Source organism: Exiguobacterium sp. R-17, assembly GCF_049913315.1.
Taxonomy (GTDB): Bacteria; Bacillota; Bacilli; order Exiguobacteriales; family Exiguobacteriaceae; genus Exiguobacterium_A.
Genome location: NZ_CP184372.1, coordinates 1075247 through 1189916, shown reverse-complemented (window position 1 = coordinate 1189916; position 114670 = coordinate 1075247). Strand labels below are relative to the sequence as shown.

Here is a 114670-nt window from a genome sequence, read left to right as displayed (position 1 = left end):
GAGTCCAGGATCCGTTCCTTCTAAGAAGCGTTGCATGCTTTTGAGATGCCCTTCATTTTGTTTGATCGGATTATAAAACCGTTGTTTGAAGCGATTCTGGAACTGCTGCGTCCACTGACGGTCCTGCTCGCGTCCAAAAATCCAGCCGCTGTAGTTTTTCGATTCGAGTACATAGATGCCACTTTCATGAATGAACGTCACATCGATTTCTGTCGTACCCTCACCGCGTGCACGTGGTAAGTATGTATTAAAGACATACGTGCCGTATCCGGACACTTGATCGAGTTGACGCGTCGTCAAGTACTCGCCCCATTTTCCTTTATCACGAACAATCCGTAAAAACGGCTCGCGTGTCAGTCGGTAATACCGGCTATTGTGATATGAACTTCGTTTGACGAAGAAGAACAAACCGAACGTTCCGAAGAAGAACAGCACCATGAGCAGTCCAACTTGAATCAAGAATGGCAAAAATGTCACTAACACATTGTCCACTAGATTAATCTCCCTTCCATATTAACCTTTATTTTCCACTATATCAGCATAATCAATTTCCACCTCATTTTCCACTATTTGTTATGATTCATCTCCTATGGTACGGTGGAACAAAGGAAGGTGTTCCCTATGGATTCTGTCATCATGTTCGCATCATTAATTGCTTTATTCTTTATCTGGATGTCCTTATCACAAAAAGCGGACGAAGCGAAACGCCGTCAACAAACGATTCTAAAGAAATTACAACGCATCGAGGAACACCTCGGTTTAAATGAGGTGTCTTTAGAAGAGGCAGCGTTACAAGTCGAACTAGTTCAGTTGCTTAAAGAAGGCAAAATGGTCGAGGCTGTCAAACGGGTTCGGGAATCACTCGGTTTCTCTTTACTCGAAGCGAAACAGTATGTCGATCAACTAAAAAGCGAGCACGGATTATGATTAAAAAGACCATCTGACAGTGAAGTTCAGATGGTCTTTTCCAACTATGTATTCATTTATGTGCATCAAGTATCAACGAAGGAAATTTCATCTGTTCTGCATTTCGGGGATCGTATCGTTTCGAGCGGAAAATGATGCCGTCATCTCCGTTCCAATCTGCTTGATGAAACAATCCGTTCTGATCGAAATATTCTAGAAGGCGCACTTGAAATCCAGCTTCTTTAAATACTTGCTGTAACGTTTCATATGTATAGACGATTTTATGACTCGCCGCTGGATGGTCAGCAGGACCGGGGCCACCGACTTGAACGATTGCTTGGTATGCCTCATCTCGAAAATTACCGTCCGGCACTGCACAACGGACGTATCCCCCTGGCGCAAGATATGTATAACAATGACGTGCCGCGTCAATCCCTTCTTCAAACGTTAAGTGCTCCCAGACGTGTTCGGCAAGAATTGCTTGCAACGTGTCGTTCGAACACAACCGTTCCCAATCGGACCGATTGAGCAGATTCAACCCATCTTCCTGTGTATGATACCAGCCGGGATTGTTGTAGTACGGTCCGGCTCCAATAACGATACGTTCTTTCATACGAGATCCTCCTTCTTATTTCACCATTCTATTAATTCTCATTTCACACATTTATCCCTGCTTGCGACAAAAAACAGACGACGGAGAATCCGTCGTCTGTTGCTGTTAATCCCGCGCCGCGAGGCGATATAAGAGATCGAGTAATTCGATATAGAGCCAGATGATCGTCACGATCAATCCGAATGCTGCAACCCACTCCATCGATTTCGGAGCACCCGCACGAACTTGTTGCGAGATAAAATCGAAGTCCATCACGAGTGACAGGGATGCCACGATGACGATGACGAACTGAATACCAATCGCAAGCGGTGAGCTACCTGTCATGAATGGGAGGTCGACACCAAATAACGAGAGAATCAAGTTGACTGCATACAAGACGAAGATCGAGAGAATCGCTGCTGTTACCGCAGAACGGAAACGTTGCGTCACTTTTATCATGCCTGTCGAGTAGACGAACCACATCGCAAATGCAACGACGAATGTCGCAACGACTGCCTTCCCGACGATTCCTGGATACATGCTTTCGAACATGAGCGATAACGCTCCGACTGCCACCCCTTCAACGATCGCATAGACCGGTGAAAGAACCGGTGCCGTCGCCGGTTTGAATGTGATGACCAAGGCAAGAATTAGACCGATGACCAGTCCACCAATCAAGGCTGGGAACAACAATCCTTGGTTTTCTGCGAGGAAGAACCAACTTCCACCTGCTGCTGCCGTGACGAGAGCGAGCAGTAAGAAAATCTTACTCATCGTCCCGCTTTTCGTCATCGGTCGTTCTCCGACACGTGCCGTATCGAAGCCACGACGCAATGCCGGGTTAACTTTAAAACGTGAAGCCATTGCATTCACTCCTTTTTATGATTCTGCTTTGTATTACGAAAGCTTCCCGAAAAAGTTTCAAAATAACCATTGATCGAGCGCTTTTAATTGCAACATGACGACTGGGATCGAGGCTTTGGCATCGATGCGGTATGATTTCGCACGTCCGATCAGACCGGATGTCACGAAGTCCGCCCCTTCGAGCGCTTCGCCGATCGGACCGAAAGCATCACTATCGACTTGACGGTGTCGGTAATGAATGAACCGTTCCGTCGTTCCTTCTTTGACTTTACAACCATCCTCGACGTCCGGACGATTTAACCCGTATTCCGCATAATGCCAGACGGTCGTCGTATCCCAAGGCGAACCGATATGCAGGATTTGACCGTCGGCCTCGATGAAGCGTTCAATCGGTGAACCCGGACCGAAGCCATTTTCTAGTGTATGATCGGCAACGAATGTCGCCGCATCTTTCCCCCATGCGGTCACCGACCACATCGGATGCTCACTTCGGACGACACCCGGATATGTCCGGAAGACTTCCGGTACGCGACCGATACCACGTGTGACCGTTTTTGCCGGGTCATATGCCGGCATCTCCCGACGGATCGTTTCCCACCATTCTTCAGGTACAGCCGGTTGGCTCCAGTTCTTCGGATCTGAATTATCCGTACTTTGCGCCGGCATCATGATCAACCCTTCAGTTGTGACCACTTCCTGTAGTGCCTCGATCAATGCTTGTACCCCACCAGGAATCCAGCCAATTTGTTTGAGTGACGTATGGACGAACAGCTTCATACCGGACGTCACACCTAATTCGCGTAACGCTTCTTTGATTTGTGATTTCGTGACCATGTTTCGTGTTTCCATCGTTCTGATCTCCTTACTCGACGACTAATGCTATCGTCGACCCCGTTTTTCCTTGCTTGACTTCGATTTTCGCGTCAACACGTGACTTCAGCTCCTGCACATGACTGATGATCCCGACCATACGGCCGCTCGCTTGAATTGAAAGCAACGTCTCGATCGCTTGTTCGAGCGATTCCGGATCAAGTGTTCCAAATCCTTCATCGATAAACATCGTCTCAAGCGACACGCCTCCACTTGCTTCTTGCACGACTTCCGATAGTCCAAGCGCAAGTGCAAGGGACGCCTTGAAGCTTTCTCCACCGGACAACGTCTTGACGTGACGTGTTTGCGACGTGTAAGCGTCAAAGACATTTAAATCAAGTCCGTATTTTTTGAGTCCTTTTCCTGCCTCCGTTTTTCGCTCGAGCTGAAAACGACCCGATGTCATCTCATGCAGGTGTCGGTTTGCGGCGAACAATATTTCATCGAAGTAAGCCGTCTGAACGTACGTTTCGAACGTCATCCGTTGTGCGTTCTCGCCGACACCGACGCGAGCGAGTTCACCGATGACCCCATATCTCGCATCCTCGTCCTCAATCTGGCGTTGCAAGTTCTCCCAAGCCGCGATCAATTGATCGATGTGTGCGCGTTCCTTCTCGAGCCCGACACGTCGATCGGTCCGCTCCGTCAGTTCGAGCGACGCCGTCTTCAAGTCCATCCGCAACAGTTCAAGATCCGGACGCACTTGACCTTCCGTCTTCAAGCGAGCTTGTTCCTGTTTCAGCTTCAATTCCTGCCGCTCTAGGCGGTCTTGTTCCAGCCGTTCATGGAGTAGACGAATGTCTTCGCGTGACCGTCTCGCATCGCGGAAGGCTTCGATCGTCGGAAACGCTTCTTCTGACAAGACTGCTTGTAATTCGTTTTCGCGCTTCGTCAGACGGTCGCGCTGTTCCGAAAGAGCTTCAATCAATTGACGCAATCGTCCTTGGTGTTCCGCTAAGTCACGATCGAGCTGTTCCTTTTCGCGTAACTGGCGCTGTTTATCTTGCTCGAACTGCTCGATGCGTGTTTCTGCCTGTTGTTGTTCTTCACGAAGTGCTGATAACGATTTTACGAATTCTCCAGATTGACTCAGGCGACCAGTCAAGTGTGCCAATTCCGATTCGATGACAGTTTGGTCTTTTACCACCCTATCAATCTTCAACTGTAGTTGCTCTAGCGATTGTTCGAGTTGTTGAAGACATGTTTCAAGACGTTCTTTTTCCGTCTGTGCTGACGCTAATCGGACTTCCGTCTGTTCGACTTCCCGAAGCTGTGCTAAAACTTCCGCATGAGTTGACTCGTTTTCACTAGTTTTTTGAATCTCGATCGTCAGTTGTTGTAGACGCTCTGCAACCGTCCGGTAAGAGGCTTGTAACTCTTGATGCGCTTGTTGTGCTTCTAAGAACCGCTGTTGTGCTACATCGACCGATAGTTCCTGTGCGACGGCGACAGCATGTTGCGGATGCGACGTACTGCCACAGACAGGACAAGCCAGCCCGTCCGTCAATCCCTTGGCAAGTTCAGCAGCCAGTTGTTCCCGTTCACTTTTACGAGCTACTTCATACGCACGCGCTGCCGCCTCTTTTTGATCCCGGACGCTTGTACCGCGGACGATCAACTGTTGTCGCTCTGCTTCCAACTTGTCATACTCTGCGAACTTCGCCGCCAACTGTTGCAGGGTGAAGCGTCGTTCTTGCGCCTGTAAGCGTTCTGCTCCGACGTTCTGCAATGGTCGTAGCTGTTCCTGAACGGTCTTTCGCTCCGTCCGCGTTTGTTCGAGTTGTTTCCTGAACGGTTCCGGATCAAGTTGCTTTAAGCGTTCTGTCAGTTGTTGCTGTTGTTGCCGTAAGAGGGTCTCCGCTTCCAACCGTTCGCATTCTTCTTGAATTTTCTCAAGACGACGACTCAGTTGTTCAATCTGCGGTTCTTCCGCCAGTAATCGATTTACTTTGTCTTGAACGGTGCCTTGCCGCTCTGTCAAGCGCGTGACGTGCTGTTCGGTTTCTTGCTGTTGCCGTTTAAGTCGTGTTAGCTGTTCTTGATCTTGTTGCCATTGATCAAAAAATGGTGCGACGATTTGAGCACGTTCGGCAGCCATTGCTTCTTCTTGCATCCGCTTAATGTCGGATGATCGTTCAAGCAACAACTGCTCCGTCCGTTGAAGTTGCTCTTGCTCTTGGAAAGCTGCTTCGAGTTGTTCGCCCTGTTGCAACTGTGTCGTTTTGCTCTCGACGATCGTACGTGTTTGTTGCTCCGCTTCATGAGCCGCTGTCAACCACTCATCCCGTTCCGTCGTCAACGCTTCCATTCGTAACCGGATGTCCGCTTCCGTTAATTCACTCCAGTTTGCTTGCAGGGGTAACTCCTCAAGCTTGGTCCATTGTTTCGTCTTCGTTTCCTTGATGCGTGCCGCAAGATCGAGCGCTTGTCGGTGCAAGCGTTGTTGGAACTCACCATAATGTTCCGTCTTGAACAGTTGTTTGAGAATCTGCAATTTATCTTTTGACTCTGCCATCAACAGTTCCCGGAACTTATTTTGCGGCAGCAGGAGAATTTGTGAAAACTGTTTATGGTCGAGCTGGATCAATTCTTGAACGCGCTGCTTGATTTCCGGAATCTTGACCGCAAGCGGCTTCCATGTCGTTCCGTCGAACCGAGCGAGCTCGGCTTCATGCGAGTAACCGGTTTTATTGACTGGATGCGGTTGACTCGGTTGGCGGATGATCCGGTACCGTTCTCCTTTCAGCGTAAACTCCAGTTCAACTTCCGTCTTTTGCTCGGGCACGGCAAAATGACTTCGCAGTTCGCTCATTTCCCGTTCGCCACCGGACGTTTCGCCATACAGGGCGAACGTCAATGCATCAAAAATCGTCGTTTTCCCAGCCCCTGTATTTCCGGAAATGACGAACATCGTCCGTCCAGCAAGTGCCGTGAAATCAATCGTCTCTTCACCAGCAAACGGACCAAAGGCGCGTAATGTCAGTCGTTCTGGGCGCATGTCGCTTCCTCCTTCAAGACGGCTCGCATCGCTTCCGTCGGCTTCTTCTCACGAACTGCTTCATAAAATTCACTGAACAGATCCGCAACAGAAGCATCCTTGACCTGCTCACGCGATGCTTTGACCGCCCGCGTACTCTCGCGGACGAATCCGATTCGCTCGAGGTGCAGGATGTTCGGATAGATTTTTTTCAGCTTGCCCATCGGATCCATCAAGGCTTCGCCGTCCGTCAGGTTGATTTTTAAATAATCATCCGTGACTTGCGTCGCGACGAACGCAGGATCCGTCAATTCATCGAGACTACCAGTCAGTTCTCGCAAATCACGTTTTGGTGCAAGCGGTTCGAATCGACGATCGAACGTACCAGTATCGTTCAACGTCAACACATCGACGCCTTTGACGTGATGTGCTTCTGAAAACGAATATTTCAAGAGCGATCCGCTGTATCGGACCGTCTCGGATTGAATTGCAAGCGGGTTGTGCAAATGACCGAGTGCTGTATAGGTAAACGGTGCAAACTGGCTCGCACTAACTTGCCCTGCTGTTCCGACGGATAATTGCCGCTCCGAATCTGTCTCGAGTCCACCGATGACAAAGGCATGACCGACGAGAACACTCGGTCCGTCTGGGACACATCCGGCAAGGATCGTCCGCATTGCGTCATCATGCGTCTTAATCGTTTCATCATTGTGCACATACCGGACGGTCGCAGGATCAGCGAACGGCACCGGGTAAAATGATACTCCCTTGATCGCGACCGGCTTGATGACCGGCGTCAATTTTCCAACAAGGTGTAGACCCGCCCGTTGAAGTAACGTCGTTCCGAAACTTAACCGTTCGGCTGAATCATGATTTCCGCTGATCGCAATGACCGGTATGTCCCGATCAAGAATCAGAGCAGCGAGCGTCTCATCGAGTAGTTCAACGGCTTCTGTCGGCGGGACGGCACGGTCGTATAAGTCACCCGCAATGACGATTGCATCCGGTTGTTCGCGATCGACGAGTGTCAAAAACTCGCTCAGGACCGCCCGTTGGTTCCCGAGCATCGACTCGCCATGAACGATTTTACCGAGATGCCAATCGGCAGTATGTATCCATTTCATCTTCATCACACTCACTTTTTAAATATAGTAGCTTAAGTGTAGCATGCGAGCGTTCGTTCTGCGACGAACATCTGTTTGGAACACAAAAAGGAGGAGTTATCCTAACACACAGCGACACTACCATACATTTAAACAAAAAAATTAGAATTTTTTTGATCAAAAAACTACTTTATTTTTAACATCAAGTCAATTTCCGTTGACCTTATACCTTTTGATGACTTGGAACTTCAAAAAACTGCTAATATATAAGGTATACATTTCCACTCGAATCGAAGGAGCAAAAATATGAAGAAATTATTAATGTTGACTGTATTATGTACTACTTTATCAGCCTGTAACGCAAACGATTCTAAACTCAGTTTTAGTGAGCTAAAAATAGTACCTAACGCTCTCCAATCGAAAATAAATCCTGCCACTACTTTGCAAATGATCAACACGAAAGACGATATCGCCTATATTATCTATCGCACAAAGAAAGCAGTCGCTTCTGATCTTGAAGCACAAGGAGATACGCTAAAGATTAAATTGAATGAATCTAAAACTCATAAGAAGACAAAGCAGTATGTCTATAAATTAACTTTAGATCCTGAACATGAAATCATCGATGTTTACGTAAACGGTAAATCTACCGCGTTTGATAACATAACGAACTGATAAATCTAGAAATATCAAAATAGAAACAATATACATACGAAAATCCCTTCTTTTCTTTGTGAAATGAAGAGGTTGTAAAAAAAAAAGCAGGAGGCGAATGCCTCCTGCTTTTTGCGCTTTCACAACGAGCGTATTACTTCGTCCGTTGCTTTCTAAAACGTTGGACGGAACGAATCACAGAAACTGATCCGCCGATGATCGCACCGACACCGACGACGATGCCTGTCTTAAATTTTTTGCCCGTTGGTTCGGATGTATGCGTTGCTTGATTGTGTTCAAAAAGTTGTTGGAGGGGCGACGACGTCTCGACTTCGAGAATCTTCGATGCATCCTGATGCACATCTTCTCTACGTTCGACACTACAAGGTGACAGATAGAATGGGTTCAAGTTCGTCCGGTACCGGTCCGGATTCCAGTTGGCTTGCTGGACAACCGCCTGTGTTTCTTCCGTCTGTGCTTGATCCTTCATCGGATCGAATTCTTGTTTCATCTGAATCACTCCTCTTCACGTTCAAAACCTGTAGACCGATTTATGTCTGAAGTCTTATTTACCTGTTTTTTAAACATTTAAAACATATATTTTTAAAATTAGTTTTACTGTTTTATGAACGTTTATCCGAAATAGGCGTGATACAGTCGTTTTGCTTTAACGAGATCCGCCTCGCCATGAATCAAGACACGACCATCTCGAAAGGCGACCATTCGATGCTCATCCGTCGTAAACGCCAGCAAGTATGGGTTATGGGCGGAAATCGCCGCAACCGGCTGGAGGCGTTGTTTTAATTGTTCGAGATCTCGCTGTCCGTCTCCACGGATTTGAACGGCATCGCGACCGCACAGTGCCGTGAAACGCACCGTTTGATTCGATAAATAAGGATAAGACGGCTCGATGCCGCACGAGGGGCACTCTGTTTGCTTCAGTGACTGGACGTTGATTTGTTGGAATGTATTCGACCACACGTCAAAGGCAAGCAGACGTGTCCGCAACGCGTCCGTCTTTCCACTTAACCACTTCAACGCTTCCGTCACTTGTAGAGAGGCGACCATCTGAACAGCTGGACCGATGATTCCCGCCGTATCACACGTCTCCTGATCACGTGGTAATTGATCGAGCAGACAATGCAGACACGGCGTCTCTCCCGGGCGAACAGTGAAAGTAATCCCGTAACTGCCGATGCAGCCGCCGTAAATCCACGGAATCGAGCGCAACAATGCCATATCGTTCATCAGTAAACGAATATCGAAATGGTCCGTCGCATCGATGATGAGATCGATATCATCGAGAAGCCACGTCAGCGCTGCCCGGTCGACATCTAATACATGTGCTTCGATCGTCACCGTCGAATTAATCGCTTCAAGTCGCGCTTTTGCAGCAATCGCCTTCGGTACGCTGTGCCGTGCATCATCCTCCGTATAGAGTTGTTGCCGTTGTAGATTACTCCACTCGACATAATCGCGGTCGACGATTCGGACGACGCCGACACCAGCGCGAACGAGTTGTTCTGCCGATGCCGTGCCGAGTGCCCCCATCCCAATGATCAGTACCTTTGCTGTTGCGAAGCGTGCTTGTCCTGCTTCTCCAATCGGTTGAAATCGAGTTTGACGTGAATAACGTGTCATCGAATCAATCCACTCGTTGGACTACTCGCGACTGCATACTGTTTCTTCTCGATTCTTCCCGCTTCGTAGCCGAAGCGCCCTGCTTCGACGGCTAGTCGCATCGCGTGCGCCATCTTGACCGGATCCTGGGCATGGGCGACAGCGGAGTTCAATAAGACACCATCCGCTCCCAGTTCCATTGCATAGGCGACGTCAGTTGGAGAACCGATTCCAGCGTCGACGATGACAGGCACCGTCGTCTGCTCGATGATGAACTTTAGGTGGAGCGGATTGAGGATGCCTTGCCCGGAACCGATCGGTGACGCTGCCGGCATGATGGCATGACAGCCGAGTTCCTCGAGTCGTCGTGCAAGGACGACGTCGTCCGATGTATACGGTAAGACGACGAACCCTTCTTTAAGTAACTCTTCAGAAGCCCGTAACGTCTCGATTGGGTCAGGTAGTAATGTCTTGTCGCACCCAATCACTTCGACCTTGACCATGTCGCACATACCGGATGCCTGCGCAAGTTTTGCTAGCCGAACCGCTTCTTCCGCTGTCTTCGCACCAGCCGTATTCGGTAGTAAATCATACTTTGTTAAATCAAGCGACTCCAAGAAATTCGGTTGTTGTTTGTCAAAGAGATCGAGCCGCCGGACGGCGAACGTCAAGATTTGTGAAGCGGACGCATCAATTGCCTCTTGCTGCACCGTAGCATCCGTATATTTCCCCGTTCCGAGTAATAACCGTGATTCGAATGTCTTTTCTCCAATTTGTAGCATGTTTATCCTCCTCCTACGAAATGAACGATTTCGAATGTGTCATTGTTCCGAACGACCGTTTGATTGTAAGCTCCGCGGTCGATGATCTGTCGGTTCTGTTCGACGATGACAAGTTTTTCCCCTAAGCCAAGTTGCGTGAGCATGTCCTCAATCGTCTCAATCTGTTCAATGGTGTGGTCGTTGCCGTTAATCGTAATGTTCATCGAACTTCCTCCTTTAGGGTCAACCGTAATGTGTTTGCCAAGACTTCCGCTGTCGCCGGTGCGAGTAATATGCCATGCCGATGATGCCCCGTCCCTATAAAGATCCGACGGGATGAATCTGCGACTCCGATATATGGCAAGCCGAACTCTGTTTGTGGTCGTACGCCTGACCAGACTTCTTCGATGACAGCATCACGGATCGGTGGATAGAGACGCTCTGCTGCTTGAAGCAGTGACGTGACTCCTGCGACACTAACACCGATCGTCTCGTCGTGCGGTAGTTCGGTCGCACCGATCAATATCCGTCCGTCCGCTTTCGGTACGAGGTAGACGGCGTCATCAAACAGGATCGAGCGTAATGGCTGACCTGCGAGACGGACTGCCAGACATTCCCCTTTGACACCGTGCGTCGCAATCGAAATACCAGCTGTATCGAGCAAGGCTTGGGACCCGCGTCCGGCAGCAACCGTCACCGTTCGTCCCGTCCACGTTCCCGTGTTCGACTCAACCCTAATGAAATCATCACTCTCCTCGATTCGCGTGACGTCCACCTGTTCTTCGATTGGTACCCCACGATTTCGTAAGACATGCATCAATGCAGTCGTTAGTCGTCGCGGATCGATTTGACCGACCGATGGAAATAAGTATTCTTGCCCATTTCGTTTCAATAAAAATGGTTGTTCCCGGTAGCCACAATCGATCCCGGTCTCGCGCGTGAGGCGTCGCGCAAGTAACGGATACAGACGGCGACTTCGCGCGGCAAGCGTATGCAATTCTTCTCTCAGCTCGATGTCCGTCGCAAGCATCCCGGCAGCCGCCCGACTCGTCCCTTGTCCGCATGTTCCGCGATCAAGGACAAGAACGGATTCGTTCTGACAAGCGAGACTGTAAGCAAGCGTCAAACCGATGACTCCACCACCGATGATGATGTGATCCGTCATACCCGTACCCCCTGATAACGCTGAATGGCAGCATGCGGGTCCGCTTGACCGAGAATACCGGATAAGACGGCGATTCCGCTTGCACCGGTCGCTGCGATTTCAGGAATGCGATCAGGAGTGATCCCGCCGATTGCGATGACTGGTTTCGTCGTGAAAGTGACAACTTGCTTCAAGGCATCGATCCCTCGCGGTGGCACGTTTGGTTTCGACGCTGTCGGATAAATATGACCGTACAGCAGTCGGTCGGCTCCTTCCGCTTCCGCTGCAAGTGCTTCTGCCAGAGAGTGGACGGATTTCCCGATGATGAGATTCGGAAAGTGACGCCTTACATCGCCGACGCGTAAGGATCGTCGCGTCAACTGCACACCGATACCAGCGACATGGGCGACGTCGACCCGATCATGAACGGTTAATTGATTAGGCGAATACCCTTTCGCAAGGAGCGCGTCAATCAGTTCTAGCAATTCTGCTGCCGACAAATTCGGTTCTCGAAGATGAAGCTGATCCGTATATGGTTGAAGCGATTGAAAGGTTTCCACTCCATCACGTGGATTGATGGATCCCGTCGAAATCAGATGTAGACGCATCATGTTCTTCCTTTCGATACGAAAAAAGGACCACTCCCGATGTTGAAGGGAGTGGTCCGAAAATGCGCTGAAGCGCTAAGGATATCTAAGGTTTCGAGCCACTTCCCTCCGCTAGTACGAACTAGATCAGGTTCAAAGGGTCCGGATACTTCCGTCTCAGTCTGCTGCGAGACTCCCCTAGTGTCTTTTCGTGTTTAATTGGCTTGCCCCATTAGTTTAGCATGAGTCGCTTTGCTTCGCTAGTCCTAGTTGAGCGCTTCCACTTGCTGAATAAGCTCCGATTTCGTCGGTCGCTGTTGCTTCTGGCTGTCGGCATAGGTCTGCTTCAGCTTCAGGATCCGCATCACTTTAGCATCGAGCATCTCTGACGACAACGTTTTTTCTTTAACGGCTTGCATCACTTTGGTGTGGACCTTCGGATAGGCACCTGCTTCCGAAAACATCGCCATATCAGCTCCGTTGACAAGTGCCTGGCGTGCCGCTTCCGCGAGACCATATCGTTTCGTGATTGCCCCCATGACAAGGTCATCCGTGATGATGACGCCCTTGAATCCGAGTTGTTGACGCAAGAGGTCAGTCAAGATCGGCTTCGAGAGCGAAGATGGATTTTGATCGTCATACACGGGATAGAGAATATGGGCGACCATCACCATCTCGGCGCCCTCTTGAATCGCTTCTTGGAACGGTAACAGTTCCGTTCGCTTCAGTTCTTCCTTTGATGCTGTCACTTTCGGCAACCCGACATGGGAATCGACACTCGTATTGCCGTGACCGGGAAAATGTTTGACGACCGGAATCGTTCCCGTCTCTTGCATCCCGTGCATCAGAGCCGTACCGAGAGTCGCGACGGTCTTTGGATCAGCACTTAACGCACGGTCGCCGATGATTGGATTGTTCGGATTGCTATTGACGTCAAGGACCGGTGCGAAGTCCATGTTGAACCCATAAAATCGTGACAGGTGACCGAGCGTACGTCCGACATCTTCCATTTTTGCAGCATCTGCACCTTGCGCCATCCGTTGACTCGTCGGGAGACGTAATCGTTGATCCGGTACCCGGCTGACCCGTCCGCCCTCTTCATCAACACCGACGAAAACATACGGTTTTTGGTTCGTTTCTTGAATGGCACGCGTGAACGTCAAGAGTTGATCTTCTGACGTAATATTCCCACCAAGCAGTAAGACCCCACCGATCGCATGCGTCTGCAACAATTTCCGGTCAGCTGCTGAAAGTTCCGTGCCGGCAACTCCGATATAGAGCAGTTGATCGATTTTTTCTGACGTCGACATCGCTTCAAGTTGTTGCTTTAATCGTGCTTGTTGTTGTGCTTCCTTTGTCGGCTCAGGCTTTGGTTTCTTCGCCTCCGTCGGTTGCTTCGTTGCTGGTTGTGATGGTTTCGTTGGTTCCGTCGTCTCCTGCGCACACCCTGCAAGCAACAGGCAACCGATCAGTGCTACTTTCTTCACAAAGGATCCTCGCTCCGGACACCATTGATGGAATAATAGACGGAAATCTCAGCGTTCAAGGATTGCGAGACCGAACAATATTTATCCTTTGATAACGAGATGGCGCGACGGACCTTATCTTCCGGGAGATCACCTTCAAGCCGGTAATGAATCGAGATTGACGTAAAACGCCGCGGATGATCCTCTGCCCGTTCCCCTTCGATATCCATTTCGAAATGAGTAATCGTCAAGCGCATCTTCTCTAAAATCGAGACGATGTCGATTCCAGTACAGCCGGCAACGGCATGTAGCAGCAGTTCAGTCGGTCGTGGTGCTTGATTTTCGCCACCGTTCTCCGGTGCTGCATCCATCGCAAGATGATGCCCTGATTCCGTCTGTCCACTAAACCCCATCTGTTTGTTCCATGTCACTGTCGCTTGCATCGTTTCCACTCCTTTGTCAGTAGTCTTCATCTGTAGTATACGCAAAAAACAGCAAGCCTGGAAATTCTCACGCTATTTCGAATAATGGTTCTTTTCCCGAATTCTCGCTTTGCGATACCCGACGAAATCGTTTCATGCTATCCTGTTACTCATAGTTTCGCGCGCAAGCGCCAGAATTGAGGAATCATCCATGTCACCTACTACTCGTTTAAGTCGACGCGATTGGCTGTTGATCGCCACGTTGTCGCTCCTGACGTTCGTTCTCGGAACAAGCGAATTCGTCATCGTCGGGATCCTCGCTGAAATCTCCTCAGCCCTTGATATCACGATCGCAACAGCCGGTACGCTCGTCTCGGCATTTGCCATCTCCTTTGCGATTGGTACACCGATTGTCATGTCGCTGACCGGTCACTTGGAACGGCGTCGCCTGATTCTACGTCTGTTACTCGTTTGGGTCTTACTGAACCTTGCCAGTAGTTTTGCTCCAAGTTACGAAGTATTGCTCGCCACCCGCATCCTGACTGCCATCCTGACCGGTGTCTTGATCTCGCTCGCAATGGTCGTCGCAAGCGATGGCGTGCCTGTCGCGAAGCGCGGTGTCGCCGTCTCATTCATTTTCGGGGGTTTTACACTTGCGAACGTCCTCGGTGTTCCGATCGGTACGTTCATCGGTCAACACGCTGGCTTCGCAGCCACGTTCTGGCTGACGACAGTCATGGGAATGATTGAGTTTCTCGCTGTGTGGAAGATCGTTCCCGTCCAGCAATCGACGGGCTCCGGTTCAATTAAGGAGCAGCTTGGATTGCTCGCTAATCCACGGATCCTAATCGCCTTTTTTATTCCTTCATTTGGATTCGGGGCAACCTACGTCGTCTATACGTATCTCGTGCCGATTCTACAAACGGAACTCGGCATCGCGAAGACGTGGATTAGTCCGATCCTGCTCGCTTACGGTGTCGTCTCGATCTTCAGTAACATCCTTGCCGGCAAGATTGCCAGTAAAAATCCGATGGGTCGCTTACGGTTCGTCTTCGTCGTGCAAGCAATCGTCCTTGCTGCATTATACTTCACGACAGTATCCCTTTCACTTGGTCTGTTTAACATCGCCTTGATGTCATTGATGTCGATTTTATTGACGACTTCGACACAAATCTACTTGATTGACCTCGCCGAAAAGTTCAATCCGGAAGCAAAAGGACTCGCCGCTTCCTTGATGCCGGTTGCGAGTAATGTCGGGATTGCCTTCGGTTCGGCACTCGGTGGCATCGTTTATGCGAACGGTCCGATGATGAACACGGCACTGGTCGGTGGGCTTGTTGCGCTTGTCGCTGCTTTATTAACTGCAATCAGTCATCGTCTCGATCAGCGGTCATGAACGGCTACCTTATCCTTTTTTGTAACAGGTCGATGACGGTTCGATGACGTTATGATGATAGTCCCTATCTTACTGATGATTTTTCAGTATGATGGGGACTATGTTGTAGTAGAGGAGTGTCTGAAAGTGAAAGCATTACACATCATCGGCATCAGTTTAGTGACGATCATCCGGCTCTGGCTCGGAATTCAGTGGTTCATCGCCGGGATCGGCAAGTACATCAATGGCTTTGATGCAAAACCGTTTCTTGAAGGGGCGCTAACGAAAGCGATAGGCGAAGACGCACTCGTCAGTTCGTGGTACGCGACGTGGATCGAGCAACTCGCCTTACCAAACGTCGGGCTGATCAACGTCTTGATTCCGTTCGCAGAACTCGTCGTCGGGATCTTGTTGATTCTCAGTCTATTGACGGTTCCTGCACTGGTCGTCGGGAGCATCATGAATCTCAATTACTTACTTGCTGGAACGATTGCGTTAAACCCGTTGTTCTTAGCTGCCTCAATCGTCTTACTTGCTGCAGGACGCTTTGCGTATCAAATCGGTATTGATCACTGGATCATGCGTTGGTATCGTTCGTCGCAACAACCACATCCCCTCGACCGGATTCCGGTCTAACGAAAAAACTCTCCCAAACGCGGGAGAGTTATTTTTTTTGTTGCTCGAGAATCGTCTGCTGTGTCGGAACCCCGCCGACTGGGACTGTCCGCTCGAGGAACAGATAAGGTTTGCCATCGACTTCAAAGCGACGGTCACCGAGATAACGCGCTGAACGTCCATCCATTGCAAGCTTTTGTTCGATGGCTGCGACATGTTCGTCGAGTGAATAAAACCGATCGTCGAACGTCAGCGTGATGTTTTTCTTACGATACCCCAGTAAGAAGCTGTAATAGAACCAATACAGAGCACCTGCGAAGATGACAAAAATCAAGAATTGCATGTGAGTTCCCCCTTTGTATAGTCTTTATACGTTGGAAGAAAACGGGAGGTTTCAAGTGATTGAATGAAATTTCTATAACTTACTTCAATCGCATATCACTTAGTGATAACTTAATCTTTGGATTTTTATTCGTAATGTTTCCTTCATATTCAATATTTGCTGATGTCGGATTGAAAACCAATACTCTGTAATCATCATTTTTTAGCTGATAAGAAAAATAAATGCGTCCATTTTCCAAAATAGAGACCGGGAATCCACCTCCATCCGGGAATTTTTTACGATCAGGAAGTGGAACTTGATGTACTGTATATTTTTCCGACTCCATATCGAACGTATTCCAGCTTAACTGTGTCTCATCATTTTCATTTATCGTCACGATTAATTTGCCTTCATTTAAAATTCGAGTGTTAAAATCTTCTCCTTCCAGTTGTTTTAATCGTTTCGTCTTTTTTCCGTCTGTCATCAGCAGACGCTGCTGTTCAGTATCGGGGTTATTCTTAGGAAAATATGTTTGAGAATAAAGTAGTTGTCCTTTATAGAACGACTCAATGTATTCATTTTTCTTTAATTCTATTGGTAGTAGTTGTTTGCGTACGCGATTATTTTTTAAGTTAATAATATAAATAAAGCTTTTGGGGATTTGCTCATCCATCGAATAGCGCTCCACATAAAGTAGATCTTCTGTTCGTTGAAAGGGTGAGTAGGCGTACTTTTTATTATTAACTTCTGAGGGAGTGCTCAATTGTTTTGTCGTCATTTTTTTAGTTTTAAGATCCCAATATTGCAACTCCCAACTACCGTCTTCTCGACCTTTTAATCCGTAAGTCACAGAATCTTGCATGAGAGTATACGTTTCTTCTTGCATGAACTGTTTAAATGACCGTGGCGCTCCATCGTTTAAATAAACACGATCGAGATACATATTATTTAGATATGATGATTTTGATTCAGAGACTTGTCCATCTTTAATCGAAACAGAGTAGTCTGTAGGTTGACGAACTACATCGATTAAGTTGATTTGTAGATTTTGAAGAGTGCTTTGCTTCGGGCTACCGCTCTTGGTTTCAACTACTAATTCAGGTTTTTCTAAAGTTAAGACGTATCCCACATAAAAAGCTAGTGACGCGACACTGATTAGTATAAAACTTATAAAATATTTATATGATCGCATATTATCCTCCTTAGACCGAGATTTTCCATTTCAAAAGTCGTAAACTTCTCCACAAGGCGTAAATCATATAGACAAAAACAAACCCTATGAATAAAGCATCTTTTTCAGAACTTAGTAATAAATGTGTCTGATCTAAAAAATAGATACAAATGAACGAATACGCTATAAAAATTGTAATTTCAATCGCGATTCGAATCATTCCTTTTACTTTTCGATACGATCGTTCCAACAAAACGAGCAAAAAGATTAAACAGATAACCATTGTAGAAATAAGGATGATGAGAATCATATTAGTTAAATTCGTCGTATAAAATTCTTCCAATGAACTACTGAATATATTCGTATTAGAACTTTTTTGATACTCCGCTTGGATCCACCAATCAAATAAATAAGATCCAACCTTAAGAAAACACCATTGCAAACCAATAAAGCTAATCATAACCAGAAATACAGCAGTTAATTTTGAAAAGAAGATGCTATATCTGCTCCCTGGAAGCATTAATAGTCGATAGATGTATTTTGTTTCCCCAAGCCAATCACGATACCAAATTTGAAATGCGTAAATCACAACAAATACAATTCCTATTAAGGTCATAAATACGAAAAAAGAAGTCGTATCCGCGTAATCTAGCTTTCCGATTTGCTGAAGTGCGTCTGATAATTTTGCACGATTATTCTCCATGAAATTCTTGATTTCTTGCTCATGAAGCATCACTTGTGCAATGACTGATATCAATTCAATCGCCGCCATCACAAGCACGGCAATTACATATAACTTAAAACTCCGTTTAATCTCTTCATTCGTCAATTGTATGTATTGTTTCATCGCTGATAGACCTCCCGCATCCGGTCCTGAACCGACTTCCCGTACAGTTCTCGCATCTCTTCTGTCTCATGTTCATCGATGATTCGACCGTCCTGTAAGAAGACGACCCGGTCGATCAAATGCTCGATTTCCTGAATTTCGTGTGTCGTCATCAGGATACCGCGCCCTTCCATGAAGTGGCTTGAGAATAATCCTGCAATCTGTTCTTTCGTAAACAAATCAATTCCTGCGAACGGTTCGTCGAGTAATAAGTACGGACGATCGAGAGCAAATCCAAGAATTAAGCTGACCTTCGCCTGGTTTCCTTTTGATAAGTCGGTAATCTTATCTGTTGAAAGTAGCTGGAAAATTCGCATCAATTCATTCGCAGTCTCCTGGTTCCAATCGGAATAATAATCCGCCATATATGTCAGCGCATCACCGACCGTCATGTAGCCGGGCATCGTCTGAATATCTGGAACGAAGGCGATCTTATTTCGGTTGATCTCGCCATCGACGAGAACCGTTCCTGCGTTGACTGGAACAAGACCTGCGATTGCCTTCAGGATCGTCGATTTCCCCTCACCGTTCAAGCCGATCAGACACGTCAATTGATCCATCGGAACCGAGAACGAGACGCCTTGAAGGACTGGTTTTTTTCCGTACTTCTTTTGTAAGCCATGAACTTCAAGCATCGATCTTCCTCCGTTCCGTTTCCTGATAGACGGTCTCAACTTTCGAGACGACCTCATCAAGTGGAATTTGAATCGCCTTGACGGCGTCGATGAATTCAGAGACTGCTTCTTCAAGCATCTCAGCACGTACTTTTTGGACGACTTGTGGATCGCGTGTAATCTTACTCGGGACATTCCGTTCTGTCGTAATCAATTGCTGCTCCTCCATCTCTTTGTATGCTTTTTGTGCGGTATTCGGATTGATTCCGAGCTGTGCGGCGATTTCGCGGCGGGACGGGATCTCTTGCCCGCTTTGCAATTCCTCGGTCGCGATTCGTTGTTTGAACCAACGGACGACCTGCAGGTACACCGGGCTTCTTTGGTCGAACTGCATCGGTAGACCTCCCTTTCCTGTGTAATGTATTAAAACATTAATACACTTATCTTCTGTATCATACTCACCATACAGTTTGTCTGTCAAGCTGGTTTGTCTTCTTAATCACGAAAAAGTCACCATCCGATTCGTGGATGGTGACTACGGTCAACATATTAATAGGGATTTGGGTCTTCCTGCGGTGTATCGGGAATTTCAGTTGGTTCCGGGAACGTATCCGGCTCCGGTTGACGGACAGGATCTTCCTGTGGTGTATCTGGCACCTCGCTCGGTGGTGCTTGCGGAACTTCGTCCGGTTGATGATGATCCGGTTCGCGTTCAGGCACTTCATTCGGATTCTTCTTCATCTTGTTCTCCCCCTTAAGACGTGATGTAATCGCCGCCGTTGATATGAATCGTCTGACCCGTGATGTAACTCGAATCACGAGAAGCCAAATAGACATAAGCTGGTGCATTTTCTGACGGTTGTCCCCGACGCTTCATTAACGTGTCTTCCCCATGCGACTCGACTTTCTCCTTCGAGAACGTCGCTGGAATGAGAGGCGTCCAAATCGGTCCCGGTGCGACGGCATTAACGCGGATTCCTTTCTCGATCAAGCTTGAAGCAAGCGAGCGCGTCAATGTCGTAATAGCGCCTTTCGTCGCTGAGTAGTCGATCAGCGACGGTGCTCCACGATAAGCCGTCACCGATGAGGTATTGATGATTGCATCTTCTTTATGCAGATGCGGAAGCGCAGCCTGAATCAAATAGAACATTGAAAAGACATTCGTCTCGAACGTTTCCTTCAATTGATCTGGTGTGATCGCAAGGAAATCATCTTGCGGGAATTGTTTTCCGGCATTGTTAACGAGAATGTTCAATTGACCGAATTCTGCAATGACGGTATCGATGATCGCTTGCGCATTTTCCGGTTGACTGACATCTTTCGCGATTTTTAAGGCTTTTACCCCGTAGCCTTCAATCAACGATTTCGTCTTTTCTGCGTCTTTCCCCTCATTTAAGTATACGATTGCGACGTTTGCCCCTTCTTTCGCATAAGCGACAGCAACGGCACGACCGATTCCACTGTCTCCACCTGTGATCAGTGCAACCTTCCCCGTCAGTTTTCCTGAACCGACATAATCCGGATCATCGTAGATCGGTTCCGGTTTCATGGCGTACTCGACACCGGGTTGTTGTTCCTGCGTCTGCCCTCGTGCTTCTTGATGCATCGCTTCGAACTGCTCTTCTCTCATGAACGATCAGCTCCCTTATCATTGTGGAATGAACTACATGATTAACCATTCCCTTGCGATACATCTATAAACGTTTTTCCGGAAAAGTCAGATATCATTCGTCAATAGCGTTGGAAACACGTTTGTTTGAAGCATTTTTGATAGTTCGCTTGGATACAATGTATATTGATCCAGTTTATCGAATGGAACGAACCGGTACGTCAATTCTTCACCTTCGGGACCGTAAAAGTCTTCCGTTGAGAGTGGTAGTGGTTCTCGACATGTCACTTCATAAAACATCCCCAGTTCATGAAACTGATGGTCTGCGTAATTAAAGAAATTTTCATGCAGGAAACGAAAGACCGGTAGCTCAATCGATTGACCGAGTTCTTCTAATAATTCACGTTCAATCGCTTTGGCACCACTTTCACCAAATTGTACCCGTCCTCCCGGTAATGACCAAAAATCATCTTCTCCTTGCCGATGAATCAAGAGATGTTCATCTTGAATCAACAGCGCCACTGCGCGAATGTTAAGCTTTTTTTGATTTACAGCAAACGTCAAATCCATCTCATTACCTTCTCTCTTTTTATTAGACTCCCATACTTTCTCATCATTTCCCACGATTGCGTTTTGTCATCAAATTCATCTCGTTGTAACACGGATTCATCTTGATTTTAAGGGATTCTGAGATTGAATACGTATTCAATATTACAACATTTGTTATTAGAATATATTTAAGCAATCGAATTGAAATACAAACGTCTGACTTTTCAATGCTATACTCTCGTTAGTCAAATGACGACAGCATCATCTATTTCAATTCACCACACTTTACACCACACACATTCTATATACATGTCATTTCCGACAAGATCTCGATTTACATCAAGGAGGAACATTCATGAAAAGAACAATCACGACACTTGCAATGAGCGCGCTCGTTGTTTCAGGTTTTGCAGCTACGGGTACAGGTAAGGTTGACGCAGCTACGAAATCTACGTACAAAGTAAAAATCAAAGCAGACGGACTCCGCGTTCGCACTGGCCCATCTCTTAAATACCGGATCGTCGACGGCGTCAATTCGGGACAAACTTTCAAATACTTGGGTCATCGCGGAAATTGGACTAAAATTCTTCATAAAGGACATAAGCGTTACGTCTACTCAGGTTATGTGAAAAAATATCGCGTTTCTGGTCATACAGCGAAGAAAGCCTCATTCTCGACTTCGTCAAATGGCTTCTCGCGTCCGACAAGCGGTCCAGTAACACAAGGTTATGGAAAAACTAGCGGTATCTTCGGCTACACGTTCCATAACGGCGTCGACTTTGGTGCACCAATCGGAACGCCCGTTCATGCAGCAGCGGCAGGTAAAGTTGTCACATCGTCTTACCAAGGAGCATATGGAAACCATGTCATGGTCAAACATAAAGTGCACGGTATTTCGTACACAACGGTATACGCTCACTTAAGCAAACGCTCTGTCTTCGTCGGTCAAACGATCCCGAAAGGCGCAACGATCGGTGCAGTCGGCAGTACAGGAAACTCGACAGGTGCTCATCTTCACTTCGAAATCCATCGCGGTAACTATGTCTATAGCGGTACTTCTGCAGCGAACAGCGTCAATCCACTCGCATTTTTATAAGCATTTAAGGTACCTCGACAGGGGTACCTTTCTTATTTTCAATGGGCATTTCATCATATCCAATTCCATCCAATCTTGTCAAAGGAATTTATGAATAAATGGAAAACAAACAAAATTAACGTCTTTCAATATAATTTATTGAAATAATATCGAAATGTGAATGTAACATTTAAACATTTTCGTAAATGTTATACTCATCTATGAAATTTACATAACGGTTTAGTCACACAGATTACATATTCAGGAGGAATGAATCATGCATGGTTTTTGGAAAGGTGTTTCAGCGACAGCCATCGCTGTGGCAAGTTTTGCTTCGTTTGCCATCCCACGTGCGGATGCAGCAACGACGTTCTATAAGGTGAAAGTCATGGAGGACGGTTTGCGTGCTCGAACGGGTCCTTCGACATCGTATGGTACGGTCACGAGTTTTGAAAAAGGGGATACATATAAGTATCTCGGACGGACAGGCAACTGGACGAAAATTCTGTACGGTTCAAAAAAAGTCTATGTCTCTTCTACATATGTTAAGAAATATTCTGTAACACGTATCTATAAGATTAAAGTCAACGTCGACAACCTTCGTGTTCGTAGCAGCAGTTCGACGAGCAGTACAGTCGTCGGAAGTGTCGATAAAGGCGAAACGTTCCGCTACCTCGGTCGTACAGGCGATTGGATCAAGTTCTTATACGGTGGCGATAAACGATTCGTTCATGCGGACTATGTCTCGAAATACGCTGTTTTGACACTGACGAATAGCAGTGGCGCTTCAAAAGCGTCAACGTCGACATCAAAGAATTTCGCGACGCCAACGAGCGGTCCGATCACGCAAGGTTATGGACCTTCAAGTGGTGCTTATGGTTACACATTCCATAACGGGATTGATTACGGTACGGCAAAAGGTACACCAGTCTATGCGACAGCAAGCGGCAAAGTCATTACGTCTCAGCTCAAAGGCGCGTACGGCAACTATGTCATGGTTTCACATACGATCAACGGATCGCCGTTCATCAGTCTGTATGCACATATGAATAGCCGCTCGGTCTCGGTCGGTCAAACCGTCGCGCAAGGTCAAAAGATCGGGACAGTTGGCGAGACAGGTAACGCTTTCGGAACACATTTACATTTTGAACTCCATAAAGGATCGTACGTCTACAGTGCAACTTCTGCTGGTAGCAGTGTCAATCCACTCGATTATCTGTAAAATGACAATAACCCTCGCCGTCTCGGCAAGGGTTATTTTTTCTTATTGTTTTCGTTTTGCTTGATACGCTTTTGAATAGCGATCGGCAGCGATGATCGCATCAGCGACTTCGTCCGCCGTGACGTTGAATCCACTGTGGATCGTCTCGCCTTCAGCAGTTGCTGCCTCTCCGACTTTGACGATATCTTCACGTGACGCATCTTTTAGCTTGATGTCCTCGAGTGTCACCGGTAAACCAAGATCCGTGTAAAGCGCGATATAGCGCTCGATTTCTTCTTGTGGATGTTCTTCGAGCGCTAACTGGACGAGTGTACCAAAGGCGACCTTTTCTCCATGCGTCAGGTGGTGAATCTCACCGTCAAGTGCCGTAAAGCCATTATGAATCGCATGCGCCGCTGCTAATCCCCCACTTTCAAAGCCGAGCCCACTTAGCAGGGTATTCGCTTCGACGACGGCTTCGAGTGCTGGTGTGACGACCTGTGCCTGAACGGATTCATACGCCAGACGCCCGTGCTCGAACAAGACTTCCTCGCAACGTTTAGCAATCGCTTGCGCCGCAATCGTTGGTCGTCCGCCTGCCATCGTCTGTCCACCAAAGGCGACGACACTTCGGACTTCGACCCATGTCGCGAGGGCATCGGCAATTCCGGACGCAAAGAAACGCGCCGGCGCTTGGGCAATCAGTTTCGTATCGACGAGAACAAGATCGGGATTCTTCTTATAGAAACGATAACTTTCGAAAATCCCTTCGTCGGAATAGATGACGGACAGAGCACTCGTCGGCGCGTCAGTTGAAGCCAGTGTCGGCACGATGACGACGGACACGTTCAACTCATCCGAGACGGCTTTTGCCGTATCGAGCGTCTTTCCACCCCCAACCCCCATGACGAAACGAACATCCGCCGCTTTTGCTTGCTCAGCGATTCGTTTTACTTCATGCCGTGAGGCTTCACCACTAAAGTCTGCCTTCTCGATGCTGACGTTTTCGCCGGACAGCGACTGCTCGACACGTTCCTTGACGATTTTCCAGACGACATCGTCCGCGATGACGAGCGCTTTTTCACCGAACGGGCTCACATATGTACCGAGCCGGTCAATGACATCCTTTCCTTGGACATACTTCGAGGGACTAATGAAGACACGTTCTGACATGTTTCAACATCCTTTCTGTAAGGGACACGATGATCAATGACATACAGTAGAGGAATTGCCGTTTCCGCTTATGCTTAAACCCACAATCGAGTGAACAAAAAAAGCGGACTTTGATCATACGATCAAAAATCCGCTTCCCTTTATACATGACAACTTAAGCCACACGTGACGACGATCGTGTCTCCGCTTTTTTCTTACCGACGATCGCTCCGATCACCCCACCGATGATAGCTGGAACGACCCAACCGAGACTGACAGAAGCAAACGGTAATACCGCATCAAACACTTTCGTGACGGCTGAGACATTGATTTTTGCTGTCTTCAATCCATCAAACAAGCTGACGAGGAACGTCATCCATAGCGCCCCTTGATACACGGCTGGCTTCCCTTTAAAGAGTGGATGCAAGAACGTTAAGAAGATCAGACAGATCGCGAGTGGATAAAGCGTCATCAAGACTGGTTTAGAGACAGCGAGTAATTGATTCAGACCGATGTTCGCAACGAGTGCGCTGAAGACCGATAGACCAATCGTCCATTTGACGTATGAGATTTTTGGGACGAGTGCCGAGAAAAACGCGGCACACGCCGTGATCAAACCAACACTCGTCGTCATACAAGCGACTGTGATCATCAGACCAAGCAAAATCGCCCCATACTCACCGAAATAATGATCCGACACAGCAGACAAAATCTCTGCACCGTTCGCGAGCTGTCCGATCTCAGAGACACTTGACGCGCCCATGAAGGCAAGCGCCGTGTATGTGATTGCAAGCAAGGCTGCGGCAATCAACGAGGCTTTCGTACAAATCAGCAGCAACTGCCGCTTCGAAGTGACACCTTTTTCCTTGATTGCTGCGATGATGATGATACCGAAGACAAAGGCACCGAGCGCATCGAGTGTCATATATCCTTCTTGGAAACCATTAAAGAAGGCATTTGTTCGATATGTCTTCAAAGGATTCTGAAAACTTCCGATTGGATGCAAGACGGCAACGATGATCAAGAGACCGATGAACGTGATTTTAATCGGTGTCAGTACTTTCCCGACGACATCGACGATCTTTGTTGGGTTTAAGGACAATAGACAAGCAATCGTGTAAAACAAAATCGTGAAGATCAGTAACGGCAAATGGCTCGTCGATTCACTGAAGAACGGCTTGATTCCGATCTCATACGAGACCGTTCCGGCACGTGGAATTGCGAAGAATGGTCCAATCGCAAGATACAAGATGACCGAGAACCCGATTCCGAAAGCAGGATGAACACGTGACGCCATCGCTTGTAGATCGCGTTCCCCTGAAAACGCGAATGCGAGAATCGCAAGCAATGGTAGACCGACACCAGTGACAAGGAATCCGGCATTGGCAACCCAGACATGCTCCCCTGCGAGCTGTCCGAGCATCGGCGGAAAGATGAGATTTCCTGCCCCAAAGAACAAGGCGAAGAGCATCATGCCGATGACGATGATAAATGATGTTGGAACAGTTTTAGACATAATAAACCCCCACTGATGATTTCCGACTTCATCCGCTCCCTAAGCAGATGAAGTACTTCGTTCGAAAGGATAACATACGTTTAGGAGCTCGTGCTAGGAGTTTATCTGGAGAATATTCTGAAAATTCGACAGAAAGTTTGATACCACTTTAGTTTGAAGAATTTGTTACGTCTGTGCATCAAAGCATGAAACCGGATTCATAAGTTCATCTGACGTAGTAGGAGAATGACATTTTTTATGGAAAGTAAATATATGGATAATTAAACAGGAGGTATTCTCATGAAATCCATCTATTTTCTTAGCGTCACCCTTTTACTTGCCAGTTGTTCCCCGGCTGCCGAGAAACCAAAGACGTATGACATTTCGTTTACGCACGAGAAACAAGAGATCCACATCGTTCCTTTGTATAAGGCGTATGACGACTACATTCAAGCGGTTTCGAAACAGCCAGAGGACAATGAGGCACTATATAAAAAATATGTATTGGGCGCTAAAAATGACGTCATTAAAAAAGAACAGCTCCAAGCCATGCCTGTTCCTAGCATCTATGAACAGCCTTCGGAAAACATCAAGGACTTAAAACAGATGAATACATATTTGAAAAAACACCATCAGCACATCATGAAACAGATCAAGTCCAGTCTCCTGACTTCGATGAAACAACTTCCACGGGATGAGAAGCTCGTTGTCTTCGTCTCCCCAACGACACCACTCGAACATGATGATGCCAAACGTTATGGTGGTGTCAGCGGTGTCGCTCAAGGAAACAATTCGATGAGTCTGTTCTTCTTGAAGGATTTTTCGAAAGAGTCATTACTCAATACGACGGCTCATGAATACCATCATACCGTAGCCCTCGATGAGCCGAATCGTGCGACAATACTCGATTACATCATTCTCGAAGGAAAAGCGGAATTCTTTGCCCATAAGCTTTATCCAATGGAATCATCGGAAGCGATTGCCCCTTTACTTGACCACTCCTTGGAGCATGTGATTTCGGAGCTGAATGCGGAACGATTGACGACGGATGATCTGTTCTTTGGAAATTACGAAAATCAAATTCCATCGTTCACGAAATACAGACTCGGCTACATGATCGTCTCCGACTTCGTGAAACAACATCCCGAGATCTCCTTGAAGGAATGGTCACGGATGTCCTCAGTGCAAATACTTGAAAAAAGCAGTTACAAGAAAAAATTAACGATTCGCTAAAATCAATAAAGCACGAGACAACGGGAGCATCAATCTCCTTCGTCTCGTGCTTTATTAGTTAACCTTCGTATTTTTTAACGATCGTCGCCACCCCTTGACCGCCACCGACGCATAACGTCGCAAGACCATGCATCTCACCTGTCCGCTCGAGTTCATGGATCAGCGTAACGAGAATCCGCGCACCACTCGCACCGATCGGATGACCGAGCGCGATCGCACCGCCGTTGCGGTTGAGCTTCTCGTGCGGGAACTGCAGCTCCGCATCGACCGCGAGAGATTGTGCCGCGAATGCTTCGTTCGCTTCGATGACATCAATCTCCTCAAGCGTCAGTCCCGCTTTATCGAGTGCCTTCTGAACCGCTTGAACTGGACCGATTCCCATGATGCTCGGGTCGACACCGGACGTTCCGTTCGCGACGATCTCAACGAGTGGTGTCACGCCGAGTTCTTTCGCCTTCGCCTCTGACATGATGACGAGTGCCGCAGCCCCGTCATTGATGCCAGATGCATTGCCTGCCGTGACCGTTCCGTTCTTCTTAAACGCCGGGCGCAAACGACTGAGCGTTTCGACGGACGTTCCGGCGCGCGGAAACTCATCTTGATCAAAACGGATCGGATCGCCTTTTCGTTGTGGAATCAACACTGGCGTGATTTCTGAGACGAACCGTTCTTCCGCTAATGCCGTCTGCGCTTTTTGCTGACTCGTCGCGGCGAACTGATCCTGCGCTTCGCGGGAAAGTTCGTAGACGTCTGCTAATTTCTCTGCCGTGATCCCCATATGATAGTCATTAAAGGCACATTCGAGCCCGTCCTGGATGATCGTATCGACGAGTGGTTGGTCACCCATCTTTAGTCCAGACCGTGCGCCCGCGAGGACGTAAGGTGCTTGACTCATGTTCTCCATCCCACCAGCAACGATGACATCGGCTTCGCCTGACTTGATCGCCTGATACGCGAGATGGACAGCAGAGAGACCGGATCCACAGACCTTATTGACGGTCATCGCGGGGCATGTCTCCGGTAACCCGGCAGCGAGGGCTGCCTGCCGTGCTGGATTTTGACCAAGTCCTGCTGAGAGGACGTTGCCGAAAAAGACTTCATCGACGTGATTCCCAGCGACACCTACTTTTTCGAGTGCTGCGCGAATTACTGTCGCACCGAGTTCCGTTGCTTTGACGTCCTTCAAACTTCCATTGAAATTCCCGATCGCCGTGCGCGTCGCACTGACGATGACGACTGCTTCACTCATCTGCTCCATCTCCTTATTGAATCGTGTATCCACCATCAAGGACGTTCGCTTGTCCAGTGATGCCTTTTGCTTTGCGGCTCGCAAGGAACAATGCATAATCTGCAATCTCCTCGACAGCAAGCAGACGTTTTTGCGGAACGAGCGGATAGATGACTTCTTCAAGTACCTTCTCAAGCTCGACGTGTCGCGTTTTCGCTAAGTCTTCCATTTGATTACGAACGAGTGGTGTATCAACGTAACCCGGACAAATCGCGTTGACGGTGATCCCGTACTCCGCTCCTTCAAGGGCTGCGACCTTCGTTAGACCAAGCAACCCATGTTTCGCCGAGTTATATGCTGCTTTCCCAGCAAAACCAATCAAACCATTGATCGATGCCATGTTGAGAATACGTCCGTAGCCTTGTTCCTTCATGATCGGAAAAGCATGTTTGATGGCCATGAACGGTGCCGTCAACATGATCTTAATCATCAATTCGAACTTCTCTGTCGGAAACTCTTCAATTGGTGAGACGTGTTGAAGACCCGCGTTATTGATCAAGACGTCGAGTCGACCGAACTGTTCGACCGTCTGCTTCAAGACGGCTTCGACCTGTGCTTCATCGGTGACGTTTAGCGTCATGCCAACCGCCTCATGACCAACTGCGCGAATCGCTGCCGCTGCTTCCTCTGCTGCTTCCGCGCGGACGTCCGTTACGACGACTTTCGCTCCTGCCTCAGCGAACGCCTTTGAGATTTCTAGACCAATTCCGCTTCCTGCACCTGTGACGAGTACGATATCTCCTTTGACCATCTGCTTCACTCCCCTACCGTCACGCGCTCGAGTTCCGGACTGACCGTGAATCGTGCTTCCGTGACTTGTTTGACGTCTTCAACCGTTTGACCATTCAGCGTCTCGATCAAGACCATCCCGTCCGGCGTGAAATCAAAGACGGCCCGGTCCGTAATCAGACGGTTGACGACGGCGCGTCCTGTCAACGGCAAGGTACACGACTGTTTGACTTTCGATTCGCCGTGTTTGTTGACATGCTCCATGATGATGACGACGCGTTTCGCTCCGTTGACGAGGTCCATCGCTCCGCCCATGCCCTTGACCATCTTGCCCGGAATCATCCAGTTCGCGAGGTCACCATTCTGATCGACTTCCATCCCACCGAGGATCGCGAGGTCGATGTGCCCACCGCGAATCATCGCGAACGATTCAGCACTGTCGAAGTAAGAAGCTCCGGATTGTGCCGTGACTGTCTCTTTGCCGGCATTGATCTCGTCCGCATCAACTTCATGATCAAGTGGATACGGTCCGATGCCAAGAAGTCCGTTTTCGGATTGCAGCATGACATGCATATCGTCCGGAATCGCATTGGCGATCAATGTCGGAATCCCGATTCCGAGGTTGACGTACATCCCGTCTTCAACTTCCTGAAGCGCGCGTTCAATGATGATCTCTCGTGTCGTTTTCATATCAATCTCCTCCTCAAGCTTCCCGGACAGTCCGGCGTTCGATGCGTTTTTCATAATCCGTTCCAACAACGATGCGCTGGACGTAGACAGCAGGCGTGTGGATCTCGTTCGGATCGAGTTCGCCGACCTCGACGAGTTCTTCGACTTCGACGATCGTTACTTTTCCCGCTGTCGCGACGATCGGGTTAAAGTTGCGTGATGTCTTCCGAAAGACAAGATTCCCGAGACGATCTGCTTTCCATGCTTTGACAATCGCAAAATCGCCGACGATTCCTTCTTCGAGCAGATAGGTCTTCCCGTCGAACTCCTTTTGTTCCTTTCCTTCAGCAATCGGTGTCCCGACGCCTGTTGGTGTATAGAAACCAGGAATACCAGCACCACCGGCACGGATACGTTCCGCTAGCGTACCTTGGGGAACGAGATCGACTTCGATCTCGCCACTGAGGTACTGTTGTTCAAACGTCTTATTTTCCCCGACATACGACGAAATCATCTTCCTGATTTGTCGCGTCTGCAAGAGGAGACCAAGTCCAAAATCATCGACGCCACAATTGTTACTGACGACCGTCAAATCCTTGACGCCTTTCTCTTGTAACGCCGTAATAGATTTTTCCGGGATTCCGCAGAGTCCGAAGCCCCCTACGACTAGCGTCGCCCCGTCAAAAATGTCTGCTGTCGCTTCCGCGAATGATGCGTATACTTTCCCCTGTTTCATCTGATGATGCCCCCTTCTAAACTCTTAGTACAAACCGGTTAAGCTATACAATCCGATCATCAAGAAGACCGTCACTGTTTTAAGGATCGTAATCATGAAGATGTCTTTATACGACTGACGGTGCGTTAGACCCGTGACGGCAAGTAATGTGATGACGGCACCGTTATGCGGTAACGTATCCATTCCGCCGGACGCCATCGAGATGACGCGGTGCATGACTTCCGGTGGTACGCCACCCGATGTGATTGCCTGCGTATATTTATCCGACATCGCACTTAACGCGATCCCCATCCCACCCGATGCGGAACCGGTAACACCGGCAAGCGTCGTCGTCGTGACGGCTCCGTTGACGAGCGGATTCGTGAATGTCTCCGAGATTCCGCTTGAGACGGACTTGAATCCTGGGAGTGCTGCGATGACGCCACCGAAACCATACTCAGCACCTGTATTCATGACCGCTAAGAGCGCACCACCGATACTGACGTTCAGACCAGCTTGGAAGTTCGTCTTGATCTTTCGGAAGTCATAGAGCATCGCTGCGAGAATTCCGATCAACAATGCCATTTGAACGGACCAGATCGCAAGAACAGCGGGTGTCTCGATCTTTCCGAATGCTTCTAGACCGATTGCTGAAAAATCGAATCCTTCTGGATACCATTTCGGAATCGAGAGTGTAAAGACTTTGTTCATTACGGCAACAAGGACGAGTGGGACGAAGGCAAGGACTTGGCGATAGACTGGTTGACGATCCGTCTCGAGCGTCATTTCTGGTTCGTTCTTCAACTCCATCTGCGGTGCGGCACTTGCCGCTGTCGCTTCGAATCCAGCGTACCCTTCACCCGCTTGATGCGCTTTTTTCTTGCGTGACTCGAGATACCACATGCCGACGACTAAGATGAACAAGCCACCGACTGAACCCATGATCGGCGCAGCATAGATATCTGTTTTGAAGAACGTCGTCGGAATGACGTTTTGAATCTGAGGCGTTCCTGGTAAGGCATCCATCGTGAACGTGAACGCACCAAGTGCGATCGTTCCCGGAATGAGTCGTTTCGGGATGTTTGCTTCGCGGAACAAGTTCGCAGCGAACGGATAGACAGCAAATACGACAACGAATAAGCTGACGCCGCTATATGTAAGAATGGCGCCGAGTAAGACGATGGCAAGAATAGCGCGCTTCGCACCAATCATACGAATGATTGTCTTTGCGATCGACTCCGCGATACCGGACATCTCAACGACTTTTCCGAAAATCGCTCCGAGGAGGAAGACCGGGAAGTATGCTTTGATGAAGCCGACCATCTTTTCCATGAAGATATTCGAGAAGAATGGTAACACCCAGTCCGGGTTCGTCAGTAAGACGGCGAACAAGGCACAGATTGGTGCAAATAGGATGACCGAAAAACCACGATAGGCAACGAACATCAATAAAGATAAGGCAAGAAGAATGATGACGAGTTCCATGAGTAAGATCTCCTTCAAATTTAGTAAGCGCTTTCATACCGCTTCTTCATCATTTAACAATGCAGTGTCGAGGAGGTCAATCAAATTCCCTAAAACCATAAGTATAGCTTATAGAAATCATAAGTTCACATTATAGACACAATTGATGGGAAGAGTTTATTTTTTCTATAAACAGGAGTTAGTCCGTTTATGGCGTATATTTCTTAAATAACGTACTTTTTTCGAAAGGATGGACGATTCATGAAAAGCATCCTTTTTGACGTCTTACATAACGTGACGCTATTAATGGCTGGTTTTTATCTACTTGGAAAATTATCACCGCTTCCGATCACGCGAGAATCTCCACGTCTCACCCGCGTACTGTATGGTCTTGCCCTGAGCATGATCTCCTTACTGCTCATGCAGATGACAATCGAAGCAGCCCCCGGCGTCATGATTGATTTGCGCCATGTTCCGGTCATTGTCGCCGCCTACTTTGGAGGCGTTATTCCAACAACGATCGTGACGGTCGCGATCATTGTTTATCGCTTTAGTCTGGGAACGAACTTGGCTGCATTCACTGCATTTGGTTTCATCGTCGCTGTCGCCCTCGGAACGAGTCTGATTGTTCGTGAAATGCCGCCTTACGCAAAACGGACCTTTACACTCGTGACGCTCTATGCGACGGCTTTGCACGCCCTTGTCTTATGGATCGTCTTACCGAAACAAATCCTCTTACTCGAGGTCATGTCGGTCGTCATTCCCGCTTCTTTCGTTAGCAGTTGGCTCGCCCTTTTGATCATTCGTGATATCCGCCTGACGAAACAGTCGTTACGGGTGCTTCGGCAGAAAGCACAACTCGACTTTTTGACGGGATTGAATAATTCACGTGCTTTTAACGAATACTTCACGGATCTCAAACAACGATTGATCTTGAACAAACAGTCCATCGTGTTGTTGACGATCGATATTGATCATTTTAAACAGATCAACGATACGTATGGACATGAAGCGGGTGACGAAGTGCTACGTCAGTTTGCCAGCCGACTGCGTGATGGCGTCGCAGAGAGCGGATATTTATCTCGTAACGGCGGTGAAGAGTTCTCCGTCTTGTTTGAAGGCGTTCCGCTCGCTGAAGTGATTCCTTTAGCAGAGCAATTACGTGAACGTATCGCCTGCAGCCCGTTCCGACTAGCGACGACCGATCTGCCACTTACAGCATCATTTGGTTTAGCCGCGTATGATGAGACGACATCTCAAATCGACCATCTCTTGCCGGATGCGGATGCTGCGCTTTATCAAGCAAAACAACAAGGACGGAATCAAGTCGTCCTGTTTTCTCCTAATGCAGAATCTGCCGTCAGCTTCCAAGAATAACGATGGACGTCACCTCTGAAATCCGCTACCTTTAAAGTAGAGGCAGGTGATTGATATGAAGTTAACAAAAGGTCCTTATATCCTGATCGGTCTTCTCTTAGGACTCGTGTTCGGATTCATAGGTGACAACTTCTATTTGTATGTATCAGCAGGCATTCTCGTCGGAGCACTGCTTGAATTGTATGTCGCATACGAACAACTCAAAAAAAATAAAAAATCATGATGGAGGTACCAACATGACATTCAGTGACTTATTCCTCTCGACCCTTACGTATATCGGTGTCGCGACCGTACTCCTTGCAATTGGTGTCGTCCTGTTCGAGGTAACGACGAAATCAAAGGAACTGGAATTAATCCGTAATGGTAAGAAAGCAGCCGTTTATGCATTCGGTGGACGTATTCTCGGTCTTGCCATCGTCCTCTATTCGAGTATCTCGAACTCCGTCAGCATTCTCGATATGGTCTTGTGGGGTGCACTCGCAATCGTCTTACAAATCGTCTTGTTCTATCTCGCGGATTTACTAATTCCACGTTTGAGCATGACGAAAGAGATTGATGCGAACAACGAAGCAGTCGGCTTGTTGCTCCTCTTCTTATCGATTTCGATCGGTTTGATCATTGCTGGGTCGCTTACATATTAAAACGCATGAAAACAGCCCTGGATCCATTGATCTAGGGCTGTTTAGTTTATGATCAACTACTTATTTCGTATTACAAAAGAAGGGATTTCTCATAGAGACATGTCTTATACATTACTACGTTCTTATCAATTAGCTCTTAACATATTAGGACCAGACTGTGGTGATCTCTATTTCAAACATGACGGCTTCGCCTTCTTGTGAACGACCGACCTCATCTTTTATATGACGTGCAGGTGTGACGACCTCATTCCAAACGCTCTTCAAGTAGTTTACTTGATCGATGTTCATCGACTCCTTACCATGCATGTTGCTCGCAACATATTCGAGCGCCTCGATATAAGAAGTATAGTTCTTTGCTACTTTCCGTAAAGATTCTGATTCTGGATCATCCGACTTGAATTGGAAGGACTGTTCGATATCGTGCATCGTATCAATCTTTGCCCTCAATTCGCTCATTGTCGACTTCTTTGTGATGGAATCTCCCGTTGAATAAGGTGCAAAGCTAGCCATATATCGCATCGATCTTTCGATGTAGTCTTTTCGATTGACTGAATTGACGGTCTTAGCATCCATCAGCACTTCATGCTTTCGTTCTATATAGGGAGTTGTGCGAGGGATGTATCCTGATTTATATGAATAGATGCCTCCACCGATCAGTATAATCGCTGTCGAATAAAAGTATAAATAGCGTTTTTTCAAAATATGCCTCCTTGATGTTACGAATTTTTCATACCTTATTTCGACTCTCGATCCACTATGAGCCATTTCGAAATTATTATATAGAGAGGATAGGTTGACAATACCAGGATTAAGATGAGGCCAAGAACAGGGCTTGGAGTATCTCCCCCATTTTTGATTGGAATGATTCGGCTAGTGATGTATGTGAATAGCACATAGTAGACGAACCAGGAGAGGCAGATGATTCGTTCAAACGACTTATGTAGAGTGGATTTGAAGGTGATCTGTCTAATCAAAAAAGGAATACTGATTAAAGTGATCCATCCAATCATGATATTCAAAGTCCATAACATACCTGAAGACATATTCGTAAGTCTCATGATTCGATTGATATTTAGCATCATTTGCAACGAAACGAATAAAGCGACGGCATACAAAAAGCTCGATATGTTGATGTTAAAAAACGTCTTCACTCAATGAATCTCCTCTCGAATCCCATTGGATATAATCCATATCTTATCAGAAAGCAGTTTAGGAAAAGAGGGTCTGAGAGTTGTTTTTCACTTTTGTTCAATGCGTGAAGTAAGATAGTTCTATTTTACATAATAGTCATGACTCTTACTTTGCACCTCTACTGAATGATGAGACCCAGCTCAGTCGTTACATAGACTAGAGTTCTTAGAGGTTCATGAGACGAAAATGATATATTATTAAAAACTTCAATTATAATTAAAACGGCTAAAGCCCGTTCAAATCTTGGACTCAAGCCGTTTAAATACTTCTTAGCTAATTACTACTTTTCTACTTTTCTATTTTTCCAGCTCTTCTAGCTCTGTCCGCGAACGCGGGAACCCATTCGCTTGCCACTCGGCTCGATAGATGGAATCGAGTTTCGTCAATCCGACCTCATCCGGGTCCTTCGTAGCATCCGGACTCGGATCCTGATCGAGATGCGCTAAATATTCACGTAGTGTATCTGTTTGTGTGCCCTGTTCCCGCTTCCTTAACAAAAGTAGACTCGCACCGGCAATGATGCCAGCTCCAAATAAATACCGTTTTTTCAAGCCCATACGGTTTCCTTCTTTCTTTTCTTAAACCAACCCACCACCGTCACGCAGGCGAGGATGCGCGATGCGTTTGACCTTTCCCTCTTCGACCGTCAGGACATGATCAGGTTGTCGCTCGAAGTAACCGGTCTCAAGCACTCCAGACCAGCTCTTCACTTCTTTTGCGAATAATCGAACGTCCGAAATGGCTGATACATCAACGTCAAGAATCACGTGACCTCCATCTGTAACGAAGGGACGATCATCTTTCACGCGTAGTGTTGCTGATACATGCTTATCACGTAGACGTTGCCGCACGTAAGGTAAGGCAAACGAATCCAGTTCGACCGGTAACGGTCCACTTAAATGATGGACGAACTTCGAGGAATCGGTCAGATAGAGCAATTCGCGACTCATCAGAGCGACAATTTTTTCACGAAATAGTGCACCGCCACCGCCTTTAATGGTTTGAAACTGACCATCGATTTGATCAATTCCGTCAACTGTCACATCGATTTCCATTCCCTCTTCCAGATCAATCAATGGGATTTGTAAATGATCAGCGAGCTTTACCGTCGCAAGCGACGTCGCCACGCCACGAATCTGTAATCCAGCCTGTACGAGTGGACCAAGCGCCTTGATAAACCGTTCCGTCGTCGAACCCGTCCCAAGACCCACTATCATTCCATCCTTGACGTAAGTTAGTGCTGCCTCAGCGACTAATTGTTTCTCCTGTTCATACATCCGCATCCCTCCCTACATTTCTGTTCCCGTTTCGATTCGTCTTCAATCGACGGAGAGAGAGGATTCCGTTAACGTCAGATACTGCTCAATCGCCTGGACGAGCGGTTGCTGAGCTTCGACCCAAAACGCGATAGATGTTGGATCGGCGTCGAGGTGACGTTTAACGATTTCATCGATCGTCGCTTGACCGGAATCGTGCATGACGGCATCAAAAACTGTCGAAAATTGACTCGGATCCGCTTGAACCGTCTGATAAAGACTATTGCTAAGCAGATAACCGATCGTATACGGAATGTTGTAGAACGCAAGGTTCGGATTAAACAGATGACTGATGTACATCCATTTGTAGCGCGCTGGTTCAGGCAGCACTGGACCATAAGCTAAGCGCTCTTCCTCTTGTAAGAGTTCACTCAACCTTTCAGCATTGATCGTACCATGCTGACGTTCCGCATAAAAACGTTGCTCGAAACGGAACATTCCGGGAACGATGCTGGCATATTTCAGCCCCTCTCGAATCTTGACCTCTAGGAGAGCAAGTACTTCCTCGCGCTCCGTCGTCTCTTTGATCGCAGCATCGAGGACGAGATTCTCCATGAATGTTGAAGCCGTCTCCGCGATACTCGTTCCTTTGACTTGGCTTAAATACGGTTCATCTTGCAGAACATAATTATGATAGGCATGACCGAATTCATGAGCAAGTGTCGCGACGTCTGGATAACTGTCACGGTACGTCATGAAAATCCGGCTCTCTTTTGCAATCGGAAAGGCAGCGCAGAATCCGCCTTCCGCTTTTCCGGGACGATTCTCCGCATCGACCCATCCCTTGTTAAACACGTTTTCAGCAAAAGCACCGAGCTGTGGATTCAAATGTTTGAATTGTTTGCTTACGATTGCCTGTGCCGTCTCAAACGGAACATGCCGCGCGGAACGATACGTATTCGTCTCAAAATCATGCCATTCTCCCGTCACCCGCTCTGCCTGGACAATCTTGCGGGCATAATAGGCGTGAAAGAGGTCGCGGTGCTGATCGAGTGCTTCGATCATCGCTTTTAAGCTCGCTTCTGAGATCCGGTTCTGCTCAAGCAACTCTGTCAATGGTTGCTCCCAGTTCCGCATCTTGTAGGATTGCAATCTGAAGCCGGAGATCCGGTTCAAGATCGTCGCAAACAAATCAGCTTCTTTGGCACAAGCGGCGTCAACTGCAGTTGCTGCCGCTAGACGAGCCGAACGATCAGGCGCGAACATCGCTTCATGCAATCCTTGACCGATCGTGACCTGATTTCCGTTCAAGTCGACCCGTAACGCCATGAAGCGCTGATCGTAGAGTTGTCCCCAGCCCTGGAATCCATCCACACCGAGATCCTGTAACAATTGTTCTTGAATCAGTGGTGCACGACGGGACTGGATGTCACGGCGTTCGTTTAAGAAAAAGGCGTACGGTGAATCCGTAACGAGCGCTTCCCACTCTTCTTGAGACAGTGCTGCGATCTTTGTATCGAGTGCTGCCACTTCACTGCGTACCATCGCTTGGACGACTTCGATCTCTTCAAGCAATGGATGGACTTCAACACGCGTGACATCTTCAGCGTACAGGCAATAAATGAAGTCGCTCCATTCCTCGACGTCGCGCGCGACTTGCTGATAACGCTCGACCTGTTCTGCCACATCAATCGGCCGATTCGACAATGCTGTTTGTATGGAAGCGATGCCTGCTTTGACGTCATCAATCGTATAGAGTGTTTCTAATTGCCATCGTGTGTGTTGCATGTGATTTCCCCCTCTTCGTGATCTTTCCGTTCTTTCATTCGTGAGGACACTCGACTTCTCCTGTATTTTCCATATAGATACAAAAAAAACTCCTTCAGTCATTGACTAAAGGAGGACATCATCACAACACGAAGAAGTAGACACATAGGAAATGCGCTAGACTACCGAGTAGTACGAAGATGTGGAAGATTTCATGGAATCCGAGATGTTTAAACGATAAGACACGCGGCTTGAATCCATAGATGATGCCACCGATCGTATAGAAGATACCACCAAGGAACAATAGACCGATGCCGAGCGGTGATAAGACTTGCGCGAGTGGTGTGATCGCAAACACCATGATCCAGCCCATTCCGATGTAGAGCGTCGTCGATAACCAGCGTGGACTGTTGAACCAGACTAATTTGAAGGTAATTCCGGAAACAGCAATCAACATGACGATGCTAAACAAGACCCAACCCGTCGGACCATTCAGACTGACAAGACAAAACGGTGCGTAGGAACCGGCAATCAACAAATAAATCATCGAGTGATCCAATCGTCGCCAGATCGCAATCGCCCGGTCGCTCGCAAGGACCATATGATACGTTGCCGAAACAGCATAGAGTGCCATCATGCTGACCCCAAAAATAATCGCTGCGACGATGGCGAGTGATGCTCCGCGTTCTAATGATGCTTTAATGACGAGTGCGAGTAATCCGACAAAAGCAAAGACAGCCCCTCCCAAATGTGTTAATCCATTAATCGGTTCTCTCATATAAGCTTTCACTTTTGTTCCTCCCCTGATATGTAGTTTTGAATACTACATGGCGTTATATACATATTCTATCATATGATGAAGAAGTAGAAAGTCCTATTTTAACGATTTTGGAGGTTTTTTTATGACACGTTCTGACGACACGAGACATGATCGTCAATTACAGCTCGCAGATATCCCGAACATTGATCTTTATATGGATCAAGTCATCCAACTGTTTGAGCGAACATTCGAGGAAACGACGCGGAATGCGGATGAGACAATCCTGACGAAGACGATGATCAACAATTATGCCAAAAAAAAATTATTTTTTCCGGTTACGAATAAAAAGTATACGAAGGAGCACTTGATTTTAATTAGCTTGATTTATCAGTTGAAAAGTTCGTTTTCGATTAACGATATCAAGACGATCCTAACGCCCTTGAACGAAGGCATCGAACAGAATCAACTCGATCTGGAAGACTTTTATCGCACTTACCTTGAACTGACAGAACGAAATACAGCCCGTTTCATCACCGAACAAGATGCTCTTACCGCCTCGACGACCGATCCACTGGAACAGATTTTAGCGCTGGCTCATATGAGTAATCTGTACCGGCGTGCAGCGGAACAATTGATCGATACCCAACTAAAAAAATAAGATAACGCTTTCACTGCGTGATACACTATAAGAAAAAACAGAGGAGGAACAGTCATGGAGATGGCGACGACTTTCTTGCGACAACTGGATCATATCGCACCAGAATTCAGAACGTATCAGGACGGTATTCTCATCGAATTGGCATTTGACCGGACGATCGGAACGGAGCAGGTATCCGCAAGCACGTTACTTGAGACAGCAGACGATTTAACGACACGATTGCGCACGCAAACTACGCAGGCTTTGCTGCTCGCTTCAAAAATCCATGCTTTTGACGCCCATGCACCGAGCCGCATCGCTGAGATGATGTCGCTTCACGGCTATTTTAAATCCCATCGTTTGTCGCATCCCCTGAATGCCTACTCCACTGCGCTGTTCATTAGTCGTATTTCTCCACAAGACACGGTACTCGAGCGGACCGTTCAGTTATACACTCTTCTTAAAAAACAGCATCGTTTCATCGTATCACCGCTGTTGACCTCCTTCGTCTATTTTCACGCTGCGACACGCGGTGATTTAGACGAACTCGCTTCGCGTATTGAAGCAGTCTATCAACGACTGAAACGACGTTTCGGTCGCGCTCAACAGACGTATATCGTCGCCTTGTTATTCTCTTTATTACCAGAGGACGATTGGGATCGTTATATCGCGCAATTGGAGTCGTCCCGTAAATTACATCGTAAGCATCATGTCCCGCTGTCATTCCACGGAATGCTTGCACTACTCGGCGACCCCAACATTCATGCTTCGGCACTCCAACAGATGGCAGAGACGTTACGCTCCGATTTACGTTTTAAGTACCGGAGGGACTTGGTCTATTTGACGGCGATCCGATTATACTTGAGTCAACAAACGATCCTGCAACAACTCTTCCCATCTTCGATTCTTCCGCCGAATAGCGCCGATGCGACTCCGTTCTTGCTCTTCCCTGTTGATTTGACCGATACGTCACATGCGACAGATGGCGGAATTGACGGTGGATTCGATGGTGGAAGTGATGGCGGTGGGAGTGGCGAGTAACCGTTTAAAAATAATACATTAAAAAGGGCAATCGACGTGTGGCATTTCTGCCGGACATCGATTGCCCTTTATTTTAGTCATTCTTAACCTTGTTGGTTCTCTTCATCGGATGGCTCGACATCGCCATCTTCATCAGAAGCATGCGACAAATCGGGTGCCTCTTCACTTGAAGCTTCGTCATCTGGTCGTTCTGTTTTCTCAGCTTCTTGATCTTGATGCTTCGTTTCTTTTTCATCCTTCGATTTTTCCGGAACCTCCGTATTGTCTTGCGGGTCACGTCCGGCAATCTCATCCTTCGTCATCCGGTTTCCTGAAGTAATCGGGTCCGTCTCTTTATCATGTTGATCAGCCATTTGGCATCCCCCTTAAAATGTACTTGTTCCACATTTTAATGTATTCCCGACTGAAGAACGGTTAAACCTCAGCACGCCCTCGAACGATGTCCTCGATGAGTAATTGTTCAATCGGCTGAGGGTGATGGACCTCGTAGCCTTGCATATAAAGTTGCTCATCCAACACTTGAATCTGTTGCAATTGCGACGCGGTCTCGACTTCCTGAATCACGAGCGCGATGTTTAACGTCGACGTCAAGGAATGAACAGAGCGAATCATCGAACGCTCTAACTGATTTTGCACGAGTCGACGTGTAAAGATTGGATCGAGCTTTACTGCTTGGACTGGTAAACGCAATAACGAATTAAGTGACGCGTAGTGACTACCGAAATGATCGACCGTCAGACGGTAGCCTGCTTGGCGCAGCTGCTCCAAACGTTTGATTGCAAAACGACGACGCGTCTGCAATACTTCCTCCCGGATTTCAAGAATGAGTCGTTCGCCCGGGAAATACGATTCTTCTGTCAGTCTCAGTAATTCTGAAAAGAGTTGATCCGACTCGAACTGACTTGCCGATAGATTGACGGCGACGGAAATCTTACGTCCAAATGTCTCCTCCAAGCGCCGTTGATCCAGGATCGCCTGACAGATCGTAAATCGACCGATGTCTGGGAAAATCTCCATCTTCTCGGCAATCGGAATAAAATCCGTCGGACTGACGAACCCAAGCACAGGATGATTCCAGCGTAGAAGCACTTCGACCGCGACGTAGCGTTCTTGTTTCGCATCAACGATCCATTGATAGTAGAGCTCGAATTGTCCCCGTTCTAGTGCATGCGAAAGCTCTGATTCAAGAACTGATGCAAATGGATGCTGTTCCGCATTCCGATTTGGATTAACAAATGAGGTTCGCTGTTTCCCCTCGTGTTTGACTTGTTGCATCAAGGCTTCTGCTGCGTAGATTTGTGTCTGGCGACTTGCCATATCACCGGTCAGAAGACTGACGCCAGATGATGCCGTCACCTGAATCGGTTCGGCTGCAACACCAACGATCGGTTGCTCAATCGCTTCCGTGACGATGCGAGCGTAATCTTCCGCATATTGTTCGAATTCCTGTTCCTGTTCAAGTGCTGCTAAGACGACGAATTCATTCCCATCCATTCGACCGACGACATGATTCGGTAAAGGAACATATTTCAGCCGATTCGCGATTTCGCGTAGAACTTCGTTCCCTGCCCGGTACCCATGCGTCGCATTAATCGCATGGAAACGGTCGAGGTTCAACACCATTAAGAAAGCAGGATGAATCGTCACACTCGAGATCAGTCGATTCATGTATCGTTCGTTATAGACATCTGTTAGCGCATCCTTGATGACATACGTTTCGACGTTGATCGATTTACTAATAATATCCGCATACCGCTCGACGAGTGCGATATCCTGCTCCTTGAAGTCGAATGGTTGATCATCAAAGGCACATAATGTCCCGATTTTTTCATTTTCCGCATTTTTGATCGCTACTCCTAAAAAGCTACCGTTCCCAAGAGCTTTCGTGACCGGATGATTGACGGTCAATGGATCGTTGAGCAATTCATTGATCGAGACCTTCCCGTCCATCTCATCGACGACCAGCTTACAGAGGACATGTTGGAAGACATGGGTCGAGCCTTCTTCGATCAACTGACGTTCTTGATTGATTGCTTTGACGACAAAGTTGCTGTATGAGTCGTTCAATGCAAAAAATAACGTATTGACGCCAATTCGTTCACTCAGCTTTTCAAGAATTTCCTCAACGAGTGGATGTAATGCTTCATAACGAATATGTGAGTTATTCACCGTGTCTTCCTCCTTTCTGAGTCTGTCGTCGGTCATACGCCGATCGGAAGTTGAATGATGAAGGTACTGCCTTCCCCTTCCGTCGATTGGACGGAGATTGCTCCGCCATGATCGAGGACGATCATCCGACAAATCGCGAGTCCTAAGCCCGTTCCGCCAATTTTGCGCGTATCCGAGTTATCTGCTCGGTAAAACTTATCAAAGATGTAAGGGAGCGCTTTTTCTGGAATACCAAGCCCTTCATCTGAAATCTCAATTCGTAATTGATCTGACTGATTTGATCCTTTGATCCGAATCGCGCCGCCTTCGGGCGAATATTTAATCGCGTTCATGATCAAGTTCGTAAACAGTTGTTTCATCTTCTCACTGCTGGCTGAAATCGTATAGGATCCCGGACTAAATTGGACACTGATGCGATGTGCGCGACTCGCAAGATCGAACATCGGCTTCATCTCGAACATCAATTGTTTTAAATCAAGTAATTCTTTTTGTGTTCCGTGTGTCGAGTCTTCTCCTTTTTGAATTTCCAAGATGTCATTGATCAATTCCGCCAATCGAACGGTTTCTGAATGAATCGTCTGCAAATAGCGTTTCTGCCGCTTCGGATCGACTTCTCGTTTCATCAATAACTCCGTGAAGCCCATGATCGAAGAAAGCGGTGTCCGCAACTCGTGCGAAACGATCGAGACGAACTCTGCCTGCTTAAGGTCGAGCTCCTTGTCTTTCGTCACGTCACGTAAGACAAGCATCATCCCCCATTCAACGTTCGCAATCGCAATCCGTTCAGCATAGGCACTGAGCAACAAGTTCCCCCTGAATGCCGATAACTCGATCGTTTCTCCCGGAATATCCCCGTTCATCAGTTGACCGATGTAATCATGAAGTGCTTCCGGCTGATCGACATGTTCAAACAGCGACGTCGCCCGTTCATACGCGTGACGGAACCCTTGCGCCTGATTGACGAGCTTTGGTGGAAACATGTTCAATAAGGCTTGGTTCGCATAAATCTGCTCCCCGCTACTCTCGATATATAGGACAGCTTCCCGAATCGAATCAAGTAGCTGATACGTCTTGATTTTTTCATGCTCCATTTGATGGAACAGGAGATGGCGTTCAAGCGTCATCCCAAGTTTTCGTGATAGATCAAGTAAATCCCCGACTTGTTCTAAATTGAACTGGGCGAAGGCATGGCGGATGTATAGCAGTCCGACGACTTGTCCGTTGCTTGGAGACTGCACGGGAATTGCTGACTCGAACTGGTCGCCGAGTGGCAATTGGACCGATTTACGCATGACGAATGCGCGACGCAAGACCGAATATTGATCGAGATCTTTTTCGATCAGCTCCATATCGTCGATCCCTTGTGCGACGAAATGATTTAACTGCTCCCGCCGGTACAAGAGGATAGCTCCTTCTTCTACCTCGAGCAGTTGCAACAAGATCATCAAGACAGTCTCACAGGCTGCTTCAACATTTTGTGTCGCCAACGCTTCCATGATTTCATTGCGTTGCTTCAATTTCACTTCGACGTTTCGTAAATTCTGTTGTAATCGATTGATTTCACGTTGATCGAGTGATGTGAATCGTGCCTCAGTTGATGCCGGAACCGTTCCTTGGCGCAATCGGTAAGGGCGATCCTTCGAGTGGTCGCGTAAAATTCGTTTCAACGTGTATCCTCCTTTCTGAATTCATTCATGCTTCAAATTATATCACGGTCCGTACCGTATCAACAGTTCCAGCACTGTCTTCCTTACATGCTGGTTTGCACTAATGTACGAAATGATTCTTCAAAGGAACGGTCCGCATCACGCGTCCGTTTTTTCGGTCCCTTCGTACGCCCGCCTGCTCGTCGGATTTGTTGTCCGACATGGCGAGTGTGGAGCAATAAATCGATATTATCGTTCGTGAACTGGCGACCATTTTGATCAACTGCGAGTCCCCCTCGCGCTAAGACGAGTGCTGCCAGACCAAAATCCTGGGTCACAACGAGATCGCCACGTTTCATCCGATTGACGATCGCATAGTCGACGGCATCTGGTCCTTGTCCGACGGTAATCGTCGTCGCTCCTTCTCGGATCATCTGGTGTGCCGTATCACAAACTAAAAAGACGTCACGTCCCTGTCGGTGTCGAATGACAAGATCGACAACGGGACATCCGTCCGCATCTACGAAAATAGACATTTAAATCCTCCCTTATTGTTTCCACTATCAGTGTCACAAATCGAAAGATTTTTTGTCAAGTCGCGCTTCCCATTTGACCGTCTCTTCGTTCTTCCGGACAATAGAAAAGAGAGGATGTGTTGAAATGAACGCTGCGACGTTCCAATCTTTTTACCTGTTATTGAAAAAAACGAAACCACCGGTCGGTTTATTATCTGCCGCCGTTTCCGTCTCCGTCATCCAAGCGCTGGCTGCGCTCGCCATTCCTTGGTTCTTAAAGACGTTGATTGATGGTTTTACTGTCGATCGACTGACACCACAATTGATCAGTCTATTTGTGATCGTTTTCCTCGTCCAAGTCGTCGCGAACGCTTTATCGATCTATTGGTTACAGATCGTCGGTCAACGGATCGTCGCCAATTTACGAACGCTTCTATGGAAGCATCTATTGACGCTATCGATTCCGTTCTATGATGAGACAAAATCCGGTGAGCTCGTCTCACGACTCAATAGTGACGCAACGACACTTCAGCAATTGCTATCGGAACAACTCGTCCGTTTGCTGACGTCACTCGTCTCAATCATCGGAGCAATCACGATCCTATTCTTCCTCGATTGGCAAATGACGCTCGTCATGGTCATCGCTGTCCCCGTGACCTTGTTGATCATCATTCCGCTCGTCCGCAAATTACACAAGATTTCTCGTGAGACTCAGAAGGAACTTGCAGGATTATCCGGTTTTTTTGCCGAGATGCTCGGTGAGGTCCGACTCGTCAAATCACAAGCAACAGAAGACTATGAGCTGGGACGAGGAAAAACGCGGATTGAGAACTTATACGGATATGGTGTGAAGGAAGGACGAATTCAAGCCCTCTTGTTGCCGATCTTTAACGTCACTCTAACGACGATGCTGATCTTGATCATCGGTTTTGGTGCCTACCGCGTTGCGACGAACCAGATCACGGCGGGTGAACTCGTCGCCTTTTCGCTCTATTTGTTCCAAATCATGACACCGCTCGTGACGATGACTGAATTCATCACGAAGTTACAGAAAGCACGCGGTGCGACAGAGCGAATCATCGAGCTTCTCGATGAATCACCGGAAGCACCTGGAACGCTTGTAGCATCTCGTCCGTTTACGGACGTGACGGTCGAACACCTGTCATTTGGATACAATGAGACGTCGATCTTACAGAATGTCAGCTTTACGTTACCACGCGGCAAGACGACAGCAATCGTCGGTCCGAGTGGCTCCGGTAAAACGACATTATTTGCGTTACTTGAGCGATTTTATCAACCGACGTCAGGACAAATCTGTCTCGGAGAACAACCCATTTCTGATTTGACGTTATCGTCTTGGCGACAGGCAATCGGATATGTCGCGCAGGATTCCCCCGTCTTATCAGGAACGATTCGTGACAATCTCGTCTACGGTCTGACAGATGACATCAGTGAAGACAAAATCTGTGCGGCTGCACGGATGGCGAATGCCGATACGTTTATCGAACGATTCCCGGAAGGTTATGCGACTGAGATTGGAGAACGGGGTGTCAAGCTGTCTGGTGGTCAACGCCAACGAATTGCGATTGCACGTGCACTCCTCCGTGATCCGGAAATTCTGTTGCTTGACGAAGCGACATCCAGTCTCGACTCCGAGTCGGAACGTGTCGTTCAAGAAGCACTCGAGCGATTAATGGTCGGACGGACAACGTTTGTCATCGCCCATCGTCTCGCGACGGTCCGTCATGCCGATCAAATCATCGTTCTTGAAGATGGTCAGATTTCAGGTATCGGGACACATGATCGACTTGTCGTCGACAATCCATTGTATAATAAGCTCGTAACGCAACAATTCATCGGCACGGAACGTGCAAGGGGGAATCACGTATGAAGACAGTCGGTTTCATCGGATTAGGTGTCATGGGACAAGGCATGGTCCGCAATCTGCGTAAGGCAGGTTTTACAGTCAAAGGATACAATCGTACGAAAGAGAAAGGACTCGTCCTTGAAGCAGATGGTGTCGAAATCGTCGATACGATTCAAGATGTCGTCACGGATGTCGACGTCGTCATCTCGATCGTCGGTTATCCGCAAGACGTCGAGCAGATCTACTTCGAAGACGGCATACTCGATCATGCGACACCAGGAACGATTCTGATTGATATGACGACGTCTAGTCCGGCTCTTGCTGAACGAATCGCGCAGGAAGCGACAGCACGCGGTCTTCAGGCACTTGACGCACCTGTCACGGGCGGTGATCTCGGTGCGAAGAACGGAACACTCGCGATTCTCGTCGGTGGTGAAGAAGCGGCTTTCGCACAAGCGAAGCCATTATTCGAGGCGATGGGGAAATCGATTTCACTCTTCGGTGGTCCTGGTAAAGGACAATCGGCGAAGCTCGCGAACCAAATCGCAATCGCCGGATCGATGATTGGAACAGCGGAGATGTTGTTGTTCGTCACACGATCCGGAATCGATCCGACACAGTTCATCGAGACGATCAAATCTGGTTCTGCCGGTAGCTGGAGTCTTGAGAACTTGATTCCGCGCGTCATCGCCGAAAACTACTCACCTGGTTTCTTCGTCAAACACTTCATCAAGGATATGCGCCTTGCCCTCGAACGCGGCGCTGAGATGGGTATCGCGACACCTGGTCTCGCACTCACGAAAGACTTATACGAACAACTTGCTGAGCTGGGTCACGCCGATTCCGGTACACAAGCGCTTTATCTATTGCTTGCTGAGCGTTCACGCGCTTCCGTAGAATAAGCAAAAGCCTGTACGCTACGTCTACTGACGTAATGTACAGGCTTTTTTACGTTCATCCCTTAACGGAACGTGTTGGTTTCAAGCGTTCATAGAAGTGTGCCATCGTCGTATCGAAGTATGGCGTCAAGAAGATGACACCCACTGTACTGAGTAGTGCGAGGATCCCCCAGCCGATGAAACTCAAGTAAAGCATGATCAGTTCACGCTTATGCCCTTTCATCATCCGGCGGCTTTCACCAAGTACTTGCCAAAACGATAATTCCGGTCGATCGACTAAAATATACGGAACGAGACGATATGCTAGGTAAAAGTATAGTGCCGGTAAGATCAAAAATGATCCAACATAGACCAATACCGTTACGATCGCATATGCGGCAATTGTCCGGAAGGCACGTCGAAGCGAAGAGAACCCTTCGAACAGTGTTCCGATTCCGGCAGACTCCCCGCGGGTGAAACGTAAGTAAGCAATCGTTCGACCAACTGTCACTGGAGCCAGGACGATCGTGACGACCATGTTCAGTGCGATGAATCGAACCATACTATCAATGTCATCTTGATCAAATGACATCCGGCTTGCAGCGAGCGCAAAAATAAGGAAGTAGATGATCGAGATGCTTAATCCGACCAACCATTGTCCTTTTAACGTACCAAGAGCAGCTTGTTTCAATTGTTTAGGGTTCATGTCGTACTCCTTTATATCCACTATTTCCACTTTTGATTTTAGCCCAGTTCCTTTGAAAAACCTAGTTCTCCCACTCTGCTTTTCATCTGCTTGAAGCGAATCGTCGAAAAGTCGTCACGAGCGCATGAAAAAAATCCATTTCCCTCATCTCAACAGATCAGAAAAATGGATTGATTCACTCGATGATCATCCTAGGAGTCGTGTCAACGCCTCAACGCGTTCTTTTTGAATGGCACCGTCTTGTAAGACCGCCGATCCTACATGCAGTTCGGACGCCTTCGTTGCTTCAAGAAGTGCCTCTGCATTTTCAAGTGTGATGCCGGATCCTGGTAAGATGATCAAGTCCGGATAGTCTGCAATCAAACGTGCGATTGTCTCTTTACCTTCTAGTGCCGTCGCTTGACCACCTGACGTCAAGATCCGGTCGACTTCCGGAAAATCAGCGAGTACTTCTGCCGCTTCAAGAATATCACGACTACTGTCGATTGCTCGGTGGAACGTCAATGACAGTTCCCCTTTATGTTTGATGATGCGACCGAGGAAACCTTCGTCGACACGACCGTCTGCTGTCAATGAGCCGACGACGATCCCGGCTGCACCGAGTTCACGGATCAAGTCAATATCCGTGATGATTGTCTCCTCATCTGATTTCGAATAGACGAACGACTTACTATGTGGTCGCACGAGGACGTGAACCGGAATCTCGACCGTCGAGACGACTTGACGGATCAGTCCGTAGCTCGGCGTCAATCCCCCTTCGGATAATGCGGAAACGAGCTCGATCCGGTCCGCTCCGGCTTGTTCTGCTGCGACCGCTTCTTCTACGGTCGATGCGATGATTTCTAACATGATACATCCCTCCCGCATCAGTGTATCATGAGACGACCATCCAGTTCACGCGTTCGTTGAACAGTTTCATCTCCCATGATGGCGGATAGGAAGCTGGACTGAGGACGATTTTCGCGCGCCGGAACTCTGCCACTTTATATTTTCGGTTTCCTTGGAACTCGTCATTGGCTAAGAAGGCGTAGACATCTTTTGTGCAACTAATGACCGCTTTTTGGATAAGTGACGATTCGATATCATCACTGACGAAGCCTCGCTCAATCTCAGCACCATCAAACGATAGGAAACAGGCATCAAAAGCATAGGCATCCAGCGCTTGCAATACCTCGACCCCGACCGTCTGTCCGTATGCATCGACTGTTCCGCCTAACAATCGAATTTCCCCAGTGAACGGTCCCGTCTTACGGCACTGCTCCAAGTGACTGGCGACGATCAGTGAATTCGTGACAATCGTCGCGTTTCCCGTTAAATAAGGTAACAAATGCTCGACCGGTTCTCCCCGTCCGAGAAAGATACAGGAATAGTCACTGAGCCACCCTTTCGCATAGCGCGCTAAACGGCGGGACAGCTGATCCGTTCGCCGTGAGATCGGCGTCTCCCGTTTTCCTCCTTGATAGATAGCACCGCCATAGACACGCTTCAATTGACGTTCGCGTTCCAACTCCTCTAAGTAGCGTCGTACCGTTTCTCCCGAGACATCGAGACGTTCGATCAAATCCTTCGTCATGACTTTCCCTTCCTCTTCCAGCCATTCCATGATGCGTGATTTCCGCTCTTCTCCTAACAACGACACGTGCGCTTCCCCCTTTACAGACCAGTTCTAGTTCTAGTGTAGCGAACGTCTGTAAAGGTCTTGTAAATCCGATGTAAATAAACGTGTAGTTCCTATGAAATGTCGTTGAATTCGTCCGTTATCCGACTCTTTCATCAAACGAAAGACGCGCCTGCCTCTCAATGAGTGAGATGCAGACGCGTCATTAGTCGTTCATTCAGATGATTTCTTTGCAAAGAGTGGAATCTTAGACTCTGTTCCTTGGCGAATCCGTTGGATGTTATCACGGTGCTTGAAGATGACGAACAACGCAAGAACCGTAAAGAAGGTCGGAACGATCCAATCGTTCGTCAAGACGCCGATCGTGATCGACACGACAATCCCGACACTTGCTGCGACGATCGAACTGAGCGAGACCATCCGGCTCAGGCGAAGTGTCGTCAAAAAGGATACGAGCAGAAAGATGAAGAGAATCGGACTCGTCACGAGCAACATCCCACCAGACGTCGCGACTGCCTTTCCGCCCTTGAACTTTGCGAAAATCGGATAGATATGACCGACGACAGCCGCTAATCCAGCAAACAGCGGATGCACATCCGCGCCCATCAAGATCGGAACAAGGCTCGCGACGGCTCCTTTTCCAAGATCACCGATCAAGACGATGATTCCTGCCTTTTTCCCCAAGACACGGAACGTATTCGTCGTTCCGAGATTCCCGCTACCTTGTTGACGAATATCGATTCCGTGTCCCCATTTCCCGACAAGTAATGCGAACGGAATCGAACCAAGCAGATAGCCAAGAACCAAAATCCCTATGATTTCAATCATAGTCAACCTCCAACCTCTTAGTGACCGACTTTCATATATTCCTCAAGAGTCTGTCCGTTATTTTTAATTTGTGTCGCGACATCGACTCCGACATAACGAATGTGCCATGGCTCATACGTATAACCCGTCCGCGACTGGAAACCACGGTCGTAACGAACGATGAAGCCGAACTTCGCTGCGTTATTCGCAATCCATTTTCCTTCTTTCGTATCACCAAGAGCGGCTGTTAATCCATTACCTACACTTGGTGCCGAAATATCAAAAGTGAGACCTGTCTGGTGTTCACTGTGACCAGGGCGTGCTGAATATTGATCAGCAGCTGCCTTGCCGTCACGTGCGACATAATTATTATACAATACTTTTTGACGTGCGCCGGAACGGAATCCGCTGACAGCGTTCAATGTCACGCCTTCTTTTTTAGCAGCAGCGAACATCTTTTCCATCTGTTTCGCAGCTGGTGCTCGCATGTAGCTTTGTTCAAGTACACCCGAATAGGAGAAGTTGACGTTTGGAACGACGAGATCCGACGGCTTGTAGTCGATTGGCAAGCTATACTTCTTGTTGACGACGACGAGCATTCCAAGCGAAAGATCGGCTTTGGCATCTGCTGATTTATCGACGTCTGGCGTCTCATCTTCTGGTTTCGATGGTTTTTCCTGCTCTGGATCCTGAGACGAACTATCCGGTTTATCCGTCGATTCGTCCTTTTTGTCTTCTGTTTTGTTCTCTGCTGCAGGTGTATCCTCTTTCTTTTCTGTTTCATCCTTCGTTGCCTCATCCGAAGATCCTTGGTCCTCTTGTGTCGTCTCATCGGATGATTTGTCTTCAGATGACTTGTCTTCTTGTTTTGCACCTTCTGACGTATCGTCTTTCGTTGTTTCATCTGTTTTGTCTGTTTTGTTTGTTTCTTCTTTGTTCGTGTCTTTTGCTGTGTCTTCTTTTTTCGTTTCGTCTTTTGATTGTGTTGTCTCATCTGATTTCTGTTCAGTTTTCGTCGTATCGTCCGCTTGTTGATCTCCAGGATTACATCCTGCAAGGAGAAGCGCTAACGTACTAACGGTTACGATTTTTTTCATGAGTAAGACCCCTCTTCTTTTTATGCTTCTCTATGTTACCGCTAATTGTTCCATCCGTCGAGCCTACTTCCAACAGATGGACTAAGACCCTACCTTACTTCAGCTTCTTTATTTTCGCAAATGATTCTGACTTTGTCATCGGTCGTTAGTACCAAGTGCTAAATTTTACTGTTCAGGGTGCAAATAAAAAAAGCGGAACCGATTCAATAAAATCGATCCCGCTATTGTTGTACGTCTTCACGCTTCCGTTAAGAGTGCTGCGTCCGTCTCACTCATCTTCTCGTAGATATCGTGCCAGTTTGGGAACACCTTCGGCAAACGAATCGGTCGGAAGTTTTCCTTCTTGACGACGACATGTGTCGTCTTTGCCGATACCGCAAGTTTTCCGTCTGGATGCTTGACGGTATAACCATAAATCGTCCGTAAGCCATCGTAATGATCAATCCAGACCGTGACGACCGCCGTATCACCGTACGTCAACGAGCGCTTATAATCGAGATTGACATTCGTAACCGGGGAGACATAACCCGCATCTTCCATCTCCTTGTAATTAAGACCCAAGGACTGGATTAATTCTGTCCGTGCCATTTCCAGATAGACGAGATAGTTCGAATGATAGACGATGCCCATCATGTCCGTCTCGGCGTACCGAACAGGTATTTCAATCGTATGCATGTAGCTTCCCCCTTAAAAATCCTCTTTTTCAAGATAGGACCATTCTGAACCGGATAAGCTAACTTTGTCAATTAATCGCATCGATTGTTTCGCGATCGCCTGTTCGACAATCGTGATCGCCGCCCGTGCGTTTCCGTTCGGAACGACATCGATTTTCTCGGTAAGCGTCTGTCGCGCGTCCTCCGTCAGCTCATATCCGAATCGTGCCGCATATCCTTCAATGATTTGAATCAACTCGTCTGGCGAATAATTGGGGAAGTGGAACGACCGCTTGAAGCGCGACTTCAATCCCGGATTACTCGCGAGCAAGGCGTTCATTTGTTGCTCGTAACCAGCAAGAACAACAACGAGATTGTCTTGATGTTTCGTCATCTCATCCACAAGCGTATCGATGGCTTCCTTCCCAAAGTCATTCGCTCCACCGTTTAACGCATAGGCTTCATCAATGAATAAGACACCACCCAGCGCGTCTCGAATCGCGTCGCGTGTCTTTTGCGCGGTCTGTCCGACATATCCGGAGACGAGGTCAGCTCGGCTGACGACTTTCAAGTGTCCGCGTTTTAAATAGCCGCATTGTCGTAACACATCGGCATAAAGCTGAGCGACAGTCGTCTTACCGGTTCCACTATTGCCGCTAAAGACCGCATGCAGTTCGACCGGTAATACCTTATAACCGGCTTCACGACGGCGTTTTTGCATTGATAATAAGGCTTCGATCTGTTTCAATTCATCCTTTAGATCAGACAATCCGACGAGCGAAGCGATCCGTTCTTCCACCGTCGCGTCCGGTTCTTGCACCATCTCGAAATCTTCTTGTTCGAGTAAGGCAAAGTCTTCGTGACTGGCACTCTCTCCAAGGCTTGCTCCCTTCTTGAAGATCGCATCAAGCACGATATTGCGAACCGCCCGTCCGTTTCCGAAACTCGCGTCGACGCGCTCCCGCTCGAGCCGACCGAGCAACGCCCGCTCTGCTTGTTCCGTCAAGACGTAATCATTTGCCGTCGCAATCGAGCGTCCGATCGCGAGCAGCTCTTGATCCGTATAGTCTGCAAGCAGATAATGATTCGATTCCGGGAAACGGCTTCGTAGTCCGGGATTTGCCTTCAGGAAATCACGCATCTCTTCCGGATAACCAGCGAGGACGACTGCAAACCGTCCCGCATATTCCCCACTCGTCATCGCAGCGACGAGCGTATCGATCGCTGCCTGCCCATAGTCGTTCCCACTTTGTCCGGCACGCTTTAAGGCGTAGGCTTCATCGATGAAGAGTACACCTCCGACAGCTTCCCGGACTTTGCTCATGACTTGTTCTTCCGTTTGTCCGACGAAGGCACCGACGAGCGACGAACGATCCGTCTCGACGACTTCTGGTCGTTCGAGTAGTCCGAGTTCATGGTAGATCTTCGCCATCAAACGGGCAAGCGTCGTTTTCCCGGTCCCCGGGTTCCCCATGAAGATCATGTGTAGCGATGGTTGATCACTTGAACGATAGCCGTCTTCCGACCGTTTTTGTTGGTACTTCAAAAAACGATACATGTGGTGGACCCGTTGTTTAATGTCTTCGAGACCAATCATCGCGTCGAGTTCCTCGAGTGCTGATCGTTCAACTTGTTTGCTTTCGACGGGAAGTAAGGCAACGACACGCTTAAGATCCTGAATCGTCGTCGCCTTCAATTCCGTCATCTCACGGAACGCTTCTCGGGAATAGAAGCGTTCTTGTAAGCTATCGACGAATGTCTGCGCCGTCTGCTCGAGCGTTGCACTCGAACGTAGCAATGCCGTTCCAGCATCGAACAGTTCCGTCCAGCGTTCGGCATCTAGCCGACGAAGTCGTTCTGTCAGTTCGACGATTTGATCCGTCTCCTCGACGATTTGGCTCGCTTGGAGAATCAGTTCCTTTGTCGCAGATCGTTTTGCGTTTGCATTGTCCGTCTCACGAATCGTCGGGAACGTATGCGCGACGAGACGCTGATACGTACTTTGTAGTTGTTGCTCCGTTAATAACTGCTCAAGACGTGCTGGCAAGCGACCATGCTGACGGATTTCTTGCATCCAGCTCTCAGCTAAGGCGTCCAGTCGTCCTGTCATGATATAGCGATGCTCGACAAGTAACGCTAAGATACGGACGAGTGCTTCCGTTTCTCCAAGTAGCCGACTACTTTGGGCATAACGTAGCGCAAGCACCTCCTCAACTTTCGCGCCCTCTTCCCACGCCTTGATTTGATTGAACATCTCCTCTTTCGAGAATGCTTCCATGTTGAACCTCCTGCGTCTCGAAAAAACCGACTTTGTCCGCTACCGTTTCGTAGCGTCATCGCCGGTCGTTTCTTGTTTATTTTGCTTTTAGCCATTCCTTATCGAACGTATCAATTGTCTCAAAACTCTTCATCTTGACAGAGTAGAACAATTTACCATTATTGCGTGATTCGGCACCGAGGACTTTCGAACGATCAGATGCGACATAATACGTCGCTTGTTCCTGGTTGTTTTCTTTATCGAAGATCGATGGATACTGTTTGATCCATTCTTCAGGAACCGTGCTCGATGGTTCTTTTTTCACGTAAACGTCCGCAGCCATCCCTGCAATGTCTGCTTCTCCCTCGACTTGTCCAAAGTCCCCTTTTTTAATGAAGGCGAGAATCTGTTCATTGAATCCACGAGAGAGGAATGGACGCGGCGCACTGACGCTTTTGCCTGCTTTCGTCTCATTGACTAACTTCCCTGTCGCATCATACTCACGGAACATTGTGCCGTTCCAGATCGCAAGCGATCCTTTTGACGGTCCGTCTACGACTTCTGTCCGAAAATGCCCTTTGTCGTCAAACACGACTTCATATGTCCGGGCTTCGAGCTCATCTTTTTTCGATGCGAGTTTCTTCTCGACATATTGAATGCGTGTCATCGTATAAAACGGTTTGACCGTTGCGGCTTTTTCATCGCTTGCGGTCTGCGTCTTGTTCAAGAGATAAAAATTGTAGGCAAGGAGGATCGCCATTGCCACGATTGCTACTGCAATCCACGTGCTCGTTCGTTTCGTCATGCCATGTACACCTTCCTAGCTCAAGTCTCTATTCCCTATCATCGTATCGGTTTTAAAGGGGAAATACAAAGGGTTTGTCCAAGATTTCACGATTTCTGAGTAAATTCGTCAGACTTTTGAACAAATCAGAAAACGTTCAGGACGACAGAAAAAGGCGAACCGAATGAATCCGGTCCACCCTTAATTACGTTTACGCTTCCTTCGGCGTCAGCGAGACGATCATCGACTCATCGACCAAGTAATAACTATGATGTGGCATTTCACGTAAATAGCCATCCTGAAACAACATCGCACAGTCGACTTGAAACGTTTTACTATACGGTTTCAAAGGAAGTTTTTTCACCCGGTCAAAATAGCGATCGACAGCAACCTGGACATGATCCATCTCATAGACAAGTTCCCGGTCTTTTGCTTCCATGATGGTGAATGTCTCACGCGACATGTAAAACACTTGTGTCGAGCGTGCTTTCAAATACGGCTCCAGCTGTTTCAGGTCGATCCGCTGCTCATTATCTAGAAGCACTGTCCGATTCGTCCCTTTCGGTAGTTCAGATTCAAACGCATGCGTCGCTTGTTTGACTTCATCAAGCGTCACGTCACGCATCGGCAACGGTCGGTCTTCCTTCGGTTGAAACCACTTCTTGAATCGATTCATCGAATTCCTCCTCTCGTCAAAAAAAGGTGGGGTTTCCCCCACCTTTGATTAGACAACTTATGCTTGTTGGAGACGCTCACGAAGGACCATTGGTAAGATCCCGCCGTGACGATAGTAATCGATGTCGACTTCTGAGTCGAAACGAGCAATCGCTTCGAATTCAGTGACTTTTCCATCTGCCGCTGTTGCCGTGACTTTAACGATGTCACGTGGACGAACAGACTCATCGATTGCGATACTGATCGCTTCTTCACCTGTTAAACCAAGTGTTTCAGCTGTTGTGCCTGCCACGTATTGAAGTGGAAGAACACCCATCATGACGAGGTTTGAACGGTGAATCCGCTCGAAGCTCTCCGCGATGACGGCTTTGACGCCGAGTAAGTTCGTTCCTTTTGCTGCCCAGTCACGTGAAGAACCCATACCGTAGTCTTTACCAGCGAGGATGACGAGACCTGTACCATCTTCTTTGTACTTCATCGCAGCATCGTACATAGCCATCGTTTCGCCTGTTGGCCAGTACGTCGTGAAGCCACCTTCTGTACCTGGTGCTACTTGGTTACGGATCCGGATGTTCGCGAACGTTCCGCGCATCATGATTTCGTGGTTACCACGACGTGAACCGTACGAGTTGAAGTCTTTTGGTGCAACCCCTTTGTTGACGAGGTATTGACCGGCTGGTGTCGTTTTCGAGAATGAACCAGCTGGTGAGATGTGGTCCGTCGTGACTGAATCAGCGAACTTACCGAAGACACGGAGTCCGTTGAGTGCTTCGACATGACCCGCTTCCTTCGCGAGGTTCTCGAAGAACGGTGGGTTTTGGATGTACGTCGACTCACCGTCGAAGTCATACTGATCGCCTGTTGGCACGTCAAGGTTGTTCCAGCGTTCGTTTCCTGTGAAGACTGAATCGTATTCTGCACGGAAGCTTTCTGGTGTGACGACCGTGTTGATGATCGTTTGAATCTCATCACGTGAAGGCCAGATGTCAGCGAAGAAGACTTCTTGTCCGTCTTTGCCTGTCCCGAGTGACGCGTTCATGATATCGACGTCGACTGTTCCTGCAAGTGCATACGCGACGACGAGTGGCGGTGAAGCCAAGTAGTTCGCTTTGACGAGCGGGTGGACACGACCCTCGAAGTTACGGTTTCCTGAGAGGACAGACGAAACGAGCAAGTCTGAACCGAGGATCGCATCTTCAACAGCGCGGTCAAGTGGACCCGAGTTACCGATACATGTCGTACAGCCGTAACCGACTGTGTTGAAGCCGAGTTCGTCGAGATACGTTTGGAGTCCTGATTTCTCGAGGTAATCCGTAACGACCTTCGATCCTGGCGCAAGCGATGTTTTGACGTATTTCGGAACTGAAAGACCGAGTTCGATCGCTTTTTTCGCGACGAGTCCCGCACCAATCATGACGTATGGGTTTGATGTGTTCGTACAGCTCGTGATCGCAGCGATTGCGACGTCCCCCGTACGCATTTCAACTGCTTCGTCTTCGAACTGAACGACAGCGACTTTGTTCGCTTCTTCTTCCGCTAAGCCGAATCCAGCGTTTCCTTGTGGAGCCGTCAACGCTTTTTTGAATGATGTATGGACATCCGTCAAATCAATCCGGTCTTGTGGACGTTTTGGTCCAGCAAGCGCAGGAACAATCGTTGAAAGATCGAGTTCGACCGTTTTCGTGAACGTTGGATCTTCGTTTTGTGGCGTGTAGAACAAACCGTTTGCTTTCGAATAGTTCTCGACTTTTTCGATCAATGCTTCATCGCGACCTGTCAAACGAAGGTACGTCAATGTCTCTGTATCGACTGGGAAGAATCCACATGTTGCACCGTATTCTGGCGCCATGTTTGCGATTGTTGCCCGGTCAGAAAGTGACATCAAGTGGAGTGATGGACCGAAGAACTCGACGAATTTACCGACGACATTCTCTTGACGGAGCATTTCCGTTACACGAAGGGCAACGTCTGTTGCTGTCGTTCCTGGGTGCATCTCACCTGTGATGCGTACACCGATGACTTCAGGTACTGGGAAGAATGACGGCTGTCCGAGCATGCCCGCTTCCGCTTCGATCCCACCGACTCCCCAACCGAGGACGCCGAGACCGTTGATCATCGTCGTGTGTGAGTCCGTTCCGACGAGTGTATCCGGATAGACATCAACTGTACCGTCTGCTGTTTCCTTTTCAAGGACGACAGATGCCAAGTACTCGAGGTTAACTTGGTGGACGATCCCTGTTGCTGGTGGTACGGCACGGTAGTTATCGAATGCCGAAGTCGCCCAGCGAAGTAATTTGTAACGCTCTTCGTTACGTTCGAATTCGAGATCCATGTTTTCTGCAAGTGCTCCAGCAAAACCGTAGGCATCGACTTGAACCGAGTGGTCAACGACGAGGTCTACTGGTACTTCTGGGTTGATGACCGATGGGTCTCCACCGAGATCTTGCATCGCTTTACGAAGTGATGCGAGGTCAACGACCGTTGGAACACCTGTGAAGTCTTGAAGGATGACGCGTGACGGTTTGAACGGAACGTCGACATCATTCGAAACTTGAGCTGTTCCCCATTTCGCCAAGTTCTCGACGTGTTCACGTGTGATCGAACGACCATCTTGTTGACGAAGTACTGACTCGAGTAGGACACGAATCGAATATGGAAGGCGTTTGACTTCCGTCAATCCGAGTTCTTCCAATTTTTCAAGACTGTAGTACTGATAATTCTTACCGTTTGCTTCAAACGAACGGCGTGCGCCAAAGACATCTTGCGACACATCTGTTTGCTTCATGGTGATTCCCCCTTTAAGTGTTCACGACATCAAGCCCCTGATACCGCTTACTTGTACAGTTCTATCATAGTATAATATGGATTCCGTTACAATTTGAAAGAACAAAAGACTTTCGATAAGTTTTACTTATTGCCGATATTAGAAAATTATTCTGTTGTCCTGTTCTTGCCATATTTCCAGTCATGCGTTTCCATTTAGAATGTTCAGGGTACTTAAAAAGTGTAGTATGATATCCGATTCTTGTGGAGGCGTTTATTATGGCGAAATATAAAAGCGATGCAACGCACGTCATTACGACGATTATTTTCAATGATTTAGAAAAAGCGCAAACAGGCTTCGCGATGATCAAAGACCTCGAAGCGATCAAGGAAATCGACATGGACCAGATGGTTCTCGCCAAACGCGACGAAGCAGAGGGGTTCTCTTTCATCGATGCGATCGACTTCACGCAACAGGATCAATCGTTCAAAGGTTCATTGATCGGCATGGCGATCGGCGTCATCGGTGGTCCGTTCGGGATGCTCGTCGGTTCCGTCGCTGGCTACTTGATTGGTGCGAATCGGGATGAGAAAAACGAACGAGATTCGTTTGATTTGTTTAACCGGACACTGAATCAGATCAATCCTAATCATTACGGTGTCATCTTGATCAGTGAAGTCAACGAAGATTCAGAAGCCGTCAATGCGATTGCCGCTGAACTCGGAGCGACGATTCGCCGGACAGGTGAGACATTGCCGGATGGTGCCGTCTAATCAAATCAAAGTTGTCATCTTTACGTTCTCGTTTTAAACGGGAGCGTTTTTTAATTCGTGAATCACCTGTTTTGCTGCCTCCTGCGTCGTGTCAGGATCGACTTTATATAAAGCATTTTGTTGCACGGATATGAGGATGTTTTTGTAGCTGATGATGATAAGATCAGACTGATTCGATAGCTTTTGATTAAGCCCTTTGTAGCCATCACTTGATTGATACTGCATCACGTCATTGCCTATGTATCGATCTGTATAAGTAAAATGGATCGCTAACCGCGTATCTTGTTTTTGATTTTCAAAATAAAGTGTCTCTTGTGTCGACGGTGTGTCTATCGTTCCGTCAACGGTTAACCAACGTCTCTTCCCAAAACTCAATGATCGATCTACAGCCGTGAAATCTGAACCTATCGTACTTGCCTGCAACTGAAATTGATCCATCTTCAGGTGTTCATCCATATACTTGAACAGCTTTTCATACTGAACAGGATGTAAGATAGGATGTTTTGTCTTCTGATTCGTATGAGTAGTAGTTTTGACTTCTACTTTTTTCTGTTCCGTCGTGACCGCCTCATCCGTGCATCCTACACTTAAAAATACACTCGAAAATAGGATCGCCATGTTTCTCTTATAGCGCATACACTAACCTCCCCTTTTGAAAACACCCTGATATCACTTTGCCTTAAAGTTGTATAGCGGTTTAATGATCTCGACGACATCGACCGTTTCTTTCGTATTGCGAATGATTTCGTCCATCGGTTTATAGACGAAAGTCGACTCGTCACGCGTCGACGCGACGACAGAACTTGACCAGACATCGGTCATCGTCTTTTCGAATGCATCGAGTTCAACTGTTTTGAACGCTTTAGATCGTGACATGATGCGTCCTGCTCCGTGTGGCGCGGAATAATTCCAATCAGGGTTTCCTTTTCCGACGACGATCAAGGAGCCATCGCGCATGTTCATCGGAATGATTGCCCGCTCGCCGGCTTTCGCAGAGATGGCACCTTTTCTTAAAATCATCGCATCAAGATCAATGTAATTGTGGATCGTATCGAACTGATCCACTACCGTCCATCCCATCGCCTCGAAAATGACTTCGGTCATCGCTTGACGGTTTAATGCTGCGTATCGTTGGGCGATCTTAAGATCATGGAGGTAACGCTCCATCGTTTCTCCGGAAACAGATGCTAATTCTTTGTTAAACGTAGATCGTTTTTCCTTCAATTGCTGCAAGGTCGCCTGAATATCCGATTCGCGCCCCTGCTGCTTTAATTCCTCAATGATTTGACCCGCATCAAATTGGAAGCGTGCCGTCTCGGCTTCTGCCTGATAATGTTCAGCGATCGTCTTCCCAAGGTTGCGACTGCCGGAATGAATCACGAGATAGCGCTGTCCTGCTGCATCCTGGTTCAGTTCGATGAAATGATTCCCTCCACCGAGCGTCCCGATCGATAACCGTGCCCGTGTCTCGTTGAACGGTGCAAGTACTTGATCAAACGGTACCTGTTCTGACAATGGATGGGCTTGCTGACGCACCGACATGCCACTTGGAATGAGATGCTGGATCGTTGCGTCAAGCTCTGCAAAGTCGATTGGTCCCTGTCCAGCAAGTCGTGTACATAACATTCCGCAACCGATATCGACACCGACGAGATTCGGTACGACCTCGTCCGTCACATGCATCGTCGTTCCGATGACGGACCCTTTTCCAGCGTGACAATCCGGCATGATCCGAACGCGACTATCTGTCGCAAATTGTTCCTCCAACATGGCTGTTACTTGCTTAATCGTCAGTTCGTCGACGTTGTCCGTGAAAATCTTTGCTTCCCCATATGTGCCTTGAATCGTTTTCATTCGATTATTCCTTTCTTATCCATTTAATTATTTTGCTGTTTCTTGCATGATTTCAATGAATTGTTTCGTCAGTGTCGTCGGTCCCGTCTCCGTCAACCAGACAAAGGCTGTCGTACTCGCGGCACCTGACAGGTATGTCTGATGCAGTCCTGCCGTGTCCAGTTCCCGCAACGTACTCTCCGGCAATACGGTCACAGCCTTCCCCTTCCGAACGAGTCCGATTAGCGTCAAGACGTCAGAACACGTCTCTTGCGATACGACACCGAGCCGTTGACTTAATGTCTGAAAAACACCAAGTCCTTCCTGACTTGGAATGATGAGATCCGCTGTCGGATGATCAGGGTGCCAGACTTGATGAAACGGTTCTTCCTCCATCCATTCAATCGAGACGCCTTGCGCATCAATCGGCAGACGGACCAACGCTGCATCAAGCGACCGCTCTTTTAACCGTTCGATGGGCGCACTCGATTCTCCTTGGTGGACTTGTAAGATAATACCAGGATGTCGTCGTTTCATCTGTTCGATCCAGTCAACAAGCCGACTGGCTGATAACGTGTTGACACCAATCCGCAAAATTCCTGTTCGTCCGGCTTCGATGTCGCTTAATTCCATTCGTGTCTCCTGCTCAAACTGTAGCAATGAAACCGCCCTTTCATATAAGCGGTTGCCGCTTGGTGTGATCCGGATTCCGCGCCCTGCCCGCTCGATTAGACGAACGCTTAACTCTTCTTCCATTCGTCGGATTTGTTGCGTCAAGGCAGGTTGCGCCATCCGTAAGCGCTCCGCTGCTCGTGTGACAGATTGTTCCTCGACGACCGCACAAAAATAGCGGTACTGACGTAAATCCATATTCATCATCTCTTTCATATGTTTTCATGTATAAAGATATATGAATCATAACATCAATCATATGCTATGATGCAGGAATATCTTCAGTTTAAGAAAGGAGCTTTTTCATGAAACAAACGACTTCTACTTTCCAGTGGATCGTCTTCTTACTCGCGAACACGATTGCCTTACCGATCGTCGTCGCTAGTCTGTTCGACCTCTCCTCAGTCGAAACAGCTGCCCTTGTCCAACGGTCGTTCTTTGTAGGCGGGATTGCCTGTTTCCTACACGGCGCTTTCGGCCACCGGCTTCCAATCGTATCGGGACCTGCCGGATCATGGGTCAGTATCTTCGTTGTCATCGCCGCACTACCGGTCGATTCAAAAACAGCCTTTACGATTGCGATGGCAGCCGTCGTAATTGCCGGTATCGTCCTTATCATTCTCGGTTTGACAGGATGGACAAAATACTTATTACCCGTCTTCACACCGCTCGTCAGCGGAACATTTTTGCTTTTATTATGTATTCAATTAACAGGCGTCATGCTTGGTGCCGTCCTCGCCGTCGAAGCAACACGTCTCGCTGGTATCATCACGTTCTTACTTGTGCTCGGACTCAGCCAATTCGGACCGAGTCGCTTACGTCCGTTCGCCTTGATGATCGGAATTCTCGTCGGTTGGCTCGTCAGCCGTCCGTCACTTCCTACGTCGTCTAGTTTGTTTGCACCACCGCAAGCGTTACCGTTCGGATGGCCACAGTTTGACGGCAGTGCATTCCTTGTCGCGATTCCGTTCGCGATCTTGCTCGTCGTCAATTTGATCGCTGCCTTAAGCGCCGTCGAAGCAACGCTTCAAAAACAAGGACGTCTGCACCAAGGCTTGTCGATCGAAGGTGTCATTCATTTACTCGCTGCTACGTTCTCGACGCTCGTTCCTGTGCCATTACCCATCACGAGTGGATTCATCGCGCAAACGGGAAGCCGGAAACGTCGTCCGTTCTTGATTGCCTCACTTGTCATCGCACTGATTGGTTTCTTCCCAAGCTTGATCGGGATCATAGCAACATTGCCGCGGAGCGTCGCGAGTGCAGCGTTGCTTGCGACATTGCCGCATATGTTTTTAATTGCCTGGCAGTCAGCGGAAAGTAACATGGAGAACAGCCGTCGTCGCCATGCGTTTGCAATCAGTGCCGTCATCGGCATCAGTATTTTGTTGCAATCGACCGTCATCGCTGAAGTCCTGCCTTTGACGCTTCGTCCGTTTCTCAGTAATGGATTGCTCGTCGGAACGATGCTTGTGCTCGGTTTCGAAATTGTCGAAAAGGTTCGTTCACGTCGTGCAAAACAAGCAGATCGATTGGCGAGCTAAATGGTATTGTAGGTCCGGACGATGTCATCACCCTCGCTTACTTTTCCTGTAGGAGTCGATGATGAACATCTCGTCCGTTTATTCATCTAAAAAAGTAGCCATTTCGAGTCAAATCGAAATGGCTACTTTTTTTATCATCATATTTAATTAAAATCAAAAAGCTGTATCATTCAACGCACTTCCCGCCACCATTTCCGTGTCGTGCTCTCGGGTGTCACACTCTCCCCAATCATTGGTGTCAAAACTGGAATCTCATCGCGTTTTGCTTCCTTGAGCAACCGTTCGACCGGTTCGAACCAGGCATGAAACGCGAGGATAAATGCAGACCAGTGAATCGGCATCAAGACGCGACCTTTGACATCACGATGTGCTTGAACTGTTTGTTCCGGTAACATGTGCGAATTGGACCACCGGACATCATACTGCCCACATTCCATCATCGTTAAATCAAACGGACCATACTGTTCGCCAATCGCTTTAAAATGTGGACCATACCCACTATCACCACTAAAGAAAACTTTTTGCGAGCCTTCAATGACCCATGACGCCCACAGCGTTGAAAATTGATCAAGACCATTTCGCCCTGAATAATGGCGCGACGGAGCCGCTGTCAGCTTAATGCCACCGACTTGCGTCGATTCATGCCAGTCGAGTTCCGTGATTCGCTCCGCCGAGACGCCCCATCCACGGAGACGACTCCCGACCCCGAGTGGCACGATGAAGCGACCGACTCGATTTTTCAAAGCGAGGACGGATGGATAATCCAGGTGATCATAATGGTCGTGCGAATAGACGACGACATCGATCAACGGCAAGCGTTCGAGATCAACGGTCTGCGTCGTTTGAAAACGTCCTCCCCCCAGTTTCGGGAACGGTGATGGTGCGCGCCCGAGCATCGGGTCAAAGAAAATCGTTTGTCCATCGAGTTCGAGTAAAAATGCCGAATGTCCGAACCATGTGACGCGTGGTGCTTCACTATCGTCTTGACGTCGCTGATACGGAAGCGTCGGTAACGCTTTGACAGGACGCAGATTCGGAATGTTTCGTCCGTAATCCTTTAAGATGCTTTTCATCGAGTCCCATTCCATCTTCAACTGGAAATCCATCTCATTTTTGAATTTCCCGTCAACAAAACGATCTGATCGTTCGAAACTCCGCCGCTCTGCACGGCTTGGTCGTTTCCCGAACACCGGGTATCGGTTGATGAACCAAGCACTGGCAAGACCGATTCCTGCTAAAGCTGTCACTATTTTTTTCATGTCTTATCACCTCTTCGATGCTCTCAGTATAGCACCTCGATTCCCCACACATCTCGCTTTGCGACTCCGGACACGAGAAAAAAGTGAAGATCACCGATATGGCGCCTTCACTTCTAGGTATTAGTCGAGATCGTCCGCTTTCCACTTCGCCCGGTCGCTCTTCTCACCTTCCTCACGGTGATTGGATTCATAGGCGTTGTTCCCTGGATTTTCGACTTTATTATCATCGTACCGATGATCTTGGTCATGGTTATGATGATGCTCATGGTCATGATGGTGATCGTGGTCATGGTCATGGTCGTGATCTCGATCCTTGACGAACAGTGCAAGACCACCTCGCTCGACTTCCGCGTAATGCCGTTCTGCCTCATCATCCGAATGTCCGACACGTTTTAACGTCTCACGGAGCGGTGGTTCTTTAGAGAACGTTGATTTGACTTGATCAATCCAACTCGCACCTGATGCTTCTTCTGCTGCATCATCTCGACCGACGACAGAAAAGTCCGAATCATGATGTCCTTGCTGTTTCAATTCTTCAATTTTTCGTTCCAGACTCGATTGATCCTGATAAATCCCAACAAACCGTTTCGCCATCACATGACACCGTCCTTTTTCATATGAATTCAAACACGCTCTATTTTTACCCTTGTTCGCTTGTCATCAAACGAGATTTCCAGAACGAAAAAACGGACCACTTCGAAAAGTAGTCCGTGAAAACATTAAAGTTGTTGCGGTGAATCGACCAATGTGATCGTTCCTTCGTTTTTCTGAACGAATCGCTCGTAGACGAAATCATTCGCAAATAACAGAACGGCATTCTCCCAGCGGTCATAGACGAGAACCGTCCGTGAATCCGTCAATTTTTTGACAGCAGCGACTTCTGCTGGCTTGATCCACTTGGCGACTTGGAAGTTCGCGGCATCCTTCAAGATGTCAACGCCATACTCACCTTTGAGCCGGTGCTCGAAGACTTCGAATTGGAGTTGTCCGATCGCTCCGAGGATGATTTCGTTGTATTCCGTTTTGTAGACCTGGATCGCACCTTCTTGTGCAAGCTGTTCGACACCTTTTTGGAACTGTTTCGACTTCAAGGCGTTTTTCGTGTAGACCTTCAGGAAGAGTTCTGGTGCGAACGTCGGGAGTGCTTCATATTGTAACGATGGATCGCCATTCGTGATCGTATCACCGATTTGATAGTTGCCTGAGTCATATAACCCGATGACATCTCCTGCGAACGCTTCGTTGACCGTTTCACGCTCATCCGCCATGAATTGAGTTGATTGCGACAGCTTCATCTTCTTGCCTGTCCGTGTCAGGACGACGTCCATCCCACGATCGAACTTACCTGTACAGATCCGGACGAACGCAATCCGGTCGCGGTGGTTTGGGTTCATGTTCGCTTGAATCTTGAAGACGAAACCACTGAAGAAGTCTTGCGCCGGCTCGACTTTTCCTTTGTTTGACTCACGTGGTGTTGGTGAAGGAGACAAGTTCAAGTAATGTTCAAGAAGTGGTGTGACACCGAAATCGACGAGTGCTGATCCGAAGAAGACCGGAGTCAGTTCACCTTTTGCGATCAATTCTTCATCGTATTCGTTACCTGCGCCGTCGAGTAAGTCGACTTCATCCATCAACGTCTCGTACATTTCCGAGTTGATCGTCGTCGCGAGTTCTTCGTTCGCGAGACCTTCCTCGCCGAGTTCGATCGTCTTACGATCATTTTTGAAGCAGTGGAATTGTCCTTTGACACGGTCATAGACTCCTTCGAACTGTTGACCTGAACCAGCTGGCCATGTCACAGCAACCGACGGGATGCCGAGGACTTCTTCGAGTTCTTCCATCAATTCGAGCGGATCACGTGCTTGACGGTCCATCTTGTTGATGAACGTAAAGATCGGAATACCGCGCATCCGACAGACTTGGAACAGTTTCTTCGTTTGCGACTCGATCCCTTTCGCCGCATCGATGACCATGATTGCTGAGTCAACAGCTGTCAGGATCCGGTACGTATCTTCACCGAAGTCCGAGTGACCTGGTGTATCCATGATGGAAACGATTTTTTTGTCATATTCGAATTGCATGACAGAAGACGTAACAGAGATTCCCCGTTGCTTTTCAATTTCCATCCAGTCCGATTTTGCGAATTTCGAGTTTTTCCGTGCCTTGACAGAACCTGCCTCACGGATCGCGCCTCCGTGTAGGAGGAATTTTTCAGTTAGTGTCGTCTTACCCGCATCCGGGTGGGAAATGATGCCGAAAATCCGACGCTTTTCGACTTCCGTTTGTAGAATGTTTGTCATGTATGGTAGTTCCTTTCACCGATATATTCAAAAGTCCGATCAATCTTTTTCGCAACTAGTCTATCATACCGAATTTTCAAGGTCTCGTCCATTTCACTTCATTGACTTAATTTTCAGATTTAAAGTTGACAATTCATCACTATCTTCTTTACGATGACTAGGAAGTTCACTATTACAGAAGGAGGAGACGTACAATGGTATTCCATCAAGCCCGGACATCTGTCCACACTGTCTTTGTATCGGCTACAACTGTACGTCACCCTATCGTTTAATTTTTAATTAAGCAGGGTGTGCGTATGCGTATACGTACATGCTGCCCTCTTATATTTGGACGGGTATGCCCATATTTGTGCGTATCCGTCTTTTCTATTGTCTAAAAACGGAATATAAGGGGTTTTCACTATGTTTAACGCACTCAAACAGCTTGATCGCAACATCTGGATCCGGTTCGTCGGGGAAACGATCACCGGGATCATGATGTTCATGATTGCACCATTTTTAGTTCTCTATTACGCGGATCGACTCGATTCTTACTTTTTGGTCGGCGTCATCATGGCGACTGGACCGATCATGTCACTCGTCGGCGCCGTTCTCGGTGGTCACTTCGCTGATAAATTCGGTCGAAAACCACTGATGGTTCTCTCGATCATCGGTGACGTCATCGCGCTAATCGGTTTCTCGTTCGCCGATTCATTCGGACCGCTGCTCGCTTTGAACGCGTTGCTCGGTTTATCGAGTTCACTGTTCCATCCGGCAGCAAGCGCGATGGTCGCTGACGTCACACCACCAGAACGCCTGAATGAATCGTTCGGTCTGCTGCGGATGGGACATAATGTCGGCGCAGCGTTCGGTCCACTTCTCGGAAGTGCTGTCCTGTTTGTTGACCGTTCGCTCATCTTCTACTCAGCTGCTTTCGTCTTTTTCCTGTATGGACTCGTTCTCTACTTCTTCATCGAAGAAACGAAACCGGAGTATATCGAAAAGACGGACGAAGTCAAAGTATCACCGCTCACTGTATTGCGGAAGGATCACGTCTTTTTAATCTTTATCGGTGCGGGTGTCTTCATTTCGATGGGATTTGCCCTCGTCGAGAGTATGTTACCGGTCTTCTTGAAAGAAGCACTACCGGGGTTACCGACGAAACAAAATCCGTTTCCTTACTTGATGGCACTCAACGGAATCATGGTCGTCTTATTCCAGTTCCCGATTGCTGCTCGCTTGTCAGGGAAGGCATTCGGAAAAGTCATGTTGCTTGGTGCCTCGATCTTCGGAATCGGTATGATTTTCCTCGCATTCGTGCCGTCTTACCTGTTCTCACTCGGAACGAGTTATGTCGTGCTCGTGACAGTATTGCTTGCGATTTATGCATTCTATACACTCGGTGAGATGATCATGTCCCCTGTGCAGATGACATTCATTGCCTTAATTGCCCCGGAACATCTCCGCGGAACGTACAACGGTGCTGCGAGTCTTCAGTGGTTGATCGGTGGCGTCACCGCCCCACTTCTCGGATCCTTATTCCTTGATACCGGAAAAGGTGATTTTGCGCTTGGATTCGTCGGACTGCTCTGCTGTGTATCAGGTGGGGTCTATCTCGCACTCGATCGTTCGATTCAACGAGCGAAACGTTTAACGAAATCAGCCTAAAAAAAGCGATGTGTCATGCTCCGACTTCTGTCAGAACCTGTCACATCGCTTTTCTCGTTAAGATGGTAATTGATTTGCCGCTACGAACGGACCGAACAGGACCGGTAGCGGATCAAGTCGTTGCTGGATTTCTTCAATGAAATTCGTCGATCCACTGACGAAGACGATCGGATCATTTGCCGTGATCATCGTCAAGAATTCGTGCATCTGTTGTTCCCATCCTTCTTGACGAATGTGGTGAACGACCATCCCTTTCGTCGTCAAGGATAGGACATTCGCTAACATTCGTTCTGCCAGTTCCTCAGCTGAGACATGTAACAAGGTCGTTTTTCGACCACTCAGGAGCGAATGCCGGGCTTCGTCGATGACGGCTCCTAGATGATGTTCTTCTGCGATTAACAAAATATCTTGTTGACGCCAGTTCTCAGCACGGCGGTATTTACAAAAATGTCGGCACGTATCGACGAGTTGATGGTGAACAATTGCCCATGCTTGAAGTAAAGGTGCATCTTCTTTAAGGTCATATTCGATTTGAATAGCTTGAAGAATTTCACGACTGATGATGTCAGGGTACGTCAACAGAAACGATTTCGTCTGATCGATTTCATTCAGTAAAATCAATTTAAACAGTTCACTCGATTCATGCTGGTTTGTAATCTGGTTCAGTAATTGACTCAGGCGTAAAATCCGCAAGGCACGAGTTCCGTCCTGAGCCCCCGCTTCTCGAAGCGCGCGCAATTCTTCTTCGTACGTCGCCTCGAGCGAGTCATAGAAGCGCGTCGCGATCCGCAATCCCTTTTGCTCCATCGATGGACCGAGCTGTTGCAAAAGGTGTAATGCCTGATCGAAATGCATAATTTAACCTACCTTTCACCGTCCATTATGCGTGAATCCACCCTCAAAAACAATCTCTAAAATGCATCTTATTTTTTGCACATTGAGATTTGTAAAAGCTTGCGTCCCCCCCTAGTATGTGTGTTAAGTAGGTGATGAAAATGCGCATGACACGTTATACGGATTACGCGATTCGGTCCCTGCTGTTCGCAGCAGCTCATCCCGATCGTTTAGTCCGAATCCAGGAAGTAGCGGATTGTTACGACATTTCTAAGAATCATTTGATGAAAGTAGTCTATCGTTTAGGACAGAGTGGTCTGATTGAATCTGTCCGTGGTCGTGGAGGTGGTTTTCGATTAGCGAGCCCTCCGGATGCAATTCATATCGGTGACGTCGTACAACTGTTTGAACCAACCGTTCATTTTCTCGATCCGCAAGAAGGCATTCACGAGATTCCTTCGCTCAATCCAGCACGTGATGCTTTCGATGATGCCATTGCGGCGTTCCATCAAGTACTCAATGGTTACACAGTACATGATTTGCTACATCCGACAGCTAATACTCATCCCCAAATACTTGAAATGATTCCGAACCGCAATTGAGCGGGTTCGGAATCTTTTTTTATTCCGTCCTCGCTCAATTGCGATTTCTCAAAACGCTCGTGGTATACTTATATAAGAAAGGAGGGGTACAGATGAACCCTCAAGAAGAACTCCATCTTTTATATCTTCGCTTAAAGGAAGAAGAACCCTCCGTTGCACGCGGTGAGGCCTTATGGGCCATCTTTGAGGAAACAGCTGATGATTCACTCCGCTTCCTCTCCTTATGGACATTTTCACAAAATCAATTTGATTTAGGACACTTCCGATCGTTTCTTGTGTCTTTCACGCTCTTAATGGAATGGATCCGAAAAGATGAGATGACACTGACTCCAAAACAAGAACTTGATTTGTACTGGAACTACAAGTCCTACTTGATCTATATGGCAGAACAAGAAGACGTGACGGTATCGCTTCTCGAAGAAGATCTTGACCGCTTCATTGATTTTTGTGACGCGCATGGATTCGCGCGCACACGCGACTATATTAGCTTCATGGTTTACAGCAAGCTTGGTGACGAGGAGCAAGCCGATCACTATTTATCGGAATGGGTCGACGCACCAAGCGACGAACTCAGTGATTGCCCATCCTGTGAAGCCTTCAGCCGGATGACGTATGCAATCGAACGTGGATTCGAAGATCGCGCCTTACTTCTTTATGCGGCACTGCGACATGAACGCGGTTGTTCACGGATGCCAGATCAGGCTCATCCATACATCCTGCCATTATTCCTTAGTCGCAAAAAAGAGCGTTTTGATTGGAGCGAACGCTTGATTGAAGAAGTCAAACGTGGCGAAACACTCTTTACCGGTGGCGATGAGCCCTATCATTTATATGCGAAGATGTATTACGACACAAACTATCCCTGGTTGATGGAAGAGAAAAAACAATTGATTCCATTCTTAACCGATCGTGGATATCTCCAGTTCCTACTCGCTCACTATGCATTTGCCCATCGACAATCCCTTGGTGAGGAAGCGTCGTATCTCGCAGCGCTCCGGACGAACTTATATGAAATCGCTCAATCTCTTGATCGTCGGATCGAAGGTGCCTTCTACTTGAACCTCGTCGAGCGTGAACTGAAACGGATCACCCAGTTCGTTGCTTAAATCTTATTCGTAAAGGAAGTGTCTTCATGTTAGATCATGTCCAACTCGCTATGCCGAAAAACGAAGAAGATCGCGCCCGTGCATTTTATGCCGGGCTTTTACATATGAAGGAAGTCGATAAACCTGCTGGTGTTCAAAAAAGTGGTGGTGTCTGGTTTAAAGAACACGGTACAGCGCTTCACCTCGGCATCGAGGATCCATTCTCTCCTGCTAAAAAAGCGCATCCTGGATTGACTGTCGCTACATTTGAAGAAATGAGTGATCGCTTGCAAGCCGCAGGTTATCCCGTTGAGCATGATACACGACTTGCTCCGCGCTGTCGTTTCTTTACAGCGGACCCATTCGGTAACCGATTGGAAATCATTTCCGCTCATCTTCCGACCTTAACGCCGAAGAAGCTGACAGATGGTTCACATATCCGCCTAGTCGCCCCCGCTTCGAGCCTCTCGACAGTCGAGCTGAGGATCATTGACGATGCAATCGAGACACTCGAATCATTCGGATTACGCGTCTCAATCAGTCAACATGCGCGTGCTGTCAATCCGTTCGGCTCCAGTGATCCCGAGTTACGCGTTGCAGATCTCCACGCCGCGTTTGCTGATCCGAACGTCGATGCGATCCTTTGCGTTCGCGGTGGGTTCAGTACGAATGAACTCGTCGATTTACTCGATTATGAACTGATTCGGACGCATCCGAAGATTCTTTGTGGCTTCTCTGATATCACGGCGCTCAGTCACGCCATTTTGACGAATACAGGTTTAGTGACATACTCTGGACCAATGTTACGGGCTTTCCGTGATCGTGACGCCTATACGATTGATTATTTCAAACAAGTCTTATTCGGAACGGACCCGGTTACAATCAAGCCGTCGATTCATTGGCGGGATTCGGATCGCGGACATGTCATCACGTTACCGAACAAAGGACCGATACTCTTATCTCCGGGACAAGCGAGCGGTCGTCTGATCGGTGGAAATCTTTGCACCTTGAACCTCCTTCAAGGCACGTCGCACTTCCCTGATTTGCGGGATACCATCTTGTTCCTTGAAGACGATTACGAAGTCCACCCAGCGACGTTCGCCCGTGATTTCGCCTCTTTGATGGCGCAACCAGGCGCGGAGACAATTCGTGGGCTCGTCTTCGGACGGTTCCAACTCGCAACGAAGATGACGGAAGAACATCTGCGCTACTTGATTTCACTTTACCCATCACTTAAACAGATTCCGGTCCTTGCGAATGTCGATTTTGGACATACGAGTCCTTTGTTTACGTTCCCGATCGGTGGACAGGTTGACCTTCATGACGAGGTCATCCGACTTCATATTTCTTAAATATCAAAAGAAGGAGACGCGGCAATCCGCATCTCCTTCTTTTTTAATAGTCGAGCAATCTCGAAGCGTCGATTTGACGTTTCGACCCATCCGCGAACATCTCGAGTGTCGCAAAAATCTGGTCATTTGCCCATTCATATTGAAGTAATGTGAAGTCTTCGAGTGTCGAGACCGTCTTGAACGTTTTCCCGACCGTAAACGCACGCTTCCGGCTCGCATCTTCTGCCGGAACGGTGACGAAGATGACTGTAATCTCCTCACCCTTTGTATCATAATAGAATTCAACGATCCGACCGTCCGCTGTTTCAGGTAAGACACCTTTACGGGGCTGTCCGGTCTCGTCCAATTGTACATATGGTTGCAGCATTTTTTCGCCTCACTTTCTCCGTCATTCATCATAGCACGTCCACCTGATTTATGCTAATCTATATTTGATGTGAAAGGGGGATGAGTCGCGCATGGAATGGTTCATGAACGGGATTCTGCTCTGGGGCTTTATCATGATTACACTCATGGCAATCGGCGGGTTTTTCATGTTCCGGAAGTTCCTCAAGAAGTTGCCGAAAGAAGATGGTAAATCGATGATGGACTGGGAAGATGAGTACATCGACAAGACACGACACCTTTGGACGGATGAGACGATGGAGTTATTGAACGCTCTCGTCATGCCGGTCCCATCGGCATTTCGTGATGTCGCACGCCGCAAGATTGCCGGGCGGATCGGACAGTTCGCACTCGAGGAACGGGCGACAGAGATGACATCTGAACTGGTCGTCAAAGGGTATATTTCTGCGACGCCGAAACGCGATCATAAATTCTTGAAAAAAGCTTTGACGGAGCACGCCATCGACTGGCGAGACTACGCATTATATTTCCAAAATTGAAGGATGCACGAAAAAACCGCCGAAGTCACCTTCAGCGGTTTTTTATTGGGGCAAATGTGCTACAGACACGGTGCCTGATTTCACCTTTTTGTATTTGAGATACATCGCGAAGCGCCACGGGGCAATCATACCGAAGGCGACGAGATAAAAGATCCCACCCGTCTCGAAGATGTCGATTTGTCCTCCGATAAAGAATTTCGCAATCGTCCGAATGAATAAGATGCCGAATAAGACGATGAAAAACGCTTTCGAACGTTGCAGATAAATCTGCCCTTCCGCTTCATAAAAATTGGATGTCTTGATCAAAAAGATACTGAAGATGGCTCCAATGAGCAATGCTTCTGCTACCTCCGTCCATGTCAGACGGGAAGCTGGGTATAGAAACTGTAGCATTCCCGTTGACATCGCAAACGGTGGGATCAAGATTTTTTTAGCGTTCGTCGGTTTTGCTGATGCCTTCACGCGAATAAAGCTGATCAGCAAACCCATGACGAGCGCTACCCCAGTTGATATCCAAATCATCCGATCACTTCCTTGATTAAAATCCTGTGAATCCGACGATGTCACTCATCCATGCCGCGAATTTACTGAGACCGTCAAAATACAGCATGACACCGAAGACCATCATCAAAGCTCCACCGAATTTCGTTAATTTCAGACTATACTGCACAAACAGACGCGAACGACCTACGAAAAATGCCATTAATAAGAAAGGAATCGAGAATCCAAGGACGTACGCGAGCATGTAGAACATACCTTGGCTCGGATTGGTCGCAGCTAATCCGATGACTCCTGCGAGAATCGGACCTGTACATGGTGTCCAACCAGCCGCAAAACCGATTCCGACGAGTACCGTTCCGACGTATCCCCCTTTTCGTTCCCCAAGATTCAGTTTCTTTTCACGCATCAAGAATGTCGGTTGCCATAACCCGACGAGAACGACACCGAACACGAAGATGACGAGTGCCCCGACCATCCGTAACGTATCCCGATATGTGATAAAGACATCTGCGAACAAGGATGTCGAGAGTCCGAGCACAGCGAAGACCATCGCAAATCCAACGAGGAAAGCTAACGTGTGAAACAGGGATCGCCTTTCTCGTACCCCTCGTTCCTTCAAATCCGTGACCGACACTCCTGTAATATAGGAGAGAAATACAGGATACAGCGGCAACGTACACGGAGAGACGAATGATAACAAACCGGCTCCGAACGCTAACCACAATGAGAGCTCCATATGAGCATCCCCTTTCTTTACTACTATAGAAGAAGTTCCTTCTCTATTTTGCCAAACTCCTCTGCATTTAGCACCTATTATCTCATAGAAAGTTGCAAAAGATTCGTGTCCGCCAAAATTACAAAAAAATTACATTTCGTCAATTTTACTGAAATCTCGTTGCACCCAGTAAATGGACTTGCTAGAATATGGATACGACACCAATGTAAGGGAGACCGCTATGACGACACAACAACTATTGACGTTAGCCATTGAAGCCAAACGTAGCGAATTATATCATCAAGCTGACCAGTCCAGCTTCACCTCCCCGCGTGTTTTGCAACTTAGCCATGAACTCGACGTCCTACTTTTAGAATATTCACGGACGGTCCAAAACTATACCATTCACGGTTCAAACGAACCGCTCTTATCCTAATGCACGATCCAGTCAGCATTCGAGTGCGAATGCTGACTTTTTTATGATTTCTTATTTCTGATGGAGGTGCTTTATGTCTGCTCTTACGTTCTTAGCTAGTTCCCGTCCCTTTTATGTACCTGACGATCTTCCTCGATTATACGTAGATGAAGTCGAACCGCTTGAATATGTCTCCTTGAAGCAAGGACGATTCACGATGTCTTACCTTTATACGATTGATGGTGCTGATCAATGGGAGTTCATGATTTACTTAGAGCGTTATATGGAAGAAGGAGATGTCCTCGAATTACTCTACATTGAAAATCAAAATGACAGCATGCATGACCATCTACCGTCCGCTCCACTAGTAGAGCCGATTGACATCAATATTCAACAACGAACATACCAAACGATTCACGGCACGTTTCAGCTTTCCGCTAACGATTGGATGCAGGAATTGTACCATCGTTCCTATCTGACAGCGTTTGGTGTGACGACGATCGTCAAGTATTGATCTGCATATCACCTATTTCACTTTTTCATCACTAGACGATAAAAGGATGACATAGTTTCTATATTTAAGTCTTTTTCCTTTTAAATTGTTCGAATATTTCATCGAAAGTAAGTCAAAAGACCTATAAATGTCTATTTTTCATAATTAGTATGTCCTACCGATGACAAAAACCGTTCTTTTGCAATCTTCTTGTCATACAAGCTCAGTTTGTAACTCGAATGACATTGACCTGTAAACGCACAAGTCAGATTTGCCGTGTAAAGTAGGAACAGTAAACACAGCATATGTCAGGAGGACATCAATAATGAAAAAAGCAGTTTTCGCTGCCGGTCTTGCAGCAACAGCTCTATCAGTAGGATTTGCCCAAGAGACAGAGGCTGCCTCAGAAACGGTAACAGTAAATACACCAGTACTCAACGTACGCACAGCACCTACAACTGCATCAGCAGACGTAGGCAATGTATATAAAGGTCAAACATTAAATGTCGAAGGACGTTCTGGCGCATGGATCCAAACACACATTAACGGTCAAAAACGTTATGTCCATGGCGCGTATACGTCTGCAGCAGGCTCATTCGACTTTAAAAAAGCTACAGTTACTACGGCAGTATTAAATGTCCGCACACAACCAACGACAAGCTCGAAAGATGTCGGTAACCTCTACAAAGGTGAAAAAGTCAACGTAGAAGGTAAAGTCGGTGCATGGATCAAAACAACAATCGACGGTAAAACACGCTATGTACACAGTGCATATACAACACTCGGTAGCGTAGCGAAAGCACCAGCAGCTCAACCAGCTGCGAAACCGGCTGCGAAGCCAGCGGCTCAACCGGCTGCGAAGCCAGCACCAAAAGCAGCAGCTCAACCAGCAACTGCAACAAAACAATCAACACCTGCAAAATCAGGTACAAAAGTGACGATGAACGTCAGTGCTTACACGAACGACCCATCTAACAATGGTAGCCAACTATACAATGGTCGTGCGTTGACAGCAAGCGGTTATGACGTTACAAATACGATCACGTACAATGGTATGCGTATCGTAGCAGCTTCTTCGCAATATCCAATCGGTACACGTATGCACATCGAAGGCATTGGTGAAGCAATCGTACTCGACCGTGGTGGCGCAATCCAAGGTAACCGTCTTGATCTTCTCGTTGGTTCACAACAAGAAGCACTCAACTGGGGTCGCCAAAACGTCACAGTTACAGTCTACTAATCAAAATAAACAACCTGCCGGGCGAGATCGCCTGGCAGGCTTTTTTTATAGCTATTTTTTTAAGAGACCGTGACATGACCAGATTGCAGTTGATACATCTTCTTATACAGTCCATCTTGCGCGATCAATTCTTGATGGTTACCTTGCTCGATCACTTCCCCTTGATGCAATACAAGAATCAAATCAGCATCTTGAATCGTTGATAATCGGTGGGCAATGGCAATCGTCGTCCGACCCTCGCGCATCCGTTCGAGCGCCACTTGGACTTTTTCTTCCGTTTCCGTATCAATCGAACTTGTCGCTTCATCGAGAATCAGGATTTTCGGATCCCGTGCCATTGTGCGTGCGAAGGAAATCAACTGACGTTCTCCAGCGGAGAATGTCGCACCCCGCTCGGCGACGGGACTGTCATATTGCTGATCGAGTTGATTGATGAATCCGTCGGCTTGAACGAACTGCGCGGCCGCTTCAACACGATCAAAGGAAATCGAACTGTCGAACAATCGAATGTTATCCGCGACCGTACCCGTAAACAAAAATGAATCCTGCAGGACGAGTCCGACATGCTTCCGAAGTTCTTCCTCCGATAACTGCTCGAGCGGTTGACCATCGATCAAAATCCGACCCGATTGGTAAGCGTAAAATCGCATCAGGATGTTGATGATCGAACTTTTTCCGCTTCCCGTATGACCAACGAGGGCAATCGTCTGTCCTTTTTTCGCCTCGAATGAAATTCCTTTCAAAACATCTTTCTCTCCATCATAACTAAAGCGAACATCTTCAAAGACGATATGTCCTTCCGACACACGTGCATCCCCTTCGAGCTGTTTCGTTGGTTCCGGTTCATCCGTATCGAGCACCTTGAATACACGGTCTGCCGAGACGACAGCTTGTTGGAACTCAGACAATTGTTGCATGATTTGCTGAACCGGTTGGAAAATTCGCTCCATGTAACTGATGAAAGCGTAAACGACACCGACTTGGACTGTTTGCGAGAATGATAAGACACCAAAGTACGTCACAAGTGTCGCAATCGAAATCGCCAGTAACAATTCGATGATGGGTCGTAGTAACCAGCTATCAAGCTTTAAGTTCTTGTAACGACCGTTTTGATGAGCGACGTTCGTCTCTTCGAATTCTGCCATTAGACGCTTTTCTTGGCGGAACTGCTGGATGATCGCCATCCCGTTGATCGATTCATTCAGTTGGGCATTGATTTTCGACAGTAAATCGCGGACTTCCGCGTAATACTTCGTCGAATACTTCCGGTAAATCCAAATGATGAAATAAAACAGTGGTAACAACAATAACGCAATCGTCGCGAGTCGCGGTTCTAACAGATAGAGGAAGATATATGTCCCAATCAACTGGACACCGCTTTGCACGAATGTCGATAAGACACCGATGTAAAGTTCTTTAATCGCTTCCGTATCGTTCGTGATCCGGGAGACGAGTACCCCTGCAGGCGTTCGATCAAAATAAGCGAGTCGTAAGTGCATGACGTGTCGGAAGACATCGATACGCAAGCGTTGAATGACTTGTAAGGCAATCTTTTGGAACTCAAATGCTTGCAAGTAATCGACGATGATCCCTGTCGTATGCAATAACAAGTACGCCGTAAACAAAAGTGCAACTTCCTTTACCGGATACGTACCCGGTGCGACATATTCATCGATAAAAATCTTGACGAGATACGGTCCCCCGAGTTTTGCCGCTGTCGTAATGAACAGCAGGATGAAAGCGATGCTGACTTGCTTTTTGAACGGTTTGACGAAATCAAGCAATCGTTTCAGGACGGCTTTTTCATTGATATCATGATTCATTCAGAACGCCCTCCTTGTTCAACAAGTGATTCTAGTTGCTGGCGATCGTACGTCTCTTTATACCAACCGTCATGAGCGAGTAATTGCTCATGTGTTCCTCGCTCGATGATCCGACCGTCTTCAAGGACGATGATCTCATCGGTATGCGACACAGCCGATAATCGGTGGGCAACGATGATTTGCGCTTGATCGTGATCCGCCGTACGGAAGTGGTGGATGATCGCTTCTTCGGTTTTCGCATCGACCGCAGACAAGGCATCATCGAGTACTAAAATCGGACAGTCTGCTAGTAACGCCCGGGCAATCGAGATCCGTTGTTTTTGACCACCAGATAACGTGACACCTCGTTCCCCAACCATCGTCGCGTATCCTTCCTTAAAGCCGAGAATGTCCTCATGGACTGCTGCAATACGTGCCGCTTCCATGATGTCTTCCATTGATGCATCCGGTTTTGCAAAGGCGATATTATCAGCAATCGACGCCGAGAACAGGAAATGATCCTGCGGAACGATCGCTACTTGACGACGGACGGTGTCTCGTGTCAATTGTTTGATATCTCGTCCGCCAATCGTGATGGCGCCTTGTTTAACGTCATATTCACGCGATAACAAACGAACGAATGTCGATTTCCCAGCACCCGTCTTTCCGACGATCCCAAGCGATTTCCCAGGCTTCAACGTCACATCGATCTCTTGAAGGACCGGTTGCGTGTCATAGATGAATCGTTTAATCCCGACATGAAGTTCTGGTGACGAGACACTCGTTGCTGCTTCCTTCGCATCTTTAATTTCTGGTTCGATCGCAAGCATCCGTTCGATCCGGTCATAGGAAGCACGACCCCGTTCAACGATGTTGAACAACCAACCGAAGGCGAGCATTGGCCACGTCAATAAACCAAGATATGTAGTGAAGGAAACGATATCACCAATCCGGATTTCGCCTTGTCGTAACAAGTAGGCGCCATAGCCGACCGCGATGATATACGATAGACCGACTAATCCAAAAATCGTCGGATCAAACAGTGCATCAATTTTCGCCACACGACGATTCTTTTGAACAACGTCATCAGACAGATCGGTAAACGTCTGCACGTCGGATTCGACTTCCCCTGTTGCTTTTAAGACACGGACACCACTGATGCTCTCCGCGACCTTATCGTTCAAATCAGAGAACGCTTCTTGCGCGTCATGAAAACGGGAATGTAACATCTTACCGTAGCGTGACGTCAAATAGACCATCAGTGGCATTGGCAAAAGTGACACGAGCGTTAATTTCCAGCTGATCGTCGTGACCATTGTGATGATGACAAAGCTCCCCATCGTCACCGAGTCGACGAGCGTTAGAATGCCGGCCCCCGCTGTCATCGAAACAGCTTGTACGTCGTTTGTCGCATGTGCCATCAAATCTCCGCTGCGATATTTCTTATAGAACGATTGATCCAAATCTGAAAAATGACCATACAGTTGACTGCGTAACAATCGCCCGAGGCGAATCGATGCACCGAAAATGTGAAAACGCCAAAAATAACGAATGAAATACGTCGCGACCCCGATGAGTAACAATGTACCAGCTAGACGAATCAAATCATTCTTCGTCAAGCTTCCTTCACTCAGACCATTGACTGTCGTTCCGATGACCTTCGGTGGAATAAGTTCTAACCCTGCCACAAAAATCAAACAGATGACCCCAAGACTATACGCTTTCCATTCTCGTCGGAAAAACCAACCGAGTTTCCTGAAGACTCCCATTCAAGTCTCCCCCCTTTTTTAAATCCTATGATTATTTGAAATAGTCTCACATTTTAGATTAGTTCTCTTTCTAAAAAATAGCAAATAAAAAGGAGACCATTTGGTCCCCTTTCATACAGCTTATTTTTTAGGTGATTTCATTGAACCACTCATTGAACGCATCACTTGGTTGACTTTCTTTTGTGATGGCTTTTGACCCATTTGCATCATCAATGTCTTAATCATATCTTCGTTGATTGGTGGGTTTTGCTCCAAGTAGTTCATCATGTATCGACGAGCGATATAGAAACCAAGGGCGACACCTGCTACCAAGCAAAGAAGGGCAATTAAAATCCAAATCCATGTAGCCAAGTTGCTTCCTCCTCTAACTTAAAACGTCGCTTTTTACTATACTATAATTCCAATTGTTTGCATAGATGATAATAGATGAAAAACGAGTCCGACGTAAGATCAGACCCGTTTTTCCGGAAATGATTATCCGAGTTGCTTGACAGTCGCTAAAACGTTCTCAACAGACATGCCGTATTCTTTCAAGAGGAAGTCTCCAGGAGCAGATGCGCCGAAACGATCGATTCCGATGACTTGTCCTTCTGTTCCTACATATTTGTACCAACCGAGTGAAGCCCCTGCTTCGATTGCTACACGTTTCGTGATGTGTTTTGGAAGAACCGATTCTTTATACTCTGCTGATTGTGCTTCGAATACTTCCCATGATGGAAGTGAAACGACAGCTGCTGATTCACCAAGTTCTTTTTGTGCTTCGACAAGAAGGTGAACTTCTGAACCAGTACCGAGCAAGAGTGTATCAGCTTTCGTAACGTCACCAGCGATGACATAACCACCTTTTTCAGCACCCTCTGTCGTCGTACCTTCAAGTTCAGGAAGACCTTGACGTGTCAAGACGAGGAGTGTCGGTTTATCTTTTGCTTGAACTGCTGTTTTCCATGCTGCGATCGTCTCTTTTCCGTCTGCTGGACGGTAGATCGTGACGTTCGGCATTGCACGGAAGCTCATCAAGTGTTCGACTGGCTCGTGTGTTGGACCATCTTCACCGACAGCGATCGAGTCGTGCGTCAAGACGAAGATTGATGGAAGTCCCATTAATGCAGCAAGACGAACCGCCGGACGGAGGTAATCCGAGAAGACAAAGAATGTCGCGCCGTAAGGAATGACGCCGCCGTGAAGTGCCATACCGTTGACAGCTGCTGCCATTGCGAATTCACGTACCCCGAACCAGATGTTGCGACCGCTTGGATCGATATCGAAGTCTGCTTCGCCTTTAAGCATCGTGTTGTTTGATCCTGCAAGGTCAGCTGAACCACCGAACAATGTCGGAACGTTCTTCGCGAGACCATTCAAGACTTCACCGCTTGTTTGACGCGTTGCTTTTTTCGACGACAAGTCGTATGTCGGAAGGTCTGCTTCCCAGTTGCTTGGCAATTCGTTTGCGATTGCGCGAACGAGTTCAGCATGCAATTCTGGGTGTGCTGCTTCGTATTGTTTCATTGTCTCGTTCCATGCGTCTTCTGCAGAAGCACCACGTTGGACGACCCGCTCGTCAAACAATGATTTGACTTCTTCAGGAACGTAGAACTCTTCGTGATCCCAAATGTAGCTTGCTTTCGTCAATTTGATTTCTGCTTCACCAAGTGGTGCACCGTGAGAAGCCGACTTCCCTGATTTGTTCGGTGAACCGAAACCGATGACTGTTTTGACTTCAATCAATGTCGGTTTTGTCGTCTCTGCTTGTGCCGCCGCGATTGCTTTCGAAATCGAATCGATATCCGTTCCGTCTTCTACGCGAATGACTTGCCAGTTGTACGCTTCGAAGCGTTTCTGGACGTTTTCAGAGAATGATTTATCGAGATCGCCATCAAGTGAAATATCGTTTGAATCGTACAATACGACCAATTTACCAAGACCAAGGTGACCTGCGAGTGAAGCCGCTTCAGCTGAGACACCTTCCATCAAGTCTCCATCTCCACAAATTCCGTATGTGAAGTGATCGACGACGTTGAGATCGTCACGGTTGTATTTTGCTTCAAGATGACGTTCTGCCATCGCCATACCAACTGCCATCGCGATCCCTTGACCAAGTGGACCCGTTGTTGCATCTACACCAGCCGTGTGACGGTATTCCGGATGACCCGGTGTTTTTGATCCCCATTGACGGAATGATTTAAGATCATCCATCGATAGATCGTATCCCGATAGGTGGAGGAGTGAGTAGAGAAGCATCGAACCGTGTCCGGCTGAAAGTACAAAACGGTCGCGGTTGAACCATTCTGGATTTTTAGGGTTGTGGTTCATATGATCCGCCCAAAGCGAGAATGCCATCGGCGCTGCTCCCATTGGCATACCTGGGTGACCCGAGTTCGCCTTTTGTACGGCATCAATCGATAAGGTACGAATCGTATTAATTGCTAATTGTTCTACTGTCGTCATGTTCGTCAAAACAATCATCCTCTCTCTTTTTCACAAATTCCTACTCATTTTAGCATACTCTTAAATGTGATACAACTTTTCTAAATAGTATGTCACATTAAAATGAATGCGCTATCTATAGCCGTTCTATCGACTCATACAGGATGCATGAATCCATGAAAGATCGCTATTAAGATGTATTGCTATCGTACAATGTTTCCTCACCTACTCACTCTAAACAAAAAAGATACTCGCTTTAAACAAAAAAGAGGTCCGCTTGACGCGAGACCTCTTTCTTCTATAAAAGAAACGAACGATTATTGTTTATTCCGTTCTTCTTCTTGTGCTTGTTTCAATTTCTCAGGTGTTACGTCCGTTCCCTCTTCATCGACGATTTTCATACCCATGAGTTGGTTTTTGAACGATCCACGGAATGCTGCGAGATACGCTGCACGTAATTCTTTTTGCTCTGCCGTTTCCGCTTCCGATAACGGCTCAACTTTTGATTTATTCGCTAATGCATTAATTCGATCTAATTGTTCTTGTGATAACATGGAATCCCTCTTTCTTTATGACTCAAACTTGAGTAGTTCAATTGTATTCTTACTGTAAAAGAGCTTATAAAAAAAAGCAAGTTAACCGCGTCAGTCGACGGGTTACTTGCTTCTCATTCCGGGCTAGGTGTCAGTTCACGGTATTCAAGATATCGACGATTGACCGTTGCTTTTGAAATATCATGCCCCATCCCCCGCAAGGTGATGGCGATATCAGAAAACGTCAATCCGAGTTCTCGAAGACGTACAATTTCTTCGATCGGTACGTCTTTTCGACTACGTCCTGCGTTCTCTCCTTGGCGATTGAGATTTCGTTCCGGGTGAAAACCTTGTTCGACTGCTCGCCGCATGCCACGGGCGATTTTTGCATTATGCAGTTTCCGTTGGTATTCTTCCACGAGTGAGACGATCTCAAGGACCATCGCTTCTGCATCCGCAAGTTGATATTCTCCATCTGAATCAAGCGTCATCAAGCGGACCCCATGTTTTTTGAATGTATGCAAAATAGCAATTTTTGCATTCCCTCGACCAATCCGTGTATCATCCGTCACGAGGACCGCATCTACCGTATCGCGTGTCACATAATCAAGAACTGTTAGCATCCCTTCCCGATCAACATCATATCCACTCTCTTTTTCAGAGACGATATCTACGACATCAAACCCCTTTTGAGACGCAACTTTCGAAAGCTCCATCCGTTGGCGTTCAATCGAACTATCTTGTGCTTCTTTTTCGGTCGATACTCGACAATAAATCACGACCTTCATCGTACCTCACATCCCTGTTCGTTCTTTCACAACTTTTCCATTTTGTCATTGTTGTGCGATTGGTACAACGATTTTGCTTTTTGAGATGACATGTTTTGTCTCAACATCATTATTTTTGATCAACCAGTTGACGTATTCCTCATCTGACATCGAACCGTCATTGTAGACTTCAGCAATTTGTTCGACTGTAGCGTTCTCATCGACCGTAACGGAAGCCGTCATCAATTGTGCTACCTTTTCATCTGGGCGTGGTGTGAGTAAAAAGATCACAAAGGCAATACTTAATGCATAGAAGAGAATAGAAAAAGCATGAGTACGAATCGTATGAATCATCATGAATCCCTCCAAATATGAAATGAATGAGTTAGAATAAACGTTCGCGGAACAATTGTTCGCATAATTCATAATAAACACAGAACCCGTGTTCGGTCAACACAAAATGTCGAACAATTGTTTGTACGCTCATTTGTTCTATGTTATAGTGAATTTAGAAACATATATTCTTACATTTCAAACTTCAATCCAGAAAGAGGTGGCAATTCGTATGCGGAAAATGTCTAAGCGCCAACAAGAGATTCTCGACTACATCGTCTCTGAAGTGAAACTGAAGGGGTATCCACCATCAGTTCGTGAAATCGGAGAAGCAGTCGGACTCGCGTCTAGCTCGACGGTACACGGTCATTTGGATCGACTCGAGAAACGGGGAATGATTCGCCGTGACCCGACGAAACCACGTGCGATTGAGATATTGCTTGATAAGCCTGAAGAAATCACGGAAGCTATCGTTCATGTTCCCGTCATCGGGAAAGTCACAGCTGGTCTTCCGATTACAGCGATTGAAAACATCGAAGAACAGTTCCCGCTCCCTGCACATTATGTAGGAAACGAAACGGTCTTCATGTTGACGATCGATGGTGAATCAATGATTAACGCAGGTATTCTTGACGGCGATCGCGTCATCGTACGCCAACAAAACACAGCAGAAAACGGAGAAATCGTCGTAGCTATGACCGAAGATAGCGAAGCGACGGTGAAACGGTTCTTCTTAGAAGATCAACAGGTACGTCTACAACCAGAAAATGACTCGATGGATCCGATGTATTTCGATAATGTCTCCATTCTTGGTAAGGTAATCGGCGTGTATCGGACGATTCATTGACGGAGGGACCAGTTACGACTGGTCTTTTTTCATGCCTTCAGGAAATGTACATGATACCGTCAATACCGTCGCACTGACGGGTTACGTTGCGTATTCGGTCGCAACGCAACAAACGGATTGGTTACCAACTGCCATCGGTATCGCTGTCGGTACGCTTTGGTTGTCACCTGACCTCGATTTAAAGTCAGAACCGTATTATCGCTTTGGACCATTTCGAGTCCTGTGGATGCCTTATGTGAAGATCATGCCCCACCGCTCGATCTGGTCACACGGATTGATCATTGGGGATGTCATCCGACTCCTTTATAGTGCTGCACTTGTGATTCCCTTATTATTTCTCAGCTTGTATTTTCAAGTCATCGCGTCAGAGACCATCGATTCCTGGTTCGCTTCCCTACCCGCTTTTGTCATTGGTATCATGGTGGCGAGTACAATTCATATCCTACTAGATTATTCCAGTAGTTGGTTTCGACCTAAAAAAAGAAAAAAGCGTCGTCGTTAACACCTCTTTTGCTTGCTTGCAGGCAAGACGAGGTGTTTTCTTATCCAATTTTTCGTATCTTTAAACATTAAAATAAAAAATTTCCATTCCTATATTTCAATTATATGTATTGAAAACGTTATCAAATCGGAGTAATTTAAAGTAGAAAGACCATTATTTGCTTTAATCCAAAGGGAGGGTTTTTGCATGAATAACTTTGTATTGGAAATGATCGGTACGATGATCCTCATTCTGCTCGGGGATGGTGTCGTCGCCGGTGTCGTCTTGAGAAAGACGAAGTCCGAAAACAGCGGATGGATTGTCATCACGTTCGCTTGGGGTCTTGCCGTCATGACAGGAGCATTCGTCGCTGCTGAGAGTGGAGCGCACTTGAACCCTGCTTTAACAATTGCACTTGCTTTAAACTCTGATTTACCGTGGGCAGACGTTCCTGTCTATATTGCCGGACAACTTGTCGGAGCTTTCATCGGCGCCATTCTCGTTTGGCTTCATTACATGAAACATTTTGAAGCGACTGATGATCAAGCTGCAAAACTCGGTGTGTTCGCAACAGGTCCAGCGATTCGCCATACGCCGTCGAACTTGATTTCTGAAATCATCGGGACATTCGTTCTCGTCTTCGGTATCTTGGCGCTCGGTTTAACGACATTCGGTGACGGCTTAAAACCACTTATCGTCGGTTTACTCGTCGTCGTCATCGGTCTATCACTTGGTGGTACAACAGGATATGCCATCAACCCGGCCCGTGACCTTGGACCGCGTATCGCACATGCTATCTTACCGATTCCGAATAAAGGGTCATCTGACTGGGGCTACTCATGGATTCCAGTTGTTGGTCCAATCATCGGCGGAGCGCTTGCCGTGTTCATCTATCAATTGATCTACTAAGATCACGTTTCACAAACACATACCGCTCAAGGGGGATTTCGAAATGGAAAACAAGTATATCCTAGCACTCGACCAAGGTACGACAAGCTCACGTGCGATCATCTTCGATCACGACGGGAAAATCGTCAACTCGGCACAACGGGAATTCAAGCAATACTTCCCGCAACCAGGCTGGGTCGAGCACGATGCAAACGAAATCTGGGGTTCGATTCTTGCTGTTATGGCTGAAGCACTCGGAACAGCAGATATCAAACCTGAGCAAATCGCCGGAATCGGAATCACGAACCAACGTGAAACGACAGTGGTCTGGAACAAAGAAACAGGTAAACCGGTTTATCACGCGCTCGTTTGGCAATCACGTCAAACGTCTGGTATCTGTGACGATTTAAAAGAACAGGGCTTGAATCAGAAGTTCCGCGATAAAACAGGACTTTTGATTGATGCCTACTTCTCTGGTACGAAAGTCAAATGGATCCTCGACAATGTCGAAGGTGCACGTGAGCAAGCAGAGAACGGTGAATTACTCTTCGGTACGATCGATACGTGGCTCGTTTGGAAATTGTCTGGTGGAAAAACGCATATCACGGATTACACGAACGCTTCACGGACATTGATGTACAACATCTATGAGCAAAAATGGGATGAAGAGTTGCTCGATATCCTCGGTGTTCCTGCATCGATGTTGCCAGAAGTACGTCAATCGAGTGAAGTCTACGACAAGACGGTACCGTATCACTTCTTCGGTTACGAAGTGCCAATCGCCGGGATCGCTGGTGACCAACAAGCTGCACTCTTTGGTCAAACGTGTTTTGAAGAAGGTGAAGGAAAGAACACATACGGAACAGGTTGTTTCATGCTCATGAACACAGGTGAGAAAGCCGTTTCTTCTGACCACGGACTCTTGACGACAATTGCTTGGGGCGTTGATGGAAAAGTCGAATATGCGCTCGAAGGCTCTATCTTCGTCGCCGGTTCTGCAATCCAGTGGCTCCGCGATGGACTCCGTATGTTGAAACACGCGAAAGATTCAGAAGGCTATGCAACGAAAGTCGATTCAACAGACGGTGTTTACGTCGTTCCTGCTTTTGTCGGTCTTGGTGCACCGTATTGGGATTCAGATGTTCGTGGGGCGATCTTCGGATTAACACGCGGAACAGATAAAGAGCACTTCGTTCGGGCAACGCTTGAATCACTCGCTTATCAAACACGCGACGTGTTGACAGCGATGGAACAAGATTCTGGAATCGAACTGAAAACACTTCGTGTCGACGGTGGTGCTGTAGCCAATAACTTCTTGATGCAGTTCCAATCGGACATCCTCGGCGTTCCTGTCGATCGTCCAGAAATCAACGAAACGACAGCACTCGGTGCAGCATATCTTGCTGGATTAGCCGTCGGTTACTGGAAAGATAAAGCGGAAATCAAACAACAATGGAAGCTCGATCATCAGTTTAAACCAGAGATGAAAGAAGACGATCGTGAACAACGCTATGCTGGATGGCAAAAAGCAGTGGAAGCGACAATGGTCTTTAAACCATCGAAATAAGTTAATTAATAACCCGATCCCTTTTACAGAGGGACCGGGTTTTTGATATCTTATAGAAAATATAGCGTGAGGTGCCTCATGAACACCATTTATTCTGATCAACAGCTAAAAGAATACATTCAGTTCGCGCTTGATGGCAACATCACGCATGAAGAACTGGCAGATTGGTGTTACCGGTATATGATCAATGTCTACCATAATGATTATTATCATCTTGCAACTGACGGACGTGGAACTTATCCATTAAGTGAACAAGCGACTGAAGTAGCAAACGATATCGATGCACAATGGGATCTCTATCTTTATAACACGTATTCTTTGGATGCATTACAAACACTTGATTTAGCTACAGTTTGCTTACCGAAAGAGTGGTTAGAAGAGTGGCTCCGGTCGTTTTGATTCATGAGACTCTCTACTAAGTTTTAATCTGAATAGAAGTAATTGAAATAAATCCCCCTCGCCTATTCGCGATGGGGGATTTATTACTCATTTGCCAAACTCATTTTTTAATCCGTCTTCAATCTCATCGACGGATTTCGACTGTCCACTTAAAACAGCTGCTAGAAAAGCACCTTCGACGAGTGGTGCGTCGATAAAACGTACCGTCCGTTCGCCACTGTATAATTCAAGTGCTAGTTCCGTGTTCATCGTCGCAGAACCAATATCCGTTAAGACGACTCCATCGTCGTCTAGTGTATTCAGTGTTTCTTCGATTCGTGTCGCGTCTGTTCCAATGCTACCATCTTCAAGACCGGCTGCTACTAAGACTGGCGTATCCGGTGCCATCTCTGCCAACAGTTCTTTCAGCCCAGCCGCGAGTTTTTCACTATGAGAAACAAGTACAAGATTAACCATGAAGCACCTCCGCGATTTCGCCGAGTAGTAAAGCACTCGATAAACTACCTGGGTCCTGTACGCCTTCCGTCGCTTCACCGAAGTAGGACGCGCGCCCTTTCGTTGCGATACGCGCTTTTGTATCAGCAAGTGCTTGATCGATTGCCACTTTCAAGTCCCCTTCTTGCGAGAGCGCTTCTTGGAACGGTGTCCAGATATCGACCATCGTCTTTTGACCGAATTCCGATTTCCCACGCGATTTGATCCCTTCCGTCGCTTCGCGGAAAGCGTCTGCAAGATCCGCACCTTCGACTTCTGTTTTCCCTTTGAATGCACCGGCGAACTTAACGAATGCTGTCCCGTATAAAGGACCGGATGCCCCACCAATCGTTTTGATCAGCGTCATCCCGACTTCTTTGGATAAAGCTCCTAAATCCTCATATTCGCCGTGTTCTTCTAGCGTCTTCTGGACTGCTTGGAAGCCACGCGACATGTTAATTCCATGATCTCCATCACCAATTTCCCGGTCAAGGTCCGTCAATTCATCCTTATGCTGTTCGATCTGTTCCGCTGCTTTGAGGAGCGCGCTTTGCAACTGTTCCGTCGTCAACTTCATGTTTTTACACCCCGTTTATTTGAATTAGAATCCAATCGCTTTCGTTTCTGCATCGAGATATCCGAGCAGTTCATCATCCACTGGTAAGAGCGTGATTGAGAACCCGTGCATCTCAAGAGATGTCATATAGTTTCCAACGAATGAGCGGGCAATCTTGTAACCATGCGCCTCAAGTTCTTCCGCGACATATTTATACGTGATGTACAGTTCGGATTCTGGTGTTCCGCCCATCCCATTCACCATGACGGCGACTTTTTTGTCTGGTACTTCTTTCGTCAAACGATCGAGCAACTCCTTGACGATCGCATCAACGGAAGCGACTGCTTTTCGTTCAAGTCCTTTTTCACCGTGGATCCCGATTCCGATCTCCATCTCGTCATCATGCAACTCAAAGCCTGGCTTGCCGCTCTCCGGCATGTAACATGGTGAGAGTGCCATTCCAATCGAACGAACGCCCTTGATGACTTTTTCCGCAACTGCTTTGACTTCACTTAGTGATTTTCCTTCTGCCGCTGCAGCACCGGCAATCTTATGGACGAAGACGGTTCCTGCGACCCCACGACGATCCTCTTCCTTTTTGATCGCGATGTCATCATTAACGACGACCGTATCAACTTCAATATCCTCGAGTTCAGCAAGTTCCTTCGCCATATCGAAGTTCATGACGTCACCTGAATAGTTCTTGACGACGAGTAGGACACCTTTTCCCCCATGAGCTGCCTTGATGCCTTCAAGCACCATGTCGGGTGTCGGTGAAGTGAACACTTCCCCACAAACAGCCGCAGCAAGCATACCGTCCCCGACGAATCCAGCGTGTGCCGGTTCGTGACCGCTTCCCCCACCAGAGACAAGACCGACTTTTCCGTCCAGTGGTACTTTCCGCGCAACGACGTTAACACCTTCGACTTTTTTATACAAATCAGGGTGAGCAAGTACGAGTCCGTCGACCATGTCTGAAACGAACCGGTTTGAATCTTTCATTAATTTGTGCATGAAAAACGCTCCTTTACCTAACTGATTTTGCCGTACCACTTACTCTTTACCACCAAATCAAGTCGAGTATGTCGAAAAAAATGATGAAAATATTGACCAGTTGGTGACGATATACCGCACGAATGCTATGCTCTTAAAAAAGAGGAGGAATCGAATGTCATCAGCCTTTCAAGCAGGTGTCCGCGCCTGTCTACCCACCGTCCTTGGCTATATCGGCATCGGCTTTTCCGCAGGGATCGTCGGTCGTGCCTCCGGCTTATCCCCTCTTGAAGTCGGATTCATGTCCGTCTTCATCTATGCCGGCGCCGCTCAATTCATCATCACGAGTCTCTTGCTGTTGAATAGTCCCGCCTCTGCCATCATTCTGACGACATTCATCGTCAATCTCAGGCACTTGTTAATGAGTCTGACGCTCGCTCCGCACGTCGAGACACGCCACCTTCGTGATCGACTCGGTACCGGGACGTTACTGACGGATGAATCGTTCGCTGTCGCAATGAATACTGCGCAAAAAGGGAAGATCTCACCGTCCTTCATGCATGGCTTAAATCTGACCGCGTATCTTAGCTGGATTATCGCAACCGTTCTCGGTGCACTTGTCGGTAGCTGGTTTCCTGATCCCGAGCGCTTCGGTCTCGACTTTGCTCTGACGGCGATGTTCATCGGTTTATTGTACTTACAATTTGAAGGAGAACGTACCCGCATTGCCGTGAATAGTTGCCTCTTATTGATCGTCTTACTTTTGCTTTACATCACCATGCGCTACTTTTCTGCGGAAGTCGCCGTTCTTTGCGCGACACTCGGTGGCGCTAGTATAGGAGTCGTGATCACACGATGGAAATCCGCCCAGAATTAATCGGTCTCTTTTTAGCTTGTGGACTCGTCACTTGGATTCCACGTATCTTACCGTTTCTCGTCCTTCATGGACTGACGTTACCGCGCCTTGTAACGGAATGGCTCTCGTTCATTCCCGTCTGCCTGCTTGGCGCCCTCTTCTTTCAAAATTTACTTATCGCGCAAGACAACGCGTTCCCGACGATTTCGACGCTTCATGTCTTCGCCGCCCTACCGACGATGGCAGTCGCGATTTTCAGTAAAAGTCTTTCTTGGACGGTCATCACCGGTGTCGTCACGATGGCGTTTCTAAGGATTTATCTGTAAGCAAGTTATTCATCTTTAACATATTCCGGTAAATATTTTGTGTTATCCTTAAAATAGAAATACATAGATAGTGAAGGAGGTGCTGATGTGCCGAACAAGTGGCTAATACCCTTTTTAATTTTATCGTGCGCTAGTTTTCTACTTGTGAATCAAATGGATCTACCTTACATGCTAAAACAAGGACTGGTCGTGTTGTACGTCATCGCCTATTTCGGTGCGATGGTTGTTTCTCGCAAAATGAAAGTCAGAGATCACAAACAATGACTCGAAAAAATCTCCTCTAGTCTTGAGAGACCGGAGGAGATTTTTGTGATCACGTATTTGCTTGTACGTCCTGATAATCCGATTGATGTTCGAACTCTTTTTTCGCAAACGGACATAACGGCAGTAGCTTGACGTTTGCTTCCCGTGCCCAGTTGACGATCTCGGCAACGAGTTGTTCCCCAATCTGTTGGTTCCGGTGCGCGGGATCAACATACGTGTGATCGATGATCCACATGCCGTTGTTCGTATCGCTGTAAGTGATTTCTCCAATCACTTCACCTTCCTGATGGGCTTCGATTTTACGTTCCGCTCGTTTCAGCTCCATTTGCTTCCCTCCGTTCGTAAGATAAGGCGCCGCTTGGACAACCATCGACGACGCGCATGACGTCTTCCACCGGCGCCCCGTCCGCTTCAATCCACGGACGCCGTTTGACATCAAAGACGGTCGGTAGACTTCGTACACAATGACCGGAATGAATGCAGACTTCCGAATCAAAATAGACCGTGATCTCTTTGCCTTCATATCCTTTTTTCATGATGTATCGTCTCCCTTTCTTTGTACTCTTGTATCTTTCCATATCCTTGACTCAATCCCTGTCGACGACATGAAAAAAGCACTTCCAGACAAAAGTCCAGAAGTGCTTGAGTTGGATTAGAACAAGACCATGTACTGATCGCGTTCCCATTCCGTGACTTGCGTCCGGAACATATCCCATTCGATTTCTTTCAATTCAACGAAGTGCTCTGCGATGTGATCGCCGAGAGCGTGCATGACGACGTCATCCGCTTTCAAGACTTCGAGTGCGTGGCTGAGTGTTGATGGAAGATCATCGATTCCGTTCGCAACGCGTTCCGGTTTGTCCATGACGTAGATGTTACGGTCGATTGGAGCCGGTGCTTTCAAGTTGTTCTTGATTCCGTCGAGACCTGAAGCGAGCAATGTCGCAAGCGCGAGGTACGGATTCGCTGCTGGGTCGACTGAACGAACTTCGATACGAGTCGAGAGTCCACGTGCTGCAGGAACACGGACGAGTGGTGAACGGTTACGGGCTGACCATGCGACGTAGCAAGGCGCTTCGTAGCCAGGAACAAGACGTTTGTATGAGTTGACTGTCGGGTTACAAACCGCTGTGAAGGCACGTGCGTGTTTGAGGATACCTGCTGTGAAGGCACGTGCATCATCCGACAATTGCATGTCTTCGTTGCCTTCATCGAAGAAGACGTTCTCGTTGCCTTTGAAAAGCGACATGTTCGCGTGCATTCCTGATCCGTTGACTCCGAAGAGTGGTTTTGGCATGAATGTCGCGTGCAAGTTGTGCTTCGCCGCGATCGTCTTGACAACAAGTTTGAACGTTTGGATGTTATCCGCTGTCGTGATCGCATCCGCATATTTGAAGTCGATTTCGTGCTGACCTGGAGCGACTTCGTGGTGTGATGCTTCGATTTCAAAGCCCATGTTCTCGAGCTCGATGACGATTTCTTTACGGCAATTTTCACCAAGATCGACTGGTGCGAGGTCAAAGTATCCACCTTGGTCGTTCAATTCAAGTGTCGGGCGACCTTTTTCATCTTTCTTGAAGAGGAAGAATTCTGGCTCTGGTCCAACGTTGAATGATGTGAAACCGAGTTCTTCCATCTCTTTAAGTACCCGTTTGAGCTGACCACGTGGGTCTCCTGCGAACGGTGAGCCATCCGGATTATGGATGTCACAGATTAAACGTGCAACTTTCCCTGTTCCATCTTCTGTCCATGGGAAGACGACCCATGTGTTTAAGTCTGGGAAGAGATACATATCTGATTCTTCGATCCGGACGAATCCTTCGATCGATGAACCATCGAACATCATTTTGTTATCAAGTGCTTTTTCCAATTGGCTTACTGGAATTTCAACGTTCTTGATCGTTCCGAGGATATCTGTGAACTGTAAGCGAATGAAGCGTACATCCTCAGCTTTAGCGATTTTCAAAATGTCTTCTCGTGTAATGTTGCGACGTGTCATGTGACAAATCCCCTCTCCGATTCGTTTTTATATGGTTACAGGTCCTTACTTGAAGAAACGCCCGAGCTCACCTTGGATGAGCGACGTCTTTCCATGTCGTCCTGCTTCCTTCAATTCATTTTTCAGGAGTTTATACAATTCGCCGTCAGATAGTTCCGGGCGCGTCTCGACGACGCTCTCCGCAACGCGTTCGCGTTTGACGAGATCGTTTTCAAAAATCAATTTGATCCCTGCGATATTCAGTCCCTGATCCAGGTATTCCTTAATCGACAACAGGCGATCGACATCGTTGAACGAATAGAGGCGACGCTTCGTCTCTGTCCGCTCCGGCTTAATTAGTCCCTGTTCTTCGTAATATCGGATTTGGCGGGCAGATAACGCGGTCAACTCTTGAACGACTCCGATGGGAAATAGTGGCTTGGACTGGCGTGATGAGTCTGCCATGTGGTTCCTCCTTTTTCCTTACTCCATGAGAATAAACCTCTGTCAGGCAACTTGTCAAGCGATGTAAGAAAAGTTGACACAACTTTTTTAATCACTTTACATGAAGTCGTTCAGAGGTCGTTTTCACGAGATATGCTAGTATTAAACGTTTTTTTCTGGAATTAATTGTTTTTCCATCAAGTGATTGACGGCTGAGATGATCGCGATCTTGACGTGGCTATACGTTAAACCGCCTTGGACGTATGCAGTATAGGGTGCACGGATCGGACCATCCGCTGACAACTCGATCGATGAGCCTTGTACGAACGTTCCTGCTGCCATGATGACATCGTCCGCATATCCCGGCATATAATCCGGAATTGGTAACGCATGTGCATTGACGGGTGAAGCAGCTTGGATCGCCTGACAGAAGGCAATCATCGGCTCCGGCGCATGGAACGAGACCGATTGAATCAAATCCGTCCGTTCTGCCGTATGGTGCGGTGCCGTGTCAAAGCCGAACTGACCGAGCATGCTTGACGTGAACATCGCACCCATCAACGCTTGGCTAACCGTATGTGGTGCCATATAGAAACCTTGATACATATCCGGAAGTGCGGATAACGATGGACCGGCTTCGGCGCCAATCCCTGGCGTTGTCATCCGGAACGATGCCCGTTCGATCAAGTCCGTTCGACCGACGAGATAACCGCCAGTCTTCGCAAGACCACCACCCGGATTCTTAATCAACGACCCTGCCATCAAGTCTGCCCCGACGTGCGTCGGTTCGATCGTCTCGACGAATTCACCATAGCAGTTATCGACGAAAATCAAGACATGGGGATGAGCGTCTTTGATGGCGGCGATCGCTTCACCGATTTCATTAACCGGTAGACTGCGTCGCGTCGCATACCCTTTTGAACGCTGAATCCCGACGACCTTCGTCTGCGGTGTGATCCGTTCGAGAACGGCCGGTACGTCGATCGTCTCGGCGTTTTTCATCTCGACGACATCATAGTGGACGCCCAGTTCCTTTAATGAACCGCGTCCATCACCACGAATTCCGACGATCTCTTCGAGCGTGTCGTATGGTTTTCCTGTGATATAGAGCAGTTCATCGCCCGGCAACAATAAACCGAACAATGCGATACCGATCGCATGGGTGCCGCTGATGATTTGTGGACGACAAAGACCGGCTTCCGCACCGAAGACGTCGGCATAGATCCGTTCGAGCGTATCGCGTCCTTCATCGTTGTAGCCATAGCCAGTTGACGGCATGAAATGAAAATCACTGACCTTGTGACGCCGAAACGCATCGAGGACACGGAATTGATTGTATTCCGCGACCTCTTGCGCCTTCTTGACGTACGGAGCGATCTGTTCCTCCGCCCGGTCAATGAGCGGACGAAGCGTTTCGTAATGGGTTAATTCTGAAAACATGTTTACACCTCGTATTGTTTCAATGTCGCATATAGACGCGTATCTTTACGCAAGTAACCTTTAAGAATGACAGAACCATCTTCTTCGAACGATTCCTTCAAGTTCATCATGACTTCCTTTGCCGGATTGTAATGAGCAAAACCATCAACCGGGATGCGGATCTCGAGATACTCGAGGATCTCACTGATCGACCGTTCGATCTCTTCAATCAAACGCTCGATGTCCTGCGGATCAAGTGCAGAGATCAACAGTTTCCCGCCTGTAAACAAACGGTTCAGCTGGTCCTTCTTGTTGTAGACTTCTAGCTGCGGGATGTCACCGGCACCGAGTTCATCGAGAACATCGTTCGTCGTCTGCATCTGGTTCAAGTAATGCTCACTCGACGCATCGACGACATGGAGGATCAAGTCCGCTTCTAGCACTTCCTCGAGTGTCGAACGGAACGCTGCGATCAACTTTGTCGGCAGATCTTGAATGAAACCGACCGTATCCGTCAGGAGGATTTGCCCACCTTCTGGCAAATCGACTTGACGTGTCAACGGATCGAGCGTCGCGAACAACTCATCCTTTTCGTATGTGTCGGCTTGAGTCAATCGGTTGAAGATCGTTGATTTGCCGGCATTCGTATAACCAACGAGTGCGATTTGGAACGTCTGGTTCTCTTTGCGACGTTCCCGGTAACGGGCACGATGCGCGACGGATGTCTCGAGTTGTTTCGAAATTTCATCGACGCGGCGCCGGATATGACGACGATCCGTCTCGAGTTTCGACTCACCTGGTCCACGTGTTCCAATTCCGCCACCAAGACGTGACAGTTGTGTTCCCTGCCCAGCAAGACGTGGCAACAGATAACTCATCTGTGCCAGTTCGACCTGCAATTTCCCTTCGCGTGATTGGGCACGTCCAGCGAAGATATCGAGAATCAACTGCGTCCGGTCGATCAACTTGATCGCTTCCGGGTCTGATAAGGCAATCCGGATATTTTTCATTTGACCGGGCGTGACTTCAGCATTGAATATGATTAAATCAGGTTCAAGTTCGTCTGCTAACGCAACGAGTTCCTCAACCTTTCCTTTTCCGATGAACGTACGGCGGTCAATTGCTTGTCGTTTTTGATCCAAACGACCGACGACGACACCATGCGCAGTCGTTACGAGTGCTTCGAGCTCCGCGACCGATTCTTCATAGACATGATCCGGGACACCGGGGAGCTGGCAACCAACGACGATGACGCGTTCTGACATAATATCATTCCTTTCACGAGTAAAGACGTACTGCGCCCCTTATCATACCACAGCCACCGGTTCGTCTGAACTTTTTTGGACAGGAAACATCCGTTCGGTTTATGATGGAAGAAACACCATTACGAAAGGGAGGAAAACGATGGCACGCGAACAGTCGTATACGCTTCCAGAGTTCATTGAACGCTACCTATTTTATTTAACGACAAGCGGACGACAACTTTCGACCGTCCGGCGCTATCGGTACGATTTAATCGAAGTCCACCGCTACATGACGGATGTCGATCAACCACTTGAGACGATCGATGATTTCAAGGCGATTTCGATCGAGACGTGGAAGACGTTCATCAATGAGTACTTGATCGAAGAGAAACTCTACCAACAAGCGACGGTCGCCCGAATCGTCACCGTCATCAATCAAGTCAATTACCAAATTCGACAAACGAAGGCGAAGCTGATCGAATACGCACAACCGACACATGAATTGACGGCAAAACACGTCGCTTCCTTTAAGGAATACGAGCAACTCGTCCGAACGAATCAATCCGATCGCGGCTTGACGGAACATCAATTGAAAGCCCGTCCGTATTTGATCGATCGAAACGAACTCATTCTCCGCCTGTTTTATCGCTACGGTTTACGCGTCCATCACATCATCGGCTTAAAGATGCACGATCTCAACTTCGCCCAGCAAGAGATGACCGTCCACGATCGACTCGGCAACCGCTACCTGCTCCATCTCGAGCGGGAAGATCAAGATATCATGTTGCGTTACTTGAAGACGATTCCGGAGCCCGTCCGTCCTCGTTATCACAGTACCGACCCTTTTTTCGTCGCGTTCGACTTCGCCCGGATGACATTCCGCTGGGTTTACAGTAAGAATGCACCGAAGCAATTGTCGATCGTCATGATCACGAAGATGATGCGTCAGCTGAATGAACGGTCGGACAACAAGCGGGTCTTGACGCCGTCGATGTTACGCAACAGCTTCATCCTAAAAACGTATCAGGACGAGATGACGAAGGAAGAACGCCTGCAGAAGACGTGTCTTTATAAGGATGTCTCGCTTCGACGTTATGAAGAGGCGGTCGAGGAACTGACACCATTACTGTAATGACACATTTACGCTGAAAGTGAAGTAGCTGTCATTTTTCACTTCACTTGCGAAGCGTCATTCTTCTTTCGTTATTCGTCTCGAATTTTTAATACGACCCACACCTGAATGAAACCTAAAAAAAGACGACCCCCCGGTCGTCTTTTTCATTAGCGAGAAACTTCTTGTGTCTCTTCTTGTTCATATAACGTCACGTTGCGCGCTGGTGCGAACGTCGAGATTGCGTGTTTGTAGATCAATTGCTGTTTGCCTTCCGACTCCAAAATGACCGTGAAGTTATCAAATGACTTGATCAGCCCCCGTAATTGATACCCGCTGATTAAGAAAACCGTCGTTGGGACTGCATCTTTCCGTAATTGATTTAAAAAGACGTCCTGAATGTTGTATGTCGCTTTCATGATTCCCCGTGCCCCCTCTTTTTATCTGTTTCTGTCTTCGGGCAACTCTTATTTAACCGCTTTCAGAAACTCTACAGTTCTATCATAGATAATTTTGAACGTTTCTTCAAATGAAAACTTTCCCATATCTACCCAAACGCCATCAAATTGATGACGGAACCATGTCAATTGACGTTTAGCGAAGCGTCGTGTGTTTCGTTTTAGCATGTCAACAGCAGGATCGAGTGGTGCTCCGTCAAGAACAGGTAACATCTCTTTATAACCAATCGCTTGCAACGCCTTCGTCTGTCGATACCCGGCAGCGTCCAGACGCGCCACTTCCTCTAGAAGGCCACTGTCGACCATCATGTCTACCCGCTGATCAATCCGGTCATACAAACGATCCCGGTCTTCCATGTGTAAAACGAACAACAAACTCTCGTAAAGTGCCGGTTGACTGCCAGTCGTTTGTGTCTGACCAGTCCGCGCGACCTCGATCGCCCGAACGACCCGCTGGATGTTATTCGGATGAATGGCTTCTGCGCGCACCGGATCGAGTTCCTTTAACCGATCATGTAGTGCAATTGCTCCATGTGTCGCCGCATACGCTTCGAGTTCAGCCCGTAAGGCTGGATCTTCTGCCTGCTCGGTAAACTGGTAATCATATAAAATTGAACGGATGTAAAGTCCTGTTCCGCCGACGATGATCGGCAACTTACCACGGCTCGCGATCTCATCGATCGTTGCTCGAGCAACCGTTTGGAAACGGGCTACACTCATCTCGTCGTCCGGTGTAACGAGATCAAGCAGATGATGCGGCACTCCTTCCATCTCTTCGGTCGTCACTTTTGCCGATCCGATGTCCATCCCTTGATAGACTTGAACCGAATCTCCGGATAAGACCTCTCCGTTTAGTCGTTTTGCGAGTTCAATGCCTGTCTTCGTTTTTCCGACTGCCGTCGGTCCGACGATGACGATAACTGGTTGTTTCTTCATTCTGCTTCACCCATTCTTTATCTTTTTCATTTTTGATTCGAGTGTACCATAGCCACTTACTCGGATTAAAAAAATCCACAAAAAAACCGCCCTCCTTGGACGGTTCCACACTTACTTGTCTTATACGCGACGGATGAAATCGTCATAGATGGCACTAAAGATGCACCATCCACAAATGACGACGCCTGTCAGCATGATGCCCCAATCTGCCATGGTCGTTCCTCCTCTAATCATCGTTATTCTCTCTTTTGACGGTTTGAATGGTTTGTAAACCCTTTCGAGCAGGTTTGACACCAATTCTTGGAATCAGTATGATAAAAGTACGATTGGTACGTAGCGCGGAGGCTGACCTGCATCAGCTTCCTATTAGAGGCACTGCCTCTCGATTCCATGTCTTGTGCTGGCACGAGGCGACATAGGAAGATTTCTTTCTTCCACAGAACAGGTCCGGCATCATGCCCGGACCTGTTCTGCGTGCTAGTAGATTATTTCGAAAGGAGCTGGTTCTCGTGCGCATTCAAATCATTGGTGGGTCTGGTACAGGAAAAAGTACACTGGGTGCATTCATCGGACAATCGGAACGGATTGCGTGGATCGATACCGACCATTATCTCTGGAAAGATACGAAGTTCACTGAAAAACGTGACGTCTCCGAGCGATTTTCCATGTATGAAGCAGATATAATGTCTTACCGTGATTACGTCGTCTCCGGTTCCGTCTTCGCCTGGCACCCGGATGGTTTCACCAATCGGGACTTGCTCGTCTTCCTGTCGCTCGACGAATCGCTCCGGATGGAACGGCTCATCGCACGCGAAGCAGCACGTTATCCTGACTTTTCAGGATCAAATGAGTTCCTCGACTGGTGCCGGACGTATCATACAGCGACGGACCCGAAGATGATCGGCACGTTCGCGGAACACCAACTGCAAATGGAACGGTCGGTTTCCCCCGTTCTAAGTTTAGACGCTTCAATACCAACACAGCTTCAGTATCAAAAAATAATGGAAACATACGACAAATCGCCTTACAAATAATGACAAACGGGTCCCCCTCTTCAGGTGGACCCGTTTTTCTTAATACATATCTTTTTGCGTGAAGTTCCAGAAGGCAACGATTAGTGCCGCGACCGTCCAACAACCGAGGACAGCAAGCGAGAACGGAAGTGTCATCCCTTCGATCGGTGGCGCTTGACCATCGAGGTAGTTAATCAGTCCAAAGTTGACGTTGACGAGATACTTCGAACTCGTCCAGCTTGAACCGAGCGTCGTCAGTAACGTACCGGAAATCAAAACTGCCATCATGATCCCGATGCCTGTCGCCGTATTCTTGACGAGAACGGAAACCATCAAGGCAATCGTCCCGACGACCGCCGTGACGATCCAGGCTAGACCGACCGCCATCAACAGATACTCCCACATCGGTAACGTATGCACGAATTCAGTCGAGAACGTTCCGCTCGGTGAAGCTTGGAATCCGGTCAAGATCGGTGCGGTCCAGCCGTCATAACCGAGGACGATTCCGGATATCGCATAACAGACGACGACGGTCAATGCCATCAGCATCGATGTATAAAGTAACACCGTCAAACATTTCGCCATGAGGATCTTCCAACGCCGGACCGGTCGCGACAGCAATGTCTTGATCGTTCCGTCATTTTGTTCCCCGCTGACGATGTCCGCCATGATGACGATGATGAACAGCGGTAAAATCAGCGTCAATCCTTGCGAAAAGAATATCCGGATGAACGTCGGGGCTCCCGGATAATTCGGATTGATGTCGTTATCGAGATAGTATTGGTTTTGTTTTAGGTCGAATTCAAGGAACTGACGGAACTCATCTTGAATACTGCTAGAAGCAAGACGGTTCTGTGTATCGACGATATCTTGTTGAAGTTCAACCCGCCAATCGAGTGTTCCTTGCTTTTTGATCTGTTCTTGAATGTCTCGATACTGTGCGTACGTAAACATTGAGACGAGGACGATGAGGATGATCGCAACGACAGCAAACCGACGTTTCGAAGCGATTTTCGTAACTTCATTTCGGACGAGACCGATCATGTTCGGATTACGCAATGTGATCGCCTCCCGTTAACGTGATGAACAGATCTTCAAGCGTCTGGACTTTCCGTTCGATCGTCCAAACTTCAACACCTGCTTCAAGCAACTGCTTGTTGAGTGCCGGCGTCTTACTAGCATCCATCAAGGTATGGACCGTATTCGCATCGACGACTTCGGATACTTGGACTAAATCAGAAGCCGATAAAATCTCGTTCGCCTTGAAGGCATCGTCGACACGCCAATCAACACCAGGAGCAAGCGACTCGACCAGCTCCTTGACCGTTCCGACTTGGACGATTTTACCGTAACTCATGATCGCGACACGATCGGCGAGCATCTCGATTTCAGCGAGAATATGACTCGAGACGAGGACCGACAGTCCCGTTTCCTCGACGAGCCGGCGGATGAATTGACGCAAATCCCGAATCCCCATCGGATCGAGACCATTCGTCGGTTCGTCGAGAATCAAGACGCTTGGTCGTCCGAGTAGTGCTTGGGCGATACCGAGACGCTGACGCATCCCGAGTGAGTATGTCCGGACTTGATCGTCGACCCGCGCCGTCAAATCGACGAGATCGATGACTTCCTGAATCCTTGCCTCGTCGACATTCGGTAACATCCGGGCGAAGACTTGTAAATTTTCACGACCTGTCAAATATTTATACAACTCCGGGTTCTCAACGATCGAACCAATCCGCTCCATCGCTTGGACGAACTGTTTGCGGACATCGAAGTCACAGACTGTGATTTTACCGGACGTCGGTTTGATCAGTCCGACGAGCATCCGGATCGTCGTCGTTTTCCCTGCCCCGTTCGGTCCAAGGAATCCGAAGACCTCACCCGGTTGAATTTCAAACGAAATATTATCGATAATCGTTTTTTTTCCGATCACCTTTGTTACACCTTCTAATTTAACTGTTGGTTTCACGTCTCTCACCTCTTATTGTCTATTCTAGCGGAATAATGAATCATTTGACTTGTCAGAACACTTCATTTCCGCACATTCTTTCTACATTTGCTACAATCAGGATAGAACCTAGAAGGAGGAACGTTCATGAAGCGATTACGCTGGCCCCTGTTTTTAACCGTTTCACTCTTACTGACCGCACTGTTTGGTTACGGTTTCGTCAACGCCTATAGTGACGTCGTCAATCCACCGAAGCGTGCCGTCCTCACACCAACAAAGGAAGAACCTGTCAAAAAAGGCGGAACGTACGTCGCGCTTGGTGATTCCTTGACGCGTGGTGTTGGAGCATCGAACGGTAATAGTTATGCTGCTCTTGTCGGACGCGACCTTGTCAAAGCGAACACGGTCGAGCGTTTTCAGAATCTTGCCGTCAGTGGTGCCCGGACGGAAAATTTATTAAAACAACTCAAACAAAAAGAAGTCCTACGCTCAGTCAGTCAAGCGAAAGTCATCTCGGTGACGATCGGCGGAAATGACTTGTTCAATCGTGGCGAAGGTGTCACGAATTTCGATGCAAAGAAAACGGCCGCGACGATTACGACGGCTCAAGACAACTTAAAAAAGACGTTCCGGATTCTGCGCGAACAAAATCCGGATGCTGTCATCTTCTACGTCGGACTTTATAATCCTTTCCGTGCAACGGAAAACGGTGAGGCGTTCGATGCGATCGTGCAAGACTGGAATGCTAAATCCCGGACGCTCGGGATTGAATATGACGTCGAAATCATCGACACATTCAATCTCGTTCGCGACGTCAAACGTGATTTATCAAGCGATCAGTTCCATCCGAACGACTCTACCTATGAAGAGATCGCAAAAGCCGCATTACTTGCTGTCAATAAACGTTTCTAAAACAAAAAGCCGCCTAAATGGCGGCTTTTTGTTCCGATTCATTTCAGGCGTTTGGCCAAGGCGATGAGTCCCCATTGAAGCGGCAAACGTGTCCAGAGCAACCATGATGGAAGGCGCTTCCCATTGACCGGTTTCGGATTGACGGCCATATTGACGTTTGCCGGTAAGACCGCGTACAAAAAGGCCGGAAGCGTCTTACGAACGAGATGTACTCCTTTTCCTGTCAATAGCATGAGACCATAAGCGATCTCAATCACACCCGTTACTTGGACGAAAAAGCGCTTGAACGGAATGAACGACGGCATGATGCTGACAAACCCTTTCTCGTTGCGGAAATGACCAACTCCCGCAAACAATAATCCTGCTCCATAGACTAAACGTAATAGCATGATCTTTCACTCTCTCTTTCCACTTTACGGATTCATTCGAAACAGCTTCAGTGTATCGAATGAATCCGATTATCTCAACTTTTAGAAATTGTCGTCGAATTATGGGGAATGATGAGTCATTTCGGAATGTCTCCCGTAATCAGGTGACAAGTCGCTTCATTTGCTATGATGAAGTCAGAAATCATACAGGAAGGGATGACGACTTATGGCTGGAAAAACAAAAGGACTTTTACCTGGATTGACTGGAGGAATCATCGGTGCCGTTCTGACGGCAACGATCGCGTTTCCGATTTTACTCGATCAAGAACAACAGGTCGCGGACACACCACTCTCAAACGGAATGCCAAAACAAGTCTCGACGACGTCGAATGATCCAGTGACGAATGCAGTCGCCACTGCTCAAAAATCCGTTGTAACGGTGACGAATTATCAAACCGGTAATGCGATGTCGCAAAAAGAAGCAGCTGCCGGCTCGGGATCTGGTGTCATTTATAAAAAAGAGAATGGAAAAGCATACATCATTACGAACCACCACGTCGTCGATGGCGCATCAAAACTCGATGTCACACTTAACAACGGTAAAACACTGCAAGCCAAATTACTCGGTAGTGACGAAACGTATGATTTAGCCGTGTTAGAAGTCGACGCAAACGACGTTCCAGGCGTCATCACACTCGGGAAATCGGCTGACTTAAAAGCCGGACAGACTGTCCTTGCGATTGGTAATCCGCTTGGTGAATTCCAAAACTCCGTTACCCGTGGAATCGTCAGTTCGAAAGACCGGACTGTACCGGTCGATACGAATAACGATGGACAAGACGACTTTAATACAACGGTCATCCAGACGGATGCCGCGATCAATCCTGGTAACTCAGGCGGTGCCTTGATCAATGAACAAGGACAACTCGTCGGTATCAACTCGATGAAAATTGCCGAGTCGGGTGTTGAAGGTGTCGGTTTCAGTATTCCAATCGATGATGCATTACCAATCCTCAAACAACTTGAGACGAACGGTAAAGTCGAACATCCGACACTCGGTGTTTCCTTACAAGATGTGGCGGCGTTCCCTGCTGGTTATTTAAAAGATCAAGTTAACTTACCAGACAGTCAAAAAACAGGTGTCGTCGTCATGTCAGTCGAACCGAACAGTCCAGCCGCTGCGGCTAAACTGAAAACAGGTGACGTGATCACGAAAATCAACGACTCCGAGATTAAAGGATTCGTCGATATCAAAACGGCACTCATCAAATCAGACGGTCCACTCTCACTGACAATCATCCGTGACGGAAAAACGATGACGGTCGAGACAAAAACAACGACGACCGACCAGCTGTAAACTTCAGCCTGACGTTTCGTCCGCCTTCCTTTTCGGGTATTGTTTTAGAACAATATCGAATTGGGAGGCTTTTTCTATGTATGACTTAATCGGCATCGGCATTGGTCCGATGAATTTAGGGTTGAGCGCACTGGCTCATCCAACAGATTTAAAAACGTTATTTTTTGACGAAAGCGAACAATTCTCATGGCATCCCGGCATGATGATTCAGGACTCGATGATGCAAACAAGCTTCATCTCCGATCTCGTCACACTTGCTGATCCGACGAGCGCATTTTCTTACCTTAATTACTTACGATCGATCCAACGTCTCCACACGTTTTACTTCTATGAAAAACTTCTGATTTCAAGACAAGGTTACAATGATTACTTACGCTGGGTGGCGACACAGCTTAATGATTTACGATTTTCAACCCGCGTCGTCGATGTGCAAGATACCGGTGATAGTTTCGAGGTCCTCGTCGAAGATGTCACAACCGGGAAACGGGAAACGTTCGAAGCACGGAACGTCGTCATCGGTACTGGCTCAAAGCCCGCGATTCCAGATACGTTTGACGAGCGTGTCATTCACAATACACAGTATGTCATGAACAAGGCAGAACTGTTGCAGCGCAAAAAAATCAGTATCGTCGGCTCCGGTCAAAGTGCTGCCGAGATCTTCCTTGATCTTTTGACGACACCTGCTCCAGAGCGTCCTGAACTCGAATGGATTGCGCGTTCGACACTGTTTGAGACACTCGAGACCGGTAAACTCGGAGAAGAAATTTTTTCACCGAGCTATGTGACGTATTTCAACCAACTCCCACTCGAAGTAAGACAAGAGTCGGTCAAGAAATTCGCCCGGTCTCAGAACGGCATCAGTCCAGAGACCCTGCAATCGATCTATGCCCACCTCTATGATTTGACGGAAGAAGAACAGCAACAAGTCGCGATTCGCGCGAATCTTGAAGTGAAAAAGATTACCTATGACGAACGGTTCACGATTGCGATGCAACATCAAGAGCTCGAAGATGAACGCTCGTCCAAAACAGATGCTGTCATCGCGGCAACCGGCTTTTCGCCATCCCTTCCAAGCTTCATTGATCGACTCGATATCGTATTCGAAGCACCCAACGCTTGGAAAGTCGACGCGGACTATCAAATCGTGCGTTCCGTCGAGACGGCGCATCATCTTTACGCAACCGCTAATTTAGAGTTATCACATGGTCCAGCAGCTGATAATCTCGGCATGTCTGTTTCGCGGAATCAGTTGATCTTGAACGCTGTCGCCGGTACGGAACTTTATCCGGTCGAACAACATGCGACGTTTACGACGTTTGATTAAGTCAGATGAGCATACAGTAAAACGGACGAGGTATGGTGCGCGCCATACCTCGTCCGTTTTGTCTATTTCAATGTTTCACGTCACGGTTTTTTCGTTAGTTCTAGTGCAGCCAGTAACAATAACGTAGCTTGCACCCGTGTCACTCCTGATTTAGCCAGTAACAGATGAAAGGCAATCAACCAGTTGACTTCGTCTGAAAAACGATTCCGTGCTCGCTCCCGATCGACGATCCGGGTCACGTAAATCCAATCAACACGTTCCATCGATGGTAATAACGCAAGAAGCGGCATTAAACGATCCCAAATAATGATTTCTCGCCGTTCAAGTAGTTCCCGCCAAGCAACGATTCGTTCTTGTTGCGCTGACGCATCCGGATGCGCTGCTAAGATCTGCGCCGTAATGACACGTTCACTCGTCCGTTCCATATATTGCGCAAGCCACTCTTCAAACGTATCAACGCGTTCTAAAAACGTATCTGGTAGTGGGTGCTGTTCAAGCAAAGTCGATGTCACGACATACTGCTTCGCAGCATTCAGATGTGGTCGTGTCGCATGCAAGCGTTCCATGTAGGGAAACGCATCAATCCCTTGTCGACGGTTCAGTACTTCATTGAGTGCAAAAAATGGTCGGACTCCTTTATCACGAATCAATCGATGTTTAATCTTCTTTTCAGCGACGATGATTTCTTCGATGAGGATATCAGGATCCGTGCTATTCAGTTGAACATGGGCAACGAGCAATGGTGTATAGCGGCTCCGTAACGCTGAAAAGCGAGATGTCTGGTGTTTGATCGTTCGCATCAGACGTTCGTAGACATTCTGCTCAAAGACAGTATCGTGAATCGTGTAGGACAGCGCAAAAAAACGATGGAAATCATGTGACGATTCCTCCCGCAAGACGGGATAGCTCTCATCATAATTCTCACAGAATTGACCGTACATCCTTCCACCTCTCCTTCTTTTCTATGCATCGTTTTCCCTAAAAATGGCTTGCACAATCATATTTTTAAACGCACAAAAAAAGCAACGGAACATGTCCATTGCTTTTACATTCTTTCAAATCGATTCAAACTCGTTGTCTCTCTAACAAACGGGAGAAATAACCACCTTGATCCATCAACTCGTCATGCGAGCCCTCTTCGACGATCCCGTCTTTCGTGACGACGAAAATCTTATCCGCATTCCGGATCGTCGCTAAACGGTGCGCAATGACGAGGGTCGTCCGGTTCTCAGACAGTTCGGCCAGCGACTCTTGGATGAGTGCTTCCGTTTCCGTATCAAGGGCAGACGTTGCTTCGTCCAGAATCAGAATCGGTGGATTCTTTAGGAACATCCGTGCGATGGCAAGTCGTTGCTTTTGTCCACCCGATAACTTGAGTCCCCGTTCGCCGATTTGTGTCGCATACCCATCTGGAAGATCCGCGATCATCGGTCCGAGGTGGGCACGTTCCGCCGCTTGCACGATGTCTTCGTGCGTTGCATTTAGATCACCGTAGGCGATGTTCTCAGCAATCGTCCCTGAGAACAAGAAGACATCCTGCTGGACGATACCGATTTGTTGACGTAGTGACTCCTTCGTCATTTGCCGGATATCAATTCCGTCAATTGTGATTGCGCCATCTAGAACATCATAAAAACGTGGAATCAACGAACAGATCGTCGTCTTCCCTGCCCCGGATGTTCCGACGAATGCGACCGTCTGACCAGGTTCGACCGTCAGATTGATGTGTTCTAAGATTAGACGATCCGCTTCATATCCGAATGCGACATCCTTGAACGTGATGCCACCGTTCAAGCGATCAACGACGAGCGCATCTGGTGCATCAGGTAAGGACGCATCTTCATCAATCATCGAAAGGAATCGCTTAAAGCCCGCCATCCCTTTCGGATACATCTCAAGCAATGCCGTAATCTTATCGATTGGCTTCAATAAGATATTCATGTAGAGAATGAAGCCGACGAGTTCTCCTGCCGTTAAGGCTTCGCGATATGTCAGGTACGCACCGACGACTAAGACGGCAAGTGTCATCAAACGAGTCGTCAAGTAGATGCCGGACAGGCTCTTACTCATGACCTTATAGGCATTGATCTTCGACTGACGGAACGTTGCGTTGTCTTTTTCAAAACGCTCGATTTCGTAAGCTTCGTTCGTGAACGACTGGACGACACGGACACCGGAAACACTGTCCTCGACGCGTGAATTGACTTCCGCGATGTTACCGTACATCCGGTCCCATGATTTATTCATCCGAACGTTCGCATAACTGATCAACCAGATCAGGAATGGCACAGCAATGATCGTCACGAGGGCAAGCGGCACATTGATCGTCAGCATGATCGAGAATGCACCAAGCAAGGTCATGACGGCAATGAACGCATCTTCCGGACCATGATGGGCTAGTTCCCCGATATCGAACAAGTCATTTGTGATCCGGCTCATGATATGACCCGTCTTTGTATTGTCAAAGAAACGGAACGACTGTTTCTGGACATGACTAAACAACTGACGACGCATATCGGTCTCGATATTAATCCCGAGCTTATGTCCGAAATAGTTGACGACGAATTGCATCAGCGTACTGATGACGTATAACGCTAATAATCCGACGCTGACAAGGATGATCCAGTTCATCTCTCCGTTTGGTAACAAGGAGTCGATGAACCATTTAACTGCGAGTGGAAACGCAAGTTCTAAAACCCCGACGAATAAGGCAGACGTGAAATCGAGCCAGAATAAACGTTTATGTGGGATATAATACTGATAAAAACGGTGTAACATGTGTAGCCTCCTTCCGAGTACTTCTAGTGTACTTGAACTTTTTTGAAAATACTCCTTCTACCTATTCGTTTTTTTTGAAAAACGGTATTACAGTTTTCCAGACAAAAATTATATTTTTAATTCAGGGGAATCAGCACTTTTTATGACAAAATGGTAACAACGATTTTTACCTATCTCTTGGAAGGAGCTATGTCACGTGAAAAAGACCGTTCTCGCCCTCACGACGCTCGCTTTGGTCGGTACCACAATTCCGGTTTCAGCCGCGTCAACGACACTGACTTTGACGGATAACGTCAACATTCGCACGGCTGCCTCGACTTCCGCGAAGGTCATCACGACTCTAAAAAAAGGTACGAAGCTGACAGCTGTCAAGAAAGTCAACAGCTGGTATGAAATCCGCTATCAGTCGAAACCAGCTTTCATTACTTCAGCATACGTCAAAGCAACGACGGAAAAGGCTCCGACAACTACGACCTACATAACGAACACCGATGCCGTCAACGTCCGGCAAAAAGCAACGACGAGTTCGAAATCACTCGGAAAACTAGCAAAGAATACTGTCTTGACTGTTCAGAAACAATCAGGTGATTGGTACCAAATCACATATAAGAAACAAACGGCCTATGTCCATGCGACGTTAGTCAGTAAAAAGACATCAAACGTCATGACGGATTCCAAACCACCAGTGACGACTCCCGTCAAACAAGTCGTTAAAGCGGTCGATCGATCGAAAGTCTACACGGTTAATGCGAAGGAAGGCTTGAATGCTCGGACTGCTGCAGCGACGAATGCAAAAATCTACAAGACATTACCGCATCAAACGGTTCTTGATGTCACAGGTGCCGTTGATTCATGGTACCAAGTCAAGCTCGACGGAAAAGAAGCATATGTCGCTTCGACCTATGTCAAAGCTTCAACAAAAGCATCACCACCAACAACGCCGACGACGCCTGGAGTCTCTTTGACGCCGGTTGATGCTTCGAAGACGTATCGCGTCAACGCACCAACTGGATTGAATGTCCGTACGTTACCTTCGACGTCGTCTAAAGTCTTCACACAAGTCGGACACGGTTCGACAGTCAATGTCACGGGTGAAACGACAGGAAAAGATAGCGGCTGGTACCAGATCAAGATTGGAACTGGTCTTTACTATGTCGCGAAGAGTTACATCACGACGGGATCCGTCACGACGACGCCTCCGGTCACTCCAACGACACCCCCGGTAACGACTGTTCCTGGTTCAACATTGATGGAACGTGCGATTTCGATTGGGCAACAATATCTTGGAACGCCATATCGCTGGGGCTCAAGCAATCCAGTCAACGGTGGCTTCGACTGCTCTGGTTTCATTAATTACACGTTGAATGCTGCTGGCTATTCTGTCGGACGGACGAACGTCAACGGTTACTGGAATGATGACCGTTATCTTGGGGCGAAACTTTCGAAACTTCGTCAGCCAACACGCGGCGATATCATCTTCTTCGAAAACACGTATGCCGCTGGTCCAACACATATCGGCATCATGCTGAACAACGACCAGTTCATCCATGCGAATGAACCAGCTCTTGGCATCAGCCGTCTTTCAGAACGTTACTGGACACAAAAGCTGTTAGGCTTTAAATCACTTTAAGACATTTTTCATCCATCCTTCGGGGTGGATGTTTTTTTGTCTTAACACCCCTTTTTGGGATATACTGTATATGGAAAGGATGTGTCCGCATGTCTTACAAAAAACTTTATGTCCGACTTCTCTTTCTTGCCTTATTGATTTTTGGTGGCTCGATGCTCTTGCATTATATCCAGACGGGAGACGTCTATATCGGTCACTTGATCGTTTCCGTCGCCGCATGCGTCTTATTGATTTTCAGAAGAACGACATCCTCACACGAACAGGCATGAAGCGAGTGCGCTTCATGCCTGTTTTTTCGTCATTGAACATTAACCAATGCTTGTATCTCTCGCTCAAGATCGCCTTTGAGCCGTTCACTTTGAAGGTCATCCTTCAATCGTAAAACATCCTCCAGTCGTTCCTGACCAATCCCTCGTTGCATCGCCAGTACGAGCGTCTGTAACATCATCGCTTGGTCGAATCCACTCGCAGCAAGCCAGGCATCTTGCATCTCCCATATCTTATCGACGCTCTGCTGCAGCGTCTGATTCGGTAATTCGATGCCATTGACAAGGAGATGGACTTCGAGTTGTCCGATGTAATGTTTCGCGTCATCGATCGCCACAGTGACGAGTTTTTCCCACGCCATTTGCATGCCGTCCGTATCGTTTTCAAAAATCGCGATGAGTCCTTTCGTCAAATCGACTTCGATTCGTCCGACGGCAGTCGTTTCACTAAATGCAAAAAACTGCTCCAATCGATCAAACTCTTGCCGTGATTGTTCGATTTCCCCTTCTAGATATAAAAACAATCCGAGGAAACGTTGAAACGAAATGACATGATAATAGACATCTTGCTCCCGCATATACTGAACCCCTTCACGCAATAAGGCGATCGCTTCTGTATAGTGATCATCGAACAAACTTGCTCGGAGCGCACGCAAGATTTGGAAATTTAAATAGGTTTTTGGCGCAAGTGGAATCTCGCGTGGGACGTCCATAATTTCAATCAGCTCATACGCTTCCTTTGTCCGTTTGAGATTGAATAAAAAATAGACTTTCGAGATCTGAACGAGCAACTGCTCATCTTGACGACCGAGCTGTTGAAAAATCCGCTCTGCTTTCTCATAATATATCAAACCAAGCTCCGGGTCAGACGCTCGGAGGGCATCGCCGTATTTATGATAGACCTGCCCTTGCCAATAGGAAGTCGTTTCCGGAACCAAGTAAGGTTCTAGAAGTTCCTGAATTTTTTCGTCTGAAAAATATGGGGTATGCCGCGAACGGATTGTTTCGATGAGTTCCCGCATCTGAACATCGCGTGGATCGAGCATTAATTCTTCGACTGTCACCTGTAATCGCCTAGCAATCGCCTGTAATGCGGGCACAGACGGTGTCGCTTTGCCGTTCTCGACCATACTGAGCATTGACTTCGTGATGATGCCGGTCGCAACGTCCGTTTGCGTCATTTTTTTCTGTTTTCGGATCTGTTTGATACGTTCCCCTAACACACTGGTCACTCCTTTTATCATAAAAGTTAAATTATATTGAACTTTATCTTTACATTTTTCTTCCACTCCTTTATTCTACACTAAAGTTCAATAAAATTTAACTCTGAAGGAGTGAACAGGATGTCATTTAATTTAAAGCGTGTCTTATTCGGAAAGTTTTGTTCATTATTCGCAGCTAGTCTCTTTACGTTCGTCGCCGGACTGACCGTCTTACGGGAAACGTCGTCTGGTTTTCAGTTTGCGCTCGTCCTGCTTGCAGGATCAGTGCCACGGATTTTGCTCTCACCGATTGCTGGTGTCCTTGCTGATCGCTGGAATCGGAAACGCATCATCGTCACGACCGAGAGTCTAAGTGCACTCGTCTTATTTGGACTCTTGCTCTATTCGCTACAAGCCCCTCTACATACCGTTCATTACATCATCGCTAGTGTCCTTTTGACGAGCCTGTCGACGTTCCTGTCCGTTACCTTATCAAGCTCGTTACCGCGACTCGTACAAGAAGAGGAGTTACAACGCGGGAACGCACTCTTCTCGACGATTCAATCGATCTCAACGATCACTGCTCCACTCGTTGCGGGACTGCTTATCGCCACTGTCTCCATCACGCAATTCTTGATCTTACCGTTTCTCTTGTTTGCTTCTGCTGCCTGGTGGAATAGCCGCCTCCGCTTTCTTGCAGTCGATACCTCTTCTTCAGCTATTACCGATACTCCATCCTTTGTCTCGGAGTTTAAAGAAGGCTATCGCTATCTGTTCCGTCAACCGGTATTGACGACACTCGTCCTGATGGCGATCGTCCTGAACTTCTTTTTTGTCGCTTTCGAAATCTTGTTACCGATCGTTTTGCTCGATCGACTGCAATTCACGCCATTTCGGTTTGGATTAGTCGAGTCCGCACTAGGTGCTGGTCTTCTTGTCGCTTCGTTGCTTCTTGCCTTACCTCGCTTTACCGTGAAACGTCCGTTACGGACGATATTCGAGTCGCTCTTTTTGATCGCCTCTTGTTATGCGCTTCCTGCACTTGCTTTACTCGGCTACGTTCCCTCTGCTCTACTACTACCCTTTTTCATGATTCTATTGTTCATCGACGGCATGCTCGTCTTACGGATGAACATTCCACTTCAGCTCATCGTTCAAAAACAGACCGATCCAGCTTACCTCGGGCGTGTCATCGGTGTTCTGGAATCGATCGCAATGGCGATGATGCCGATTGGTACCCTATTGTTTGGTTTACTCAGTGATCATGTATCTATCATCGTGCTACTTGGAGTCGGTACAGTCGGCTTATTCGGTGCAGCATCATTCGGATTCCTCCGACTTCGTAAAGACATCTTATCCGAGAGCATTCCTGTAGCAGACGCAAAAAACACGTCCTCCCTCACTTCGTGAGAAAGGACGTGCGTATAAATCAGACTGTCGCTTTGACAGCGTCCATGATTAATTTTAATGATTGTTGTTTTGCTTCCTTGTCAGCAATCATCGAAGCGATCATTACTTCGTCTGTGCCATAAGAATCGGCAAGCTCTTGTAATTGTTTTGCAACGGATTCCGGGTTACCGACGATCATCCGTTTCCGATTTTCAGCAATCCGGAACT

At 47.6% G+C, this 114670-nt stretch carries 122 protein-coding genes and 1 riboswitch (2 of these 123 cut by a window edge); of the genes, 39 read left to right on the top strand and 83 right to left on the bottom strand.

Annotated features, from left to right (window positions below; all coding sequences use genetic code 11):
- Positions 1 to 492 carry the 5' portion of a nuclease-related domain-containing protein gene (locus ACN9MT_RS06145; protein ID WP_308101303.1) on the bottom strand. Its footprint begins 243 nt before the window's first position, so 492 of the gene's 735 nt are visible here — the first part of the coding sequence; its start codon is at positions 490 to 492; its stop codon lies off the left edge, out of view.
- Between the two features lie 129 nt (positions 493 to 621).
- Here ACN9MT_RS06145 and ACN9MT_RS06140 point away from each other — a divergent pair, with 129 nt between their 5' ends.
- A complete protein-coding gene (locus ACN9MT_RS06140) occupies positions 622 to 927 on the top strand; it encodes a hypothetical protein (RefSeq protein WP_426272979.1) in 306 nt (101 codons plus the stop codon).
- A gap of 52 nt (positions 928 to 979) precedes the next feature.
- On the opposite strand, the gene ACN9MT_RS06135 is transcribed toward ACN9MT_RS06140, so the two are convergent.
- The 5 genes from ACN9MT_RS06135 to ACN9MT_RS06115 all read right to left on the bottom strand — a co-directional run bounded on the left by ACN9MT_RS06135 (position 980) and on the right by ACN9MT_RS06115 (position 7333).
- Positions 980 to 1519, bottom strand: a complete 540-nt coding sequence (locus ACN9MT_RS06135; protein ID WP_426272978.1) for a class I SAM-dependent methyltransferase — start codon at positions 1517 to 1519, stop codon at positions 980 to 982.
- Between the two features lie 105 nt (positions 1520 to 1624).
- Complete coding sequence (locus ACN9MT_RS06130) at positions 1625 to 2362, bottom strand: Bax inhibitor-1/YccA family protein (RefSeq protein ID WP_290755621.1); 738 nt, start codon at positions 2360 to 2362, stop codon at positions 1625 to 1627.
- Between the two features lie 57 nt (positions 2363 to 2419).
- Positions 2420 to 3211 carry an aminoglycoside N(3)-acetyltransferase gene (locus ACN9MT_RS06125; protein WP_426272977.1) on the bottom strand — a complete coding sequence of 264 codons (792 nt, stop codon included), beginning with the start codon at positions 3209 to 3211 and terminating at the stop codon, positions 2420 to 2422.
- A gap of 13 nt (positions 3212 to 3224) precedes the next feature.
- Complete coding sequence (locus ACN9MT_RS06120; protein ID WP_426272976.1) at positions 3225 to 6230, bottom strand: AAA family ATPase; 3006 nt, start codon at positions 6228 to 6230, stop codon at positions 3225 to 3227.
- Positions 6212 to 7333 (bottom strand): exonuclease SbcCD subunit D, encoded by a 1122-nt coding sequence (locus tag ACN9MT_RS06115; protein ID WP_035409684.1) that lies wholly within the window; start codon positions 7331 to 7333, stop codon positions 6212 to 6214. The genes ACN9MT_RS06120 and ACN9MT_RS06115 overlap by 19 nt, the downstream gene beginning before the upstream one ends.
- Before the next feature lie 285 nt (positions 7334 to 7618).
- On the opposite strand from ACN9MT_RS06115, the gene ACN9MT_RS06110 reads away from it, so the two are divergent.
- Positions 7619 to 7987, top strand: coding sequence for a hypothetical protein (locus tag ACN9MT_RS06110; protein WP_368915219.1), 369 nt, complete (start codon positions 7619 to 7621; stop codon positions 7985 to 7987).
- A 133-nt stretch (positions 7988 to 8120) separates the two neighbouring features.
- On the opposite strand, the gene ACN9MT_RS06105 is transcribed toward ACN9MT_RS06110, so the two are convergent.
- From ACN9MT_RS06105 to ACN9MT_RS06070, 8 genes are all read right to left on the bottom strand, one after another.
- The gene (locus tag ACN9MT_RS06105; protein WP_035408542.1) at positions 8121 to 8477 is read right to left on the bottom strand and encodes a hypothetical protein; all 357 of its coding nucleotides are present in this window, start codon (positions 8475 to 8477) and stop codon (positions 8121 to 8123) included.
- Positions 8478 to 8599: 122 nt separating this feature from the next.
- Positions 8600 to 9607, bottom strand: coding sequence for a ThiF family adenylyltransferase (locus tag ACN9MT_RS06100; RefSeq protein ID WP_426272975.1), 1008 nt, complete (start codon positions 9605 to 9607; stop codon positions 8600 to 8602).
- The gene (locus ACN9MT_RS06095; protein ID WP_426272974.1) at positions 9604 to 10368 is read right to left on the bottom strand and encodes a thiazole synthase; all 765 of its coding nucleotides are present in this window, start codon (positions 10366 to 10368) and stop codon (positions 9604 to 9606) included. Before ACN9MT_RS06095 ends, ACN9MT_RS06100 begins: the two co-directional genes overlap by 4 nt.
- Before the next feature lie 2 nt (positions 10369 to 10370).
- Entirely contained in the window at positions 10371 to 10571 is a 201-nt protein-coding gene (thiS, locus tag ACN9MT_RS06090; RefSeq protein ID WP_035408549.1) for a sulfur carrier protein ThiS, read from the bottom strand.
- Positions 10568 to 11512 (bottom strand): FAD-dependent oxidoreductase, encoded by a 945-nt coding sequence (locus ACN9MT_RS06085; protein WP_426272973.1) that lies wholly within the window; start codon positions 11510 to 11512, stop codon positions 10568 to 10570. Before ACN9MT_RS06085 ends, thiS begins: the two co-directional genes overlap by 4 nt.
- Positions 11509 to 12099 (bottom strand): thiamine phosphate synthase, encoded by a 591-nt coding sequence (locus tag ACN9MT_RS06080; protein ID WP_426272972.1) that lies wholly within the window; start codon positions 12097 to 12099, stop codon positions 11509 to 11511. Before ACN9MT_RS06080 ends, ACN9MT_RS06085 begins: the two co-directional genes overlap by 4 nt.
- An 86-nt stretch (positions 12100 to 12185) precedes the next feature.
- Positions 12186 to 12288, bottom strand: a riboswitch (TPP riboswitch).
- A gap of 56 nt (positions 12289 to 12344) precedes the next feature.
- Positions 12345 to 13565 (bottom strand): beta-N-acetylhexosaminidase, encoded by a 1221-nt coding sequence (gene nagZ / locus ACN9MT_RS06075; RefSeq protein ID WP_426272971.1) that lies wholly within the window; start codon positions 13563 to 13565, stop codon positions 12345 to 12347.
- The gene (locus ACN9MT_RS06070) at positions 13562 to 13987 is read right to left on the bottom strand and encodes an OsmC family protein (protein ID WP_023467853.1); all 426 of its coding nucleotides are present in this window, start codon (positions 13985 to 13987) and stop codon (positions 13562 to 13564) included. Before ACN9MT_RS06070 ends, nagZ begins: the two co-directional genes overlap by 4 nt.
- Before the next feature lie 190 nt (positions 13988 to 14177).
- On the opposite strand from ACN9MT_RS06070, the gene ACN9MT_RS06065 reads away from it, so the two are divergent.
- Positions 14178 to 15362, top strand: a complete 1185-nt coding sequence (locus ACN9MT_RS06065) for an MFS transporter (protein ID WP_426272970.1) — start codon at positions 14178 to 14180, stop codon at positions 15360 to 15362.
- 126 nt (positions 15363 to 15488) lie between these two features.
- Positions 15489 to 15977, top strand: coding sequence for a DoxX family membrane protein (locus ACN9MT_RS06060; RefSeq protein ID WP_426272969.1), 489 nt, complete (start codon positions 15489 to 15491; stop codon positions 15975 to 15977).
- Positions 15978 to 16005: 28 nt separating this feature from the next.
- Here the strand turns inward: ACN9MT_RS06060 and ACN9MT_RS06055 are convergent, their stop codons facing one another.
- From ACN9MT_RS06055 to ACN9MT_RS06020, 8 genes are all read right to left on the bottom strand, one after another.
- Positions 16006 to 16299 carry a hypothetical protein gene (locus ACN9MT_RS06055; RefSeq protein ID WP_056060657.1) on the bottom strand — a complete coding sequence of 98 codons (294 nt, stop codon included), beginning with the start codon at positions 16297 to 16299 and terminating at the stop codon, positions 16006 to 16008.
- Between the two features lie 79 nt (positions 16300 to 16378).
- A complete protein-coding gene (locus tag ACN9MT_RS06050; RefSeq protein WP_426272968.1) occupies positions 16379 to 17470 on the bottom strand; it encodes a hypothetical protein in 1092 nt (363 codons plus the stop codon).
- Between the two features lie 10 nt (positions 17471 to 17480).
- Positions 17481 to 18296: a hypothetical protein gene (locus tag ACN9MT_RS06045; protein WP_056060651.1), complete on the bottom strand. Its 816-nt coding sequence runs from the start codon at positions 18294 to 18296 to the stop codon at positions 17481 to 17483.
- Positions 18293 to 18970 (bottom strand): ABC transporter ATP-binding protein, encoded by a 678-nt coding sequence (locus ACN9MT_RS06040; RefSeq protein WP_035408568.1) that lies wholly within the window; start codon positions 18968 to 18970, stop codon positions 18293 to 18295. The genes ACN9MT_RS06045 and ACN9MT_RS06040 overlap by 4 nt, the downstream gene beginning before the upstream one ends.
- Positions 18963 to 19343 carry a GntR family transcriptional regulator gene (locus ACN9MT_RS06035; protein WP_023467846.1) on the bottom strand — a complete coding sequence of 127 codons (381 nt, stop codon included), beginning with the start codon at positions 19341 to 19343 and terminating at the stop codon, positions 18963 to 18965. Before ACN9MT_RS06035 ends, ACN9MT_RS06040 begins: the two co-directional genes overlap by 8 nt.
- A gap of 155 nt (positions 19344 to 19498) precedes the next feature.
- Positions 19499 to 19690: a hypothetical protein gene (locus tag ACN9MT_RS06030; RefSeq protein ID WP_426272967.1), complete on the bottom strand. Its 192-nt coding sequence runs from the start codon at positions 19688 to 19690 to the stop codon at positions 19499 to 19501.
- 13 nt (positions 19691 to 19703) lie between these two features.
- Positions 19704 to 20579, bottom strand: coding sequence for an SDR family oxidoreductase (locus ACN9MT_RS06025; RefSeq protein ID WP_035408573.1), 876 nt, complete (start codon positions 20577 to 20579; stop codon positions 19704 to 19706).
- A gap of 87 nt (positions 20580 to 20666) precedes the next feature.
- Positions 20667 to 21128, bottom strand: a complete 462-nt coding sequence (locus ACN9MT_RS06020) for an NUDIX hydrolase (RefSeq protein WP_426272966.1) — start codon at positions 21126 to 21128, stop codon at positions 20667 to 20669.
- 334 nt (positions 21129 to 21462) lie between these two features.
- On the opposite strand from ACN9MT_RS06020, the gene ACN9MT_RS06015 reads away from it, so the two are divergent.
- A complete protein-coding gene (locus ACN9MT_RS06015) occupies positions 21463 to 22203 on the top strand; it encodes a peptidoglycan DD-metalloendopeptidase family protein (protein WP_035408577.1) in 741 nt (246 codons plus the stop codon).
- A gap of 256 nt (positions 22204 to 22459) precedes the next feature.
- Complete coding sequence (locus ACN9MT_RS06010) at positions 22460 to 23404, top strand: peptidoglycan DD-metalloendopeptidase family protein (protein ID WP_426272965.1); 945 nt, start codon at positions 22460 to 22462, stop codon at positions 23402 to 23404.
- 42 nt (positions 23405 to 23446) lie between these two features.
- Here ACN9MT_RS06010 and ACN9MT_RS06005 read toward each other — a convergent pair whose 3' ends face one another.
- Together ACN9MT_RS06005 and brnQ are read right to left on the bottom strand one after the other, a co-directional pair.
- Positions 23447 to 24556 carry a glycerol dehydrogenase gene (locus ACN9MT_RS06005; RefSeq protein ID WP_426272964.1) on the bottom strand — a complete coding sequence of 370 codons (1110 nt, stop codon included), beginning with the start codon at positions 24554 to 24556 and terminating at the stop codon, positions 23447 to 23449.
- Positions 24557 to 24710: 154 nt separating this feature from the next.
- Positions 24711 to 26051 carry a branched-chain amino acid transport system II carrier protein gene (brnQ, locus tag ACN9MT_RS06000; RefSeq protein WP_426272963.1) on the bottom strand — a complete coding sequence of 447 codons (1341 nt, stop codon included), beginning with the start codon at positions 26049 to 26051 and terminating at the stop codon, positions 24711 to 24713.
- A gap of 279 nt (positions 26052 to 26330) precedes the next feature.
- Between brnQ and ACN9MT_RS05995 the strand changes: the two genes are divergently transcribed.
- On the top strand, positions 26331 to 27263 hold the full coding sequence (locus ACN9MT_RS05995) for a DUF2268 domain-containing protein (protein WP_426272962.1): 933 nt from the start codon (positions 26331 to 26333) through the stop codon (positions 27261 to 27263).
- Between the two features lie 58 nt (positions 27264 to 27321).
- Here the strand turns inward: ACN9MT_RS05995 and ACN9MT_RS05990 are convergent, their stop codons facing one another.
- The 5 genes from ACN9MT_RS05990 to ACN9MT_RS05970 are packed head-to-tail and all read right to left on the bottom strand — an operon-like array spanning position 27322 to position 32149.
- Complete coding sequence (locus ACN9MT_RS05990) at positions 27322 to 28512, bottom strand: acetyl-CoA C-acetyltransferase (RefSeq protein WP_426272961.1); 1191 nt, start codon at positions 28510 to 28512, stop codon at positions 27322 to 27324.
- 13 nt (positions 28513 to 28525) lie between these two features.
- A complete protein-coding gene (locus ACN9MT_RS05985) occupies positions 28526 to 29302 on the bottom strand; it encodes a 3-hydroxybutyrate dehydrogenase (protein WP_426272960.1) in 777 nt (258 codons plus the stop codon).
- A 5-nt stretch (positions 29303 to 29307) separates the two neighbouring features.
- Positions 29308 to 29970 (bottom strand): 3-oxoacid CoA-transferase subunit B, encoded by a 663-nt coding sequence (locus ACN9MT_RS05980; protein WP_056060629.1) that lies wholly within the window; start codon positions 29968 to 29970, stop codon positions 29308 to 29310.
- Positions 29971 to 29983: 13 nt separating this feature from the next.
- Positions 29984 to 30685 carry a CoA transferase subunit A gene (locus tag ACN9MT_RS05975; protein ID WP_313586338.1) on the bottom strand — a complete coding sequence of 234 codons (702 nt, stop codon included), beginning with the start codon at positions 30683 to 30685 and terminating at the stop codon, positions 29984 to 29986.
- Between the two features lie 24 nt (positions 30686 to 30709).
- Positions 30710 to 32149: a GntP family permease gene (locus ACN9MT_RS05970; protein ID WP_214855459.1), complete on the bottom strand. Its 1440-nt coding sequence runs from the start codon at positions 32147 to 32149 to the stop codon at positions 30710 to 30712.
- A gap of 240 nt (positions 32150 to 32389) precedes the next feature.
- Between ACN9MT_RS05970 and ACN9MT_RS05965 the strand changes: the two genes are divergently transcribed.
- Genes ACN9MT_RS05965 through ACN9MT_RS05955 form a run of 3 tightly spaced genes read left to right on the top strand, consistent with a single transcriptional unit; the run spans position 32390 to position 34146 of the window.
- Positions 32390 to 33505, top strand: coding sequence for a GGDEF domain-containing protein (locus ACN9MT_RS05965; RefSeq protein ID WP_056060621.1), 1116 nt, complete (start codon positions 32390 to 32392; stop codon positions 33503 to 33505).
- A 55-nt stretch (positions 33506 to 33560) separates the two neighbouring features.
- Entirely contained in the window at positions 33561 to 33728 is a 168-nt protein-coding gene (locus ACN9MT_RS05960) for a hypothetical protein (RefSeq protein WP_426272959.1), read from the top strand.
- Between the two features lie 13 nt (positions 33729 to 33741).
- Complete coding sequence (locus tag ACN9MT_RS05955) at positions 33742 to 34146, top strand: DUF350 domain-containing protein (protein ID WP_214729562.1); 405 nt, start codon at positions 33742 to 33744, stop codon at positions 34144 to 34146.
- A 144-nt stretch (positions 34147 to 34290) separates the two neighbouring features.
- On the opposite strand, the gene ACN9MT_RS05950 is transcribed toward ACN9MT_RS05955, so the two are convergent.
- The 5 genes from ACN9MT_RS05950 to trhA form a co-directional block, all read right to left on the bottom strand.
- Positions 34291 to 34845: a hypothetical protein gene (locus ACN9MT_RS05950; protein ID WP_426272958.1), complete on the bottom strand. Its 555-nt coding sequence runs from the start codon at positions 34843 to 34845 to the stop codon at positions 34291 to 34293.
- A gap of 788 nt (positions 34846 to 35633) precedes the next feature.
- Entirely contained in the window at positions 35634 to 35894 is a 261-nt protein-coding gene (locus ACN9MT_RS05945; RefSeq protein WP_426272957.1) for a hypothetical protein, read from the bottom strand.
- Between the two features lie 21 nt (positions 35895 to 35915).
- Positions 35916 to 36614: a ribose-5-phosphate isomerase RpiA gene (gene rpiA / locus ACN9MT_RS05940; RefSeq protein ID WP_426272956.1), complete on the bottom strand. Its 699-nt coding sequence runs from the start codon at positions 36612 to 36614 to the stop codon at positions 35916 to 35918.
- 42 nt (positions 36615 to 36656) lie between these two features.
- On the bottom strand, positions 36657 to 38381 hold the full coding sequence (locus tag ACN9MT_RS05935; protein WP_426272955.1) for a M3 family oligoendopeptidase: 1725 nt from the start codon (positions 38379 to 38381) through the stop codon (positions 36657 to 36659).
- Positions 38382 to 38502: 121 nt separating this feature from the next.
- Positions 38503 to 39150, bottom strand: coding sequence for a PAQR family membrane homeostasis protein TrhA (gene trhA / locus ACN9MT_RS05930; protein ID WP_035408614.1), 648 nt, complete (start codon positions 39148 to 39150; stop codon positions 38503 to 38505).
- Between the two features lie 112 nt (positions 39151 to 39262).
- Between trhA and ACN9MT_RS05925 the strand changes: the two genes are divergently transcribed.
- Both ACN9MT_RS05925 and ACN9MT_RS05920 read left to right on the top strand, forming a co-directional pair.
- Positions 39263 to 39778 carry a DUF1836 domain-containing protein gene (locus tag ACN9MT_RS05925; RefSeq protein ID WP_035408615.1) on the top strand — a complete coding sequence of 172 codons (516 nt, stop codon included), beginning with the start codon at positions 39263 to 39265 and terminating at the stop codon, positions 39776 to 39778.
- A gap of 54 nt (positions 39779 to 39832) precedes the next feature.
- Positions 39833 to 40798, top strand: coding sequence for a DUF4003 family protein (locus tag ACN9MT_RS05920; protein ID WP_426272954.1), 966 nt, complete (start codon positions 39833 to 39835; stop codon positions 40796 to 40798).
- A gap of 83 nt (positions 40799 to 40881) precedes the next feature.
- On the opposite strand, the gene ACN9MT_RS05915 is transcribed toward ACN9MT_RS05920, so the two are convergent.
- The 4 genes from ACN9MT_RS05915 to ACN9MT_RS05900 form a co-directional block, all read right to left on the bottom strand.
- Positions 40882 to 41151 (bottom strand): hypothetical protein, encoded by a 270-nt coding sequence (locus tag ACN9MT_RS05915; RefSeq protein WP_035408622.1) that lies wholly within the window; start codon positions 41149 to 41151, stop codon positions 40882 to 40884.
- A gap of 61 nt (positions 41152 to 41212) precedes the next feature.
- Entirely contained in the window at positions 41213 to 42967 is a 1755-nt protein-coding gene (locus tag ACN9MT_RS05910) for an EAL domain-containing protein (protein WP_426272953.1), read from the bottom strand.
- Between the two features lie 32 nt (positions 42968 to 42999).
- On the bottom strand, positions 43000 to 44634 hold the full coding sequence (locus tag ACN9MT_RS05905) for a sensor histidine kinase (RefSeq protein ID WP_231496873.1): 1635 nt from the start codon (positions 44632 to 44634) through the stop codon (positions 43000 to 43002).
- 83 nt (positions 44635 to 44717) lie between these two features.
- Positions 44718 to 45149 (bottom strand): YaiI/YqxD family protein, encoded by a 432-nt coding sequence (locus tag ACN9MT_RS05900; protein ID WP_426272952.1) that lies wholly within the window; start codon positions 45147 to 45149, stop codon positions 44718 to 44720.
- A 124-nt stretch (positions 45150 to 45273) separates the two neighbouring features.
- Here ACN9MT_RS05900 and ACN9MT_RS05895 point away from each other — a divergent pair, with 124 nt between their 5' ends.
- The gene (locus ACN9MT_RS05895) at positions 45274 to 47019 is read left to right on the top strand and encodes an ABC transporter ATP-binding protein (RefSeq protein WP_426272951.1); all 1746 of its coding nucleotides are present in this window, start codon (positions 45274 to 45276) and stop codon (positions 47017 to 47019) included.
- Positions 47016 to 47897 carry an NAD(P)-dependent oxidoreductase gene (locus ACN9MT_RS05890; protein WP_214857215.1) on the top strand — a complete coding sequence of 294 codons (882 nt, stop codon included), beginning with the start codon at positions 47016 to 47018 and terminating at the stop codon, positions 47895 to 47897. The genes ACN9MT_RS05895 and ACN9MT_RS05890 overlap by 4 nt, the downstream gene beginning before the upstream one ends.
- Before the next feature lie 52 nt (positions 47898 to 47949).
- On the opposite strand, the gene ACN9MT_RS05885 is transcribed toward ACN9MT_RS05890, so the two are convergent.
- The 10 genes from ACN9MT_RS05885 to acnA form a co-directional block, all read right to left on the bottom strand.
- Positions 47950 to 48579, bottom strand: a complete 630-nt coding sequence (locus ACN9MT_RS05885) for a DUF975 family protein (RefSeq protein ID WP_368915243.1) — start codon at positions 48577 to 48579, stop codon at positions 47950 to 47952.
- Between the two features lie 186 nt (positions 48580 to 48765).
- Positions 48766 to 49428 carry a copper homeostasis protein CutC gene (locus ACN9MT_RS05880; RefSeq protein ID WP_290749373.1) on the bottom strand — a complete coding sequence of 221 codons (663 nt, stop codon included), beginning with the start codon at positions 49426 to 49428 and terminating at the stop codon, positions 48766 to 48768.
- Positions 49429 to 49453: 25 nt separating this feature from the next.
- Complete coding sequence (locus tag ACN9MT_RS05875; RefSeq protein ID WP_056060593.1) at positions 49454 to 50218, bottom strand: DeoR/GlpR family DNA-binding transcription regulator; 765 nt, start codon at positions 50216 to 50218, stop codon at positions 49454 to 49456.
- 192 nt (positions 50219 to 50410) lie between these two features.
- Positions 50411 to 51025, bottom strand: a complete 615-nt coding sequence (gene plsY, locus ACN9MT_RS05870) for a glycerol-3-phosphate 1-O-acyltransferase PlsY (protein ID WP_035408639.1) — start codon at positions 51023 to 51025, stop codon at positions 50411 to 50413.
- A 17-nt stretch (positions 51026 to 51042) separates the two neighbouring features.
- On the bottom strand, positions 51043 to 52101 hold the full coding sequence (locus ACN9MT_RS05865; protein ID WP_426272950.1) for a D-alanyl-D-alanine carboxypeptidase family protein: 1059 nt from the start codon (positions 52099 to 52101) through the stop codon (positions 51043 to 51045).
- Between the two features lie 237 nt (positions 52102 to 52338).
- Positions 52339 to 52776 carry an acyl-CoA thioesterase gene (locus tag ACN9MT_RS05860; protein WP_426272949.1) on the bottom strand — a complete coding sequence of 146 codons (438 nt, stop codon included), beginning with the start codon at positions 52774 to 52776 and terminating at the stop codon, positions 52339 to 52341.
- Positions 52777 to 52788: 12 nt separating this feature from the next.
- On the bottom strand, positions 52789 to 55032 hold the full coding sequence (locus ACN9MT_RS05855) for an AAA family ATPase (RefSeq protein WP_035408647.1): 2244 nt from the start codon (positions 55030 to 55032) through the stop codon (positions 52789 to 52791).
- Between the two features lie 76 nt (positions 55033 to 55108).
- Positions 55109 to 55816, bottom strand: coding sequence for a hypothetical protein (locus tag ACN9MT_RS05850; RefSeq protein WP_426272948.1), 708 nt, complete (start codon positions 55814 to 55816; stop codon positions 55109 to 55111).
- Positions 55817 to 56006: 190 nt separating this feature from the next.
- Positions 56007 to 56471, bottom strand: coding sequence for a DUF3939 domain-containing protein (locus ACN9MT_RS05845; RefSeq protein WP_035408653.1), 465 nt, complete (start codon positions 56469 to 56471; stop codon positions 56007 to 56009).
- A 57-nt stretch (positions 56472 to 56528) separates the two neighbouring features.
- Positions 56529 to 59255: an aconitate hydratase AcnA gene (gene acnA, locus ACN9MT_RS05840; RefSeq protein WP_426272947.1), complete on the bottom strand. Its 2727-nt coding sequence runs from the start codon at positions 59253 to 59255 to the stop codon at positions 56529 to 56531.
- Between the two features lie 257 nt (positions 59256 to 59512).
- On the opposite strand from acnA, the gene ACN9MT_RS05835 reads away from it, so the two are divergent.
- Positions 59513 to 60007 (top strand): hypothetical protein, encoded by a 495-nt coding sequence (locus tag ACN9MT_RS05835; protein WP_035408657.1) that lies wholly within the window; start codon positions 59513 to 59515, stop codon positions 60005 to 60007.
- 33 nt (positions 60008 to 60040) lie between these two features.
- On the opposite strand, the gene ACN9MT_RS05830 is transcribed toward ACN9MT_RS05835, so the two are convergent.
- Genes ACN9MT_RS05830 through ACN9MT_RS05820 form a run of 3 tightly spaced genes read right to left on the bottom strand, consistent with a single transcriptional unit; the run spans position 60041 to position 62710 of the window.
- Positions 60041 to 60643, bottom strand: a complete 603-nt coding sequence (locus ACN9MT_RS05830; protein WP_035408660.1) for a hypothetical protein — start codon at positions 60641 to 60643, stop codon at positions 60041 to 60043.
- Positions 60644 to 60676: 33 nt separating this feature from the next.
- Entirely contained in the window at positions 60677 to 61861 is a 1185-nt protein-coding gene (locus ACN9MT_RS05825; RefSeq protein ID WP_426272946.1) for an RtcB family protein, read from the bottom strand.
- Between the two features lie 27 nt (positions 61862 to 61888).
- Positions 61889 to 62710: a LysR family transcriptional regulator gene (locus tag ACN9MT_RS05820; protein ID WP_426272945.1), complete on the bottom strand. Its 822-nt coding sequence runs from the start codon at positions 62708 to 62710 to the stop codon at positions 61889 to 61891.
- A gap of 107 nt (positions 62711 to 62817) precedes the next feature.
- Here ACN9MT_RS05820 and ACN9MT_RS05815 point away from each other — a divergent pair, with 107 nt between their 5' ends.
- Complete coding sequence (locus ACN9MT_RS05815; RefSeq protein WP_035408666.1) at positions 62818 to 64056, top strand: purine/pyrimidine permease; 1239 nt, start codon at positions 62818 to 62820, stop codon at positions 64054 to 64056.
- A 170-nt stretch (positions 64057 to 64226) separates the two neighbouring features.
- Here ACN9MT_RS05815 and ACN9MT_RS05810 read toward each other — a convergent pair whose 3' ends face one another.
- The 3 genes from ACN9MT_RS05810 to ACN9MT_RS05800 form a co-directional block, all read right to left on the bottom strand.
- Positions 64227 to 65315, bottom strand: coding sequence for an MBL fold metallo-hydrolase (locus ACN9MT_RS05810; protein ID WP_056060573.1), 1089 nt, complete (start codon positions 65313 to 65315; stop codon positions 64227 to 64229).
- A gap of 120 nt (positions 65316 to 65435) precedes the next feature.
- On the bottom strand, positions 65436 to 65909 hold the full coding sequence (locus ACN9MT_RS05805) for a general stress protein (RefSeq protein WP_426272944.1): 474 nt from the start codon (positions 65907 to 65909) through the stop codon (positions 65436 to 65438).
- Between the two features lie 125 nt (positions 65910 to 66034).
- Positions 66035 to 67615: a peptide chain release factor 3 gene (locus ACN9MT_RS05800; protein WP_290772404.1), complete on the bottom strand. Its 1581-nt coding sequence runs from the start codon at positions 67613 to 67615 to the stop codon at positions 66035 to 66037.
- A 402-nt stretch (positions 67616 to 68017) separates the two neighbouring features.
- Between ACN9MT_RS05800 and ACN9MT_RS05795 the strand changes: the two genes are divergently transcribed.
- Complete coding sequence (locus ACN9MT_RS05795) at positions 68018 to 69262, top strand: MDR family MFS transporter (protein ID WP_023467788.1); 1245 nt, start codon at positions 68018 to 68020, stop codon at positions 69260 to 69262.
- 57 nt (positions 69263 to 69319) lie between these two features.
- Here ACN9MT_RS05795 and ACN9MT_RS05790 read toward each other — a convergent pair whose 3' ends face one another.
- Entirely contained in the window at positions 69320 to 70117 is a 798-nt protein-coding gene (locus tag ACN9MT_RS05790; protein ID WP_426272943.1) for a hypothetical protein, read from the bottom strand.
- 140 nt (positions 70118 to 70257) lie between these two features.
- On the opposite strand from ACN9MT_RS05790, the gene ACN9MT_RS05785 reads away from it, so the two are divergent.
- The 3 genes from ACN9MT_RS05785 to ACN9MT_RS05775 all read left to right on the top strand — a co-directional run bounded on the left by ACN9MT_RS05785 (position 70258) and on the right by ACN9MT_RS05775 (position 73135).
- Positions 70258 to 70698, top strand: a complete 441-nt coding sequence (locus ACN9MT_RS05785) for an RrF2 family transcriptional regulator (protein WP_426272942.1) — start codon at positions 70258 to 70260, stop codon at positions 70696 to 70698.
- A 92-nt stretch (positions 70699 to 70790) separates the two neighbouring features.
- A complete protein-coding gene (locus tag ACN9MT_RS05780) occupies positions 70791 to 71804 on the top strand; it encodes a hypothetical protein (protein WP_426272941.1) in 1014 nt (337 codons plus the stop codon).
- A 26-nt stretch (positions 71805 to 71830) separates the two neighbouring features.
- Positions 71831 to 73135: an LD-carboxypeptidase gene (locus ACN9MT_RS05775; protein WP_426272940.1), complete on the top strand. Its 1305-nt coding sequence runs from the start codon at positions 71831 to 71833 to the stop codon at positions 73133 to 73135.
- Positions 73136 to 73178: 43 nt separating this feature from the next.
- On the opposite strand, the gene ACN9MT_RS05770 is transcribed toward ACN9MT_RS05775, so the two are convergent.
- A complete protein-coding gene (locus ACN9MT_RS05770; protein ID WP_426272939.1) occupies positions 73179 to 73502 on the bottom strand; it encodes a hypothetical protein in 324 nt (107 codons plus the stop codon).
- Between the two features lie 91 nt (positions 73503 to 73593).
- Between ACN9MT_RS05770 and ACN9MT_RS05765 the strand changes: the two genes are divergently transcribed.
- Positions 73594 to 74019, top strand: a complete 426-nt coding sequence (locus ACN9MT_RS05765) for a DUF2621 family protein (protein ID WP_035408684.1) — start codon at positions 73594 to 73596, stop codon at positions 74017 to 74019.
- Positions 74020 to 74061: 42 nt separating this feature from the next.
- Here ACN9MT_RS05765 and ACN9MT_RS05760 read toward each other — a convergent pair whose 3' ends face one another.
- On the bottom strand, positions 74062 to 74541 hold the full coding sequence (locus ACN9MT_RS05760; protein WP_035408686.1) for a CcdC family protein: 480 nt from the start codon (positions 74539 to 74541) through the stop codon (positions 74062 to 74064).
- Between the two features lie 16 nt (positions 74542 to 74557).
- Positions 74558 to 75256: a cytochrome c biogenesis CcdA family protein gene (locus ACN9MT_RS05755; protein ID WP_035408688.1), complete on the bottom strand. Its 699-nt coding sequence runs from the start codon at positions 75254 to 75256 to the stop codon at positions 74558 to 74560.
- A 220-nt stretch (positions 75257 to 75476) separates the two neighbouring features.
- On the opposite strand from ACN9MT_RS05755, the gene ACN9MT_RS05750 reads away from it, so the two are divergent.
- The 3 genes from ACN9MT_RS05750 to ACN9MT_RS05740 all read left to right on the top strand — a co-directional run bounded on the left by ACN9MT_RS05750 (position 75477) and on the right by ACN9MT_RS05740 (position 77383).
- Entirely contained in the window at positions 75477 to 75671 is a 195-nt protein-coding gene (locus tag ACN9MT_RS05750) for an aspartyl-phosphate phosphatase Spo0E family protein (protein WP_023467779.1), read from the top strand.
- Between the two features lie 73 nt (positions 75672 to 75744).
- Entirely contained in the window at positions 75745 to 76164 is a 420-nt protein-coding gene (locus ACN9MT_RS05745; RefSeq protein ID WP_035408690.1) for a hypothetical protein, read from the top strand.
- Positions 76165 to 76468: 304 nt separating this feature from the next.
- Positions 76469 to 77383: an SH3 domain-containing protein gene (locus ACN9MT_RS05740; protein ID WP_426272938.1), complete on the top strand. Its 915-nt coding sequence runs from the start codon at positions 76469 to 76471 to the stop codon at positions 77381 to 77383.
- A gap of 59 nt (positions 77384 to 77442) precedes the next feature.
- Here ACN9MT_RS05740 and ACN9MT_RS05735 read toward each other — a convergent pair whose 3' ends face one another.
- From ACN9MT_RS05735 to yneA, 7 genes are all read right to left on the bottom strand, one after another.
- Positions 77443 to 79206 (bottom strand): ABC transporter ATP-binding protein, encoded by a 1764-nt coding sequence (locus ACN9MT_RS05735; protein WP_035408695.1) that lies wholly within the window; start codon positions 79204 to 79206, stop codon positions 77443 to 77445.
- Positions 79203 to 80954: an ABC transporter transmembrane domain-containing protein gene (locus tag ACN9MT_RS05730; RefSeq protein WP_290772415.1), complete on the bottom strand. Its 1752-nt coding sequence runs from the start codon at positions 80952 to 80954 to the stop codon at positions 79203 to 79205. Before ACN9MT_RS05730 ends, ACN9MT_RS05735 begins: the two co-directional genes overlap by 4 nt.
- 120 nt (positions 80955 to 81074) lie before the next feature.
- Positions 81075 to 81305, bottom strand: a complete 231-nt coding sequence (locus tag ACN9MT_RS05725) for a YneF family protein (RefSeq protein WP_012370001.1) — start codon at positions 81303 to 81305, stop codon at positions 81075 to 81077.
- Positions 81306 to 81428: 123 nt separating this feature from the next.
- Entirely contained in the window at positions 81429 to 83417 is a 1989-nt protein-coding gene (gene tkt / locus ACN9MT_RS05720; protein WP_214855376.1) for a transketolase, read from the bottom strand.
- A 278-nt stretch (positions 83418 to 83695) separates the two neighbouring features.
- Positions 83696 to 83932, bottom strand: a complete 237-nt coding sequence (locus ACN9MT_RS05715) for a DUF896 domain-containing protein (RefSeq protein ID WP_035398122.1) — start codon at positions 83930 to 83932, stop codon at positions 83696 to 83698.
- A 113-nt stretch (positions 83933 to 84045) separates the two neighbouring features.
- The gene (locus tag ACN9MT_RS05710) at positions 84046 to 84699 is read right to left on the bottom strand and encodes a YneB family resolvase-like protein (protein WP_426272937.1); all 654 of its coding nucleotides are present in this window, start codon (positions 84697 to 84699) and stop codon (positions 84046 to 84048) included.
- Between the two features lie 45 nt (positions 84700 to 84744).
- Complete coding sequence (yneA, locus tag ACN9MT_RS05705; RefSeq protein WP_231925710.1) at positions 84745 to 85035, bottom strand: cell division suppressor protein YneA; 291 nt, start codon at positions 85033 to 85035, stop codon at positions 84745 to 84747.
- Between the two features lie 208 nt (positions 85036 to 85243).
- On the opposite strand from yneA, the gene lexA reads away from it, so the two are divergent.
- The 5 genes from lexA (at position 85244) to ACN9MT_RS05680 (ending at position 89193) form a co-directional block, all read left to right on the top strand.
- On the top strand, positions 85244 to 85858 hold the full coding sequence (gene lexA / locus ACN9MT_RS05700) for a transcriptional repressor LexA (protein WP_023467770.1): 615 nt from the start codon (positions 85244 to 85246) through the stop codon (positions 85856 to 85858).
- Positions 85859 to 85889: 31 nt separating this feature from the next.
- Positions 85890 to 86360 (top strand): metal-binding protein, encoded by a 471-nt coding sequence (locus ACN9MT_RS05695; protein ID WP_035408706.1) that lies wholly within the window; start codon positions 85890 to 85892, stop codon positions 86358 to 86360.
- 186 nt (positions 86361 to 86546) lie between these two features.
- On the top strand, positions 86547 to 87248 hold the full coding sequence (locus ACN9MT_RS05690; protein ID WP_035408708.1) for an MIP/aquaporin family protein: 702 nt from the start codon (positions 86547 to 86549) through the stop codon (positions 87246 to 87248).
- Between the two features lie 43 nt (positions 87249 to 87291).
- On the top strand, positions 87292 to 88794 hold the full coding sequence (gene glpK / locus ACN9MT_RS05685) for a glycerol kinase GlpK (protein ID WP_035408709.1): 1503 nt from the start codon (positions 87292 to 87294) through the stop codon (positions 88792 to 88794).
- A 78-nt stretch (positions 88795 to 88872) separates the two neighbouring features.
- Positions 88873 to 89193 (top strand): hypothetical protein, encoded by a 321-nt coding sequence (locus ACN9MT_RS05680; protein ID WP_290772421.1) that lies wholly within the window; start codon positions 88873 to 88875, stop codon positions 89191 to 89193.
- A gap of 87 nt (positions 89194 to 89280) precedes the next feature.
- Here ACN9MT_RS05680 and dhaM read toward each other — a convergent pair whose 3' ends face one another.
- From dhaM to dhaK, 3 genes are read right to left on the bottom strand one after another with little or no spacing between them, the layout of a single operon-like run.
- Positions 89281 to 89649, bottom strand: coding sequence for a dihydroxyacetone kinase phosphoryl donor subunit DhaM (gene dhaM, locus ACN9MT_RS05675; protein WP_035408716.1), 369 nt, complete (start codon positions 89647 to 89649; stop codon positions 89281 to 89283).
- Positions 89642 to 90244, bottom strand: coding sequence for a dihydroxyacetone kinase subunit DhaL (gene dhaL / locus ACN9MT_RS05670; RefSeq protein WP_290772426.1), 603 nt, complete (start codon positions 90242 to 90244; stop codon positions 89642 to 89644). The genes dhaM and dhaL overlap by 8 nt, the downstream gene beginning before the upstream one ends.
- 24 nt (positions 90245 to 90268) lie before the next feature.
- Complete coding sequence (gene dhaK / locus ACN9MT_RS05665) at positions 90269 to 91237, bottom strand: dihydroxyacetone kinase subunit DhaK (protein WP_290749275.1); 969 nt, start codon at positions 91235 to 91237, stop codon at positions 90269 to 90271.
- A gap of 154 nt (positions 91238 to 91391) precedes the next feature.
- On the opposite strand from dhaK, the gene ACN9MT_RS05660 reads away from it, so the two are divergent.
- Together ACN9MT_RS05660 and ACN9MT_RS05655 are read left to right on the top strand one after the other, a co-directional pair.
- A complete protein-coding gene (locus ACN9MT_RS05660) occupies positions 91392 to 92093 on the top strand; it encodes an AzlC family ABC transporter permease (protein WP_035408725.1) in 702 nt (233 codons plus the stop codon).
- Positions 92072 to 92398 carry an AzlD domain-containing protein gene (locus ACN9MT_RS05655; RefSeq protein WP_035408727.1) on the top strand — a complete coding sequence of 109 codons (327 nt, stop codon included), beginning with the start codon at positions 92072 to 92074 and terminating at the stop codon, positions 92396 to 92398. The genes ACN9MT_RS05660 and ACN9MT_RS05655 overlap by 22 nt, the downstream gene beginning before the upstream one ends.
- A gap of 313 nt (positions 92399 to 92711) precedes the next feature.
- Here ACN9MT_RS05655 and ACN9MT_RS05650 read toward each other — a convergent pair whose 3' ends face one another.
- From ACN9MT_RS05650 to hflX, 6 genes are all read right to left on the bottom strand, one after another.
- Entirely contained in the window at positions 92712 to 92987 is a 276-nt protein-coding gene (locus ACN9MT_RS05650) for a GNAT family N-acetyltransferase (RefSeq protein ID WP_035398130.1), read from the bottom strand.
- On the bottom strand, positions 92962 to 93198 hold the full coding sequence (locus tag ACN9MT_RS05645) for a (4Fe-4S)-binding protein (RefSeq protein ID WP_050678346.1): 237 nt from the start codon (positions 93196 to 93198) through the stop codon (positions 92962 to 92964). The genes ACN9MT_RS05650 and ACN9MT_RS05645 overlap by 26 nt, the downstream gene beginning before the upstream one ends.
- Before the next feature lie 116 nt (positions 93199 to 93314).
- The gene (glnA, locus tag ACN9MT_RS05640; RefSeq protein ID WP_290786256.1) at positions 93315 to 94661 is read right to left on the bottom strand and encodes a type I glutamate--ammonia ligase; all 1347 of its coding nucleotides are present in this window, start codon (positions 94659 to 94661) and stop codon (positions 93315 to 93317) included.
- Positions 94662 to 94706: 45 nt separating this feature from the next.
- The gene (locus ACN9MT_RS05635; RefSeq protein ID WP_023467758.1) at positions 94707 to 95105 is read right to left on the bottom strand and encodes a MerR family transcriptional regulator; all 399 of its coding nucleotides are present in this window, start codon (positions 95103 to 95105) and stop codon (positions 94707 to 94709) included.
- A gap of 141 nt (positions 95106 to 95246) precedes the next feature.
- Entirely contained in the window at positions 95247 to 96524 is a 1278-nt protein-coding gene (locus ACN9MT_RS05630; RefSeq protein WP_035408732.1) for an aminotransferase class I/II-fold pyridoxal phosphate-dependent enzyme, read from the bottom strand.
- 2 nt (positions 96525 to 96526) lie between these two features.
- Complete coding sequence (gene hflX / locus ACN9MT_RS05625; RefSeq protein ID WP_034785946.1) at positions 96527 to 97768, bottom strand: GTPase HflX; 1242 nt, start codon at positions 97766 to 97768, stop codon at positions 96527 to 96529.
- 139 nt (positions 97769 to 97907) lie between these two features.
- Here hflX and ACN9MT_RS05620 point away from each other — a divergent pair, with 139 nt between their 5' ends.
- Entirely contained in the window at positions 97908 to 98879 is a 972-nt protein-coding gene (locus ACN9MT_RS05620) for a tyrosine-type recombinase/integrase (RefSeq protein ID WP_056060521.1), read from the top strand.
- 149 nt (positions 98880 to 99028) lie between these two features.
- On the opposite strand, the gene hfq is transcribed toward ACN9MT_RS05620, so the two are convergent.
- Both hfq and miaA read right to left on the bottom strand, forming a co-directional pair.
- On the bottom strand, positions 99029 to 99277 hold the full coding sequence (hfq, locus tag ACN9MT_RS05615; RefSeq protein ID WP_023467753.1) for an RNA chaperone Hfq: 249 nt from the start codon (positions 99275 to 99277) through the stop codon (positions 99029 to 99031).
- A gap of 48 nt (positions 99278 to 99325) precedes the next feature.
- A complete protein-coding gene (gene miaA / locus ACN9MT_RS05610) occupies positions 99326 to 100252 on the bottom strand; it encodes a tRNA (adenosine(37)-N6)-dimethylallyltransferase MiaA (RefSeq protein WP_308101257.1) in 927 nt (308 codons plus the stop codon).
- Positions 100253 to 100761: 509 nt separating this feature from the next.
- Here miaA and ACN9MT_RS05605 point away from each other — a divergent pair.
- Positions 100762 to 101286 carry a hypothetical protein gene (locus tag ACN9MT_RS05605; RefSeq protein ID WP_426272936.1) on the top strand — a complete coding sequence of 175 codons (525 nt, stop codon included), beginning with the start codon at positions 100762 to 100764 and terminating at the stop codon, positions 101284 to 101286.
- Positions 101287 to 101325: 39 nt separating this feature from the next.
- Here the strand turns inward: ACN9MT_RS05605 and ACN9MT_RS05600 are convergent, their stop codons facing one another.
- Both ACN9MT_RS05600 and ACN9MT_RS05595 read right to left on the bottom strand, forming a co-directional pair.
- Entirely contained in the window at positions 101326 to 102324 is a 999-nt protein-coding gene (locus ACN9MT_RS05600; RefSeq protein WP_426272935.1) for an ABC transporter permease, read from the bottom strand.
- A complete protein-coding gene (locus ACN9MT_RS05595) occupies positions 102317 to 103237 on the bottom strand; it encodes an ABC transporter ATP-binding protein (RefSeq protein ID WP_023467748.1) in 921 nt (306 codons plus the stop codon). Before ACN9MT_RS05595 ends, ACN9MT_RS05600 begins: the two co-directional genes overlap by 8 nt.
- 126 nt (positions 103238 to 103363) lie before the next feature.
- Between ACN9MT_RS05595 and ACN9MT_RS05590 the strand changes: the two genes are divergently transcribed.
- Positions 103364 to 104128: an SGNH/GDSL hydrolase family protein gene (locus ACN9MT_RS05590; protein ID WP_056060514.1), complete on the top strand. Its 765-nt coding sequence runs from the start codon at positions 103364 to 103366 to the stop codon at positions 104126 to 104128.
- A gap of 38 nt (positions 104129 to 104166) precedes the next feature.
- On the opposite strand, the gene ACN9MT_RS05585 is transcribed toward ACN9MT_RS05590, so the two are convergent.
- A complete protein-coding gene (locus ACN9MT_RS05585; RefSeq protein WP_035408747.1) occupies positions 104167 to 104517 on the bottom strand; it encodes a DoxX family protein in 351 nt (116 codons plus the stop codon).
- 205 nt (positions 104518 to 104722) lie between these two features.
- Here ACN9MT_RS05585 and ACN9MT_RS05580 point away from each other — a divergent pair, with 205 nt between their 5' ends.
- Positions 104723 to 105853, top strand: coding sequence for a S1C family serine protease (locus ACN9MT_RS05580; RefSeq protein ID WP_035408750.1), 1131 nt, complete (start codon positions 104723 to 104725; stop codon positions 105851 to 105853).
- A gap of 76 nt (positions 105854 to 105929) precedes the next feature.
- Positions 105930 to 107177, top strand: coding sequence for a lysine N(6)-hydroxylase/L-ornithine N(5)-oxygenase family protein (locus ACN9MT_RS05575; RefSeq protein ID WP_056060509.1), 1248 nt, complete (start codon positions 105930 to 105932; stop codon positions 107175 to 107177).
- 80 nt (positions 107178 to 107257) lie between these two features.
- Here the strand turns inward: ACN9MT_RS05575 and ACN9MT_RS05570 are convergent, their stop codons facing one another.
- Together ACN9MT_RS05570 and ACN9MT_RS05565 are read right to left on the bottom strand one after the other, a co-directional pair.
- Entirely contained in the window at positions 107258 to 108118 is an 861-nt protein-coding gene (locus tag ACN9MT_RS05570; RefSeq protein ID WP_375091485.1) for a DUF4003 family protein, read from the bottom strand.
- A gap of 124 nt (positions 108119 to 108242) precedes the next feature.
- The gene (locus ACN9MT_RS05565; RefSeq protein WP_035408758.1) at positions 108243 to 109955 is read right to left on the bottom strand and encodes an ABC transporter ATP-binding protein; all 1713 of its coding nucleotides are present in this window, start codon (positions 109953 to 109955) and stop codon (positions 108243 to 108245) included.
- Between the two features lie 196 nt (positions 109956 to 110151).
- On the opposite strand from ACN9MT_RS05565, the gene ACN9MT_RS05560 reads away from it, so the two are divergent.
- Both ACN9MT_RS05560 and ACN9MT_RS05555 read left to right on the top strand, forming a co-directional pair.
- A complete protein-coding gene (locus ACN9MT_RS05560) occupies positions 110152 to 111585 on the top strand; it encodes an SH3 domain-containing protein (protein ID WP_375091484.1) in 1434 nt (477 codons plus the stop codon).
- An 89-nt stretch (positions 111586 to 111674) separates the two neighbouring features.
- Positions 111675 to 111854, top strand: a complete 180-nt coding sequence (locus tag ACN9MT_RS05555; RefSeq protein WP_426272934.1) for a hypothetical protein — start codon at positions 111675 to 111677, stop codon at positions 111852 to 111854.
- Positions 111855 to 111883: 29 nt separating this feature from the next.
- Here the strand turns inward: ACN9MT_RS05555 and ACN9MT_RS05550 are convergent, their stop codons facing one another.
- Positions 111884 to 113074 carry a helix-turn-helix domain-containing protein gene (locus ACN9MT_RS05550; RefSeq protein ID WP_426272933.1) on the bottom strand — a complete coding sequence of 397 codons (1191 nt, stop codon included), beginning with the start codon at positions 113072 to 113074 and terminating at the stop codon, positions 111884 to 111886.
- Positions 113075 to 113194: 120 nt separating this feature from the next.
- On the opposite strand from ACN9MT_RS05550, the gene ACN9MT_RS05545 reads away from it, so the two are divergent.
- Positions 113195 to 114463, top strand: a complete 1269-nt coding sequence (locus ACN9MT_RS05545) for an MFS transporter (RefSeq protein ID WP_426272932.1) — start codon at positions 113195 to 113197, stop codon at positions 114461 to 114463.
- A 19-nt stretch (positions 114464 to 114482) separates the two neighbouring features.
- Here ACN9MT_RS05545 and ACN9MT_RS05540 read toward each other — a convergent pair whose 3' ends face one another.
- On the bottom strand, positions 114483 to 114670 hold the 3' portion of the coding sequence (locus tag ACN9MT_RS05540; RefSeq protein ID WP_023467737.1) for an LLM class flavin-dependent oxidoreductase. It continues 823 nt past the right edge of the window; only the last 188 of its 1011 coding nucleotides appear in the window; its start codon lies off the right edge, out of view; the stop codon is at positions 114483 to 114485.

Coding starts and splice junctions, on each gene's coding strand:
- ACN9MT_RS06140 (WP_426272979.1), top strand. CDS start 622: ATGGATTCTGTCATCATGTTCGCATCATTAATTGCTTTATTCTTTATC.
- ACN9MT_RS06135 (WP_426272978.1), bottom strand. CDS start 1,519: ATGAAAGAACGTATCGTTATTGGAGCCGGACCGTACTACAACAATCCC.
- ACN9MT_RS06130 (WP_290755621.1), bottom strand. CDS start 2,362: ATGGCTTCACGTTTTAAAGTTAACCCGGCATTGCGTCGTGGCTTCGAT.
- ACN9MT_RS06125 (WP_426272977.1), bottom strand. CDS start 3,211: ATGGAAACACGAAACATGGTCACGAAATCACAAATCAAAGAAGCGTTA.
- ACN9MT_RS06120 (WP_426272976.1), bottom strand. CDS start 6,230: ATGCGCCCAGAACGACTGACATTACGCGCCTTTGGTCCGTTTGCTGGT.
- ACN9MT_RS06115 (WP_035409684.1), bottom strand. CDS start 7,333: ATGAAATGGATACATACTGCCGATTGGCATCTCGGTAAAATCGTTCAT.
- ACN9MT_RS06110 (WP_368915219.1), top strand. CDS start 7,619: ATGAAGAAATTATTAATGTTGACTGTATTATGTACTACTTTATCAGCC.
- ACN9MT_RS06105 (WP_035408542.1), bottom strand. CDS start 8,477: ATGAAACAAGAATTCGATCCGATGAAGGATCAAGCACAGACGGAAGAA.
- ACN9MT_RS06100 (WP_426272975.1), bottom strand. CDS start 9,607: ATGACACGTTATTCACGTCAAACTCGATTTCAACCGATTGGAGAAGCA.
- ACN9MT_RS06095 (WP_426272974.1), bottom strand. CDS start 10,368: ATGCTACAAATTGGAGAAAAGACATTCGAATCACGGTTATTACTCGGA.
- thiS (WP_035408549.1), bottom strand. CDS start 10,571: ATGAACATTACGATTAACGGCAACGACCACACCATTGAACAGATTGAG.
- ACN9MT_RS06085 (WP_426272973.1), bottom strand. CDS start 11,512: ATGACGGATCACATCATCATCGGTGGTGGAGTCATCGGTTTGACGCTT.
- ACN9MT_RS06080 (WP_426272972.1), bottom strand. CDS start 12,099: ATGCGTCTACATCTGATTTCGACGGGATCCATCAATCCACGTGATGGA.
- ACN9MT_RS06070 (WP_023467853.1), bottom strand. CDS start 13,987: ATGCAAGCGACAGTGACATGGAACAAACAGATGGGGTTTAGTGGACAG.
- ACN9MT_RS06065 (WP_426272970.1), top strand. CDS start 14,178: ATGTCACCTACTACTCGTTTAAGTCGACGCGATTGGCTGTTGATCGCC.
- ACN9MT_RS06055 (WP_056060657.1), bottom strand. CDS start 16,299: ATGCAATTCTTGATTTTTGTCATCTTCGCAGGTGCTCTGTATTGGTTC.
- ACN9MT_RS06050 (WP_426272968.1), bottom strand. CDS start 17,470: ATGCGATCATATAAATATTTTATAAGTTTTATACTAATCAGTGTCGCG.
- ACN9MT_RS06045 (WP_056060651.1), bottom strand. CDS start 18,296: ATGAAACAATACATACAATTGACGAATGAAGAGATTAAACGGAGTTTT.
- ACN9MT_RS06040 (WP_035408568.1), bottom strand. CDS start 18,970: ATGCTTGAAGTTCATGGCTTACAAAAGAAGTACGGAAAAAAACCAGTC.
- ACN9MT_RS06035 (WP_023467846.1), bottom strand. CDS start 19,343: ATGCAGTTCGACCAAAGAAGCCCGGTGTACCTGCAGGTCGTCCGTTGG.
- ACN9MT_RS06030 (WP_426272967.1), bottom strand. CDS start 19,690: ATGAAGAAGAATCCGAATGAAGTGCCTGAACGCGAACCGGATCATCAT.
- ACN9MT_RS06025 (WP_035408573.1), bottom strand. CDS start 20,579: ATGAGAGAAGAGCAGTTCGAAGCGATGCATCAAGAAGCACGAGGGCAG.
- ACN9MT_RS06020 (WP_426272966.1), bottom strand. CDS start 21,128: ATGGATTTGACGTTTGCTGTAAATCAAAAAAAGCTTAACATTCGCGCA.
- ACN9MT_RS06015 (WP_035408577.1), top strand. CDS start 21,463: ATGAAAAGAACAATCACGACACTTGCAATGAGCGCGCTCGTTGTTTCA.
- ACN9MT_RS06010 (WP_426272965.1), top strand. CDS start 22,460: ATGCATGGTTTTTGGAAAGGTGTTTCAGCGACAGCCATCGCTGTGGCA.
- ACN9MT_RS06005 (WP_426272964.1), bottom strand. CDS start 24,556: ATGTCAGAACGTGTCTTCATTAGTCCCTCGAAGTATGTCCAAGGAAAG.
- brnQ (WP_426272963.1), bottom strand. CDS start 26,051: ATGTCTAAAACTGTTCCAACATCATTTATCATCGTCATCGGCATGATG.
- ACN9MT_RS05995 (WP_426272962.1), top strand. CDS start 26,331: ATGAAATCCATCTATTTTCTTAGCGTCACCCTTTTACTTGCCAGTTGT.
- ACN9MT_RS05990 (WP_426272961.1), bottom strand. CDS start 28,512: ATGAGTGAAGCAGTCGTCATCGTCAGTGCGACGCGCACGGCGATCGGG.
- ACN9MT_RS05985 (WP_426272960.1), bottom strand. CDS start 29,302: ATGGTCAAAGGAGATATCGTACTCGTCACAGGTGCAGGAAGCGGAATT.
- ACN9MT_RS05980 (WP_056060629.1), bottom strand. CDS start 29,970: ATGAAAACGACACGAGAGATCATCATTGAACGCGCGCTTCAGGAAGTT.
- ACN9MT_RS05975 (WP_313586338.1), bottom strand. CDS start 30,685: ATGAAACAGGGGAAAGTATACGCATCATTCGCGGAAGCGACAGCAGAC.
- ACN9MT_RS05970 (WP_214855459.1), bottom strand. CDS start 32,149: ATGGAACTCGTCATCATTCTTCTTGCCTTATCTTTATTGATGTTCGTT.
- ACN9MT_RS05965 (WP_056060621.1), top strand. CDS start 32,390: ATGAAAAGCATCCTTTTTGACGTCTTACATAACGTGACGCTATTAATG.
- ACN9MT_RS05960 (WP_426272959.1), top strand. CDS start 33,561: ATGAAGTTAACAAAAGGTCCTTATATCCTGATCGGTCTTCTCTTAGGA.
- ACN9MT_RS05955 (WP_214729562.1), top strand. CDS start 33,742: ATGACATTCAGTGACTTATTCCTCTCGACCCTTACGTATATCGGTGTC.
- ACN9MT_RS05945 (WP_426272957.1), bottom strand. CDS start 35,894: ATGGGCTTGAAAAAACGGTATTTATTTGGAGCTGGCATCATTGCCGGT.
- rpiA (WP_426272956.1), bottom strand. CDS start 36,614: ATGTATGAACAGGAGAAACAATTAGTCGCTGAGGCAGCACTAACTTAC.
- ACN9MT_RS05935 (WP_426272955.1), bottom strand. CDS start 38,381: ATGCAACACACACGATGGCAATTAGAAACACTCTATACGATTGATGAC.
- ACN9MT_RS05925 (WP_035408615.1), top strand. CDS start 39,263: ATGACACGTTCTGACGACACGAGACATGATCGTCAATTACAGCTCGCA.
- ACN9MT_RS05920 (WP_426272954.1), top strand. CDS start 39,833: ATGGAGATGGCGACGACTTTCTTGCGACAACTGGATCATATCGCACCA.
- ACN9MT_RS05915 (WP_035408622.1), bottom strand. CDS start 41,151: ATGGCTGATCAACATGATAAAGAGACGGACCCGATTACTTCAGGAAAC.
- ACN9MT_RS05900 (WP_426272952.1), bottom strand. CDS start 45,149: ATGTCTATTTTCGTAGATGCGGACGGATGTCCCGTTGTCGATCTTGTC.
- ACN9MT_RS05895 (WP_426272951.1), top strand. CDS start 45,274: ATGAACGCTGCGACGTTCCAATCTTTTTACCTGTTATTGAAAAAAACG.
- ACN9MT_RS05890 (WP_214857215.1), top strand. CDS start 47,016: ATGAAGACAGTCGGTTTCATCGGATTAGGTGTCATGGGACAAGGCATG.
- ACN9MT_RS05885 (WP_368915243.1), bottom strand. CDS start 48,579: ATGAACCCTAAACAATTGAAACAAGCTGCTCTTGGTACGTTAAAAGGA.
- ACN9MT_RS05880 (WP_290749373.1), bottom strand. CDS start 49,428: ATGTTAGAAATCATCGCATCGACCGTAGAAGAAGCGGTCGCAGCAGAA.
- plsY (WP_035408639.1), bottom strand. CDS start 51,025: ATGATTGAAATCATAGGGATTTTGGTTCTTGGCTATCTGCTTGGTTCG.
- ACN9MT_RS05865 (WP_426272950.1), bottom strand. CDS start 52,101: ATGAAAAAAATCGTAACCGTTAGTACGTTAGCGCTTCTCCTTGCAGGA.
- ACN9MT_RS05860 (WP_426272949.1), bottom strand. CDS start 52,776: ATGCATACGATTGAAATACCTGTTCGGTACGCCGAGACGGACATGATG.
- ACN9MT_RS05855 (WP_035408647.1), bottom strand. CDS start 55,032: ATGGAAGCATTCTCGAAAGAGGAGATGTTCAATCAAATCAAGGCGTGG.
- ACN9MT_RS05850 (WP_426272948.1), bottom strand. CDS start 55,816: ATGACGAAACGAACGAGCACGTGGATTGCAGTAGCAATCGTGGCAATG.
- ACN9MT_RS05845 (WP_035408653.1), bottom strand. CDS start 56,471: ATGAATCGATTCAAGAAGTGGTTTCAACCGAAGGAAGACCGACCGTTG.
- acnA (WP_426272947.1), bottom strand. CDS start 59,255: ATGAAGCAAACAGATGTGTCGCAAGATGTCTTTGGCGCACGCCGTTCG.
- ACN9MT_RS05835 (WP_035408657.1), top strand. CDS start 59,513: ATGGCGAAATATAAAAGCGATGCAACGCACGTCATTACGACGATTATT.
- ACN9MT_RS05830 (WP_035408660.1), bottom strand. CDS start 60,643: ATGCGCTATAAGAGAAACATGGCGATCCTATTTTCGAGTGTATTTTTA.
- ACN9MT_RS05825 (WP_426272946.1), bottom strand. CDS start 61,861: ATGAAAACGATTCAAGGCACATATGGGGAAGCAAAGATTTTCACGGAC.
- ACN9MT_RS05820 (WP_426272945.1), bottom strand. CDS start 62,710: ATGGATTTACGTCAGTACCGCTATTTTTGTGCGGTCGTCGAGGAACAA.
- ACN9MT_RS05815 (WP_035408666.1), top strand. CDS start 62,818: ATGAAACAAACGACTTCTACTTTCCAGTGGATCGTCTTCTTACTCGCG.
- ACN9MT_RS05810 (WP_056060573.1), bottom strand. CDS start 65,315: ATGAAAAAAATAGTGACAGCTTTAGCAGGAATCGGTCTTGCCAGTGCT.
- ACN9MT_RS05805 (WP_426272944.1), bottom strand. CDS start 65,909: ATGGCGAAACGGTTTGTTGGGATTTATCAGGATCAATCGAGTCTGGAA.
- ACN9MT_RS05800 (WP_290772404.1), bottom strand. CDS start 67,615: ATGACAAACATTCTACAAACGGAAGTCGAAAAGCGTCGGATTTTCGGC.
- ACN9MT_RS05795 (WP_023467788.1), top strand. CDS start 68,018: ATGTTTAACGCACTCAAACAGCTTGATCGCAACATCTGGATCCGGTTC.
- ACN9MT_RS05790 (WP_426272943.1), bottom strand. CDS start 70,117: ATGCATTTCGATCAGGCATTACACCTTTTGCAACAGCTCGGTCCATCG.
- ACN9MT_RS05785 (WP_426272942.1), top strand. CDS start 70,258: ATGCGCATGACACGTTATACGGATTACGCGATTCGGTCCCTGCTGTTC.
- ACN9MT_RS05780 (WP_426272941.1), top strand. CDS start 70,791: ATGAACCCTCAAGAAGAACTCCATCTTTTATATCTTCGCTTAAAGGAA.
- ACN9MT_RS05775 (WP_426272940.1), top strand. CDS start 71,831: ATGTTAGATCATGTCCAACTCGCTATGCCGAAAAACGAAGAAGATCGC.
- ACN9MT_RS05770 (WP_426272939.1), bottom strand. CDS start 73,502: ATGCTGCAACCATATGTACAATTGGACGAGACCGGACAGCCCCGTAAA.
- ACN9MT_RS05765 (WP_035408684.1), top strand. CDS start 73,594: ATGGAATGGTTCATGAACGGGATTCTGCTCTGGGGCTTTATCATGATT.
- ACN9MT_RS05760 (WP_035408686.1), bottom strand. CDS start 74,541: ATGATTTGGATATCAACTGGGGTAGCGCTCGTCATGGGTTTGCTGATC.
- ACN9MT_RS05755 (WP_035408688.1), bottom strand. CDS start 75,256: ATGGAGCTCTCATTGTGGTTAGCGTTCGGAGCCGGTTTGTTATCATTC.
- ACN9MT_RS05750 (WP_023467779.1), top strand. CDS start 75,477: ATGACGACACAACAACTATTGACGTTAGCCATTGAAGCCAAACGTAGC.
- ACN9MT_RS05745 (WP_035408690.1), top strand. CDS start 75,745: ATGTCTGCTCTTACGTTCTTAGCTAGTTCCCGTCCCTTTTATGTACCT.
- ACN9MT_RS05740 (WP_426272938.1), top strand. CDS start 76,469: ATGAAAAAAGCAGTTTTCGCTGCCGGTCTTGCAGCAACAGCTCTATCA.
- ACN9MT_RS05735 (WP_035408695.1), bottom strand. CDS start 79,206: ATGAATCATGATATCAATGAAAAAGCCGTCCTGAAACGATTGCTTGAT.
- ACN9MT_RS05730 (WP_290772415.1), bottom strand. CDS start 80,954: ATGGGAGTCTTCAGGAAACTCGGTTGGTTTTTCCGACGAGAATGGAAA.
- tkt (WP_214855376.1), bottom strand. CDS start 83,417: ATGATTGTTTTGACGAACATGACGACAGTAGAACAATTAGCAATTAAT.
- ACN9MT_RS05715 (WP_035398122.1), bottom strand. CDS start 83,932: ATGTTATCACAAGAACAATTAGATCGAATTAATGCATTAGCGAATAAA.
- ACN9MT_RS05710 (WP_426272937.1), bottom strand. CDS start 84,699: ATGAAGGTCGTGATTTATTGTCGAGTATCGACCGAAAAAGAAGCACAA.
- yneA (WP_231925710.1), bottom strand. CDS start 85,035: ATGATGATTCATACGATTCGTACTCATGCTTTTTCTATTCTCTTCTAT.
- lexA (WP_023467770.1), top strand. CDS start 85,244: ATGCGGAAAATGTCTAAGCGCCAACAAGAGATTCTCGACTACATCGTC.
- ACN9MT_RS05695 (WP_035408706.1), top strand. CDS start 85,890: ATGCCTTCAGGAAATGTACATGATACCGTCAATACCGTCGCACTGACG.
- ACN9MT_RS05690 (WP_035408708.1), top strand. CDS start 86,547: ATGAATAACTTTGTATTGGAAATGATCGGTACGATGATCCTCATTCTG.
- glpK (WP_035408709.1), top strand. CDS start 87,292: ATGGAAAACAAGTATATCCTAGCACTCGACCAAGGTACGACAAGCTCA.
- ACN9MT_RS05680 (WP_290772421.1), top strand. CDS start 88,873: ATGAACACCATTTATTCTGATCAACAGCTAAAAGAATACATTCAGTTC.
- dhaM (WP_035408716.1), bottom strand. CDS start 89,649: ATGGTTAATCTTGTACTTGTTTCTCATAGTGAAAAACTCGCGGCTGGG.
- dhaL (WP_290772426.1), bottom strand. CDS start 90,244: ATGAAGTTGACGACGGAACAGTTGCAAAGCGCGCTCCTCAAAGCAGCG.
- dhaK (WP_290749275.1), bottom strand. CDS start 91,237: ATGCACAAATTAATGAAAGATTCAAACCGGTTCGTTTCAGACATGGTC.
- ACN9MT_RS05660 (WP_035408725.1), top strand. CDS start 91,392: ATGTCATCAGCCTTTCAAGCAGGTGTCCGCGCCTGTCTACCCACCGTC.
- ACN9MT_RS05655 (WP_035408727.1), top strand. CDS start 92,072: ATGGAAATCCGCCCAGAATTAATCGGTCTCTTTTTAGCTTGTGGACTC.
- ACN9MT_RS05650 (WP_035398130.1), bottom strand. CDS start 92,987: ATGGAGCTGAAACGAGCGGAACGTAAAATCGAAGCCCATCAGGAAGGT.
- ACN9MT_RS05645 (WP_050678346.1), bottom strand. CDS start 93,198: ATGAAAAAAGGATATGAAGGCAAAGAGATCACGGTCTATTTTGATTCG.
- glnA (WP_290786256.1), bottom strand. CDS start 94,661: ATGACACGTCGCAACATTACACGAGAAGACATTTTGAAAATCGCTAAA.
- ACN9MT_RS05635 (WP_023467758.1), bottom strand. CDS start 95,105: ATGGCAGACTCATCACGCCAGTCCAAGCCACTATTTCCCATCGGAGTC.
- ACN9MT_RS05630 (WP_035408732.1), bottom strand. CDS start 96,524: ATGTTTTCAGAATTAACCCATTACGAAACGCTTCGTCCGCTCATTGAC.
- hflX (WP_034785946.1), bottom strand. CDS start 97,768: ATGTCAGAACGCGTCATCGTCGTTGGTTGCCAGCTCCCCGGTGTCCCG.
- ACN9MT_RS05620 (WP_056060521.1), top strand. CDS start 97,908: ATGGCACGCGAACAGTCGTATACGCTTCCAGAGTTCATTGAACGCTAC.
- hfq (WP_023467753.1), bottom strand. CDS start 99,277: ATGAAAGCGACATACAACATTCAGGACGTCTTTTTAAATCAATTACGG.
- miaA (WP_308101257.1), bottom strand. CDS start 100,252: ATGAAGAAACAACCAGTTATCGTCATCGTCGGACCGACGGCAGTCGGA.
- ACN9MT_RS05590 (WP_056060514.1), top strand. CDS start 103,364: ATGAAGCGATTACGCTGGCCCCTGTTTTTAACCGTTTCACTCTTACTG.
- ACN9MT_RS05585 (WP_035408747.1), bottom strand. CDS start 104,517: ATGCTATTACGTTTAGTCTATGGAGCAGGATTATTGTTTGCGGGAGTT.
- ACN9MT_RS05580 (WP_035408750.1), top strand. CDS start 104,723: ATGGCTGGAAAAACAAAAGGACTTTTACCTGGATTGACTGGAGGAATC.
- ACN9MT_RS05575 (WP_056060509.1), top strand. CDS start 105,930: ATGTATGACTTAATCGGCATCGGCATTGGTCCGATGAATTTAGGGTTG.
- ACN9MT_RS05570 (WP_375091485.1), bottom strand. CDS start 108,118: ATGTACGGTCAATTCTGTGAGAATTATGATGAGAGCTATCCCGTCTTG.
- ACN9MT_RS05565 (WP_035408758.1), bottom strand. CDS start 109,955: ATGTTACACCGTTTTTATCAGTATTATATCCCACATAAACGTTTATTC.
- ACN9MT_RS05555 (WP_426272934.1), top strand. CDS start 111,675: ATGTCTTACAAAAAACTTTATGTCCGACTTCTCTTTCTTGCCTTATTG.
- ACN9MT_RS05545 (WP_426272932.1), top strand. CDS start 113,195: ATGTCATTTAATTTAAAGCGTGTCTTATTCGGAAAGTTTTGTTCATTA.